This window comes from Jatrophihabitans cynanchi, assembly GCF_027247405.1.
Lineage (GTDB): Bacteria > Actinomycetota > Actinomycetes > Mycobacteriales > Jatrophihabitantaceae > Jatrophihabitans_B > Jatrophihabitans_B cynanchi.
On sequence record NZ_CP097463.1, the window covers coordinates 3,061,006 to 3,176,348 of the forward strand.

Consider the following 115,343-nt stretch of genomic DNA (forward strand, 5'->3'; position numbering starts at 1 on the left):
CGGCGGATCCGAAGGTGTACGCGCACCGCTCCGGCCGCACGGCACGCGCCGGCGCGAGCGGCACCGTACTCACCCTGGTCGCCCCGCAGCAGCAGGACGACATGGCGCGCATCCACGCGGCAACCTCGATCCGGGCCCGCTTCACCGCGGTCCGCCCCGGCCACCCGGCGATCGCCGAACTCGCAGCACCCGCCTGAGCTGTCAGTCCGGCGGCCGGCCGCGCCAGGAGCCGAGCACGATCAGTGACTTCGTCCCGATGACCGCCCCGCCGCGGCGCAACCGGTCGACGACCTGCTGCAGGTGCTGCACGTCGTTGACCCGGATGCGCACCAGCGCGTCCGGGTCGCCCGCGATGGTGCACAGCTCGATGACCTCGGGCGCGGCGACCACGGCGGCACGGATCTCCTCGACGGCGGTGCTGCCGCTGAAGCGCAGCTCGACGAACGCCTCGAACCCCGTGCCGAGCCGGCTCGGGTCGATGATCGCGCTGTAACCGCTGATCACGCCGAGCCGTTCCAGCCGGTCGATCCGCCGCTTGACGGGGGCGGGTGAGAGGTTCACCCGGGCGGCGATGTCGGTGACGGTGCGCCGGCCGTCGGCGACGAGCAGGTCGAGGATCGCGCGGTCGATGGCGTCGACGTCGACGGGGGTGGCCATGCCGGCAGTGTAGGCGCAACATTCCGGCGACAGATGCTGGCCTGCCGTAGCAAAAGATGCGTAGGGCGCCGAGATCCTGCCAGTTCATTGCGTGCCGATCCCCGCGCCGTTGCACTGTCCGGATGACCGACATCGGGCCGGGCCGGCCTGCCGTCACGCTTGCGGACAAGTACGCGCTGGAGCACGGCCGGGTGCTCATCTCCGGGGTCCAGGCGCTGGTGCGGCTCACCCTCGAGCAACGCCGCCTCGACCGGGCGCGCGGCCTGGACACCGCGGTGTTCGTCAGCGGCTACCAGGGCTCGCCGCTTGGCGGGCTGGATCTGGAGCTGCAGCGCGCGTCGGCGTTGCTCGATCCGGCAGGCGTCGTCTTCCGTCCCGGCGTCAACGAGGAACTCGCCGCCACCGCGGTGGCCGGTACCCAGCTGCTCGCGCACACGCCGGGCCGCCGGCACGAGGGCGTCACCGGCTTCTGGTACGGCAAGAACCCCGGCCTCGATCGTGCGGCCGACGCCATCCGGCACGGCAACCTGGCCGGCACCGCCCCGCTCGGCGGCGCCGTCGCCTGGATCGGCGACGACCCGGACTGCAAGTCCTCGACCGTGCCCAGCCGCTGCGAGCTGATCTGCCAGAGCCTGGCGATGCCGCTGTTCGCGCCGTCCACGGTGGGCGAGATCGTCGAGCTCGGCCTGCACGCGGTGGCGCTCTCGCGCGCGAGCGGCCTGTGGACCGGCCTGAAGATCGTCGCCGACATCGCCGACGCGAGCGCCACCGTCGAACTGGACGACGTGCGCAACGGCATCCCGGAGCCGGACCGCACGCCGCGTCAGCCGGTGGCCGCGCTGGTCGGCCCTGCCGCGCTGGACGCCGAGCACGACCAGCTCACCCGCCGGCTCGACCTGGCTCGCGCGTATGCGCGTACCCACCAGCTGAACACGATCACCTTCAATACGCGCACCGCCACGCTCGGCGTGCTCGCGTCCGGGCTCACCTACGCGGTGGTGCTGCGCGCGCTCGCCGACCTCGGCCTGGACGAGGCGGACCTGCAGTCGCTGGGCATCCGGCTGATCAAGCTCGCGATGCCGTTCCCGCTCGACGCGGACGCGCTCGCCGAGCTCACCGACGGGCTGGCCGAGGTGCTGGTCGTAGAGGACAAGACGCCGTTCCTGCAGGACACGCTCAAGCAGGCGCTGTACGAGCGCGAGGACCGGCCGCGCGTCGTCGGCCGCTTCGACGAGAACGGCCGGCCGCTGCTCACCGCTCGGGGCGCCCTCGACGCGCAGGCGGTCGCCCTCGCGCTGGCCGCACGGATCGGCGCGGACCGGCTGCCTGCCGCCGCGGTCGCGCGACTGCAGGCGATGCGGGCGCCCCGTCCGCGTCCGCGCACCGCCCTGAACACCCTCGCGGCGCGCGTCCCGTACTTCTGCTCCGGCTGCCCGCACAACACCTCGACGCGGGCCGACCAGGACACGCTGGTCGGGGTCGGGATCGGCTGTCACGCGATGATCGCGCTGGACGGGCACGGCCGCGGCCATCAGGTCGGGCTGACCCAGATGGGCGGTGAGGGCGCGCAGTGGATCGGCCTCGCCCCCTTCACCGGCGACCGCCACTTCGTTCAGAACCTCGGCGACGGCACGTTCCACCACTCCGGCTCGCTCGCCGTCCGCGCCGCGGTCGCCGCCGGCGTCACGATGACCTACAAGCTGCTGTACAACGACGCGGTGGCGATGACCGGCGGTCAGCGGGCCGAGGGCAGGTTGGACGTACCGGCGATCACGCGGCTGCTCGCGATCGAGGGCGTGCGGCGCATCGTGATCACCACGCCGGAACCGAGCAGCTACCGTCGCGTAGCGCTCGACCCGATCGCGTCCGTCCGGCATCGCGACGAGTTCGCCGAGGTCGAACGTGAGCTGGCGGGCGTCGACGGCGTCACCGTGCTGATCCACGACGACCAGTGCGCAGCCGAGCAACGCCGGATGCGCAAGCGCGGCACGCTGACGACAGCCGCCGAGCGCATCGTGATCAACCGGCGCGTCTGCGAGGGCTGCGGCGACTGCGGCGACAAGTCCAGCTGCCTGTCGGTGCAGCCGGTCGCGACCGAGTTCGGCCGCAAGACGCAGATCCACCAGGCGTCCTGCAACTTCGACGTGAGCTGCACGAAGGGCGACTGCCCGGCGTTCCTGCTGGTGCGCCCGGGTGGCAAGGCGCGCCGGGCGGTCCCGGAGCCGCCCGCGAACCTGCCCGCGCCGCAGCGTGCCTTCGGGCCGGCCGGCGTGCTGGTGCGCATGCCGGGCATCGGCGGCACCGGCGTGGTGACCGTGTCCCAGATCCTGCAGATGGCCGCGCACCTGGACGGGCTGCATGCCGCGGGGCTGGAACAGACCGGGCTGGCGCAAAAGGGCGGCCCGGTGGTCAGCGACGTGCGGATCGGCAAGGAGCCGATCAGCGGCGCGCTGCGTGCGTCACGCTCCAGCGCCGACGTGCTGATCGGCTTCGATCTGCTGGGTGCCGCCGCGGACTCCAACCTGGCTGTCGCCGATCCGGCGCGCACCGTGGCCATCGTCAACACCGCGCTCGTGCCGACCGCGCAGATGGTGACCAACCGGGTGGTGCTGCCGGGCTCGCCCGCCGAGGCCCTCGAGCGCATCGCGGCCGCCACCTGCGAGATCGTGTCCCTCGACGCGCAGCGGCTCGCCGAGGAGCTTTTCGACGACCACATGCCGGCGAACATGCTGCTGGTCGGTGCCGCGTACCAGCGCGGCTGCCTGCCGATCAGCGCCGAGTCGATCGAGCAGGCCATCCGGCTCAACGGCGCCGCGGTCGACGTCACGCTCGCCGCGTTCGCCTGGGGCCGAGCCGCGGTGGCCGACCCGGCCGCGCTCGAGGCGGCGCGGGCGACGCCGGAGCTGCCCGTGGTGGCGGTGGACGCGGCGGCGCGCGCGATGGCCGCGACGACCGGGCTGTCCGGCGCGCTCGGCGACGCGGTGGCACTTCGGGTCGCCGACCTGATCGGTTACCAGCACGAGGCGTACGCGCGGCGCTACGCCGACGACGTGCGCGAGTTCGCGCGTGCCGCGGCGTCACGGGTCGCGGCGGCCTCCGACGGGCTCGTCCGCGCGTACGCCGAGAACCTGCACAAGCTGATGGCGTACAAGGACGAATACGAGGTGGCCCGGCTGCACCTGGACGGGGTGGAGCGGGCGCGGCTCAGCGCCGAGTTCGGCCCGGACGCGACCGCGACGGTGCTGCTGCACCCGCCGGTGCTGCGTGCGCTCGGCATGAACCGCAAGCTGCGGCTGGGCCGGACGGCCACCCCGCTGTTCGCCCTGCTGCGGGCTGCGCGGCGGCTGCGCGGCACCCGCTTGGACCTCTTCGCCTACAGCGCGATGCGCCGCACCGAGCGCGAGCTGGTGGCCGAGTACCGCGAGCTGGCGGCGCAGGGGCTCGCGCACGTGGACGCCGGCAACCTCGCCGAGGTGATCGCGCTGTTGCGGCTGCCCGAGGCGATCCGCGGTTACGAGCAGCTCAAGCTGGCCCGGGTTGCCGAGTTCCGCGCCGCGTCCGCAGCGGCGCTGCGCCGAATCGCCGCGGGCTGACCGCTCAAGCGGCTGACCGCTGCCGGCTGACCGCTCAGGCGGCGCTGTCCGACCAGGCCCGCTCGAGGGCGGTCGCCAGGAGCTCGACCGGCTGCGCGCCGGAAACGCCGTAGCGGCCGTCGAGCACGAAGAACGGGACGCCGGTGATGCCGAGCGCGCGGGCCTCGGCGAGGTCGTGGTCGACCTCCGTGGCGAAGGCGTCCGAATCCAGCACGGTGGCGGCCGCCTGCGGGTCCAGGCCCGCCTCCGCAGCCAGGGCGAGCAGCGACTCGCGGTCGAACACCGAGCGGTGCTCGGTGAAGTAGGCGGCGAACAGCCGCTCCGCGAGCTCATCCTGGCGGCCCTGCTCTCGGGCGAACTGCAGCAGCCGGTGCGCGTCACGCGTGTTGCCGCTGCGCTGCCCGGCCAGGTCGTAATGCAGCCCGTCGCCCGCGGCGCGCTGCTCCATCTGCCGCTGCGCCTGCTCGGCCTGCTCGATGCTCATCCCGTACTTGCTCGACAGCATCTGCACGGTGGGGCCGGCGTCGGCGGGAGCGGACGGGTCCAGCTGGAAGGAGCGGTGCACGACGGTGACCTCGTCGCGGTGCTCGAACTGCGCCAGCGCCTGCTCGAAGCGGCGCTTGCCGAGGTAGCACCACGGGCACACGACATCGGAGAAGATCTCGACCTGCATGTCGACTACAACCGCGGCGCCCGGCGAACGCTTCCCGTCAGGTTGCCGAGCCCGGTGTCTGTAGTCGGCACTTCGTCCCGAGGTCGACCGCGAGACTGCTGAGACGTCATGCAGCTCCAGCCGGGCGAGCAGACGCCGCACTGTACGGCCACGTACATGGCTGTACAGATCTGCTCGCGTGACTCACGAGGCGATGCCGAGCACGAAGGGGAACACCCCACTCGCGCCTGCCTCGCGCAGCAGCCGGGCGATGACGGTCAGCGTCCAGCCGGTATCGGTGTAGTCGTCCACGAGCAGCACGTCGCGCCCATCGACCGCGGCCGCCAGCACGTCGCCGAGGACGTAGCTGCCCCAGACCTCGCGCAACCGCAGTGCGCTGTTCGAGCGCGCGCGGGCGGACCGGCCGACGTGCGTGACCGCCCCCAGGTGCGGCAGCCGGCCGACCTCGCCGAGCCGGGCCGCCAGGTCGCCGACCAGCGCGGGCCGCCGGAGCGAGCCGACGTGTACCACGGCCTCGGGACGCCGCGTCCAGTCCCACTCGGCCAGCACGCGGACGCAGGCGCGCAGCACCTCGGTCGGGACCGGGCCGTCCGGCGCGTCCCCGGTGAGCAGCGTGCGCAGCTGTGCGCCGAAGCCCAGGTCGGTGTAGCGCGCCAGCGCCCGGCCGCGCTCGGCCAGCTCGCCGGGCCCGAGCTTGCCGCGCACGTCCACGCCGAGGTTGGGCATCGCCGAGGGCCACATCCGGCGTGGGTCGAACGGCACGCCCGGCCGGTGCAGCGTCGCCGTCGCCGCACTCACCGCGGTGTCTGACGCGCTGGTGGACAGGTGCAGGCCGCCGCAGTTGTCGCAGCGGCCGCAGTCCTCGTCCTCCGCGTCGTCGAGCTGTTCGCGCAGGAACCGCAGCCGGCAACGGGCGGTGCCCAGGTAGTCGCGCATCGCCTGCTGTTCGTCGCGGCGCACCTGGGCGACTCTGGCGTACCGGTCGGTGTCGTAGTGCCACGGCTCGCCCGTCGCGACCCAGCCTCCCTTGACCCGAGTGACTGCGCCGTCGACGTCCAGCACCTTGAGCATCGCCTCGAGCCGCGAGCGGGACAGTTCGACCCGGGTCTCCAGCGCGGCCAGGCTCAGCGGCCCCCCGGAGCCGGCCAGGACCCCCAGGGCCGTGCGCACTTGCTGCTCGGCGGGGAAACCGACCGAGGTGAAGTACGACCAGATCGCCTCGTCCTCACTGCCGGGTAAGAGCACCACCTCGGCGCGCTCGACGCCGCGGCCGGCGCGGCCGACCTGCTGGTAGTACGCGATCGGTGAGGACGGCGCGCCGAAGTGCACCACGAAGGCCAGGTCCGGCTTGTCGAAACCCATGCCCAACGCCGACGTCGCGACAAGCGCCTTGACCCGGTTGTGGATCAGGTCGTCCTCGGCGGCGAGCCGCTCGGTCTGCTCGGTCTGCCCCGAGTACGCCGCGACGGGCAGGCCGCGTTCGCGCAGGTAGCCGGCGACCTCCTGCGAGGCGGCGACCGTCAGCGTGTAGACGATGCCCGAGCCCGGCAGCGCGGCCAGGTGCTCGGCCAGCCAGGCCAGCCGGTGCGCGGTGTCCGGCAGGTGCACGACGCCGAGATGAAGCGATTCGCGATCCAGGCTGCCGCGCAGCACCAGCACGTCGTCGTCGGACGCGCCCAGCCCGAGAACGTCCGCGACATCCTGCACGACGCGGCTGTTCGCCGTAGCCGTGGTGGCCAGCACCGGGATCCCGGACGGCAGCTGCGGTAGCAGCGTGCGCAGCCGGCGGAAGTCGGGCCGGAAGTCGTGCCCCCAGTCACTGATGCAGTGCGCCTCGTCGACGACCAGCAGGCCGCAGGACGCCGCCAGTCGCGGCATCACGTTGTCGCGGAACTCCGGGTTGTTCAGCCGTTCCGGCGAGAGCAGCAGGACGTCGACGTCTCCGCGCGCGACCGCGTCGTAGGTGTGCTGCCAATCCTCGACGTTGGTCGAGTTGATCGTGACGGCGTGAATGCCGGCCCGCTCGGCAGCCGCGATCTGGTTGCGCATCAAGGCGAGCAGTGGCGAGACGATCACGGTCGGCCCGGCTCCGCCGGCCCGGAGCAGTGCGGTGGCCACGAAGTAGACGGCCGACTTGCCCCAGCCGGTGCGCTGCACCACCAAGGCCCGGCGCCGATCGGCGACCAGCGCCTCGATCGCCGTCCACTGATCTGTTCGCAGCGCCGCGTCCGGACCGGCGAGCGCGCGCAGGTGCTCCTCGGCCCGGTCGCGCAATGCCGTGTGCTCCAGTGCGGCGCCGTTCAGTTGCCGGGTAGGGGTGGCCATCCGTCCTGTCTAACAGTCCGTGCTGACGGATCGCCCGTTGTCCACAGCGAGGCAGCGAAGCGCGCCGCGTCTTTGCGACTCCTCGCCTGCTCGGGTGTCGCCTGCTGGGGGCGATACTGCGCTTCGGTTCTGCGTCGAAGGGCGCACCGGCCTGGAGCTGGGTGCTCGGCCGGGTGTGTTGCCAGGTCGCCGTTCGCTCGGGCGGCACTGCGTCGACGGGCGCTGCGACGGGGGACCCGCTGTTGGTCGAGCCTGCGCTGCTGGGTCGCTGCTGGTCTCGGTTGCGGTCCGTCGAAGTGCGCACCGACGAGGAGCTGGGTGCTTGGTCGGTTCGCCGCTGCCGAGTCGCCTCTCGCTTGCGTTGCTCTGCGTCGAACGGGACCGGCTCTCAGAACCGGCTCTCGTCGGTTGCCGCTGTCGAGTTGCCGACCGCTCGTGGTTGCTCTCCGTCGAAGTGCGCACCGACGAGGAGCTGGGTGCCGGCTTGGCTTGCGTTGCTGGGCCGCCTCTCGCTGGTGGTTTGCATCCGCTACGGACGTGCTCCTTCTGTCGGAATCTGCTTGCAAAATATGGCGAAAGTCGGTCCCAAAGCATTGACATGTCGGGGCGATGGCGTAGAATCAGACGCATGGGCGAATCCGATCAGATCATCGTCGACGGGATCACCGTCGACCTGGTCGACCCCGCCCAGTGCACCCCACTACCTACCGCGTCGGACGTGCTGCACCGACCGGACCAGGTCGCCTGCGCGGCGACCGTGCTGACGCCCTCGGGTGCGGTGTTGACCGCGGTGGAGTCGCTGCTGCCGGGCCGGCTCTCGGACACCGGCCTGATCGACGCCCTGCAGGCCTGTGACCGGCTGCGGGCCCTGGTCGATGCCAAACAGAGTGAGCTGCTGACCGAGCTCGCCCGCCGTGACCCGGACGGCGAGGCGTTCCTGCGCGACGAGGCCGCGCTGGCGTTGCACCTGGCGCCGGCCACCACCCAGGACCGCCTCGACACCGCCAGCGAACTCACCGGGCGGTTGTGGGACACGTTCGACCTGCTCCGCTCGGGGTACCTGTCCGCGGTGCACGAGCCTGTCAAGTCTTCTGTGTAAGTGGTCAAGATCGTTGGGTTAGAGGCCGGCGGGGAGCCGGCCGGGGTAGGCCAGGTCGAGGGCGTTGATGGCGGCGCGCCAGCCGGTGGTGGTGGCGCCTTCGATCAGGCGGGGCGGGGCGGTGCGCTTGTTCGCCGGCTTGCCTTTGTCCTTCTCTCGCAGAGCGGCGCGCTTGTCTTCGATGTCGAGGATGGCCAGCCAGATGAGCTTGATGATGGCGTCGTCATTGGGGAACTGGCCACGGTTCTTGATGATCTTGCGGAGCTGGTAGTTCAACGACTCGATCGAGTTGGTGGTGTAGATGACCTTGCGAACCTCCAGTGGGAAGGCCAGGAACGGCACGAACCGGTCCCAGGCTCGTTCCCACGCTGCGACGGTGGCGCCGTACTTCTTGCCGAGTTCGGAGTCGGCGAACGTGGTGAGCTCGTCGAAGGCGGCGTCGGCGTTGACCGCGGTGTAGATCGGCTTGAGCGCCGCAGCGACGGCCTTGCGGTCGTTGTAGGACACGTAACGCAGCGAGGCGCGAATCAGGTGGACCACGCAGGTCTGCACCACTGTCTGCGGCCAGGTCGACTCGACCGCCTCTGGCAGCCCGACCAGGCCGTCGCAGCAGGCGATCAGCACGTCGCGCACTCCGCGGTTGCGCAGCTCGCCGAGCACCTGGTTCCAGAACCGAGCGCCTTCTTGCTGCTGAACCCACAAGCCCAGCACGTGCTTCACGCCGTCGGTATCGACGCCGATCACCACGTGACAGGCCTTGTTGCGCACTACGTTCTGGTCGCGGACCTTCACCACCAGGGCGTCGATGAAGATCACCGGATAGACCGCGTCCAGGGGACGGGTCTGCCAGGCCTTGACCTCTTCGAGGACCTCGTCGGTGATCTTGGAGATCGTGTCATGGGACAGCTCGGTGCCATAGACCCGCTGCAGGTGGTGGCCGATGTCGCGCACCGTCATCCCACCGGCATAGAGGCTGATGATCATGTCCGACAGGCCGCCGAGGCGGCGGGTCCCCTTCGGTACCAGCCGGGGCGTGAAGCTGCCGACCCGATCCCGCGGCGTGTCCAGATCGACCGGCCCGACCTCGGTCAACAACGTCTTCGGCGTCGACCCGTTACGGGAGTTGCCAGACCCGGCCCCGGCCGGGTCACCACGCTCGTAGCCCAAGTGATCGGTGAGCTCGGCCTCGAGTCCACGCTCGAGCACCGCCTTGATCATCTCCGGCAGGAACCCGCCGTCGCCGGTCAACGCGACACCGTCGTCACCGACCTTCGACATCAGATCGTCCAGCCAGCCCTGCCCGGCCATCTCGGCCACCAGCTTGCGCGCCGCCACCCGCGCCGGTGGCACCGGCTCGTCCTTGCGGCTGCGCTTGGCCATGTCCTCCAGTGTCGCCGACACCAGCTGATCGGCCACCGCCGACGGCACCTCGTTCACCGCAGCGGCCCGGCCGCCCGGCATCATCGTGATCGTCATGATCGTGTTCTCCGATCTGTGCGACAGCTCCCGCAGGAGCCTCCCGCACGGGGTTAGCTCAACCCCTCACACAGACCATCTGACACGCCCCGGTGCACGCCCGCATCCTGGCCACCGCCACCATCGAGCTGCCCGATGCGGTGGTCGCGAAAGTCCAGGCACAAGTCCTGAAGCGGGCGCCCGGTCAGACACCCGGTGAGTTCCGCGCCGCCGTCCGCCGCGCCATCGCCAGGCACGACGCCAAGACCCAGAACGAGAAACACCGCCAGGCGGCTGGCCAACGCCACGTGCGTAAGGAACACGTGGAAGACGGCATGGGCTGGTTGACCCTGTTCGCCCCCGCCGACGGCATCGAAACCGTCTGGACCGCCGTCACCACGTGGGGCACGAGAACCAGCCGCGAAGACCAGCGCACCGCCGACCAACGCCGCGCCGACGCACTCGTGGAGATCTGCACGGCCGCCCTGGCCATGCCCGGACTACCCGCCCAGCACGGACTCAGGCCGACGGTGAACGTCACCCTCGCCGCCAGCACCCTCACCGGTGCCGACGACCAACCCGGCTACCTGAACGGCGAACCCGTCCCCGCCGACATCGCCCGGCGCGTCGCCACCCAACCCGGCGCCAAGCGGTTCTACTGGCCCGTCGATCAGACCGGGCGGCTCCTCGACACGGCCTGCCCGCACGCGTCCGCAGCATCCACAGTGCCGGCCGGGCCGGTGATCGACAGCAGCCTGACCACCGACCAGTACCAGCCCACCGTCACGATCGCCCGACACGTCATCACCCGCGACCAACACTGCATCATGCCCGGCTGCCGACGCCGCGCCCACACCTGCGAACTCGATCACCGGCTCCCATGGCCCGACGGTGCGACCAGCGCCGCGAACCTCGAACCGTTATGCAAACGGCACCATGACCTGAAGCATCACGCCGGCTGGACCCTCACCCGAACCCCCGACGGCACCTACCACTGGACCAGCGCCACCAGACACCACTACCAGTACCGGCCACCCGAACTCCCCGTCCCTGTCCCCGAACCACCGAAACAGACCGGACCCGACCCCAACGACGAACCACCGCCCTACTGAGCCGCGCGCCGCCCGGCAGGTCCGCGCGCTCAGTTGACCTGGCGGTCGTGTCCGGCCCAGTAAGGCTCGCGCAGCTTGAACTTTTGCAGCTTCCCCGTCGCAGTCCGCGGCAACGTCTGCACGAACTCGATCCGCTTCGGGCACTTGTAGCCGGCCAGGCGCTCACGGCAGTGCGCGATCAGTTCCTCCGCCGTCACGGGCTCGGAGCTGACCACGAGCCCGGTCACCAGTTCGCCCCACTTGTCGTCCGGGATTCCGATCACCGCGACCTCGCGCACCGCCGGGTGGGAGGTGAGCGCGTCCTCGACCTCGATCGAGGACACGTTCTCGCCACCGGTGATGATCACGTCCTTCTTCCGGTCCGAGATCACCAGGTAGCCCTCGTCGTCCAGGTAGCCACCGTCGCCGGTGTGGAACCAGTCGCCCGCCTGCGCCTTCGCGGTCTCCTCCGGCTGTTGCCAGTACCCGTCCAGGTTGTGGTTCGAGGCAGTGATCACCTCGGAATCGACGTCGATCTCGACGCGAACGCCGAGAGCCGGCGCGCCGGCGCGCATCAGCTTGCGGGCCTGCTCGCTCGTCGGCAGCGACTCCCACTCGGCGCGCATCCGGTTGACCGTGACGATCGGCGACGTCTCGGTCAGGCCGTAGATCTGGCAGAACTCCCAGCCCAACTCGGTCATCACCCGCTCGATCGTGCGGGACGGGGGAGGCGCTCCGGCACACACGATGCGCACCCGATCGCGGCCGGGGATCTCGCCGTCCCACGACGCCGCCGCGTCCAGCGCGGCGTTCACGACCGCCGGGGCCGCGCACATCAGCGTGACGCCGTACCGCTGCACGCGGCGCAGGATCTCGGTGCCGTCGACCTGCCGCAGCACGACGTGTTTGCCGCCCACGCCGGTGATCCCGTACGGCATGCCCCACCCGTTCGCGTGGAACATCGGCAGCGTGTGCAGGTAGACGTCGCGGTCGCTGATGGTGGTGTGCAGGCCGAACACGGTCGCGTTCAACCACAGGTTGCGATGCGTGAGCTGCACACCCTTGGGACGTGCCGTGGTGCCCGATGTGTAGTTGATCGTTGCGGTCGCGCCCTCGTCCGGCTCAGCCCACGGGCGTGGCTCGGTCTCACGCAGGTACAGCGCGTCGTCCTCGCCCAGCACGAACCGGTGCGGCGCGTCGATCTTGTCGAGAACGTCCTTCAGCGACGGATCGGCGAACACCACCTCGGCGCCGCTGTGGCCGACGATGTAGTCGATCTCCGGCTGCGCCAGCCGGAAGTTGATCGGCACCAGCACGCGTCCCCATCCGGAGACGCCGAAGAACGAGGTGAGCAGGCGGGCCGAGTTCTGCGAGATCACCGCCACTCGCGCCCCCGTGGCGATCCCGAGTTGGTCCAGCCGGGCAGCCTGCGCCCGTGCGTTGGCCGCCAGTTCGCGGTAGGTCAGCTCGCCCAGGCTCGGGGCCGGCTGATCGGGCTCGTCGACCACCGCGATCCGGTCCGGGTACACATGCTCGGCCCGATCGAGGAAGTCGCGGACGGTCAACGGGTAGTACACGGGGCACCTCCGGCGGCGGGATCGTCACCTGATTACACCGCGCGGGACACCAGCTTGTCAGGCGCCGACCCTCTCCTTGATCGTCCGGACCGAATCGGACGCGGTGTGCGCAGCCGATTCGGCCGCCTCACGGGTGGACTCGGCGGCACTGCGAGCCACGTCGCGGGTGGACTCTGCTGCACTGCGCGCCGCTTCGCGGCCCGACTCTGCTGCACTGCGAGCAACGTCGCGGCCCGACTCTGCTGCACTGCGAGCAACGTCGCGGCCCGACTCTGCTGCACTGCGAGCAACGTCGCGGCCCGACTCTGCTGCACTGCGCGCCGCTTCGGCGGCCGACTTGCGCAACGAACGCGTCGTCTTGCCGGCGGCCTTGGACGCGCCCAGCGCCACACCGCCCAGGAAGTGGCCGGCCTCGCTGGTGGAGTCGCTGAGGGTGCGTGCGGCCTCCTTCGCGCCGGCGCGCGCCGCGGCGGCCTGCTCCACGGCGATGCCACGCGTCGCCTTGGCCTGCTTCTTCGCCACTGCCCGAGCCGCCTTGATCTGCGCCTTCGTCTGTGCCTTGGCCTCGGCCTTGAGCTGCTTGCGCTTTTCCTTGCCGGCGAACTTGGCCTCCAGCTTGGCGGCTCGACGGTCGGCCTTGGCGGCTTCGCGGTTCGCGCGCCGCACGGCCCGGGACTCGCCGGCATCACTCACCACCGAGTCGATCATCAGGCTGGTGCCGATGCCGAGCAGCCACGAGTCCTTCGCGATCGCGGTGCCCTGCTGGGTGGGGCGGATCCCGTCGTGCATGCCCGGCGTGCGCCACCACATCGTCAGCAGGCCGCCGGAGAATCCGCTCAGCGCCGCGCCGGCCAGCCGGCTCGGGACGAACGGCAGCAGCAGCGCGCTGCCCAGGGTGGTCTCGCCGATCGCGAGCGCGCGCAGGAACGTCTTCGGCGGCACGCTCTGGAGCATCGGGTAGGCCCCGGACGCCGTGCCGTGCAGTGCCTTGGCGGTGTCCTCGTCGGCCTTCAACTTCGTCAGCCCGGTGTTCAGGACGAAAGCACCGGCGACGATCCGTAGCGGGGCGCGGCGGAGCGTGGTGGCAAGAGTCATACCCGATGACTTCCCCTCAGACCCAGGACGGTAACCACATGTGTGCGTGCCACTGGTCGTAGGTGAGCAGCCCGCCGGTGAAGATCGGCCACATCCAGGCGAAGTCCGCGACCACCAGGCCGAGGTACACCGACACCCCGATGACCCCCCAGCGCCTGCGGCGCAGCGCCGCCGCCAGGCGGGACTCGTCACCGGTCTGCCGCACGGCCGGGCCGAGCATGACGCCGAGCGCGAGGCTCAGCCCGATGATGAGGAACGGGACGAGCGGGGCCATGTAGAACAGGAACATCGTCCGCTTCAGGTCCTGGAACCAGACGGCCCAGCCGGCCAGGAACGCGACCCACACCGCGCCCGCCCGCCAGTCCCGCGTCGTCACCCAGTGCCAGGCGAGCCAGAGCAGCATCGGCAGGAACGCCCACCACAACAACGGCGTGCCGATCAGCAGGATCTCCCGCGAACAACTGCTCGCCCCGCAGGCCTTGGAGCCGCCGTCGTAGTAGAAGTCCACCGGGCGCCCGATCACCAGCCAGCTCCACGGGCTGGACTGGTAGGTGTGCCCGCTGGTCAGCCCCTCGTGGAACCGGTAGGCGTCCAGCGTGTAGGCGCCGAGCGAGCGGATCGGGTCGGGCACCCAGGCCCAGCTGAACGGGACGCGGATCCCGAGCAGGTGCAGGTGCGTGGACGGTCCGTGCGTGTCGGCCCAGTGCCGTCCCCAGCCGTTCTCGCCGGTGAACCAGCCCAGGTAGGTGAGCAGGTACACACCGATCGGGGTGGCGATCAGCGAGCCCAGCCCGGGCACCGCCGAGCGCCACAGCATGCCGAGGGTCGGACGCCTGACGCCGGCCGCGCGCAGCGCCGCGCGGTCCCAGACCAGGCTGAGCAGGACGAACGCCACGAAGAACGACAGCGCACTCCACTTGATCGCGCAGGCCGCGCCGAGCATCACCCCGGCGAGCAGCCGCCAAGGACGCGGGCCGAGTGACGGGCAGCCGCCGGACAGGTCGGCGCCCGCCGCGTACAGCCGGCCCAGCCGGGCGCGCATCCGGTCCCGGTCGATCACCAGGGCGCCGAAGCCGGCGAGGACGAACGTCTGCAAGAAGATGTCCAGGATCGCCGTGCGCGAGAGCACCAGCGACAGACCCTCCATCGTCAGCAACAGCCCGGCGATGACTCCGAACAGGGTGGACCGCAGCATCCGCTGCACGATGCGGATGATCAGCACCACCGCGACCACCCCGGCGATCGCCGGAGCCACCCGCCAGCCCAGCGAGTCGTTGCCCCAGATGTGCGAGGTCAGGCCGATCAGCCACTTGCCGAGCGGCGGATGGACGATGAACATGTAGCCGCGGTCGTCCTCGTAGCCGTACCGCAGCAGCTCCTGCGCCTCGGTCGCGTAGTAGACCTCGTCGAAGATCTTGCCCGACGGGAAGCCGAGCGCCCAGAACCGGGTGAAGCCGGCCAGCACCGCAACCAGCAGCGTGCACAGCCATCCCCACCACGGATGCGGGTCGCGCCACGGGACCAGTGCTGCGGGGATCGGCCGCGGCACCTCGGGCCGGTTGGCACTGTCCCGGTCGGCGTCGGGCGGCGGTGCGTCCAGCACGGCCGAGGGCGTCGACGTCACGCCGCCGATCCTATGCGGACGACTCGAGCCCCGGCTTGCTCCCGTTGCGACCGCTAGCGTGTGCGAGGTGGGGCGGGACGCGGATGCGCGAGGACGGGTGATCCTGGCCGGCGCGCCCCTCGGCAACGCGGCCGACGCCTCGCAACGGCTGCGGGACGCGCTCGCCGCGGCGCCGGTGATCGCGGCCGAGGACACCCGCCGGCTGCACCGGCTGTGCCGCGACCTGGCGCTCACGCCCGCCGGCCGGACGGTGTCCTTCTTCGAGGGCAACGAAACGGCTCGGGTACCGCTGCTGCTGGACGCGCTGCGCGGCGGCGAGGACGTGCTGGTGGTGACCGACGCAGGGATGCCCTCGGTATCCGATCCCGGCTACCGACTGGTCGCGGCCGCCGTCGCCGAGGGCATCGTGGTCACCACGCTGCCCGGCCCGTCCGCGGTGACGAGCGCGCTCGCGGTGTCCGGCCTGCCGGTCGACCGGTTCTGCTTCGAGGGGTTCCTGCCGCGCAAGCCGGGCGAGCGGCGCCACCTGCTCGCCGACCTGGCCGGCGAGCGCCGCACCCTGGTCTTCTTCGAGGCGCCGCACCGGCTGGCCGGGTCGCTAGCCGACCTGGCCGACGCCTTCGGTGCCGACCGGCCCGCGGCCGTGTGCCGGGAGCTGACCAAGACGTACGAAGAGGTGATCCGCGGCCCGCTGGGTGAGCTGGCCGGCTGGGCGGCCGGCGGCGTCCGGGGCGAGCTCACCCTCGTCGTAGCCGGAGCCGCGCCGCCGAGCGGGGACGCGACACCGCAGGCGCTCGCCGCCGAGGTCGCCGCGCGCGTGGAAGCCGGCCAGGCACGCAAGGACGCCATCGCCGAGGTCGCGCGCACCAACGGCGTCCCCAAGCGGGCCGTGTTCGACGCAGTGGTCGCCGCCAAAGACTGACGCGGCGGGCCCGATTCGCGCAGCCCACTAACCTTGCTACGTGAGTGAGCGCATCCTGACCGCTGTAGCCTGGCCGTACGCCAACGGCCCGCGGCACATTGGCCACGTCGCCGGCTTCGGCGTCCCGTCGGACGTCTTCGCCCGGTACCAGCGGATGGCGGGCAACCAGGTGCTCATGGTCAGCGGCACCGACGAGCACGGCACCCCGATCCAGGTGCAGGCCGACAAGGAGGGTGTCAGCGCGCGCGAGCTCGCCGACCGCAACGCGCTGGTGATCGCGAAGGATCTGCAGAACCTGGGCCTCTCGTACGACCTGTTCACCCGGACGACGACCAAGAACCACTATGCGATCGCCCAGGAGATCTTCCTCGGCCTGCTGAAGAACGGGTACGTGTTCGCGCAGAAGCAGCTCGGCGCGATCAGCCCGTCGACCGGCCGCACCCTGCCGGACCGCTATATAGAAGGTACGTGCCCGATCTGCGGGTACCCGTCCGCGCGTGGCGACCAGTGCGACAACTGCGGCAACCAGCTGGACCCGATCGACCTGATCAACCCGCGCAGCCGGATCAACGGCGAGACGCCCAAGTTCGTCGAGACCGAGCAGATGATGCTCGACCTGCCGGCCTTCGCCGACGTCCTCGCCGCGTGGCTGAAGAAGCAGAACCACTGGCGGCCGAACGTGCAGAAGTTCGCGCTCAACCTGCTCGACGACCTCAAGCCGCGCTCCTACACACGCGACCTGGAGTGGGGCATCCCGGTGCCGCTCGACGGCTGGCGCGACCGCCCGGACAAGTCGATCTACGTCTGGTTCGACGCCGTGGTCGGGTACCTCTCCGCGTCCATCGAATGGGCGGCGCGCGCCGGCGACCCGGACGCCTGGCGCGCGTGGTGGCAGGACGAGAACGCCCGGCACTACTACTTCATGGGCAAGGACAACATCGTCTTCCACGCCGAGATCTGGCCGGCGATGCTGATGGGCTACTCGGGCATCGGCAGCAAGGGCGGCACCCCCGGCTCGCTCGGCGCGCTGCAACTGCCGTACGAGGTCGTCTCGAGCGAGTTCCTGACCATGGAGGGGCGCAAGTTCTCCTCCTCGCGCAACGTCGTCATCTACGTCGGCGACCTGCTGAGCCGCTACGACGCCGACGCGCTGCGCTACTACCTCGCGGTCGCCGGGCCGGAGAACCAGGACACCGACTTCACCTGGTCGGAGTTCGTGCGCCGCAACAACGAGGAGCTGGTGGCGACCTGGGGCAACCTGGTCAACCGCACCGTGTCCATGACGGCCAAGAACCTGGGCGCCATTCCGGCCGCAGGAGCGCTGACCGACGCCGACCACGCGCTGCTGGCCGCATCCCGCGAGGCGTTCGGGACGGTCGGCGACCTGCTGGCCCGGTCGCGGCAGAAGGCGGCGATCGGCGCCGCGATGGACGTGGTGGGCGCCGCGAACAAGTATCTGTCCGACATGGAGCCGTGGAAGCTGAAGAACAGCGACCCGGACCGGATGGCGTCGGTGCTGCACGTGGCGTTGCAGGTGGTGTCCGACGCGAAGACGCTGCTCACCCCGTTCCTGCCCGCGTCGTCGGCGAAGGTGCACACGCTGCTCGGCGGCGAGGGGGACTGGGCCCGGATGCCCGACCTGGTCGAGGTCGACGAGCAGACCGCGGCCGGCTCGCCGGGCTACTCGGTGCTCACCGGCGACTACGACACCGGGGCGCGCTGGGAGTCGACGCCGGTCCCGGTGGGACATCCGATGGCGCCGCCGACCCCGATCTTCACCAAGCTCGACCCGTCGGTCGTGGACGAGGAACTCGCCCGCCTTGCTGACGGCTGAACCGCTGACCGCGCCCGTCTTCGACGCGCACACGCACCTGGACGCGATCGCGCGGCGCGCGGGCGTGGAGCCGAGCGACGCCTTAGTGGCCGAGGTCATGGGCGAGGCGCGCACGGCCGGAGTGGTCCGGGCGATCACGGTCGGTGACACGGTGGCCTCGTCCCGCTGGTGCGTCGAGGCAGCGCGCGCCCACCCGGACGTGTACGCGGCGGTGGCGGTCCACCCGACCGAGGTCAGCGGCCTCACCGACGAGCACTACGCGGAGCTGGAACGGCTGGCCGAGGATCCGCGCGTGGTCGCCGTGGGCGAGACCGGCCTGGACTACTACTGGGACCGCACCACGCCGGCCGAGCAGCAGGAGCATTTCCGCCGCCACATCGCGCTGGCCAAGCGGGTCGGCAAGGCGCTGATGATCCACGACCGGGACGCGCACGCCGACGTGCTGCGCATCCTGCGCGAGGAAGGCGCCCCCGATCAGGTGGTGTTCCACGCCTTCTCCGGCGACGCCGCGATGGCGCGCGAGTGCGTCGCGGCGGGTTACGTGCTGTCGTTCCCGGGCGTGATCACGTTCAAGAACGCCCCGGCACTGCGTGCGGCCGCGGCCGTCGTCCCGCTCGAGCAGGTGCTGGTCGAGACGGACGCGCCGTTCCTCACGCCGCATCCGCACCGGGGCCGGCCGAACGCACCGCGGCTGCTGCCGTTGACGGTTCGCGCCCTGGCGGCGGCCGGCGGGCACGAGGAGCAGGTGCTCTGCGCGGCGCTCACCGCGACCGGCGCACGCGTCTTCGGCCTGCCGCCCGAGTAGCCGAGATGTCCGGTTCCTGCCGTATTCATGCGATCCGGCCATGCGTGCGTGGCGGCACTCACACAACCTGCCGCGGGGTCCTGCCCCACGGGGTCCGGCAGGCCGCTTCGCGACCGCCGGCGGCGGCCTGCGGCGAGGCCGCCCCAGCCCCCTGATCGCGGGGGCGCAGCGAGTTGGGCCGCATCGTGGTGGCCGGCCCGGCCGGCCGGGCCCGGCTCGGACCGCCGCGGTGGCGGCTGCCCCGACTGGCAGCAATTTTCGGGCAACTTGCTGCCAGACGTTTTGGCGAGCTGCCGAAGTGCCCGTTACGGTTCCGTGACCAATGAGTTACGCAGTGCGTGCGAGCAACAGTTGGGAGTTTCCTATATGCGTCGCAGCGTCAAGTACGGCCTCTACGGTGCCGTACTCGCCGGACTGGTGGGCGGCACCGCCGCCTACGCCTCCGGCCCTGACGGACGGGACGTCGCCCTTGTGGTCGACGGCCAGACAAAGAACATCCACACCACGGCCAGCGACGTCAGCAGTGTGCTGAAGGACGCGGGCTACCAGGTCGGCGTCCACGACATCGTCGCGCCGGCCGTCGATAGCAAGATCCACAACGGCAGCACGATCGTCTACAAGCGCGGCCGGCTGCTGCGCCTGAACGTCGACGGGCAGCGCAAGGACGTCTGGACGACCGCGCCCACCGTGGCGCAGGCGCTGTCCGAACTGGGGTACCCGAGCTCGGACTTCGTCTCGGTCTCGCGTTCGAGCCGGCTGCCGCTGCAGCCCACGGACCTGGAACTGCGGGCGCCCAAGCAGGTGACCCTGGTGCATGATCGGCACACCTCGACGGTGATCTCCACCGGCCTGACCGTCGCCCAGGTGCTGCAGGCCGCCGGCGTGCACGTCGACGCGAACGACCGGGTGCGCCCGGCCGCCGCCACCGCGCTGCGCAACGGCATGAAGATCATCGTGCAGCGGGTCACCGTCAAGCGGATCGTCAAGCACGAATCGCTCGACTACCCGGTGACGCGCATCAAGGACTCCGCGATGTACCAGGGCAAGACGAACGTCACGACGGCGGGCGTGGAGGGCTCGGCGAACGTGACCTACGAGGTGACCTACGTCGACGGCAAGCGGATCAGCTCCAAGCGGCTGGGCAGCACCACGGTGACCAGCCCGAAGAAGCAGGTCGAGCGGGTCGGCACCAAGGCGCGTCCGGAGCCCCCGGCGTCCTCGGGCGGCGGGCTGAACTGGGACGGCGTCGCCAACTGCGAGTCCGGCGGCAACTGGCACATCAACACCGGCAACGGGTTCTACGGCGGCCTGCAGTTCGACTACGGCACCTGGCTGTCCAACGGCGGCGGCCAGTACGCCAGCCGGGCCGACCTGGCCAGCAAGTCCGAGCAGATCGCGATCGCGACCAAGGTGTACAACGCCCGGGGCTCGAGCCCCTGGCCGGTCTGCGGTCAGTACCTGTAGTACGCACCCGCGAAGCCCGGCTGCGGCTCCGGCCGTCAGCCGGGCTTCGTGCTGTCACTGCGCGGACATTTCAGACCCGGGGTGTTCGCGCCGATGGTTCATCCGTTACAGTTCCGTGACCCACCAGGTCGCACCGGGACGCCACCTGCAAGGAGTTAGCCCTTTTGCTGCGCAGCGTGAAGTACGGCCTCTACGGCGCCGTACTGGCCGGACTGGTCGGCGGCACCGTCGCCTGGACCAACGTCGACAAGACCGTCCAGCTCGTCGTCGACGGACAGCGCACCAGCGTGCACACCACCGCCAGCAGCGTGCGGGACGTCCTGAGCGCGGCCGGCTACCGCCCGGGGCCGCACGACATCCTGGCCCCCTCGGCCGACGCGACGGTGCACGACGGCAGCACCGTAGTGTTCAAGCGCGGGCGGCTGCTGCGCCTGAACGTCGACGGCAGCGTGCGCGACGTCTGGACGACCGCACCCACCGTCGCCGATGCGCTCAACCAGCTGGGCTACTCGACCCAGGACTTCACCTCGGTGTCCCGCTCGCGCCGGCTGCCGCTCGGCCCCACGGACATCGCGGTGCGCACCCCGAAGCTGATCACGGTCGTCCACGACGGGCGCACCGAGCAGGTGAGCACGACCGACGCCACCGTCGGGGAGCTGCTCGGCCAGCTGAGCGTGCCGGTCGGCGCCGACGACCTCGTCGTACCGGCGACCTCCGCCGCGCTCACCGAGAACGCCCGGATCGTCGTCAAACGCGTCGTCAGGCGCACCGTCACCCAGAGCCAGCCCCTGCCCTTCGCGACCGAGTCGACCAAGGACCCGAACCGGACCGCCGGCGACACGACGGTGGTAGTGCCGGGCAGGGACGGCCTCGCGCGGATCACCTACGCGGTGGTCTTCGTCGACGGCAAGCTGGCCGGGCGCACCAAGATCAAGGCCGTCGTCGTCCGGCCGCCCACGACCAAGGTCGTCAAGGTCGGCACCAAGGCGCCGCCGCGCGCACCGCACGTCGCCGCCGTCTCGCCCGGGTCGGCCCAGGCGATCGCCCAGAAGCTGGTCAAGGCCCGCGGCTGGAGCAGCACCCAGTTCGACTGCCTCGTCACGCTGTGGAACCACGAGAGCGGCTGGCGGGTGCACGCCGGCAACCCCTCCAGCGGCGCGTACGGCATCCCGCAGGCACTGCCCGGCTCGAAGATGGGGCCCGGCTGGCAGGACGACGCCACCGTCCAGATCACCTGGGGGCTGGGCTACATCGCGAACCGCTACGGCACCCCGTGCGGCGCCTGGTCGGTGTGGCAGGGCCAGGGCTGGTACTGACCCCTGCTGACAGACTGACGGCGTGAACTCGGCGCTGCTCGGTCCCGCGGACATCCGCGAGCTCGCCGCCGCGCTCGGGGTGCGGCCCACCAAGACGCTGGGGCAGAACTTCCTGCACGACGCGAACACGATCCGCCGCATCGTCCGCACCGCGGCCCTCGAACCGGCCGAGCCGGTGCTGGAGGTCGGCCCGGGGCTCGGGTCGCTGACGCTCGGCCTGCTCGAGGCGGGTCATCCGGTGACGGCGGTCGAGATCGACCCGGTGCTGGCCACCGCGCTGCCGGCGACAGTGGCGGCCCGGCTACCCGATGCGCCGCTGGCGGTGCTGACGGCCGATGCACTGCGGCTGCGCGACCTGCCCGGGCCGGCGCCCACCGCGCTGGTGGCGAACCTGCCGTACAACGTGGCGGTGCCGGTCGTGTTGCACCTGCTGGAGCGCGTACCGACGCTGCGGGCGGCGCTGGTGCTGGTGCAGGCCGAGGTCGCCGACCGGCTGGCCGCGCCACCCGGCTCGAAGGTCTACGGCGTGCCGAGCGTCAAGGCCGCCTGGTACGCCGCCGCGACCCGGGCCGGGGCGGTGTCGCGGACCGTCTTCTGGCCGGTGCCGAACGTGGACTCGGGGCTGGTGCGGCTGGTGCGGCGCCGCCCGCCGCAGACCACGGCGTCGCGGGCGCAGGTGTTCGCCGTGATCGACGCCGCGTTCGCGCAGCGCCGCAAGATGCTGCGCTCGGCGCTGGCGCCCTGGGCCGGCACGGCAGCCGCCGCCGAGACGATCCTGCGTGCGGCCGGCGTCGACCCCACGGCGCGCGGCGAGACCCTCGACGTCGCGGCCTTCGCCCGCGTCGCCGAGTTCGGCTAGCTTCGCCCGGCGAACAGGCTGGTGACGCTGCCGTCCTCGAAGACGGCCTTGATGGCCTGCGCGAGCAGCGGGGCGATGGACAGCACGGTCAGCTTGTCGAAGGTCTGCTCGGGGCGGATCGGCAGCGTATTCGTGACGATCACCTCGCTCACCGTGCTGTTCTTGAGCTCATCGGTCGCGGGCGGCGAGAACACGCCGTGCGTGGCCGCGATGACCACGTCGGTGGCGCCCTCGGCGAACAGCAGGTCGCCGGCCTTCTTGATCGAGCCGCCGGTGTCGATCATGTCGTCGATCAGCAGGCAGCAGCGGCCGGCGACCTCGCCCACGACCCGGTTCGCGACCACCTCGTTGGCCTTGTCGAAGCTGCGGCTCTTGTGCACGAAGGCGATGTCGCGCCCGCCCAGCGCGTCGGCCCACTGCTCGGCCATCCGGACCCGTCCGGTGTCCGGCGAGACGACCACGAGATCCTGCTCGCCGTACTTGCGCCGCACGTGCCCGGCCAGCAGCGGCAGCGCGAACAGGTGGTCGACCGGTCCGTCGAAGAAGCCCTGGATCTGCGCCGTGTGCAGGTCCACCGACATCAGCCGGTCGGCACCGGCGGTCTTGAACAGATCGGCGACCAGGCGCGCGGAGATCGGCTCGCGGCCGCGGTGCTTCTTGTCCTGCCGCGCGTACGGGTAGAACGGGGCGACCACGGTGATCCGCTTGGCCGACGCGCGCTTGAGCGAGTCGATCAGGATCAGCGTCTCCATCATCCACTGGTTGATGGGCGTGGTGAACGACTGGATCACGAACGAGTCCGAGCCGCGCACCGACTCGTCGGACTTGATGAACGTCTCGCCGTTCGCGAAGTCGCGTGCGGTCGTGGCGGTCACCGTGACGCCGATGTGCTCGGCGATCTCGTCGGCCAGCTGCGGGTACGCGCGGCCGGAGAAGAGCATCAGGCTCTTGCTGCCGGCAACCTGAAGCGTGCTCATTCGGTGGTCTCCTCAGGCTGGTCGTCGGCGTGCAGGGCCCGTTCGGCGGCCGCGGCGGACGGCGAGCCGGGACGCTTGCGCAGCACCCAGCCTGCCACGTTGCGTTGAGTGCCCCGCGCCACACCCATCGCCCCGGGCGGGACGTCCTGCGTGATGACCGAACCGGCCGCGGTGTACGCGCCGTCGCCGATCTCCCGAGGGGCGATGATCATCGTGTCCGAGCCGATCCGCACGTGGTCGCCGACGATGCTGCGGTGCTTGGCCACCCCGTCGTAGTTCACGAACACGGTCGCCGCGCCGACGTTGCTGTGCTCGCCGATCGTGGCGTCGCCGACGTAGGACAGGTGCGGCACCTTGCTACCGGTACCGATCTGGCTTCCCTTGACCTCGACGTAGGTGCCGATGTGCACGCCGTCGGCGAGCACCGTGCCCGGCCGCAGGTACGCGAAGGGTCCGGCGGTCACGTCCGCGCCGATCTGCGCGCCGATCGCGACGGTTCGGTCCAACCGGGTACCGGTGCCGACCCGCGTGTCGGTCAGGCTGGTCTGCGGGCCGATCACCGCGCCGGCGCCGACGTGGGTGCTGCCGTGCAGGTCCACCGAGGGCAACAGCGTCGCGTCGGCGTCCAGGGTCACGGTGGCGTCGACCCAGGTGGTGGCCGGGTCGACCACGCTCACGCCGGCGCGCATGTGCTGCTCGAGCAGCCGGTCGTTGTAGGTGCGATGCGCCGCGGCGAGCTGGACCCGGTCGTTCACCCCCGCGGTCTCGGCCGCGTCGGCGGTGACGGCGGCGACCCGGCGTCCGTCCGCCACGGCGATGCCGATGACGTCGGGCAGGTACTCCTCGCCCTGGGCGTTGTCGCTCGACAGCCGGCCCACCGCGTCGCGCAACAGCGTGTGATCGAACGCGTAGACGCCGGAGGCGATCTCGCCGACCGCGCGCTCGGCCTCGCTCGCGTCCTTGTGCTCGACGACCCGCTCGACCTCGCCTCCCGCGCCGCGCAGCACGCGCCCGTACCCGGACGGGTCGGCGAGCACGCTGGTCAGCATCGTGGCCGCGGCGCCGGCGCGGGCGTGCTCGGTCACCAGCCGGGTCAGCGTGCCGGAAGTGAGCAGCGGGGTGTCGCCGGGCAGCACGACCACGGTGCCCGCGGCCCCGGCCGGCACGGCCGCGAGCGCCAGGCGCACCGCGTGGCCGGTGCCGTTCTGGGCTTGCTGCACGACCACGACGGCGGCCGGCGCGATCTCGCCCAGGTGGGCGGTGACCTCCTCGCGCCGGTGACCGACGACGACCACGGTGTGCGCCGGGTCGAGCGGCCGCGCGGCCGCGATCACGTGCCCGAGCAGCGATCGCCCGGCGAACCCGTGCAGCACCTTGGGCCGTTCGGCGGACCTCATCCTGGTGCCCTCGCCGGCGGCGAGGACGATCACGGCGAGAACCTGTTCTGCGGCGTTCGTGGCGGGCGATTCGCTCACGCGGGCGGGCACCTTCCTGCGGCTGGGAATGCGGGACGTCAGGCTGGCTGGGGGACTCGGACTCGAACCGAGACTGCAAGGCTCCAAAGGCCTGCGGGCTGCCGATTACCCCATCCCCCAAGGAAGTGGAGTGCCCGGCCAGCCTACCGGCGTCAGCGCGCGCGTCACGTCGCGGCTTGGCGGTTACCTCACCGTAAGTTACGCTCGCGTAACCCGCGCTGAGGAGGCTGACGCCCGCCATGACCCTGCTCGACGACCGTCCCCCCGCCGCACCGAAACCGGTGTTCGAGGGGACCAAGAAGCGCGGCGAGCAGACCGCGCTGTACCTGTTCGTCATCGTGCCGTTCCTGGCCTTCCTCGCCGCGATCCCGGTCGCGTGGGGCTGGGGTCTGGGCTGGACGGACGTCGCGCTCTTCGTCGCCTTCTACGTCGTCAGCGGGCTGGGCATCACCGTCGGGTACCACCGGCTCTTCACGCACGGGTCGTTCAAGGCGAACCGGTCGCTGCGCATCGCGCTGGCGATCGCGGGCTCGCTGGCGATCGAGGGCCCGGTGATCCGCTGGGTCGCCGACCACCGCCGGCACCACGCCTACAGCGACCGCGAAGGCGACCCGCACTCGCCCTGGCGCTACGGCGAGACGCTACCTGCCCTGCTGAAGGGCCTCGGCTACGCGCACATCGGCTGGATGTTCGACGAGCTGCACACCAACCGCGAGAAGTACACGCCCGACCTGCTGGCCGACCGCGACATCGCCCGGGTGGACCGGCTGTTCCCGCTGTGGTTGGCGGGCTCGCTGCTCGGGCCGGTGCTGCTGGGCGGGCTGATCAGCTGGTCGTGGACCGGTGCGCTCTCGGCGTTCTTCTGGGCGTCACTGGTGCGGATCTTCCTGCTGCACCACGTCACGTGGTCGATCAACTCGATCTGCCACGCGATCGGGCAGCGGCCGTTCAACGCCCGCGACAAGAGCACCAACTTCTGGCCGCTCGCGATCCTGAGCTTCGGTGAGAGCTGGCACAACATGCACCACGCCGACCCGACTGCCGCCCGGCACGGGGTGCTGCGCGGGCAGCTGGACGAGTCGGCGCGGGTGATCTGGCTGTTCGAGAAGCTCGGCTGGGCGACGGACGTGCGCTGGCCCAAGCCCGAACGCCTGGCCAAGCTGAAGGCCTGACCGGCTCGTGACCTGGTCGATCGTCGCGCTGGACGCGGACACCGGCGCGTTCGGCGCGGTCGTGGCGACCCGGTTCCTGGCCGCTGCCGGCCTGTGCCTCGCTGTCGAGTCCGGCGTGGGTGCCGTGGCCACGCAGGCCACGATCAACCCGACGTACGGCCCGCGCGGGCTGCGGCTGCTGCGCGAGGGCCGCGCGCCGGACGAGGCGCTCGCCGAGCTCATCGCGCCCGACGGCGGTCGGGACCACCGGCAGGTCCAGCTGGTCGGGGTCGGGGGCCGGACCGCGGCCCACACCGGCCCGGCGTGCCACGACTGGTCGGGCCACCGTGCGGGCCAGGGTGTCGGCGTCGCGGGGAACCTGCTGGCCGGCCCGGAGGTCGTGCGCGCCACGCTCGCTGCGTACGAGAGCGCGGCGACGCAGCCGTTCGCGGACCGGCTGCTGGCGGCGATGCGTGCCGGGCAGCAGGCGGGCGGCGACGCGCGTGGGCAGCAGTCGGCGGGGATCGTGATCTACGGGACCGAGGACTATCCGGACCTGTCGCTGCGCGTCGACGACCATCCGGCGCCGCTCGAGGAACTGCGCCGCCTCTACGACCTGTGGCTGGTCGAGTTCGCCGCCGCGCGCAAGTACATGGCCACGCGCAGCGACCCGACCGGCGGGTACGACGACGCCGTCATCGAAGCCGAGGTGCAGCGCCGCATCGCCGATCCCCGCGCGCGAGTGTTCCCGGTCTGACGACCTGGGCCGGCTACCGGTCGAGCACGGCTGTGGCCGCCTCGACCGTGCGCTGCCAGATGCGGCTGCCAGGGTCGATGACGGTGAAGTGATCGCCGTCGTCCTCGATCAGTTCCACCTCGTCGCCGCCGGCCGCCGCGGCGCGCACGTAGCGCCGGCTCATCTCGCGCAGGTCGGGGCTGTCCGAGCGGCCGATCACGACCAGTTGCGGCACGCCGATGGGCACCCGCTCGATCGGTGACGCGGCGGCGTAGCGCTGCGGCAGCTGCTCCGGCGTGCCGCCGAGTGCCGCAGGCACGGCGCCGTTGCCCAGGTCACGGCGGTGCGTCTCGAGCAGGTCGACGAGGCCGGCCAGCTGCACCACCAGCGTCGGCCGCACGGCTCCGCCGTCCGCGGCGACCTGCACGGCCAGCTGGCCGCCGGCCGAGTGGCCGACGAGAGCGACCCGGTCGGCGTCGACCCCGAACCGTGCCGACAGCTCGCGCACGTGATCGAGCGCGGCCCGCACGTCGGTCAAGGTGGCGTCCCAACCGTGCCGGTCCGGCGGCCGGTACTCGACGTTCCAGCCGGCCATGCCTCGTTCGGCGACGTCGGCGGCCAGGGCGTCCATCAGGTCAAGCTGCCAGCGTGAGCGCCAGAACCCGCCGTGCAGCAGGACGACGATGCCGGCGGCGGACGGGCGGTCGGGCAGCCACAGGTCACCGAACTGATCCGGGCCGGGGCCGTAGCGCACCCGCTCGATCGGCCGGCGCGCGCGGTGGCAGATCGTCCGGAGCGCCCAGCGCACCCCGTCGATGCCGCGACCCTGGATGTGGGCCAGCAGGCCGGGCGAGGCGTCCGGCTCGCACAGCGTCAGATCCACGCGCAGCGTCCAGGGCACGACCTCGCGGGGCAGTGCGGCCAGGTGCGCAGTGTCCGGCGCGGTGACCACGATGAGCGGCACGCCGTCCTCGCGTGCGGCCCGCGCCGCATCGAGCACGCCGTCCGGGACGGAACCCCACCGCACCTCGACGGTCGTGCCCAACGCGCGTGCCTCGTCGGCGGCGAACTCCTCGAACAGTGCCTCATCGACCGGCTGCCGCTGGGCCAGGATCCGCACGTGCCTCACCGGCGATCCGGCCGGGGACGGCGCGGTCAAGCGCGCAGGCCGGTGCGGTCGTCGCGGACGACCTCGCCGCCCTTCATCACCCAGCGCAGTGACCGGAGCGCCGACACGTCCTGCGTCGGATCGGTGTCCATCGCGATCAGGTCGGCGTACTTGCCCGGTTCGACGGTGCCGAGCTGCTCGTCGGCGCCGAGCCAGCGGGCCGGCACGATCGTCGCCGCGCGCAACGCCTCGACCGGAGCCAGCCCGAACGCTGCCATGTGCTCGAGTTCGCGCACCGTGGCCGTGGTGCCTTCGGTCGGCTGGAACGGCGGCATGTCGCTGCCCAGCATCAGCTCGACGCCGGCGGCAAGCGCCAGTCGGTAGCTCTCGACGTGCCGCTCGCCCGCGCCGAGCGAGCGCTGCTGCATCCACTCCGGGACGCCGAGCGAGTCGAAGAAGTCCTTGCAGCGCGTGACGATCAGGGTCGGGACGAGGCTGGTGCCGTTCTCGGCCATCAGCTTCACGACCGGCTCGGTCAGCTGGTAGCCGTGCTCGACGCAGTCCAGGCCGAGCCGCACCGCCTGCTCGATGATCGGTGCCGGCCCGGCGTGCGCGGTGACCTTGCGGCCCCAGGCGTGCGCGGTCTCGATGACCGCGGCGATCTCGTCACCGGTGAGCTGCGGGGTGTCGATCGCCTCGTGCTCGCCGGCGATACCGCCGGAGATCATCACCTTGATCAGGTCGGCGCCCGCGCTGATCTGGGCACGCGTGCCGCGGCGGAACGCGTCGGCGCCGTCGCACTCGAGCGTGTCGCTGCCCTCGTGCCCGTGGCCGCCGGTGCAGACCAGCGCGCGGCCGGCGGTGAAGATGCGCGGCCCGCTCGTCCAGCCGGCGTCGATGGCCGCCCGGAGGGCGAACTCGGCGTGGGCCTTCTCGGCGACGCAGCGCACCGTGGTGACGCCCGAATGCAGCGTGCGGCGCGCCCCGGAGGCCATGTACAGCGCGAGCGAGTGGGGCGACATCCGGCTGACCGCATCGCCGCCGGGCCCGGGCAGCGACAACGACAGGTGCGTGTGCATGTTCAGCAGCCCGGCCATCACGTAGCCGCCGCCGAGGTCGACCTCGCGCGCGCTGTCCGGCGCCGCCGCCCGCACGCCGGCCTCCGGCCCGACGGCGAGGATCCGCCCGTCGCGCACCGCGACGGCGCCCGCGTACGGCCGGTCCTGCACGCCGTCGAAGACGTGGCAGTTGCGCACGATGGTGGTTGCCGATCCGGTCACGCTCGCTCCTGGCGGTCGATGGTCGGGGGTGTTCAGCGCTGTTCAATATAGACGAACGCTGTTCACCATAGCTATATTGACGGCGGATGGACCGTGCCGCCCAGTGTGCCGCGGTCGCGAGGCACGGACGAGGAGTACCGACGCGTGAGCGCAGCAGCCGACATGCTCGAGGTGGACGCGTTCTTGCAGACCCTGGACCAGACGCCGCCGAACGCGGTCACCGCCTGCCGGGGCTGGACGACGCACGAGTTGATCGCCCACCTTGCCTCCGGAGCCGACGCCTTCGCCGCCCAGGTCGAGGCGCATCTCGAGGGCCGCACCGTGCCGGAGTTCGGCGCGTGGGACGTCCGCGAACCGCCGTACCGCGCGATGGACGACGCGGTGCTGCGCCGCCGGCTGCAGGCCGGCGAGCGGCGGATGACGGCGGCGTTCGAGGCGATGCTCGCCGCCGACCCGCAGGTGGCCGTGCCCGAGGTGGGCTGGGGGCTGCCGGTGGCCGAACTGGTCACCCACATGCGGCAGGAGTTCGCGATCCACCGCTGGGACCTGGTCGGCGACGACGAGCTGGGGCTGGAACTGCTCGGCCGCCAGTACCTGACGGAGCACTCGGTGCGGCTGCTCGGCGATTCGCTGCTGGGCGGGCTGCGGCAGGACCCGGCGCCGAACGAGCCGTTGCGGGTGCGGATCCGGTGCGCGAGCCTGGCCGACCTCGTCGTCCGGGTCGGCGAGGGGACCGGTGCGTTGACGATGGAACCGCAGGACGAGTCGGCACACGTGGTGGAGACCGATCCGGCCGCGCGCCTGCTGCTGCTCTGGGGCCGCCGCCCGACCGATGCCGGCCGCGTCCGCAGCTCCCTCGCGCCCGAACAGCTGGCTCGGCTGCAGACCGTGCTGACCGGATACTGAGCGCGGTGAGCGACGCGCTGCACCCGTACGTCGAGTTCGTCTTCGACGCCGACCCGATCCTCGCCTCCGGGCAGGGTGACACGCGCGGCCGCACCCGGCTCGGCGACATCGAGCCGGAAGCCTTCGCGGCGCAGGACGAGACCCGCGCGCGGCTGCTCGCCGAGGCCGAGGCGGCCGCGCCCGCCGAGGCGGGCACCGTCGAGCGGCTCGAGCAGCAGGTGCTGCTGACCGAGTTGCGCACGACGTGTCACCGCAGTGAGACCGAGGCCACCTGGCGGCGCGCACCCTACTGGTACGCCGAGCGGCTCGGTGCGGCGATCGGCGCGCTGATGAGCTCGGACGGCGACCCGGACGCTGCCGAGGCGCTGCTCGCCCGGCTGCGCGCGATCCCGGGCTACTGCGCGCAGGCGCAACGCAACCTGTCGACCGACACGCCGCAGCTGTGGGCCGAACTGGGGCTCAGCAGTGCGCGCGGGCTGGAGCAGTTCCTCGGCCGCGCCGTGGCGGGATACGCGCAAACGCGGCCCGGCACGCTCGGTGACGAGATCGCCGCTGCCGCCACTGCCGCGGCACAGGCCGCAGCGGACTTCGCCGTGTTCGTCGCGGAACTCGCCGGCCGGGCCGCCGGGTCGTGGGCGTGCGGCCGCGAGCAGTTCGACTTCCTGCTTCGCACCTACCACCACCTGGATCTGGACGCCGCCGGGCTGGCCGAACTCGGTCGCGAACTGGTCGAGCGCGAACGCGCCGCACTGCAGCGGCTGGCCGCCGAGATCGACCCGGGCACCAGCTGGCAGGCGCAGATCGACCGGATCAAGGACTGGCATCCGCAGCCGCCGCAGTTCCTGCGGACGTACGAGGACGCGATGCGCCGAGCGCGCGAGCACACCCGCGAGCACGACCTGATCACGCTGCCCGAGGGCGAGGTGTGCGAGCTCGACTGGGTGCCGGAGTTCCGGCGCGACGGTTTGCCACTGGGCGAGATGTCGCCGAGCCCGCCGTTCGCCCCCGGTCTGCGCAGCGGTTTCCTGATCACGCCCGGCGACGACGGCGAGGACGCCGCACGGCGGCGTGAACACATGCGGGACAACTGCTTCGTGTTCGCGACCTCGATCGCGGGACACGAGACCTACCCCGGTCATCACGTGCAGTACGTGCACCACAAGCTCGGGACGCCGCGCGGGTCGATCCGGCGGTACTTCAGCACCCCGCAGTTCGTCGAGGGCTGGGGCCTGTACGTCGAGGACGTGCTCGAGCAGACCGGCTTCATGGCCGACGACCGGGTGCGGCTGTTCAAGCAGCGCAATGCCCTGTGGCGGGCGCTGCGCGTGGTCGTCGACGTCGGCCTGCACACCGGCACGACCAGCCTGCCGGCGGCCACCGAACTGATGCAGCGCGAGGCGGGCATGGATCCGCACCTGGCCGCCGGCGAGGTGCGCCGGTATGCCCGGCACGACAACCCGACGTACCCGTCCTCGTACGCGCTCGGCCGCGACCTGATCCACCGGCTCCGGGCAGAGCACGAACGGGCGCGGGGCAGCGCGTTCACGTTGCGCACCTTCCACGACTGGCTGCTGTCCTTCGGCTCGCCGCCCGTCCCGCTGCTCGCGCAGCTGCATCTCGGTTGACGCGGCCCGCTCGCTGCGTTTAGTGTCACCGAACGTTGTTCGTCAACACTGAATCTGCGGCCAGCCCGCATTGGCCCGAAGGAGCACCATGACCGGTCGGTTGATCCGGCGCGTCACCGTCGCAGCTGTGGCAGCTCTCGGCGTCGCAGCGCTCGCCGCCTGCAGCAGTGAGGACTCCGGCGGCAACGGCGGCAGCTCGACGCTGACGGTCGACACGTCGTTCGTGGTCAAGAGCCTGGACCCGGGCGCGGTCTACGAGCCCACCGGCAACGTCATCGTCCACGCGCTCTACGACACCCTGGTCACCTTCGACGGCTCGGACATCTCCAAGCCGGTCCCTGACCTGGCCAAGTCGTACACAGCCGCACCGGACGGCAAGAGCTTCACCTTCGTGCTGCGTGACGACGCCGTCTTCAACGACGGCTCCAAGGTCACTGCCGCGGACGTGGTGTTCAGCCTCAACCGGCTCAAGAACCTCAAGGGCAGTGCCGCCGCGATCGTCAAGGACCTGAGCGCGAGTGCGACGGACGAGCACACCGTCGTCGTGACCAGCGCGGTGCTGAACCCGAACGTGCCCACGATCCTGGCCGAACCGTACGCCGGCATCCTCAGTGCCAAGCTGGCCAAGCAGCACGGCGGCGAGGACGGCCCCGACGCGAGCAAGACCGACAAGCTCGGCAGCTACCTGAACACCGCGACGGTCGGCAGCGGGCCGTACCGGATCGAGTCCTTCGACGCCGCCTCGCGGATCGTGCTGACGGCGAACGACAAGTACTGGGGCAACAAGCCGGCGTTCAAGCGCGTCGTGTTCCAGAACATGGACGTCCAGAACCAGAAGCTGACGATGTCCAAGCAGCCCAAGTCCGAGATCGCGCTCGACCTCGCAGGCGACTCGCTGTCCGGCCTGCCGGGCGCGCTGCAGCAGTCCGGCAGCGCGGACTCCTACTACCAGCTGCGGTTGCACGCCGACCCGGCCGTCAGCGAGGTGACGTCCAACCGCGACTGGGTGAACGCCCTGCAGGCCGCGCTGGACTACAAGGGACTGGCCGCGCTGTTCGGCTCCTCCGGCGTCCCGGCTGCCGGGATCGTGCCGACCGCCTACGCCGGCGCGCTGCCCGAGTCCGAGGCGCAGACGCAGGACCTGGCCAAGGCCAAGTCGCTCGCCGAGCAGTCCGGTGTCGCATCCAAGTCGGTGAAGCTGCTGTACCCGGCGATCACGTTCGGCGGGGTGGACCTCGGCACCATCGCGGCGAAGGTGCAGAGCGACGCGGCCAAGGCCGGGTTGAAGATCGAGCTCGACCCGGCGCCGATCGCGTCCTTCCTGGACCAGCGGCGCGGCGGCAAGGTGGCGTTCAGCTTCAGCCCGCAGCTGCTGGACTACCCGGTGGCAGCCTCCGTCGTCGCCGACCTGATGCCCGGCGGTGGGACGGCCCAAGCTGCCGGGTGGACCGCGGACCGCGCCGATCCCGCCACGGTCGCCGCCGCGAACAAGGTGCTGACCGCGCTCGACGCCAAGGAGCAGGTCGCCGCGCTGCAGGACTGGCAGCGGCTGATGATCAACCACTCGCCGTACATCACCCTCGTCTACAACTCCGGCACCGTCGTCGCGAGCGCCGATCTCAAGGGCGCGGTGTACACCGCCGCCGGCTGGGTCGTCGACATCGCGGACATCAGCAGCCGTTGACCGAGCCGCACCTGCCGGACGGCGGCGCCGCAATCGCCACCGCCGACCCCGACCAGCAGGTTCCGGGCCGCTCCGAACCCCCCGGCCCGTCCCGGAACCTGCTGCGGTTCGTCGGCAAGAAGGTGGCGATCACCGCCGGGCTGCTGCTCGGCGTCACGATCCTGACGTTCCTGCTGGTGCAGGCGGTGCCCGGCGATCCGACCACGACGAACCTGTCCGAGACCGCGCAGAAGGACCCGTCCGTGGTCGCGGCGTACCGCGCCAAATGGGGCCTGGACAAGTCGCTGCCGGTGCAGTACTTCACCTACCTGAACCACCTGCTGCACGGCGACCTGGGCACATCGCAGAGCACCGGCAACCCGGTGGCGTCCGATCTGGGCAAGTACGTGCCCGCGACGCTCGAACTCGCGATCCCGGCGATGATCCTCGCACTCGCGATCAGCGTCGGCCTCGGGCTGTGGGCCGCGGTGCGCAAGGACAAGCCCGCCGACCACGCGATCCGCGGAGTGGCCCTGGTCGGCCTGTCGACGCCGTCGTTCTGGCTGGCGATCGTCGTGCTGTACATCTTCTTCTACAAGCTGGGCTGGGCACCGAACGGGGGCCGGCTCAGCGCGCGGTACACCCCGCCCGAGCACGTCACCGGCATGTACACGGTGGACGCGCTGCTGCAGGGCCGGCCGATCGCGTTCCAGGACGCGCTCTGGCACCTGATGCTGCCGGTGCTCGTGCTCACCGCGCTGACCGTGTCGGTGCTGATCAGGTTCGTCCGCTCGGCGATGCTCGAAGTCCTGGACCAGGACTACATCAAGGCCGCGTACGCCAAGGGCCTGTCGCGGCGCACGGTGCTGCGCAGGCACGTGCTGCGCGCCGGGCTGGTGCAGGTGGTCACCGTCGCCGGACTGGCGTTCGCCTCGCTGCTGTCCGGAACGGTGCTGATCGAGCAGATCTACAGCTGGCCCGGCCTCGGCCAGTACGCGTACCGCTCCGCGCTCAACCTGGACCTGCCCGCCATCATGGGTGTCGGGCTGTTCGTCGCGCTGGTGTACACCCTGGTGAACCTGATCATCGACATCCTGTACGGCGTCATCGACCCGCGGATCAGGCTGTCATGACCGGCGTCCCGTCCACGCTCGCCGCCGATTCCGCTCCGCCGGCCCTGCCCGCCCGCCGCTGGTTCGGGTTGCGCCCGGGTGCCCCACGCGCCGAACGTGTCGCGCGTCGACGGCACAGTCGTGGCCTGACCGTCGCCGCGTGCGTGATCCTCGCCGCCTGGGCACTCGTCGCGGTGTTCGCTCCGCTGCTCGCCCCGCACGATCCGCTCGCCCAGTCCGGCCCGTACTACGCGTCGCCGTCGGCCGCGCACTGGTTCGGCACCGACCAGCTCGGCCGCGACATCCTCAGCCGCATCCTCTACGGGGCAAGGCTGTCCCTGCCGCTGGCGGTCGTCATCGTCGCACTAGCGCTGCTCATCGGCGGCGGCCTGGGCCTGATCGCCGGCTACATCGGACGCTGGGTCGACGAGTCGCTGATGCGCCTCACCGACCTGGTGTTCGCGTTCCCGCCGATCATCCTGGCGATGGTGGTGACGGCCGCGTTCGGGCCGAGCGCACGCAACGCGGTACTCGCGCTGGTGCTGGTGTCCTGGCCGACGTACGCGCGGGTCGTGCGCAGCGCGGTGCTCTCGATCCGCAGCTCGGACTTCCTGCACGCGTCGCGGCTGCTCGGCGTCGGGCCGTGGCAGGCGCTGCGCCGGGACGTGGTACCCAACAGCGTCGGCCCGTCCGTCGTGCTCGCCAGCCTGGAACTCGGCAACGCGGTGCTGATGCTCGCCTCGCTCTCGTTCCTCGGACTGGGCCCGCGCCCGCCGGCGCCGGAGTGGGGCGCGATGATCGCGGCCGGCTCGAACGACCTGTCCAAGTGGTGGGTGAGCATCATCCCCGGCATCGCTATCCTCACCGCGGTGCTCGCGTTCAACCTGCTCGGTGACGCGGTGCGCGACTGGCTCGACCCGCGCGCCCGGAACGCGCGATGAGCGCCGTGAACGGGCCGCTGCTGCAGGTCAGCGGGCTGTCGGTCACGCTGCGCGGTTCGGACGGGCCACTGCCGGTGATCAAGGATCTCGACCTGCAGGTGAACCCCGGCGAGATCGTCGGCATCGCCGGTGAGAGCGGATCGGGCAAGAGCCTGACGGCACTCACCCTGCTCAACCTGCTGCCACCGGGTGCCACCGTGACCGGGTCGATGCGCTTCGCCGGCACCGAGCTGACCGGCCTCGACCGGCGCGGGTGGCAGCGGACGCGTGGCTCGGGCATCGCGATGGTCTTCCAGGACGCCAGCGCGGCGCTGCACCCGATGCTCACCGTCGGCGTCCAGCTGACCGAGCACATGCGCTCCGGGCTGGGTCTGAGCCGGGCGGCGGCTCGCGCGCGGGCGATCGAACTGCTCGAGCAGGTGCGGATCCCGCAGCCGGAGCGGGCGCTGCGCTCGTACCCGCACCAGTTCTCCGGCGGCATGCGGCAGCGGGTTGCGATCGCCATCGCGCTGGCCTGCCGCCCGCAGCTGCTCATCGCGGACGAGCCCACGACGGCCCTGGACGTCACCGTGCAGGCCGGCATCCTCGCGCTGCTCGACGAACTGCGCCGCGACAACGACCTCGCCGTGCTGTTCATCACGCACGATCTCGGCGTGCTGTCCTCGCTCACCCGGCGGGCGTACGTCTTCTACGCCGGCCGGGTGATGGAGAGCGGCAGCACCGTGCAGGTGCTCACCGACCCGGCGCACCCCTACACGGCCGCGCTGCTCGCCGCACGCCCGCACGGGCTCAGTGCCACCCGCACGCTGCGCGCGATCCCGGGCGCACCGGTGCTGCCCGGCCAGGAGCCGCCCGGCTGCCCGTTCGAGCCGCGCTGCACGTTCGCGCTCGACGCGTGCCGTGCCGGGGTACCGCCGCACGAGCCGATCGCGCACGGCCGCACCCTGGCCTGTGTGATCTCGCCCGACCTGAGCGGGGCGGACCGGTGAGCGATCTTCTCACCGTCGAGGACCTGCGGGTCGAGTACCGGCCGCGCGGGCGTGGCGTCGTGCGCGCCGTCACCGGCGTCGACCTGGCCGTCGCTGCCGGCGAAGTGGTCGGGTTGGTCGGCGAGTCCGGCTGCGGGAAGTCCTCGCTGGCCCGCGTGGTCGCCGGGTTGGCCGCGCCGAGCGGCGGCCGGGTGCTGTTCGCCGGTGAGCCCGTGGTGCCGCTGGCCTGGCGTAAGCGGCCGGCCGCCCAGACCCGGCTGCAGATGATCTTCCAGGACCCGGGTGGGTCGCTGAACCCGCGGCGCACCGTCGGCGCGCAACTGCTCGACGGTGTTCCCGCCGGCGTCACCGGCTCGGACCGCCGGGCACGGGTTGCCGAACTGCTCGAGCGCGTAGGCATGTCCGCCGCAGCGGGCGAGCGCTTCCCGCACGAGTTCTCCGGCGGCCAGCGGCAGCGGTTGGCCATCGCCAGGGCCCTCGCCGCTGAGCCCGAGCTGATCATCGCCGACGAGCCGGTGACCGCCCTGGACGCCTCGGCGCAGGCGCAGGTGGTCTCGCTGCTGCTGTCCCTCGTGCGCGAGCTCGACATGGGGCTGCTGTTCATCTCGCACGACCTCGCGCTGGTGCACGAGATCGCCGACCGCACCGCGGTGATGTACCTCGGCACGATCGTCGAGACCGGCCCGACCCGCCGGCTGATGGCCGAGCCGCGCCACCCGTACACCCAGGCGCTCGTCGGCGCGATCCCGCAGGTCTCGGCCGAGCCCCGGCTGCCGTCCGTGCTGCGTGGCGAGGTTCCGGACCCGTCACACATCCCGTCCGGCTGCCGGTTCCGGCCGCGCTGCCCGTATGCCGTCGAGATCTGCCGCACCGAACCGGTGCTGCGTGCGGCGGCCGGCTCGCTCGTCGCGTGTCACCGCGCCGAAGAACTCGCCGCCGTACCGGCGGACGTCACCCAGAACGGAGAGTCCCGATGAGCGCCCGCACCCGCGAGAACGACGGGCCGGTGGCAGCGGCGGTGCGCGCGATGTACGCGGCCTACCCCGACCCGGCCGGCTTCGATGTTCACCTGCACCCGCAGATCACCATCTGGGAGAGCGATCAGCCTGGACCGCTCATCGGCCTGGACGAGCTGACCGCGCTGCGCGATCGCCGCTCCCCGGACGAGGCGGCACCGCGCCCGACGCTGTCGGTCGAGGACCTGCTCGTCGACCGCTGGGGCGAGACGGCCGCGGTCGCCCGGTACGTGCTGCGCGCGAGCGCACCCGACGGCGAGCTGACGTTCCGGGTGAGCGACGTCTGGGACGGCGCCGGCGACCGATGGCAGATCGTGCACCACCACGCCGAACAACTTGCAGGCGCCATCGGGACCCCGGTCCCGATGGCCGACACTGGTCAGTGATCGGCACGCTCGGAGGGGATGGCATCACATGTTGGGCGAACGACTTCGCGAACTGCGCCTGCGTCACGGACTGACGCTGCGCGAGCTGGCGATCGAGGCAGAGGTATCTCCGGCCCTGCTGAGCCAGTTGGAGAACGGGGTCACCGATCCGAGCCTGTCCACGCTGCGCAAGCTGGCCACGGTGTTCAAGGCCGAGGTGTCCACCCTCTTCAGCGAACCCAATGCGCCGATGGTGCACCTGTCCCGGCCGGGCGAGCGGATGCATCTGACCGCGCCCCTCGGCGAGATCAGTTACGAACGGCTGACTCCCGGCCGCGGCGACCTCGAGGTGCTCTCCGCGACGATGAAGCCGGGCGATGTCAGCTCCTCGGAACGGCGTGGTCACGAATCGACCGAGTGCCTCGTGGTCCTCGAAGGCGAGGTGGTCGTGGAGATCGAGACCGAACGGCACGTGGTGCAGGCCCGCGAAGCGCTCACCTTCGACTCACGGCTCGCGCACCGGTTCTGCAACGAGAGCCTGGAGCCGGCCGTGTTCCTGCTCGCCGTCACCCCGCCGGTCCCGTGACCGGCCAGGTGACGCTCGGTGTCCAGTCCGACAAGTCGGCAGCCGAGTACGCCCGGCTCGGCGTGCTGGCCGAATCGCTCGGTTTCGACGGCGTGTCGGTGTTCCACGACCTGGGCTTTCAGCCCTCGCTCTTCCCGCTCCTGGAGATGGCCCGCGTCACCGAGCGGATCAAGCTCGGCGCCGCGTGCTTGAACCCGTTCCTGCTGCACCCGGTCGAGATCGCCGGCCAGGCCGCCGCGCTCGATCTGGCGTCCGACGGCCGGGCGTACGTCGGGCTGACCCGCGGTGCCTGGCTGGACCGGCTCGGGGTGCGGACCGAGCGCCCGCTCCGCGCGATCAGCGAGACCGTCGAGGTCGTGCAGCGGCTGCTGCGGGGTGACGAGAGTGCTTACGCCGGCGCGGTGTTCCCGCTCGCGGCGGGGACGCGGTTGGGCTACCCGCGCTGCCGCGAACGCATCGAGGTGCTCATCGGCACCTGGGGCCCGCGCGGGCTGGCGATGGCCGGCCGGATCGCGGACGAGGTCAAGCTCGGCGGCTGCGCGAACCCGGACATGGTGCGGCACGCGCGCAGCTTGCTGGACGCGGCGAGCGGTGCCGCCGGTCGTGCGCCGCTCGGGCTGGTGGCCGGAGCGGTGACGGTCGTCGACGCGGACGGCCCGGCCGCGCGAGCGCGTGCTCGCACCGAGGTCGCGATGTACCTCGACGTGGTGGCCGCGCTCGACGTCACCGTGCAGGTGCCCGACGACGTGCTCGTCCCGCTGCGGGCGGCGCTCGCCTCGGGCGATGCCGAGGCGGCCGGCCGGCTCATCCCGGACGACGTGCTCGACCGGTTCGCGTTCGCGGGCACTCCCGAGCAGGTCGCCACCCACGCCGCGGCGCTCGTCGACGCGGGCGCCAGCCGCATCGAGTTCGGTACCCCGCACGGGCTCACCGACGCCGAAGGCGTCGAACTGCTCGGCAAGCGCGTCCTGCCCGCGCTGAGGGAGGTTCGATGAACGCGGCCGAGATCGCCGACCGGTTGCTGGCGGACCTGGCACCCATCGACACCGACGCCGCCGAGGCGCTCGGTACCGAACCGGTCTCGTTGATGCCGGCACTCGCGCCGGCCGACTTCGCCGCGCGGCACGAGGCGTACCTGCGTGCCGAACGCGCGCTCGCCCAACCGGATGACGACCCGACCGCGGGCGTGCTTGCCGCAGCGCTGCGCGAGCGGGTGGGCAGCGAACTCGCGCTCGACGAGGCCGGGTTCACCACTGCGCTGCTGGCCCCGCTGGCGACGCCGGTCCACGCGGTCCGCGAGGTCTTCGACAAGCTGCCGCGGGAAAGCGCCGGCGACTGGGAGCGCGTCGCCGCGCACCTCGCGCAGGTTCCGCCGGCGCTGCAGGCCTATGCGGCGACGCTGCGCGAGAGTGCGGGCCGCGGGCACGTCGTGGCCGCCCGCCAGGTGCTCGGCGCCGCCGCTCAGTGCGAGCGCTGGATCGGCCCGGACGACTTCTACGGCCGGCTCGCCAGGTCCGGCCCGGACGATCCGCGCCTGGCCGCCGGCGCCGCGGCGGCTACCCGGGCGACCGCGGAGTTCGCCCGGTTCCTGCGCGAGGAACTGCTGCCGCTGGCGCCGGAACGCGACGCCGCCGGGCGCGAGCTGTACACGGTGACGGCCCGCGCGTTCCTCGGCGACGGTGTCGATCTGGACGAGACGTACGCGTTCGGCTGGGACGAGCTGGCCCGGCTAACCGCGGAGATGAACGCCGTCGCGCGCGAACTCGGCGCGACGTCCGTCGAGGAGGCGGCGGCCGCGCTGGACGCCGACCCGGCGCGCAGGTTGCACACCCCGGACGAACTGCTGGGCTGGCTGCAGCAGCGGGTGGACGAAACGGTCGAGGCGATCGACGGGGTGCACTTCGACCTGCCCGCGGTCTCACGCGCGCCGCAGTGCCGGATCTCCGACGCGTCGGCCGGTGTCATGTACTACTCGCAACCGGACCCGGCGTTCACCCGCCCGGGCCGGATCGTGTGGGCGCCGGCCGAGACCTCGCACACCTGGCGCGAGGTCACCACGCTGCACCACGAGGGGGTTCCGGGCCACCACCTGCAGATCGTCACCGCCCTCGCCGAACCGGGACTGCACCCGTGGCAGCGCTCGATGGCGCACGTGCACGGCTACGTCGAGGGGTGGGCGCACTACGCCGAGCGGCTGTGCGGCGAACTCGGCCTGCTGCGCGATCCGGGCGAGCGGCTCGGCATGTTGTACGGCCAGCGCTGGCGGGCGGCCCGCATCGTGATCGACATGGGGCTGCACCTGGACCTGCCGATCCCGCCCGGGAACGGCTTCACCGAGCAGACCCACTGGACGCCAGAGCTCGGCGTCGCCGTGCTGCGGGCGGCGTCCGGCGCCGAGGAGCAGGCGGCCCGGTTCGAGGTCGACCGCTACTTCGGCTGGCCCGGGCAGGCGCTGTCGTTCCGGATCGGCGCGCGGCTGTGGCAACAGATCCGTGAGGCGGCCGCGCGGCGTCCCGGCTTCGACCTGCGCGCGTTCCACACGTCGGCGCTGCGGCTGGGACCGCTCGGCCTCGGCCCGCTGCGAAAGGTGATGCTCGATGCCTGACATGGAGCTGTTCGACCTGCGGGTCACCGTCGAGCGGATCGAAGGCCGGTCGGTGTGCGGGCTGCAGGTGGGGGACTGGTTCGAGCTGGTGAACAGCGCCGAACTGCGCATCCCCGACGGCAAGCACTTCTGCATCTTCGCGCTGCAGTCCGTGCTGCCGTTGTTGCCCGCCAAGCAGCGCCGGCTGCCCGCGAACGACTGGCTGGAACGTGACTCGCTGGTGTGCTGCCCCGACCCGGACGAGCGGGTGGTCATGCGGATCGAGCGGATCGGCACCCGGACGATGGATTCGGGCGACCTCACCTGAGCCGAGGGCACGAACCCGCGGTCGCGAGCGACGCCGGCGCGTGCAGTGCCGGACGGGAGAAGACCCCGTCCAGGATGCGCGACCTCGATGCGGCTGTGCTGTCCACGCATATCGGGCTCTGCTAGCACATACGCTCGCAGAGCCCGATCAAGGGCGATCAGGGTGATCAGGGCGATCAGGGGCGCTCAGGGGCGCTCACCCCGGTCGCGCGGGCCAGGAGAGCTGTCGCCCGCCCGACGGTGCGCCGCCGCACGACGGCCGCACAGCAAGACGGCCGCACAGCACGACAGCCTGACCTCACCGCGGCGAGATGAGGCCGGCGGCCACCGCGTCCAGATGCTCGAGCAGGGCGTGTGCCGACGGGCTGAGCGTGCGCTCGGCCGGCCCGGTGACGCCGACCGTGTGGCTCATCGGCTCCAGTGAGATCGGCAGCGGCCGCAGCCGGGCGTCGTCCTGTGCGATCAGCATGGGCAGCGCGGCGATCATGTCGGTCTCGACCAGCAGGTTGCGCAGCGTGAGGATCGAGGTGCACTCGATCCGGTTCGCCGGCAGCGGCAGGTCGTGGCGCAGGAACACCTGCTCCAGCTCGCGGCGCAGCGCGGTCTCGGTTCCCGGCAGCACCCACGGGTAGTCGATCAGGTCGGCGACGGTCGGATCGGCCAGCCGGTGGCTGGGATGTCCGCGCCGGGCGACCAGCCGCACCGGCTCGTCGTACAGCCGGCGCTGCACCGTCCCGTGCGCCGGGACGCCGGTCAGCCGGCCGACCACGAAGTCGACGCGGCCGGCCTGCAGGTCGGCGAGCAACGCCTCAGGGCTCGCCTCGTGGATCACCACCGTCAGGTGCGGACGGTCGGACTTCAGCGCCGCAATCGCCCGTGGCAGCAGCAGGTTCGAGCCGGCCAGGTGGGTACCCACGGTGACCGTGCCGAGCCCGGCGTCGGCGAGTTCGGCCAGGTGCCGGCCGGCCTGGGTGAGTTGGGCCAGCACGGTGCGGGCGTGCTCGGTGAACGCGCTGCCGTAGAGCGTCGGGGTGATCCCGCGGGGGCCGCGGTCGTACAGCGAGACGCCGAGGATCTCCTCCAGGTCGCGAAGCGCGCGGGTGAGCACCGGCTGGGTGACCCGCAGGTGCGCGGCGGCCCCGACCACGCTGCCGTGCTCGGACAGCGCGTCCACCAGCCGCAGGTGCCGCAGCTTGAGGCGGCCGTCCAGCAGGCGCGGCGCGTCCATCCCGCCAGGGTATACCTGTATGGGCATGGCGATGGGCACTATCGGTATTTGTTCGGCATGGCCTGATGCGTCAGGCTGGTCGGCATGACGCCGCGCATCCTTCGCAACTTCGTGGCCGGTGAGTTCGTCGAGTCCGGCCGTACCTGGGACAAGATCGGGCCGGTCGACGGCACCGTCATCGCCCGGGTGCACGAGGCGGACGCCGCGCTCGTCGACCGCGCCGTGTCCGCGGCCCGCGCCGCCCTCGACGGCGCGTGGGGCGCCACTACCGTCGCGCAGCGAACCGCCCTGCTGCGCCGGGTCGCCGACCGGATCGAGGAGCGGTTCGAGGAGTTCGTCCTCGCCGAGTCGGCCGACACCGGCAAGCCGCTGGCGCAGGCCCGCGCGCTGGACGTGGCCCGGGCGGTGGCGAACTTCCGCTCCTTCGCCGACACGGTGGCCGCGGCCGGGCAGCCCTCGTTCATGACCGACCTGGCGGGCGGCCGGCAGGCGCTGAACTACGCGGTGCGCAAGCCGCTCGGCGTGGTCGCGGTGATCGTGCCGTGGAACCTGCCGCTGTTGCTGCTCACCTGGAAGGTCGCGCCGGCGCTGGCCTGTGGCAATGCGGTGGTGGTCAAGCCGAGCGAGGAGACGCCGTCGACCGCCACGCTGCTGGCCGAGGTACTGGACGAGGCAGGTGTGCCCGCCGGGGTCTACAACGTGGTGCACGGCTTCGGGCCCGATTCGGCCGGCCAGTTCCTCACCGAGCACCCCGGCATCGACGGCGTGACGTTCACCGGTTCGTCGGCCACGGGTGCGGGCATCATGCGCGCGGTGGCGCCGCGGGTGCGTCCGGTGTCCTTCGAGTTGGGCGGCAAGAACGCCGCGCTGGTGTTCGCCGACGCCGACCTGGACGCGACGCTGGACGGCCTGACCCGGTCGGTGTTCGCGAACACCGGGCAGGTGTGCCTGTGCACCGAGCGGGTGTACGTGCAGCGGCCGGTGTTCGACGAGGTGGCGGCCGGGCTGGTCGAGCGGGCTCGGGGGCTGCGGCTCGGCCGTCCGGACGACGCGGCGACCACGACCGGCCCACTGATCTCGGCCGAGCACCGCGAGAAGGTGCTGTCGTACTACCGGCTCGCCGAGGAGGTGGGCGCGAAGACGCTGGTCGGCGGCGCGGTTCCGTCGCTCGGTGACGGCCTCGACGGCGGCTGGTGGATCGAGCCGACGTTGTGGACCGGGCTGGGCAACGCCGACCGCCCGATGCGCGAGGAGATCTTCGGCCCGTGCGCCGCGCTCGTCCCGTTCGACACCGAGGACGAGGCGATCGCGCTGGCCAACGACACCGACTACGGGCTGGCGTCCTCGGTCTGGACGAGCAACCTATCCCGCGGGCACCGCGTCGCGCAGGCGATGAACGTCGGCATGTCGTGGGTGAACACGTGGTTCCTGCGCGACCTGCGTTCGCCGTTCGGCGGCGTCGGGTTGTCCGGCATCGGCCGCGAGGGCGGCGTGCACTCGCTGGACTTCTACACCGAACCCACCAACGTCTGCGTCCAACTGTGAAGGCAACTCCGCGCGGACGGTTCCCGCACAGTCGGCGGGTCGGCGAGTTCGTGTACGTCAGCGGCACGTCGGCGCGCCGGCCGGACAACACGATCGCGGGCGCATCCGTCGACGAGTTGGGCACCACCAGCCTGGACATCCGCGCCCAGACCCGCGCCGTGCTGGACAACATCAAGACGATCCTGGCCGACCACGGCGCAGGCCTGACCGACCTCGTCCAGGTGACCAGCTACCTGGTCAGCATGAACGACTTCGGCGGCTACAACGAGGTGTGGGCCGAGCACTTCGACGAGTCCGGCCCGACCCGCACCACGGTCGCCGTCCACCAGTTGCCGCACCCGCACCTGCTCATCGAGATCCAGGCCGTCGCGTACCTAGGAGACACGTCGTGATCAACCTGCAGCCGATCAACTTCCCGAAGTGGATCGAGGACAACCGGCACCTGCTCAAGCCGCCGGTGGGCAACAAGACGATGACGGTGGGCAACGACTTCATCGTGATGATCGTCGGCGGCCCCAACTCGCGCACCGACTACCACGTCGACCCGTACGAGGAGTGGTTCTACCAGCTCGAGGGGAACATCCACGTCGACCTGATGGTCGACGGCAGGCCCGAGTCGGTGCACATCGGTCCCGGCGAGACGTGGCTGCTGCCGGGCAACACGCCGCACTCGCCGCAGCGGCCCGAGCCCGGTTCGGTCGGCCTGGTCATCGAGCGGGTGCGCGAGGAGGGCACGCTGGAGAAGTTCCAGTGGTACTGCCCGAACTGCGACGCCCTGGTGCACGAGGTCGAACTGCAGGTGCGCGACATCGTCGTCGACCTGCCGCCCGTGTTCACCGCGTTCTACGAGGACGAGGCCGCGCGCGTCTGCAAGAACTGCGGGCACGTGCACCCCGGCCGAGTCGCGAACGGCGGCTGATCGCGGCGCATGGACCGAGTCATCGACGTCCACACCCACTACGTGCCGAAGGGGTGGCCGGATCTCGCGCGACCCGACGGCACCGGGCCGGCCGTCCCGTCGCTGCGGCTGGAGTCCGAGACCGACGCGCTGATCATGCTCGGGACGCGTGAGTTCCGGCGGATCCGTTCCGACTGCTGGGACGCCGACGTGCGGCTGGCCGACATGGACGCCGACGGAGTGCGGGCGCAGGTCGTCTCGCCGACCCCGGTGTTCTTCTCCTACGCGCACGACGTTCGGCAGGCGGCGCGCATCGCGACCATCGTGAACGATCTGGCGCTGGAGATCTGCGCGCCCGCGGCCGGACGGCTGGTGCCGTTCTGCCAGGTGCCGCTGCAGGACACCGACGCCGCCTGCCGCGAACTGGAACGCTGCCTGGCGGCGGGCCATGTGGGTGTCGAGATCGGCAACCACGTCGGTGACCGCGACCTGGACGACGAGGGCATCGCGACGTTCCTGCAGCACGCGGCCTCGCTCGGCGCGCCGGTGTTCGTGCACCCGTGGGACATGCCGACCTCACCGCGGCTGGACCGGTGGATGGCGCGCTGGCTGACCGGCATGCCCGCCGAGACGCACCTGTCGATCCTCGCGATGATCCTCGGCGGGGTGTTCGACAAGGTCGGTGACGACCTGCGGATCTGCTTCGCGCACGGCGGCGGCTCGTTCGCGTTCTGGGTGGGCCGGATGGACAACGCGTGGCGTGCCCGAAACGACATCGTCGGCACGTCCGCGTACGAACCGTCGCACTACCTGGGCCGGTTCTACGTCGACAGCGTGGTGTTCGACGAGCGGGCGCTCCGGTTGCTCGTCGACACGGTCGGCGGCGACCGGGTGATGGTCGGCAGCGACTACCCGTACCCGCTGGGCGAGCGGCCGGCCGGCGGGCTGGTGCGCGGCAGTGCTTTCCTGGACGACTCGACGAGAGCGAAGATCCTGCACAGCAACGCAGAAAGGTTCCTCGGCACCCGATGACCACTCTTGGCCCCTCAGCAGGGCGACACGCCGCGACGGACCCTGCAACGGGGCCAACCCGGGCGGAGGCGCTGGACGCGGCCGACCCGGTGCCCTCGCATCGGTCCGAGTTCCACGTCCCGCCGGACCCGTCCGGCCGCTACGCCGAGGCGGCCTACTTCGCCGGCAACTCGCTCGGCCTGCAGCCGCGGGTGATCCGCGAGCGGCTGCACAGCGAACTCGACGACTGGGCGCGGCTCGGCGTGGAGGGCCACACCGAAGGCACGCGGCCCTGGGTGAGCTACCACGAACTGCTGCGCGAGCCGGCCGCCCGGCTGGTGGGGGCGCTGCCCCGCGAGGTCGTCGTGATGAACTCGCTGACGGTGAACCTGCACCTGATGATGATCAGCTTCTACCGGCCGACCGCCGAGCGGCACGCGATCGTGATCGAGGACAGCGCGTTCCCGTCGGACAGTTACGCGGTGCGTAGCCAGGCCGCCTTCCACGGCTACGACCCGGACGAGGCGGTGATCAGGCTGCGTCCGCGCGACGGGGAGGCGGCACTGCGCACCGAGGACATCGCCGAATTCCTTGGCACGCATGGCGATCGGGTCGCACTCGTGCTGCTCGGCGCGGTGAACTACTACAGCGGGGAGTTCCTCGACATCCCGGCCGTCACCGCGGCCGGGCGCGCGGCGGGCGCGGTGGTCGGCTGGGACCTCGCCCACGCGGCGGGCAACGTCCCGCTGCGACTGCACGACTGGGACGTCGACTGGGCCGCCTGGTGCTCGTACAAGTACCTCAACAGCGGACCCGGCTCGCTGGCCGGCGCGTTCGTGCACGAACGGCACCTCGCCGATCGGTCGCTGCCCAAACTGGCCGGCTGGTGGTCGACCGATCCGGCCACCCGGTTCCGTATGGACCCGGTCGTCACGCCGGTCGACAGCGCCGACTCGTGGCAGCTGTCCAACCCTCCGATCCTGTCGATGGCCGCTGTCCTGGCGTCCCTGGAGATGTTCGACGCGGTGGGCCTGGATGCCTTGCGGGACAGGTCGATCCGGCTCACCGGGTACCTCGAGACGCTGCTCGATCAGCTCTGTGCCGGGCGCGAGGTGGAGCTGCTCACCCCGCGCGACCCGCAACGCCGCGGCGCGCAGCTGTCGGTGCGCATCGGTGGCCTGCGCGCGAGCGAGGTCAGCCAGTGGCTGCGCGCCGAGCACGGCGTGTTCGCCGACGCACGCAACCCGGACGTCATCCGGCTCGCGCCTGCGCCGATGTACAACACTTTCCACGACTGCTGGCGCGCGGCCACCGCGCTCGCCTCGGTGATGGACGACCATGGCTGAGCAGCAGCGCGTCGCCGTCGTCGGGGCGGGCCTCGCCGGCTGCCTGCTCGCCACTCTGCTCGGCCGGCGTGGCATCGCGGTGAGCGTCTACGAGCGGCGCGAGGACCCGCGGGTGACCGGCGCCGAGCGGGGCCGTTCGATCAACCTGGCGATCTCCGCACGCGGCCTGGACGCGCTCGAGCACGTGGGGCTGCGCGAGCAGGCGCTCGGCCAGGCGCTGCCGATGCACGGGCGGATGATCCACGGCACCGACGGCACGCAGGGCTTTCAGTCCTACAGCGCGGACGGGACGCGGGCGATCAACTCGATCAGCCGCAGCGAGCTCAACCATGCGCTGCTGGACGCCGCCGAGAAGACGCCCGGCGTCACGCTGCACTTCGGCCGCCGGCTGCGCGACGTGGACCTCAACACCGGCACGCTGGCGTTCGACGACGGCACCAGCGCACCGGCCGACATCGTGCTGGCCAGCGACGGCTCGTACAGCGCCGCGCGCAGGGCGGTGACCTTCCGCGAGGGCTTCACGTTCAGCCAGGACTACCTCGAGCACGGCTACAAGGAGCTGACGATCCCGGCGCAGAACGGGGCTCCCGCCGCCAATGGGGGCGTAGCCGGCGGGGGAAGCAAGTTCGCGCTCGACCCGGACGCGCTGCACATCTGGCCGCGCGGCGAGTCGATGATGATCGCGCTGCCCAACCTGGACCGCTCGTTCACCTGCACGCTGTTCTGGCCCAAGGGCGAGCTGGCCGCGCTGCAGACCGACGAGCAGATCACCGGCTACTTCCGCACGCACTACCCGGACGCCGCCCCGCTGATGCCCACGCTGGTCGAGGACTACCGGCTCAACCCGGTCGGATCCCTGGTCACGGTCAAGGCGTGGCCCTGGGTGCATCACGGTGGATCCGCGACATTGGCGCTGGTCGGCGACGCCGCGCACGCGATCGTCCCGTTCTTCGGCCAGGGCGCGAACTGTGCATTGGAGGACTGCGTCGAGATCGATCGTTGCCTGGGCGAGTTCGGCGGCGACTGGCAGCGGGCGCTGGCCGAGTACGAGCGGCGGCGCAAGGCCAACTGCGACGCGATCGCCGAGATGGCGCTGGACAACTTCGTCGAAATGCGGGACCGGGTGAACTCGCCGGTGTACCGAGCGAAGATGGCCGGGCAGCACTTCCTGGAAAGGCGGCTACCCGGCCACTACGTCTCGCGCTACGAGCTGGTGTCGTTCACGACGATGCCCTACGCGCGCATCCCGGCACGGATGCGGCGGCAGGGCCGGCTGACAGCCGTCGCCGGTGCCGGGCTGCTGGCTGGCACGCTCGCGATAGTGCGTCGCGCGCTTCGGTGAATGAAGCGCCACACGGCGCTCACGACGATGCTGTCGCGGTGGGCGCGGGGTTGGGCTGACGCGCGTTGCCGCCGGAGTGGTTCGAGTGCGTCGGCTGCGGCGAATGCGTGTTCCGTGCCTGGCTGGGCATGGCCGGATGCGTCGGGTGGGCCGGATGGGTCGGGTGCGTGCTCGGCTTGCCCGGGTGCGCGGCCGACGAGCTGAGCAGTGTCGCGCAGTAGCCGCTGACGCCGTCCGCGCCGCCCGCGGCGTTGATCAGGACGGTGAACGCCGGGTTCTGCAACGCCTTGCCGTGCGAGTTCGCCACCCCGGCCAGGTAGGCGGTGCACAGCCCGTGCAGCGACGGCGACGGGACCGCGCCCGAGGGCTCCGCGCTGCCGCTGGTCTCGTCCGCGGACGAGGAAGTCGAGGTGCCGTCGGTCGGGGGAACCGACGGCACCGTCGGCGAGGCATCGGTGCTGGAGTCCGATTCCGCCGGGTCGGTCGGCTGCGCTGACGAGATCGCCGGCGCGGCCAGCCGGGAGTGAGGTGAGAAGTGGCCGTCGGCGGCAGCGAGAGCGACACCGCCGGTGGCTGCTGCGACAGCGGTGCCGGCGAGGATCTTGGCCGCTACTGCCTTGGTCAACAAGGACTTGATCATCGAGGTTCTCCGCGTGGGGGGCGCGAGCTGGGGAGCGTGAGCCCGGAACTGCGCCAGTGCCGCCATTTCGGCAGCGGACTCGCCCGGTGCCGGTGCCGCGGAAGCGGCAGCGAGCAGCCGGCTGAGCGCGTCGTCGCCAGCGTGGTGCTGGTCGAGGATCGCGCGCGCCCGGCTTCGGGAGAGTCGCGCATTCGGGTGTGTGCTCATGACAACTCTTCAGCGATGAGGGCGCGGAAAATGTCACTGTCGGCGTCGTGCGGCCGAGTTCCGGGCGCCTCGGCCGGCATCGCGCGGTCCAGGTCCGCGGCCAGGGTGCGCAAGCCGCGGAAGGCGGCGGTGCGTACCGCCCCGGCCCGCTTGCCGAGCACGTGGCCGGCGGTCTTGGCGTCCAGCCCCATCACGACGCGCAGCAGCACCGCCTCGGCCTGTTCCTGTGGCAGCGTCCGGATCAGCGCGAGCGCGTCCTGGGTGGAGATCGCGGTGAGCGCATCGGTGTCGGCCTGATCGGCGGATGGGCGCTCGGCCAGGACCGCCTCGCTCGTTCCCGACGTCTGCGGGCGGCGGCGGGCGGTCCGCAGGTGGTCCATTGCGCGGTGCCGGCCGATGGTGCTGACCCAGCCGCGGAAGCCGTCGCCGTCGCCGCGGAACTTTCTCAGGTCGCGGCAGACCTGCGCCCAGGTCTCGGAGGCGACGTCCTCGGCGTCACCGGGCCCGACGAGTGCGCTCAGGTAGCGCACCAGGGCGGGATTGAGTGACCGGTACATGCGGCGGAACGCGTCCTCGTCGCCCGTCAGCAGGTCAGCCAGCGTGGCGTCGAATTCCTCCGCGGTCGGGCCGCCCATGCGTGATCCGGTCCTCCTTCGGGTCCATTGTGACAGCGCCTCGGGGCGCGAAAACGTCACACGGCCGCCGGATCTGTATCGGCAGCCATCGCCGCGACCTTTAGGCTCGCCGGACCATGACCCGCTGCCCGAGGCCCGATTCGCCTGCCTTGATCGCGCCGTCGCGCCGCGTTGCTGCCGGGGTGGTCGTCGCGGTCGCGGTGGCCGTGCTGGTCGTCCTGGCGCTGCGGTACCACGACGGCCGGTCCGCCGGGCGGTTCGACCGCACGGTGGACGGGTGGTTCACCGCGCACGTGAACTACCGCACCGCGCTCTGGTTCGCCGACCTGGGAAACGGGCCGGTCGTGCTGCTACTCGTCGTGCTGGCGGCCGCCGGCTGCCTCTGGCTGCGGTGGGTGCGGGGTGCACTGCTGGTGGCGCTCGCGCCGGCGGCCGCGGCCGCGGTGACCGAGTGGGTCGTCAAGCCGCTCGTGCACCGGACCAAGGACGGCTGGTTGGCCTATCCGAGCGGGCACACCAGCGGCTTCGGCGCGCTCGCGCTGGCGGTCGTGCTGCTCGTCCTGGGGCGGCGAGCGTTGTCCCGGGCCGTGCGCGCGACGGTGGCGGTGCTCGCCTCGCTGCTGCTGCTGGCCTGCATGCTCGGGCTGATCGCGTCCGACTACCACTACGCGACGGACGTGATCGGCGGGTTCTGCGTCGCCCTGGTCTGCGTCGTGGTCACGGCGCTGGCACTGGACGCGGCGGGCCCGCAGGCGCCGGCGTGGTTCGATTGACCACGATGACCGAGTCAGATGGCAGGCCCCGAGTCCGGATGACCGGCCGCGAACGGCGCGAGCAGTTGCTCGACGTCGGGCGCACGCTGTTCGCGCAGAAGGGTTTCGAGGCGACCTCCATCGAGGAGATCGCTGCGCGGGCCGGGGTGAGCAAGCCCGTCGTGTACGAGCACTTCGGCGGTAAGGAGGGGCTCTACGCCGTCGTCGTCGACCGCGAGATGAGCGACCTGCTCGAGCGGCTGACGTCCGCGCTGCGGGTCGGCCACCCCCGCAAGCTCGTCGAGCAGGCCGCGCTCGCGCTGCTCACCTACATCGAGGAGCAGACGGACGGGTTCCGCATCCTGTCCCGCGACTCGCCCGTCGCGAGTTCGACCGGGGGCACGTTCTCCTCGCTGCTGAACGACATCGCCAGCCAGGTGGAGCACATCTTGTCGCGCGAGTTCGAGCAGCGGAAGATCTCGACCAAGCTCGCGCCGATGTACGCGCAGATGCTGGTGGGGATGGTCGCGCTGACCGGGCAGTGGTGGCTGGAGGAGCGCAAGCCCAAGCGCGAGGTGGTGGCCGCGCACCTGGTGAACCTGGGCTGGAACGGCCTGGCGCACCTGGAGCCGGACCCCAAGCTGGTGACCCGCCCGCGCAAGGACTGACCTGCCCCGGCGAGTTCTGCCTGCCCTGCCGAGTGGCGACCGCGCTCCCCGAGTGGCGAGCTGATCGGCGCCACTCGACGGGTTCAGTCGCCACTCGCCGACGCAGTGCAGGACTTGTGGCCGATCGCCTGTGGATAACGTCGCCGCGCCACCGCGGAATGCCGCACACTGCCGTCATGATCGGGGTGGCACCGGACGCGGTGGACGAGCTGGCGCACCGTTGTCGGGCGGCGCTCGCCCGCCTGCCGGACGGCACCGTGCTCGCCGGCCTGACCGCGGCGCGGTTGCACGGGGTGTGGTTGCCGTCGGCGCGCGCCGAGGAACCGATCGAGGTGATCCTGCGTGGAGTCGGCATCGTCCCGCGGGCCGTGTCCGGTTCGATGCGCCCGGACGTACGGGGCCGGCGGCGGCAGTTGCGGCGCGCTGAGGTGGTGGTGCAGGACGGCCTGCCGCTCACCTGCGCGCCCCGCACCTGGGTCGACCTCGCGGAGCGGTTGCCGATGCCGGACCTGGTCGCGGCCGGTGACAGCCTGTTGCGGCGGCATGCCAATGCGCGCGAAGTGGAGCTTCTCATCGCCGATGCGCGCGGCCGGCGGGGGATCGTGCGCGCCCGCAGCGCTGTGACCCTGCTGGATCCTCGTTCCGGGTCGCGTCCGGAGAGCCATCTGCGCCTCGGGCTCCTGGCGGCGGGGCTCCCCGCGCCGGCCGTGAACACCGCCATCTACGACGAGCACGGGCAATGGCTGGCCGAACCCGATCTGCACTACAAGCAGGCGCGGCTGTGCCTGGAGTACAACGGCGCCATGCACGCGGACGTCGGCCGAATGCGCAGGGACATCACCCGCGCGCTCGATGTGGCCCGCGCGGAGTGGCTGACGCTGACGTTCGGCCCCGTCCAGGTCTTCCAGCGGATGTCCGAGTCGGTACAGATCGTCCGTACCTACTTGGACATTCGCGATGCTGGCTGGCGCCGGCGCCTACGCAGCTCGGCCTGACCAGCCGTCCAGCACCGCCGAGTGGCGACCGCGCCCCCCGAGTGGCGAGCTGATCGTCGCCACTCGAAGGGTTCAGTCGCCACTCGGCTCGGCAGCGAGCAGTAGCCACGACTCCTCGGCCGCCTCGCGGTCGGCGATCACGGTCCGCAGGTCGGCGTCGAGCTCGGCCACCCGGGCGAAGTCGGTCGCGTGCTCGGCCAGCGCCGCGTGCAGGGCGCGTTCACGCCTTTCCAGCGTGGCGATCTGCCGCTCCAGCCGGGTCAGCTCCTTGCGGGCGGCGCGGGTGTCACCGCGCTTCTCCCGCCGCTCGCCCGTACCGAGCAGAGCAGCTTTGCTCGGTACGGGCGAGCCGGCGGCGGACGCGGCGCGCCGGCGGTCCAGGTAGTCCTCCACCCCGCCAGGGAGTGCCGCGATCGTGACACCGCCACCTGCGCTGTCGAGCAGCGCGACCGTCGAGTCGCAGACCCGTTCCAGCAGGTAGCGGTCGTGGCTGACGACCACCAGCGTGCCGGCCCACGAGTCGAGCAGATCCTCCAGCGCGGCGAGCGTGTCGGTGTCCAGATCGTTCGTCGGCTCGTCCAGCAGCAGGACGTTCGGCTGCGCCAGCAGCAACCGCAGCAGCTGCAGCCGGCGCCGCTCGCCGCCGGAGAGCTCGCCGACCCGGGTCCACTGCTTGTCGTTGGCGAAGCCGAAGCGTTCGGCCAGTTGGGTCGCGGAGAGCTCGACGCCGGCCAGCTCGGCGGTGGTGCGCACCTCGCGCACGGCCTCGATCACCCGCAGCTCGGCCGGCAGCTCGGCGACCTCCTGGGACAGGTAGGCCGCGTGCACGGTCTGCCCGATCCGCACCGTGCCCGACGCCGGTTGCAGCGTCCCGGCCAGCAGCCGCAGCAGGTGCGTCTTGCCCGACCCGTTGACACCGATGATCCCGATCCGGTCGCCGGGCCCCACGTGCCAGCTCACCCGGTCCAGCAGCACGCGATCGCCGACCCGCACCGTCACGTCCTTCAGCTCGAACACGCTGCGCCCGAGCCGCCGTTGCGCCAGCGCCCGCAGCTCCACCGCTGACCGTGGCGCCGGGACGTCGGCGATCAGCGCCTCCGCCGCCTCGATGCGGAACTTCGGCTTGGACGTGCGGGCCGGGGCGCCGCGCCGCAACCAGGCCAGCTCCTTGCGCAGCAGGTTCTGCCGACGCGCCTCGGACGCCTCGGCCTGCCGGGCCCGCTCCGCCCTGGCCAGGACGTACGCCGCGTACCCCCCGTCGAACTGGCGGACGGTGCCGTCGGCGACCTCCCAGGTACGCGAGCACACCGCGTCCAGGAACCACCGGTCGTGGGTGACCGTGATCAGGGCGCCGCGCCGCGCAGAGAGATAGGACGCCAGCCAGGCGATGCCCTCGACGTCCAGGTGGTTCGTCGGCTCGTCCAGCACCAGCAGGTCGGCCTGCTGCACCAGCGCGGCCGCCAGCGCCACCCGCCGCCGTTCCCCGCCGGACAGCCGAGCGACGTCCGCATCGAGCCCGACCGAGGCCAGACCGAGCCCGGTCAGCACCTCGCGCACCGCCGCGTCACCGGCCCACTCATGGACGGCCGCCGCGCCGACCACCAGCGAGCGCACGTCCGCGCCTGCGGGGAACTCGCCACGCTGTGACACCGACGCGACCGTCACACCCCCGGTGCGGGTCACCCGGCCGCTGTCGGGCGCCTCGTCGGCCAGGATCAGGCGCAGCAGGGTGGTCTTGCCGCCACCGTTGCGCCCGACGACGCCGATCCGCTCGCCGGCCGCGATCCCGAGCGACACCGACTCGAACACGCGCGTCGTGCCGTAAGCCTTGTCGACGGCTTCCAGGTTGATCAGGTTCGCCATCAGCCCAGCACCCTCATCGGCCCAGCACCCTCATCGGCCCAGCACCGTCGCGCCGGGGACCGGACCGCGCGCAACCGTGGCGCGCGGCAGGTCAGCAGCCACCCGGCGCGCCGCGGGTTCGTCCGCGCACAGGAACGCGCAGGTCGGGCCGGAGCCGGAGACGATGCCGGCCAGCGCGCCTGCCTTCCGCCCGGCGGCCAGCACGGCGTGCAGCGCCGGCGCGAGCGAGAGGCAGGCCGGCTCGAGGTCGTTGTGCAGCGCCGCCGCGACCTCGTCCGGCCGCCCCGAGACGAGTGCGGCGCGCAACCCGGTCACGTCGAGCGCCGGCGGCGGCACCGCGCCCTCGGCCCGCAGCCGGTCCAGCTCGCGGTAGGCGTCACCGGCCGCGATGCCGAACTCCGCGGGCACCAGCACCCAGTGCAGTTCGCCGGTGGTGGGCAGCGGTTCGAGCAGCTCGCCGCGCCCGGTGCCCAGGGCCGTCCCGCCGACCAGCCCGAACGCCACGTCGCTTCCCAGCTCGGCCGCCAGCTCCGGCAGCACGACCGGGTCGGCGCCCCACAGCCGGGCGCAGCCGAGCAGCGCCGCCGCCGCGTCGGCCGACCCGCCGGCCATGCCGCCGGCCACCGGGATCTGCTTGGCGATCTCGACGCGGACCGGCGAACCGGCCCGGCAGCGGCTCGCGAGCAGCTCGGCCGCGCGCCACACCAGGTTGTCCGACCCGGTCGGCACGCCGGCCGCCGCCGGCCCGCTGACCCGCACGCCCATCGCGTCGGCCACCTGCACCGTCACCACGTCGTGCAGCCCGACCGCGTGAAACACCGTGACCAGCTCGTGGAAGCCGTCCGGGCGCAGCCCGCCCACGCCGAGATGCAGGTTCACCTTCGCGGGGACGCGCACGCGGGTGGGGGACACCGCGCCGATGCTAATGGCGGGCGATCCGGTGCCTGCCGCCGCTCAAGATCCGGTACCGGGTATTTGTCCCGGATGAGCATTGACAGCGCTTACGGGCCGGCGCTTGGATGAGATCCGGCTCACATAAGTTCACCCAAAGAACATACCTCGGGGCCGGACGGCGAGGGAGCGGGCATGGCCAGGTTGCGTACGGCATTCAGCGGCGTCCTCACCGCCATCACGGTGTTGGCCCTGGCCCAAGTGGCCGGCGCGACCCCGGGCACGGCGTCGCCGGCCGGCGCCCCGGGCGCACCCGGCGCGCTGAGCCACTTCGACCTGGCTCGCAAGGACTGCCTGGGCACGGCCCGCAACACCACGTCCAAGATCTGGTACACCGTCGCGAACGGGGTGCTCTCGGACGTCTATGCCCCGACGATCGACACCACCGACGTCGAGACCATGCAGTTCGTGGTCACCGACGGTGCGACCTTCACCGACCTGCAGACCCGCGACACGACCTACACGGTGCACACCGATCGCACCGGCATGCTCTGCACGATCACCTCGACGGCGCGGTCCGGCGCCTACCGGCTGATCACGACCTACCTCACCGACCCGTCGCGGGCGAGCGTCGTCGTCAACACCCGCTACCAGCCGCTGACCCGCGCCGCCCGCAGCTACGAGCTGTACGTACGCCTGGACGCGACGGTCGCAGGCAACGGGGGAGGCGGAGCCGCGGATACGGCAAACGGCGGGGCGGACAGCGCCACCGTCGATGCGGCAACGGGCGCGCTCGTCAGCTTCGACACCAACACCCGGACGAACGCCGCGAACCGCGACTACGCCGTCCCCAGCTACCTCGCGCTGCGCGCCGACCGGCCGTTCACCGCGGCGAGCTCCGGCTTCGTCGGCACCGCCAGCGACGGCCTCACCGAACTGGACGCCGGCCACGCGCTCGCCCCGCGCTACCCCGACGCGACCGGCGGCAACGTCGAGCAGACCGCGCGGCTGCAGCTCGACCGGCGCGGCAGCGCCACCCTGGCGCTCGGCTTCGGCACCACCCAGGCCGCGGCCGTCGACACCGCCGGGCGCACCGTCGGCACGCCACTCGCCGAGCTCGCCGGCCGCTACCTCGCCGGCTGGTACGGCTACGACGCGCAGCTGCGCCGGCCGAGCCGACACCTGCCCGGCCTGACCCGCGGCCAGCAGCGCGCCGCCGAGCACGAGTACTGGACGTCGGCGAACGTGCTGAAGGCCAGTGAGGACAAGACCTTCCCCGGTGCGATCGTCGCCTCGCTCGCCTCGCCGTGGGGCCAGGCGGTCTCGGCGGGCGACCCGAACAACACCTACTGGGGCTCGTACCGCGAGGTGTTCGCGCGTGACCTGTACGAGGCGTTCACCGGACTGCTCACCGACGGCGACCTCGCGACCGCCCGCGCCGCCACCCGCTTCCTGTTCCTGCGGCAGCAACAGCCGGACGGCTCGATGCCGCGCAACTCGCTCGTCAACGGCAAGACGGCGCCCGACTCGTTCAACACGCAGCTGGACGAGGCCGCGTACCCGATCCTGATGGCGTGGCAGTCCGGACTGGCCGGCGACGCGCAGCTGTGGCCGCACATCAAGGCGGCCGCCGACTTCCTGATCAGCCACGGGCCGGCGTCGGGCGTCGAGCGGTGGGAGGAGCAGAGCGGCTACTCGCCCTCGACCATCGCAGCCGAGATCGCCGGCTTGACCGCGGCCGGCGCGATCGCGGCGCGGCACGGCGACCGCGCGTCCGCCCGCGTCTTCCTCGCCACCGCCGACCAGTACCAGCGCAGCATCAAGGGCTGGACCGTCACCACCGACGGCCCGCTGTCGGACCGGCCCTACTTCATCCGGCTGTCCAAGACCGGCGACCCGAACGCCGCGATCAGCTACAACCTCAACAACGGCGGCCCGACGCTCGACCAGCGCACCGTCATCGACGCCGGCTTCCAGGAACTCGTCCGCCTCGGCGAGCTGGCCGCCGACGACCCGGACGTGCAGAACTCGCTGCGCGTCGTCGACGCGACCATCGCCAGGCAGACACCGAGCGGCACCGGCTACCTGCGCTACAACGGCGACGGCTACGGCGACTGCCATGTCGGCGCCGGGACGTCGTGCTCCGCCGAAGGCGCGCCGTGGGCGCCGTCGGGGGTGGGCACCGGGCACGTCTGGCCGGTGCTCGCGGCCGAGCGTGGGCAGCAGGAACTGGCTGTCGGCGACCGCGCCGCGGCTGCACGGCAGCTGGCCGCGATCGACGCGATGTCGACGGCCGGCGCGCTGGTGCCCGAGCAGGCGTGGGACGCACCGGACGTCCCCGCGGCCCCGTGGGGGAGCGACCCGACGACCGCGTCGATCGGGTTCACCGACGGTGCGCCCGCCGGGTCGGCCGCGCCGCTGACCTGGGGCGCGGCCGCACAGGTGCGGCTGGTCGCCGACCTGTCCACCGGCCGCATCCTGGACAAGCCCGACCTCACCACGTCCCGGTACGTGACGCACCGCCAGCGCGGCACGTCACTGACCGTCACCTCGCCTCAGGACAAGACCGCCGTCACCGGCACGACGATCGCGGTCGCGGGCACGGCCGTAGCGGGCGCGACCGTGGACATCGCCGACGTCGCGACCGACCGCAACGACGTCACGACCACCACCACGGTCACTGCGGCCGCCGACGGCAGCTTCCACGCCGACGTCACGGCGGCGGCGGGCACCAACGTGGTCGTCGTGACCAGCACCGCGCCGGACGGCGGTACCGCACAAGCTGTGCGCACCGTCGTGAACGACGTCGTCGAGGGGACGCTGCTGTTCGACGCGAGCGACCCGACGGGCGACGACAACGGGCCGGGCAACTACGCCTACCCGACGGCCGGCGACTTCCACGCCGGTGCCTACGACCTGACCGACTTCCAGGTGTACGACACGGGCGACACGGTCACCTTCCGGGTGCAGACCCGCGACCTGGCGCCGACGTTCGGCAGTGCGCTCGGTGCCCAGCTCGTGGACGTGTACGTGCACGAGCCCGGGACGGCGCCGACCTCGACCGCCGCGTCGTTCCCGCAGCGCAACTACACGATCGCAGCTGCGGACGCGTGGAGCCGGCTGATCGAGGTGCAGGGCTTCGGCCAGCGGTTCGTCGACGCGTCCGGCGCCACGGTCGGAACCGTCGCGATCAGCGCGAACGAGATCTCCCGCTACATCACCTTCTCGGTCGCCAAGTCCGCGCTGGGCGGGACGCCCGCCGCGGGCTGGGCGTTCACGCTCGCGCTGACCGGGCAGGACGGCTACAGCCCGGACCAGGCGCGCGCGTTCACGCCCACGCCGGGCGGGTACTCGTTCGGCGTCTGCGCGAGCGCGAGCAGCGCGCCGGTGTGCACCGTCGACCCGGCCACCGTCCCGAAGGTGATGGACACGATCACCCCGGCGGGGACGGCCCAGTCCGACGAGCTGGACTACCTGGCGCACCACCCGGTCACGCTCGGCGGCCTGCCGCTCTGACTACCAGCTGCCGCACAGCCGGACCAGCAGGTACCGCACAGGAAGGGTCTGCGACAATCGGCGGCATGCAAGGCGACTCCGCGTTGCAGCACAGCGAGCTGCCGGCATCGCTGCCGACGGATCGCGCTGCCCGATCGACGATCGGGGTGGGTTCGGCGTCCGCGCCGCCCGGCTCGTACTGGGGCCGGGTCGCCGCTGCCCCGCGGCCGGAGCCGGAATCGGAGCCGGAATCGGCGCCGGAGCAGTACCAGCAGCCGGCCTCGCCGGCGGCCACGGTCGCGCCGCCACAGTCGCCGCTACAGTCACCGCCACCGACCGAGCCGCCGGTTCCGAGCCCGCCAGCTCCGATCCCGCCGGTTCCGGCCCCGCCGAGCGATGCCGAGCGGCGGCTGGCCGAGGCGCACGAGGAGGCGCAGGCGCTCATCGCCGACGCGGTGGAGCAGGCCGGGCTGCTGGCCCGCCGGGCCGAGGCCGACGCCGACGCGCTGCTCGTCGAAGCGCGTGCCGAGGCCGACCAGATGACGGCCGCCGCGCGTGAATCGGCCCGCGTCGTGCGCGAACAGGCCGATGCGATCATCGCGGCCGCGCGCACCGGCAGCCAGGAGCAGCGCGACAGCGCGGCGGCCGAGGTGGCCCGGCTGCGCAGCGATCACGACGCCCGGCTGGCCGCCGAGCAGGCCGCCCACGAGGAGCAGCTGCGCGGCCTGCGGGTCGAGGCCGAGGCCGCCGCGGAGCGGCACACCGCGGCTGCCCGCGCCGAGGCCGAGCGCATCGTGGCGGCGGCACTGCGCGATGTCGAGGACGCCCGGCTGGACGCCGAGACGGTCCGCGCCGACGCGCGGGTGCAGGGTGAGCGGCTGGTCGAGGCGGCCCGGGTGAACGCCGCCCGCGAGATCGCCGACGCCGTCGAGCACACCAAGTGGACCCAGCAGACCATCGCCGACCTGCTCGCCGCCGCGGAGGAGGACGGCGCGATCATCCGCCGGCGCGCGCACCACGACGCGGCGGCGGCCGTGCGCTCCACCCGCGCTCATCTCACCGGCATCCTGGCCGCGGCCCGCGGGCGGCTCACCGAGCAGTTCGAGCAGCTGCGCCGCGACGAGCGCGAGCAGGCCGACCGCGCCGCGGCCATCCTCGCCCGCGCCGAGGCAGAGGCCGAGAAGCTCCTGGCCGAGGCGCACGTGGAGGCCGAGCGCACCGTCAGCCGGGCCGAAGCCGACGCCGGAGCCCGGCTCGAGCGCGCCGAGCGGCGGCTGGCCGAGGCGGAGGCAGGTGCCCGCACCGTCCGCGAACGGGTCACCGACGACCTCAGCCGAGCGCACCGCGAGGCCCAGGACCTGCGCCGCACCGCGAAGGACGAGGCGATCGCCATCGTCGCCGCCGCGCGCACCGAGTCGGACGCGATCCGCAGCTCGGCGCGCGGCATGCTCGCCGAGGCGCGCGCGGAGGCCGCGGTGCTCAAGGCGCATCGCGACGCGATCGCCGACGAGCTCGGGAACCTGTCCGGCGTCATCGAGGCGCTGGCGGTGTCCGAACGGGCCCGCGCACCCGAGTCCGGGGCCGCACCCGTCCGGGACGACGCGCCCGGCCCGGAAGCCGAACCTGTCCGAGAAGCTGCGTCCGTTCACGCGCCCGACCAGACACCACCCACCGACGCCGATTGGCCAACCGGTCCGATCCGGCTTTGCGACGAGATGGATCCCACGGATGACTGACAACGCCCCCACCGCTTCCTTCCGCACCGTGATGCGCGGTTACGACCCGAACGAGGTCGACCGGTACGTCGGCGAGCTCGGCGCCGTCGCCGCGAACGCGAAGCTGCAGGCCGCCGAGCTGTCCCGCCAGGTCGAGCAGCTGAAAGCCGTCGTCGAGGAGGCCCGCCGCAGGGCAGACGAGCCGCCGCCGACCCCGACGTTCGCCGACTTCGGCGCGCGCGTCGGGCAAATCTTGGAGCTGGCCGAGCAGGAGGCGGCCGAGCTGCGAACCGGCGCCGCCGAGGAGGCGGACAAGCTGCTCGCCGAGGCCGAGGAGACGACCGGCAAGCAACGCGCCGACGCCGAGCGGTACGCGCGCGACACCCGCAGCGCGGCCGATCAGGAGGCGTCCAGGATCGTCGAGGAAGCCAAGCGCACGTCCGACCAGCTGCTCGACGACGCCGACCGGCAGGCGACCGCCCGCCGCGAGGAGGCCGAGGCGCTGTACGAGCAGCAGCGGGCCAAGGCCGCCAAGTCCGCGGCCGATTTCGAGCAGACGCTCGCGATCCGCCGCAGCGAGGCCGAGAAGGTGTTCCGCGAGCGGACCGCCCTTGCCGAGCAGCAGCTCGCCGAGGCGCAGGCCCACATCGCCGGGCTGCGGCAGGAGAACGAGCGCGCCAACGCCGAGGCGGCCCGGGCGGCCGCCGCGCTGACCGCGGAGTCGCAGCAGAAGGCCGAGCAGATCGTGGCCGACGCCGTCGCGCGCGCCGACCGGATCCGCGCCGAGTCCGAGCGTGAGCTGGCCGCCGCCACGCAGCGTCGCGACAGCATCAACGCGCAGCTGACCAACGTGCGGCAGATGCTCGCGACGCTGTCCGGGACGAATCCGGCCGCCTTCGGGCTGGGGGCCGACGACCTGGCGACCGAGCCGGCCGAGCAGTCCGAGGACCTCGACGGCGCCGCTCGGGCCGACGAGCCGGTCGCGCTCCAGAAGGGCAAGAAGGGGTAGCCGGGCACGTCGAATACTCCTGGTCCGTTGTCACAGTCGGCTCATAGGGTGGGCCGGCATCCGGCGGACGACGGGGGTACTGACGATGGTGGACGTGATCCGGGCTACCGGCCTGGTCAAGAAGTACGGCGCGGTGCACGCGCTGGACGGGCTCGACCTGGCCGTCCCGGAGGGCACCGTGCTCGGGCTGCTGGGCCCGAACGGGGCGGGCAAGACGACCGCCGTGCGGATCCTGACCACCCTGCTGCAGGCCGACGGCGGTCACGCCGAGGTCGCCGGCTTCGACGTTGCCGAGCGGCCCGGCGAGGTGCGGGCACGGATCGGGCTGTCCGGGCAGTATGCGGCGGTCGACGAGTACCTGACCGGCTACGAGAACCTGGACATGGTCGGGCGGCTGTACGGGCTCGGTGGGCGGACCTCGCGCGAGCGGGCCCGCGAACTGCTGCGGCGGTTCGATCTGGTCGACGCCGGCGATCGCCCCGTCAAGACGTACTCCGGCGGGATGCGGCGCCGGCTCGACCTGGCCGGGGCCCTCGTCGCCGAGCCGAGGGTGCTGTTCCTGGACGAGCCGACGACCGGCCTGGACCCGCGTAGCCGTGCCGACATGTGGGACGTGATCGTCGAACTGGTGAGCGGCGGGGTCACCCTGCTGCTGACCACCCAGTACCTGGAGGAGGCCGACCGGCTGGCCGACAAGATCATGGTGATCGACCACGGCCGGGCGATCGCCCAGGGCACCGCGGACGAGTTGAAGGCCCAGGTCGGCGGCGAGCGGGTCGAGGTCGTCGTCGGCCGGGCGGACGAACTGGCCCGGGCCGAATCGATCCTGGCCGAACTCGCGGGCGCAGCGGTCACCGTCGAGCCGCACACCCGGCAGATCACGGCGCCGGTGCAAGGCGGTGCGCGCGTGCTCACCGAGGCGCTGCGCCGACTGGACGCGGCCGGCGTGGTCGTCCTGGACGTCGCGCTGCGCCGTCCCACCCTCGACGACGTCTTCCTCACCCTCACCGGCCATGCTGCCGAGGATTCGGCCGGCGACGCGGGAGACAGCGAGCGGCTCGAGGATGCGGACCAGCCGAGCGCGGCGGCACGCTCATGAGCGGCAATGCATTGGCAGACGGGGCGATCATCGCCAAGCGCAACCTGATCAAGATCAAGCGGGTTCCCGACCTGCTGGTGTTCTCGACGCTCTCGCCGATCATGTTCATCCTGCTGTTCGCCTACGTGTTCGGCAGCGCGATCGACGTCCCGGGTCAGAGCTACCGCGAGTTCCTGATCCCCGGGATCTTCGCGCAGACCGTCATCTTCGGCGCCACGATCACCGGCGCGGGCCTGGCCGACGACATGCAGAAGGGCATCATCGACCGGTTCCGGTCGCTGCCCATCTCCCGGTCGGCCGTGCTGGTCGGGCGCACCGGCAGCGACGTCATGAACAACGTGCTGGTCATCTTCATCATGTCGGTCACCGGGCTGATCGTGGGCTGGCGGATCCGTTCGTCCGTGCCGGAGGCGATCGCCGGCTTCCTGCTGCTGCTGGCCTTCGCCTACGCGGTCAGCTGGATCATGGCCTGGGTCGGCCTGCTCGTGCCGAGCCCGGAGGTCGTCAACAACGCCTCCTTCATGATCATCTTTCCGTTGACGTTCATCGCCAACACGTTCGTCCCGACGAACAACTTCCCGGCCGTGCTCAAGGCGATCGCGAACTGGAACCCGGTGTCCTCGGTGACGCAGGCGGCCAGGAACCTGTTCGGTAACACCAGCGACAAGGCCAAGACGCCCGGCGCCTGGTCGCTCGAGCATCCCGAGCTGTACACCCTCGGCTGGGTGGTCGTGATCCTCGTGGTGTTCATCCCGCTCTCGGTGCGCCAGTATCAGCGGGCCGCCAGCCGCTGAGGGCGCCTGCGCGGGCGGGCGTAGCAGCCGGTAGGCTGGTGTGGTTGCCCCGGCGAGGGATCGGCTCGCACGTCGAGCGTCCGTGATCGACGCGGTGTCGTTCGTCGACGCGCGTCCCGCGTCCGAGGCACCGCGAGTGACCACCGTCGAAGTTTCCAGAGGAGTTCTGCCGTGTCCGAGGTCCGTCTGCCCGCCGAAGTGCGTTCTGAGTTCGGCAAGGGCGGTGCCCGCCGCACCCGCCGTGCCGGCAAGATCCCCGCAGTCATCTACGGGCACGGTGCCGACCCGCGGCACGTCTCGCTGCCCGCCCGCGAGTTCACCAACGCGATCCGCCACGGCGGCACCAACGTGCTGCTCACCCTCGAGCTCGACGGTGAGGAGCAGCTGGCGATCCCGAAGGCGATCCAGCGGCACGCCATCAAGGGCACGTTCGACCACGTCGACCTGCTCGCGGTACGCCGGGGCGAGAAGGTGCACATCGACGTCCCGCTGTCGGTGGTGGGCGACCTGGCGCCCGGCGGGATGCTCACTCAGGAGCACACCTCGGTGAGCGTCGAGGCCGAGGCGACCCACCTGCCGACCGAGATCGAGGTCAGCATCGCCGGCCTGGCGATCGGCACCCAGGTCACCGCGGCCGATCTGCGGCTGCCGGACGGCACCTCGCTGACCGGCGACCCGGAGCAGGTGCTGCTCATCATCCAGGAGGCGACCGAGGCCAAGCTCGAGGAGCCGACCGAGGGCGAGCAGGCCGTGGCCACCGGCGAGGCGGCCGCGCCCGCGGCCGGCGAGGGCACGAGCACCGAGCGCGAATCGGGCGAGTAAGCCGGCACGGTCAGACCGGCCCGGGGATCACGCGTGGGCGAGGAGCGCTTCCTGCTCGTCGGCTTGGGGAACCCCGGGCCGCGCTATGCGGCGACCCGGCACAACGCCGGGTTCTTCGTGCTCGACCTGCTGGCCGAACGGCTCGGCGCGGCGTTCAAGGCGCACAAGAGCCAGTGCGACGTCGTGGAGGGCCGGCTCGCGGGCGTGCCCGTCGTGCTGGCCAAGCCACGCTCGTACATGAACACCTCCGGCGGTCCGGTCGCCGGGGTCTCCCGGTTCTACAAGGTGCCGCCCGAACGCATCGCCGTCGTGCACGACGAACTCGACCTGCCGTTCGGCGCGCTGCGGCTCAAGCGCGGCGGCGGCGACGGCGGGCACAACGGGCTGCGCTCGGTGACCGCCTCGCTGGGCAGCAACGAGTATGCGCGGGTCCGCTTCGGCATCGGCCGCCCGCCCGGTCGGCAGGATCCCGCCGACTACGTGTTGCGCGAGTTCGCGGCGTCCGAACGCAAGGAGCTGGGCTTTCTCGTCGACCGCGCCGCCGACGCGGTCGAGCTACTCGTCGGCGAAGGGCTGTCCGCCGCGCAGAACGAGTACAACGACTGAGTTCGGTCGCGAACGGGTCACAGCGCGAACAGTCCGGAGTGAGCGGCCTCGAGGGACAGCAGGAACTGCTTGGCCGGCAGCCCGCCGCCGTACCCGGTGAGCGACCCGTCGGCGCCGATCACGCGGTGGCACGGGACGATGATCGAGATCGGGTTCTGCCCGTTCGCCAGCCCGACCGCTCGCGCGCCGTCGGGCACCCCGACCTCGCGCGCGATCTGGCCGTAGCTGGCCGTCTCGCCGTACGGGATGGCGACCAGCGCCGCCCACACCCGCTTCTGCCACAGCGAACCGGCCGCGGCCAGCGGCACGTCGAACTCGCGGCGCTCGCCCGCGAAGTACTCGGCCAACTGGGTGCGCACCTCGGCGAAGGCCGCGTCGTCGCGGATCCAGTCGCTGCGCATGCGCACCGGGTAGCGCGTCGTGTGCAGGTACAGCCCGCGCAGCCCCGCGTGATCGCCGATCAGCAGCAGGTCGCCGAGCGGTGAGTCCGCGTAGCCGTATCGCATCGGTGCCTCCATGGTCAGTGTGCCGCCCACAGGTGGTGCGTCACGTACGAGCGCCAGGGCGCCCAGTCGCCGCGGCCGCCGGCCAGCTCGATGCCGAGCGCCTGCGCGGACCGGCGCACCCCGAGGTCGCCGGCGAGCAGGACGTCCGGATCTCCCAGCGCGCGAAGTCGCAGGTAGTCCGCCGTCCACGGGCCCACCCCGGGCAGCGCGAGCAGCCGGGCGCGCTCGTCCCCCCGGTCGACGCCGGGGTCGAGGCCGAGGGTTCCCTCGGCACAGGCGCGCGCGATCGTCACGATGGTGCGCCCGCGGGCACGTGGCATCGGCAGCGTCGCCGGGTCCAGGGCCGCGAGCCGCTCGGCGGTGGGGAACTGCAGCCGGCCGCCGAACGCCCGCGCGCCGTGCTCGGCAGCGAGCCGGCCGAGCACGGTGCGAGCCCCGGCCACCGAGATCTGCTGGCCGACGATCGCGCGCACCGCCAGCTCGAAACCGTCGACGGCACCGGGCGAGCGCAGCCCGGGGCGTTTGCTGACGAGTGGCGCGAGGGCCGGATCCGCCCCGAGCGCGTCATCGACCGCGACCGGGTCGGCGTCCAGGTCGAGCAGCCGGCGGACGCGCGCGCTCACGGTGACGAGATCGCGGACCTCCGCCAGCGTCGCCCGGCAGGCCAGGTAGCCGTCGCCCGGTGACAGCGTGACGAGCGCGGGTCCGTGCGGTGCGGAAATCACCCGGGTGAACGTGCCGTCGGTGAACTGCTCGACGCCCGGGATCGCGCGCGCGCCGAGGAACTCGAGCGTGGCGCTCAGGTCCATCGGGGCGCGGTACGGCAGGCGCAGCGTGATGGTGCCGATGTCCGGGTCGCCTGCCGCATCGGGCCGTCCGGCTGCGCGCAGCCCGGTCGGGGTGCTCGCGAACACCGCGCGCACGGTGTCGTTGAACTGCCGCACGCTCGCGAAGCCGGCGGCGAAGGCGACGTCCGCGACGGGCAGCGTCGTGGTCTCCAGCAGTGTCCGGGCCGTCTGCGCGCGCTGCGCCCGCGCGAGCGCGATCGGGCCGGCACCGACGGCGTCCAGCAGCGCGCGGTTCACCTGGCGCTGCGAGTAGCCGAGTCGGCGGGCCAGCCCCGGGACGCCCTCGCGGTCGATCAGCCCGTCGCCGATCAGGCGCAGCGCGCGACCGGCGAGGTCACCGCGCAGGTCCCACTGCGCCGAGCCGGGCGTGGCATCCGGGCGGCACCGCTTGCAGGCGCGGTAGCCGGCCCGCTGCGCCGCGGCGGCGCTGGCGTGGAACGTGACATTGCGCCGCTGCGGGGTGATGGCCGGGCAGGACGGGCGGCAGTAGATGCCGGTCGTGCGTACCGCGGTGAAGAACCAGCCGTCGAAGCGCGGGTCGCGGCTCCGTACCGCGAGGTAGCAGGTGTCGAAGTCGGGCAGCAGCACCCTCTTAGTGTGGGCCGCGGAACCGACAACGTCCGGCGGTTTTCGGACATGAGCGTCGCGCGTCAGCCGGTGTTGCGCAGCCCGGCGGCGACACCGTTGATGGTGAGCAGCAGCGCCCGCAGCACCTCGGGTGACTCGTCGCCCGCGCGCACCCGCCGCAACAGTTCCACCTGCAGGTACGAGATGGGGTCGAGGTAGGCGTCGCGCACCTCGAAGGTGCGCTTGAGCCCGGGCTGGTCGTCGAGCAGCTCGCTGCCGCCCACCACCTGCAGCACCTCCTGCTCGGTGCGGGCGTGCTCGGCGCGGATGCCGTCGAACAGGCGCTGCAGCGGCGCCGGAACCAGCGTCGACACGTAGTGCGCGGCGATGTCCAGGTCGGTCTTGGCCAGCGTCATCTCGACGTTGGAGATGAACGTGCGGAAGAAGTGCCACTGCTCGTGCATCTCGGCGACAACCTCGCCGAGCCCGGCTGCCCGCGCCGCCGCGAGCCCCGCGCCCACGCCGTACCAGCCCGGGACGATCTGGCGCGACTGCGTCCAGCCGAACACCCAGGGGATGGCGCGCAGCCCCTCCAGCCCACCGCCGGACGAGGGCCGCCGCGACGGCCGCGAGCCGATGTTCAGCGAGCCCAGCTGCTCGACCGGCGTGGACGCCAGGAAGTAGGCCGGCAGGTCGGCGTCGTCGACGAGCCCGCGGTACGCGCCGAACGCGGCGTCACTGATCAGGCTCATGCACTCGTCCCAGCGGGCCAGCTGGTCCTGACTCTGCCGCGGCGCCCGGTGCAGGGTGGACGCCTGCAGCACGGCGGCCACGGTCAGCTCCAGGTTCTCGCGCGCCAGCTCCGGCAGCGCGTACTTGTCGCTGATCACCTCGCCCTGTTCGGTGAACTTGATCTCGCCGTCGAGCACGCCGAACGGCTGCGCCAGGATCGAGTCGTAGGTCGGGCCGCCGCCGCGCCCCACCGTCCCGCCACGGCCGTGGAACAACCGCAACCGCACGCCGTGCCGTGCCGCGACGTCCCGCAGCGTGCGCTGCGCGCGGTGGATCTCCCACTGCGACGTGGTGATCCCGGCTTCCTTGTTGGAGTCCGAGTAGCCGAGCATCACCTCCTGGACGTCGCCGCGCAGGGACACCAACCGCCGGTAGCTCGGCTCGCTCAACAGCTCGTCCAGCACCTCGCCGGCGCGCCGCAGCTCCTGCACCGTCTCCAGCAGCGGGACGAAGCCGATGCGGGCGCTCGCGCCGTCAGGTGCGGACTGTTCGCCCGAGCCGTACAGGTCGACCAGCCCCGCCTCGCGCGCGAGCACCACGGCAGCGAGCAGGTCGTCGGCGCCGCGCGTCATCGAGACGATGTAGCTCTCGATGACCTCCGTTCCGTACGTGTCCAGCGCCTGCCGGATCGCGGTGAACACGGCGAACGTCTTGGCGCCGGCCTCGTCCAGCGGGGGAGGGGACGGCGCGAGCGGGCGCCGCGAGGTCAGCTCGCGCGACAGCACCCGCATGCGCTCCTCCCGCGACAGCGCGAGGTAGCGGCCGGCCTGCTCGGCGAGGCGGTCGAACAGCTGGCCGAGCACGTGATGGTGCGCGTCGGCGTGCTCGCGCACGTCCATCGTGGCCAGGTGCAGGCCGATGATCGCGACCGTCCACTGCACGCGGGCGAGCAGTCCGTCGGCGATGAGCGCGCCCGCGTTGGCCCGCACCGAGGAGCTGATCAACTCCAGTTCGGCGAGCAGTTGCTGCGAGCCGAGGTAGTCGCGGCCCGGCACGTGCGGCGCGGCATCGTCGATCCGCCGGGTCGTGTTCGCGATCTTGGTGGCGATGCAGGTCAGCTTCAGCCGGTACGGCTCGGTGGCGTTGAGGGTGATGATCCTCGGGTCGATGTCCACGACGGCGAGGTCGGCCTCGATGGACGCCAGCAGTTCCGGTGAGGCGGCCACCACGGTTGTCGAGTTGGACAGCTCGGCGGTCAGCGTCGCGAGCGCGCGGGTCACGGCTCGAGCAGCGACGTGGTGCTGCAGCCGCAGGATGTCGCTGGTGACCGCCGCCGTGACGTTCGGGTTGCCGTCGCGGTCGCCGCCGATCCAGGTGCCGAAGGTGAGCGGGCGGCACTCGTGGCCGAACTGCGCACCGTGGCTCGCGAGCTCGTCGGCGAGATCGGCCAGCAGGTCCGGCAGCGTGTCGTCGACGAGTTCCTGCAGGTAGTAGATGACGTTGCGCGCCTCGTCGACGGGGGTCGGTCGGTGCTGGCGCAGCTCGTCGGTCTGCCAGATCAGGTCGATGATCTCGGCAAGTGCGCGGTCCTGACGGGCGCGCGCGGCGCTGCCGGGTTCGGTCGCGACGGTGAGGATGTCGGCCACCCGGCGCAGCTTGGTCAGCACCGAGCGCCGGCTGGCCTCGGTCGGGTGCGCCGTGAACACCGGGCGCACCGCGAGCTCGCGCACCGCCTCGGCCAGCCGCTGCGCGCCGAGCCCGTCCGAGACCGCGGCGACCGAACTGGCCAGCCAACCCTGTTCGGCGGGACGGGCGCGCAGCCCGCGCACCCGGTGCACCTGCTCGGCGACGTTCGCCAGGTGGAAGTAGTCGGCGAACGCGCGCACCAGGGTCGCGGCGACGTCGGCCGGCAACTCGGCGAGCAGCGCTCGGGCCTGCTCGCGGGAGCCGTCGCCGTCGGAGGTCTTGCCTTGTTTGGTCAGCGTGCGCACCTGCTCGACCAGCGCCAGGGCCGAATCGCCCTGTTGGCGCACGAGGGACTCACCGAGCAGCGCCGCGACGCGGCGCACGTCGGCACGTAACGCGGCGCCTTCGTCCTCGGTGTCTGCCGGGTAGGTCGGCACGGGCGGGGTGGACGGGTCGGGCCGGCTCGCTACGCGCACCGGTCCAGTCTTCCAGCAGCGGCAACCGCGCTCGGCGGCGCACGGCCCGGCGAACGGATCGCGATGCGCGACACGACAGGGGCGGATGCTGCGGATGCCAAGGCGCCCAGGCGGTCGATCGGGGGAACGACCGCCTGGGCGCAAAGACCACTCTACCTGCTGAAGCCGCAAGATCGTGCATCGGCGCGAGGCGTTGTGGCCGGTCCCACGCGTGCGGCCCGGGGGAGCGCCACCGACGCGGCGTCCGGCCGCCGTCGAGAACGATCACGAACAGAGACTTGACAACGAGTTTGTTTCTGCGGAAGATATTTCCATTCTCAGTGATCGCCTGGATGTCGGTTAGGGTCGGGGGGCCGAATCGGCATCGCGGTGACACTGGGGCGGCCGGCCCGGGCGTTCGTGCGGGCCGGCCGATCTGCCTCACCGGCCGTGCGAGGTGGCAGGTTCTGCACCGCTCGACGCTGTCGCCGGGCACCACGTGTACAGCTCGTCCCGGCAAGACGGACCTTTCGGTACGGCACCAGGACACATCCGGACACGGCGTGCGGTAACGGCTTCCCAACATGGGGCGCCAAGCGATATAACTCAAGGGTCGCTTCGTTGATCACGAACGTGGTGAGCGACGGGCGACAGTGTCGGGGGACGCTGCTCGCCCCGCTCCGCGGAGCGGGCAGCGACAAGTTGGGGGAACGCGGTACGCCGCAAGGCGCGCTGCACATCGGGGGAACATGTTCATCGGGGGCCTTGAGGCCGCCGAGGGGGGGACAACCACGCTAGCCGCCCACGGGCGAGCTGGTCACACGTTGTCCGCCTCTGCGGCGACGGACGTACGTCAGAGTTCACTTTCGGCATCGCGCGCGGCTACCGCGCGTACGCGCGATGCCACCAGGGCGCGGATGCCGCGCCGCCATGCGCCGTTGCTCATCGTGGGCGATCTGGTGTGTGCCACGCTGGGCGTGCTGCTGGCCTGCGTGCTGCGGCCGCACCACTTCGATCTGGGCTCGGTCTCGCTCGCGCTCGCCGTCGCTGCGCCGATCGGCTGGGTGGTGCTCGTCGCGCTGAACCGCGGCTACGAGGTGCGCTTCCTGGGTGCCGGCAGCAGCGAGTTCGCGCGGCTGTTCTACGCGTTCTTGCAGTGCGTGGCGCTGATGACCTTCGGCTCGTACGCGGTCGACCCGCACGCCACGCGCGATCTGACCGTGCTCGCGCTGCCGGCCACGCTGCTGTGCAGCCTGGCCTACCGGGCTGTCGGACGCACCTGGCTGCACCGCCGCCGCGCTCGCGGGCAGTCGGTGATCGGAGTGGTCGCCGTGGGCAGCCCCGAGGCGGTGGCCCAGTTCGCCGACACGATGCGCGAGAACAGTGCAGCCGGCATGCGCGTCGTCGGCGCGTGCGTGTCGGGCGCCGAGCGCCGGGCGACACGCGCCCTGCGTGAACGGGACATCCCGGTGATCGGCGATCTCGACTCGGTGCTGCAGGCGGTGGCCGACTCGGGCGCGCAGCGCGTGGCGGTCCTGTCCGGTGACACCGCCGCCCTGTCGGTGCGCCGCATCGCCTGGCAGCTCGAGGGCGCCGACGCCGAACTCGTCGTCGTGCCCGGCATCGAGGACGTGTCCGGCCGGCGGCTGCACATCCAGCCGGTGGCGGGCGTGCCTCTGCTGCACGTCGACGAACCCCAGTTCGGCGGTGTCGGCCGCGCGATCAAGTCGATCTTCGACCGGACGGCTGCACTGCTCGGCCTGCTGATCCTGTCTCCGGTCCTGTTGCTGCTCGCGCTGCTCGTCAAGCTCACCAGCGAGGGGCCGGCGCTGTTCGTGCAGACCCGGGTCGGCCGGGACGGCCGGACCTTCCGGATGATCAAGTTCCGCTCGATGTACTCCGGCGCGGAGCGTCAGGTCAGCGAGCTGAAGAACCGCAACGAGGCAGCCGACGGCCTGCTGTTCAAGATCCGCAACGACCCTCGCGTGACGCCGGTTGGGCGGTTCCTGCGCAAGTCGTCCCTGGACGAGTTGCCCCAGCTGTTCAACGTGCTCACCGGCTCGATGTCCCTCGTCGGCCCGCGCCCGGCGCTGCCGAGCGAGGTCGCGCAGTACGGCCAGACGGTGTACCGCCGGCTGCTCGTCAAACCGGGACTGACCGGGCTGTGGCAGGTCAGCGGTCGCAGTGACCTGTCCTGGGAGGAGTCGGTACGGCTCGACCTGCACTACGTGGAGAACTGGTCACTGGCGCTCGACGTGTCCGTGCTGGTGCGCACCGCACGGGTCGTGTTCAGCGCAGCGGGGGCCTATTGATGAGCTTGTCGATCCAGACCCGCAGTGGCGAAGGGGCGTCCGTCGGGGGGACGCTCCTTCACCGCTGTGCTCACCCACCTGACCCGCGCGCAGCGAGCTCGCCATGAGCCGCGCCCGGATCGCCCGGCGCCGCATCCGTTGCCGCGCCGACCAGGTGATCACATACTGCGCCGCTTGCGGCGCACGCATCCGGCGGCGCGAGGATGTCTAACGCCTTCCCCCTGCGTTGGCTCCTCGCGTCGCCCCTGCGTCCGGCCGGTGACGGACGCGGGGCCCGTACGGCTACTACCCGGCCCTTGCCGAGATCGAGGCGGCCAGTGCGGCGCGCCAGGGGCGGGGTGCGGTGAGGCCGAGATCGGTCCACGATCGGGTGGCGAGCACCGACCACGCCGGCCGCGGCGCCGGCCTGGTGAACTGCGCGCTGGACACCGGCCGGACCCGGTCCGGGTCGGCGCCGGCGAGCGCGAACGTCGCGCGCGCCAGGTCGAACCACGAGGCCGTGCCGGCGTTCACGTAGTGCAGCGTCGCGGCGGGCACATCGCTGTGACCCAGCTCGATCAGCGCACCGGCCAGGTCGCCGACCCACGTCGGTGAGCCGACTTGGTCGGACACCACGTCCACCGTGGGCCGCTCGTGCTCGAGCCGCAGCATGGTGTCGACGAAGTTCGGTCCCGGGCCGCCGTGTACCCACGCGGTGCGGACCACGAACGCGCGATCCGGCAGCGCGGCCCCAACCGCCAGCTCACCGGCCAGCTTGGTGCGGCCGTACGCCGTGCGCGGTGCGGGCGTCGCGTCGACCTCGTACGGCTCGTGCGCGGTGCCGTCGAACACGTAGTCGGTCGAGACGTGCAGCAGCCGGCCGCCGTGCCGGGCGAGCGCGGTGGCCAGGTTGCCGGGGCCGGTCGCGTTGACCGCGGTCGCGGTGGCCTCGTCCGTCTCCGCTGCGTCCACTGCCGTGTACGCCGCGGCGTTCACGACCACGTCCGGACGCAGCCGGCTGATCGCGGCGTCGACGTCCTCGCCGTTCGTGATGTCCAGTTCGGCGCGGGGCATGGCGGTGACGCGCGCGCCGGCCGCGGTCAGCCGCCGCACCAGGTGGTGCCCCAGCTGGCCGGCGGCGCCGGTGACCAGCCAGTGCCGGTCCGTGGTCACCGGTTCACTCACTGACCGGCTTCGGCGTAGCGGGCCTCGACCGCGTCCTTGGCCGCCTGCCACCACTGCCGGTGCTGCTCGTACCAGGCGATCGTCTGGGTCAACCCGGCGCGCAGATCGGTGTACGCCGGCTCCCAGCCGAGCTCGGAGCGCAGCAGGCTCGCGTCGATCGCGTAGCGCAGGTCGTGCCCGACCCGGTCGGTGACCTGGTCGTACCAGTCGGCCGGCCTGCCCATCAGCTCGAGCACGGTGCGAAGCACGTCGCGGTTGTTGCGCTCGCCGTCCGCGCCGATCAGGTACGTCTCGCCGATCCGTCCGCGCTCGATCACCGCCCACACCGCCGTGTTGTGGTCATCGACGTGGATCCAGTCGCGGACGTTCTCGCCCGCGCCGTACAGCTTGGGCCGGATCCCGCTGAGCACGTTGGTGATCTGGCGCGGGATGAACTTCTCGATGTGTTGGTAGGGCCCGTAGTTGTTCGAGCAGTTCGACAGCGTCGCGGCCACGCCGAACGAGCGCACCCAGGCGCGCACCAGCAGGTCCGAGCCGGCCTTCGTGGAGCTGTACGGGCTGGACGGGTTGTACGGCGTGCTCGGCGTGAACTTCGCCGGGTCGTCCAGGGCGAGGTCGCCGTAGACCTCGTCGGTGGAGATGTGGTGCAGCCGCACACCGTGCCGTCGCACCGCCTCCAGGATCGTGAACGTCCCGACCAGGTTCGTCCGGACGAACGGGCTCGGGTCGCGCAGCGAGTTGTCGTTGTGCGACTCGGCGGCGAAGTGCACGACCACGTCGCAGCGGCGCACCAGGTCGTCGACCAGCGTGGCGTCGGTGATGTCGCCGTGGACGAACTCGAGCCGCTCCTGCACATCGGCGAGGTTGTCCCGGCTGCCGGCGTAGGTCAGCGCGTCCAGCACGGTGACGGCGACGTCGGGCCGGGTCTGCAAGGTCAGCCGGACGAAGTTGGTGCCGATGAACCCGGCGCCGCCGGTGACGAGCACCCGCATGCGATCAGCCCTTCCGGTGCAGGTCGGCGAACAGGGGCGCGGTGCGGTCCTTCTCCGACAGTGCCGCCGGGTCGGACGGGTCGAACGGCAACGGCCAGGGGATGCCCAGCTGCGGGTCGAGCGGGGTCACGGCCACGCCGGCCATACCCGGCGCCCACTCCGCGTCGAAGCAGTACAGGTACTGGCAGCCGCCCTCGGACACCGCCTGGAATCCGTTGCAGACGCCGGGAGGCACCAGGAACTGCACGCCCACGGTGAGCGGCATGGTGACCAGCGTGCCGTAGCTGGACGAGGCCGGACGGGCGTCGAGGTACACGCCGAACGCCTCGCCGTGCGCCACGCCCACCAGCTTGGTCATCGACTCCCCGTGCAGCCCGCGGATGGCGCCGCGTGCCGTCCACGTCAGGTTCACCTGCTCCCACTGCGCGGGCAGTTCGGCGTCGAGGCAGGCGTAGGCGGACGCGCGGAAGAACTCGCGCACGGTGCCGCGCTCGTCGGTGGCCGCCCGCGTCTGCAGTCGCCACAGGCCCGCGATCTGCGTCCGTTCGGCCGCGAGCGGGGTGAGCCGGACGCTCACGCGGACCGTCCGTTGCCGGCCAGGTACTCCGCCGCAGCCTGCCGCACGTACTCGCCGTAGCCGGACTTGCCCATCGCTTCGCCCAACTCCAGCGCGCGCTCGGGCGTGATGAAGTCATGCAGCATCGCGATCTCCTCCAGGCAGGCGATGGTGATGCCCTGGCGACGCTGCAGCACCTGGACGAACTGGCCTGCGTCCAGCAGCGAGTCCTGCGTGCCGGTGTCCAGCCAGGCCGCGCCGCGGCCGAGGTCCACCAGGCGGGCCTGGCCGTTCTTCAGGTAGCACCGGTTGAGGTCGGTGATCTCCAGTTCGCCGCGCGGGGACGGTTGCAGCGACTCGGCGAAGCCGGTGACCTGGTCGTCGTAGAAGTACAGGCCGGTGATCGCGATGTTGGACGGTGGCTGCGCCGGCTTCTCCTCGATGTCGAGCAGGGTGCCGTCGTGCCCCAGGACGGCCACGCCGTAGCGCTCCGGATCGCTCACCCGGTAGCCGAACAGCGTGCAGCCGCCGTCGGTTTCGATGGCTGTGGTCGCCGCGGCCAGTTGCCCGCCCAGCCCGTGACTGAAGAAGATGTTGTCGCCCAGTACCAGCGCGGCGCTGTCGCCGGCGATGTGTTCGGCGCCGATCAGGAACGCCTGGGCCAGACCGTCCGGGGAGGGCTGCACCGCGTAGCTCAGCGAGATGCCCCACTGCGCACCGTCGCCGAGCAGCCCGACGAACTGGCCGCGATCCTGCGGCGTGGTGATGATCAGGATGTCGCGGACGCCGGCCAGCATCAGCACCGAGATCGGGTAGTAGATCATCGGCTTGTCGTAGACCGGCAGCAGTTGCTTGCTGACGACGCGAGTGATCGGGTGCAGCCGGGTGCCGGTGCCGCCGGCCAGAACGATCCCCTTCACGGCCAGCACTCTAGCGGGCGCGTCCGGCGCCCTGCTTCGACTTCCTCATCCGGACCAAACACGGTATAAATGAGCAGCCGCATGCTTTATCGGGCCGGGACGACCGGACTCGGGCAGGCGATGAATCGGGGGATTCGATGGCGCTGTATCACTTCGCGTGCGCGCGCCACCTGGTGGGTAGCGCCCGGCAACTGAGGTTGCGCGGGCGCTGACTCGCTGTTTTTTCGGGGGATTCGGGGGAATCACGTGAAGATCGCGCTCGTCGGCACGCGCGGTGTGCCGGCTCGCTACGGCGGGTTCGAGACCTGTGTCGAGCAGGTCGGGCTGCGCCTGGTCAAGGCCGGCCACGAGGTCGTCGTCTACTGCCGCACGGCCGAGAGCGAGCCGAGGCCCACCGAGCACGAGGGCATGCGACTGGTGCACCTGCCGGCTCTTCGCAAGAAGTCGCTGGAAACGCTGAGCCATTCGGCGCTGTCCACGCTGCACACTATGCGGCACAAGCCTGATGCCGCGATCGTGTTCAACTCGGCGAACGCGGTGTTCCTGCCGATGTTCCGCGCCCGCGGGATCCCGGTCGCCACGCACGTCGACGGCCTGGAGTGGAAGCGCACCAAGTGGCAGGGCGCCGGGCGCGCGTACTACCGGATGGCCGAGTCGCTCGCGGTGCGCTGGTCCGACGCGCTGATCGCCGACGCGCAGGGCATCGCCGACTACTACGACGCCGAGTTCGGCGCGGCCACCGAGCTGATCGCCTACGGCGCACCCATCCTCGCCGGGGAGCGTTCGGACCGGATCGCCGAGGTCGGCCTCGCCCGGCACGGCTACCACCTGGTGGTGGCCCGGTTCGAACCGGAGAACCACGTGCACGTCATCGTCGACGGCTACCGGCGCAGCAGTGCCCGGCTGCCGCTGGTGGTCGTGGGCTCTGCCCCGTACTCGGACGGCTACACGGCGTCGCTGCACGCACTCGCCGACGAGCGGGTGCGGTTCCTCGGCGGTGTGTGGGACCAGGAGCTCCTTGACCAGCTCTACGCGAACTCGGCGACCTACCTGCACGGGCACTCCGTCGGCGGCACCAACCCGTCGCTGTTGCGCGCGCTCGGCGCCGGCGCTTCGACGATCGCCTACGACGTGAACTTCAACCGCGAGGTGCTGCTCGACACCGGTCGCTACTTCGCCGATGCCGTCGCAGTGACCGCCGAACTCGAGCTCGCCGAGGCCGATCCGGAGAGCACCCGGAAGCGCGGGCTCGCGGCGCGCGCCTCGGCCTATCGCTATGACTGGGACGACGTAGCGCAGCGCTACGAGGCGTTGTGCCAGCTACTGGCTTCGGGCAAGTCCGGTCGTACCGCGCGCCCGTCCGGCCGGCGGAACGCGCTTGGCCGTTCACGCGGCGATACAGCGGAGCCACGCGTCGTGCCTTCTTGTTCGGACGGCTAGCTCGACCGGCCGTGTGCAGCATGAAGCGCTTGTATGCTCGTCAATATTCGAGCGGCACCATCGGATCATCATGGATGCGAACCTAGGGGGGAACCATGTTGCAGTATCCCGTCGCACCCGGGCTGTTCGAGCGTCGCGCCGAGTTGGCCGATACGTTCAACTCGGCCGTGCCATGTCGGCATGTCGTCATCGACGACTTCCTCGACGCCGAGTACGCGCAGCGGTTATACGAAGATCTGCCGCAGCCTGACGAGATGCCAAAGTCGCGCGACTACATGTTCAGTGACAAGCGCGAACTATCCACGCTTGACAGGCACTCGGAGATCTCCCGTCAGCTGCATGACGTCTTCATGAGTAAGGAATTCGCAGAGTTCTTGGAGCCGCTTGCGCGTCACGAGGTCTTCATCGACCCAGAATACGTCGGTGGGGGCTTTCATGCCGGTGCGGAAGGCAGCTTCCTTGACCTGCACTGCGACTTCAACATTCACCCCGCGCACCAGGATTGGCTCCGGGAGTTCAACATATTGCTGTACCTCAACCCGGGCTGGCAGCCTGAGTGGGGAGGTCACTTGCTACTCACGGACGACCCGTCCGTGCCGACGATCGAGGTCGAACCGAGGTTCAACCGCCTTGTGATCATGGAGTCGACCGACCGGTCGTTCCACGGTTACAAGCGCATCAGTTTTCCGCCTGGTCGCTCACGGCGCTCGATCGCTGCCTACGCCTACTCGATCGTGCCGGTTGGCAGCATCTCGCGCCACACGACCAATTGGGTACCTCGGGACGGCAGCCCCTTCAAGCGGGTGCTAGCCAAGAACTGGAACTGGATCGTGCTTACCAAGAACAAGTTCTTTGGTAGTGGCACTCTCAAGAACCGCCGATAGCAGCTTGACCGTTCATCCGTTTCTCTTCGTTCATCCGTCCGACGAGCTTTACGGCGCCGATCGCATGCTCCTGGAGATGCTGGCAGCGTTGCCAAAAGAACAGCCTACAGAGGTGTGGCTACCTACCGATCTCGTCCATCCGGTTGCTCCACTGTGCGCCGAAATCGCTGCTCTCGGAATCACTGTTCGGCACGTGGACTTGCCGGTTCTGCGCCGTGCCTACCGTGCGCCGGGTGCGTTGTTCGCGCTTCAACGACGCTGCCGCGCGTTCGCTAGGGAACTGCGTCTGGTCAAGGCGGCGACCGTGTACTGCACAACCAGCGCAACATTCCTGGCGGCGGCGGTCGCCCGCCACGTCGGCGTTCCGTGCGTCGTCGGACACGTTCAGGAGATCTGGACGCGCGGCGACAGGCGTATTCTCGCTCCGCTGGCGCGACATTGTGAGCGCCTGGTTGCGATCTCCTCGCCGGTCGCGGAGTCGCTCACACCGCGCCTGCGTGCACGTACGTCCATCGTCCCGAACGCAACCCCCGAACCGGCTACGCGCACCCCGCTCGATGACCATGCCGGACCGCTTCGCTTTGTGATTGCGAGCCGGTGGAACGGTTGGAAGGGTCACCGAACGCTACTTGCGGCGTGGGACCGGCTTACCACGTCTGCACAGCTGGTCATCTTGGGTGGGCCGCCACCGAGCGGTGAGAGCGTCGACGTGCACGCCATGGTCGCAGGCCTGCGTCGTCCTGAGACGGTGAGCGTTGTCGGGGAGGTCGTCGACCCTTCGGCCTTCATCGATGCGGCCGACGTCGTACTCGTGCCGTCCGACCAGGCTGAGCCATTCGGGTTGGTCGCCATTGAAGCGTTCGCGATGGGACGCCCGGTCATCGGGAGCGCCGCAGGAGGATTGCGCGACATCATCACGCCGCAGCAGGATGGGTGGCTTTTTCCGCCGGGTGACGTCGATGCCCTCGTCGGACTGCTGTCCGGTTTGACTCGATCCGAGGTCACCGCTGCGGGGAGTGAGGCGCGGCGAACGTACCAAGACCGATACAAGAGTGAGAGCTATGCCGTGCGGTGGCGCAAAGCTGTGTTCGATCAATGACCGGTATGGAGTGCTGGCGCGGCTAGTGTGAGCACCACGTCGGCGATGCCGCGCTCAGCGCCGAAAACGCGCTTCGCGAATCGCAGATCCGTGGGTGAGGGCTTCGCCGAGGGTGCGCGCCGCCAAGCCGCGCTCGCGGTACGCATCGAGGATGCCGAGTGCGACCTGACCGCGGTCCACCGTGGGAGCCGGTCCGTTGGCGACGCTATCCCTTGCATCGGCGAAGCCGTCATGGCACAGCACGATCGATCCGGCGTGCACCGTCTCGTGAACGCGCGCGACCCGTGCCTCGTCTGCCATCGGCTTCCAGTCCCAGCTACTGCAGCCCCACAGGACGGGCGTCAGGCCGGCGCGCCGCATCGCCATCCACGTCGCGGGTGTCTGCGCGCCGTATGGGGGGCGGATCCAGCGCACCGGCCGTCCCGTGCGGTCTTCCAATTCAGCGCGGCCGGCAGCAGATCGCTGGCGGACCTCGGCTGCTGAGAATGAGGTCAACCGACGGTGATCAAGGCCGTGCAGTGCGATCTCGTGACCCGCGGCGACGACCTCACCGAGCAGGCTGGGATACAAGCGGGCGCGGCTCACGAGAACGAAGAAGGTTGCTCGCGCGTCGTGCGTGGCGAGTGCGGCCAAGACACGTTCGGTCCCGCCCGGCTCTGGTCCGTCGTCGTAGGTGAGCACAGCCGTGGGGACCGTCGTTCGTACAGCGACCACCGAGCCAACGGGCGCGGCCAGGCGCCGGACCCGCCTCTTGAGCCTTGCAGGATCCGAGGATGAAGCCGACGCGGTCATTCGATCAGGCCTCCCGAGCCGCGCTGCGCGCGTATTCGTCGAACCGCGCACCCCGCGCTCCTGCCAGCATGCCTTGGCCGCGACGGAGGGTGCGCATACCTCGTGCCTCATGCCGCTCTATGCCGAATAGCCGACCAATTCCGAACCTGACTCCGCCGCCGGCGATTCGCAGCGAGCCGTGTGCCGCGTACCGAAGTCGTGACAGGTAGCGTCGCGCCGCAGTGTCGGCGAGATATTGATCGGCAATCGCAGTGCAGTTACCCACCCGCCATGCGCGCTGCAGCACCCAGTTGCGAGTTGCTCGCTCTGGCGATACGAAGTCGTCGGCGACCGATTCATCGCACCACAAGATCCGACCGCCGCGCCGTACGATCAGCCGGCTGAACAGTGTGTCCTCACCGCCGCTCAGTCCCAGTCGCGGGTCGAAGCGCACGTCAAGCGCGCGAACTTGTCGAAGGTCAAGAAGCAGGTTCCCAGCCGCCGCGACGGCCATTCCCGTGCCTGTCCGTCGTCGGGCGCGGTTGAAGAAGCCGCCGGCCACCACCCAGCTGTCAGCGTCGTCGGGAACATTGAAGAACACTCGTCCCATGACTGCCGCCGGGCGCGTCGGCAGCCACGTGTCGATCAGCGCGCTGAGCCAGCCAGGCCGTGGCACCTCGTCATCGTCGATGAACGACAGCAAGTCCGCATCTCCGGCCTCGTCCAACGCACGGTTGCGACCGGCACTAATACCGGGGGCCGGTTCGTGCACGTAACGCACGCGATCGTCCCCGAGACCCTCGACCGCTGATCGCGCGCTGGCGGCGGGATCATTGTCGACGACAAGTACCGTCCCCGTGACACGCCCATCGGCGTCCATCTCTCGCACCTGGGCGAGGATCGCGTCAAGGCTGACTAGCAATCGATCGGGTCGCTGATAGGTCAGGACGCCGACGACGAGCGTGTGCAACGGCATCCCTCCATGGGCTGACGCGCGCAGCTGCGCGACAGCAAGCGCTCTCCGATGACCGGAGCGATCGTATGTGGCCGGCTGATCTTCATCCACTCGTCCGACGGACTCTACGGTGCCGACGAACGGCCGGACCGGTTGACAAGCCGAAGCGGCGGGCGCGTCGCGAATGTCCGGACGTCCGTTCGTCGCGTGAGGTCCGTGTAGAGGGCATCAGTCGGACATCCCACGACGCATCTGGCGCTAACGCGGATTTCAACCTATGATCTGGAAGGTCGGCCCGCGCCTAGGCGCTGCCGCCACGCATTCGGGGGAATGATTCGGGGGAATCGGCAAATGCAGGCTCTGTCTGCTGTGCTACGCCGCACAGTTTTTCTACCTGTTCAGGTCACGGGAGTTGCGGTGCTCTGCGCCGCCGTCCTCGTCGGCTGCACGGCCGGCGCGAACACGCATCGGGCCGCGGCACCAAGTGCGGCGACGACTGCCTCGGGACCCTCGGCGGCGGCAGAAAAGTCTACCCCCCGTCCGCATGCTGCTACTACTCCCGTAGCGCCGCCTCAGCCCGGCAACATCCATCAGAACGTGCGCGCTGAGAAGGTGATCACCAGACCACCGGTGGCGTTGCACGCTGTTGCTGATTTCGGAACTGGAGTTTCCGCGCGGATAACATCGATCAAGGCCGTCAAGGTTCAGGCCGTCGGGCCGGGCTCTGTTTCCGGCCCCGGCCTGAACGTCGTCATCCAGGTCACGAACCACACGGCGAAGGCGCTCAATCTCAACAACGCGGTTGCGAGCGTTGCCAGCGCTGATGGCACGCCCGGCGTGCTGATGGTATTCACGCCGAACGAGGGCGGCGACGAGGACATCCCGCTACCGGGGCCGGACAGCTTCTCGCATCCGATGAACGGCTCGCTACTTCCGCGGGCGACAGCTAGCGGTACCTACGTCTTCACGATTCCGGTCGTCAATCGCAATCCGATCACCGTCAGTTTCAGCTACGCCGGTGGCGGTCCGGTAGTGCTCTTCAAGGGGGACGCTTCATGAGCAGGCGCGCAGCATCACTGGTCGCCGCAGCGGCCACGGTTCTCGGCGGGCTGGTCGCGCCACTCGCGCTCGGTGTCGGCCCTGCCGCCGCCGACACGGTGTCGGGACCGCCCCCCGTCATTCAGCGCACGCCGAGCGCGGTCACCGCTGACGGGCTGCCGACCGTGCAGATCGACGGCGTGGTCTGGTCCTTGGCTGTCGTCGGGAACACCGCCTACGCCGGCGGCAGCTTCGCGAACGCGCGACCCGCCGGCGCAGCGCCGGGTACCAACCTCACGCCGCGGAACAACCTGCTGTCGTTCAACCTGAGCACGGGCGTCCTGAACAACTCCTTCGCGCCGTCCCTCAACGCACAGGCTCTGGTGGTCACGGCATCGCCGGACGGATCGCGCATCTATGTCGGTGGTAGCTTCACGACCGCAAACGGCGTGCTGCGCGACCGCATCGCCGCGTACAGTACGGCCACCGGCCAGCTGATCTCGAGCTTCGCGCCGAACCTCGACGCGACGGTCAACGCGATCACCGCCACAAACACGACCGTGTACGTCGGCGGAAACTTCTCGCGCGCCAACGGTGTGCCGCGCAGCCGACTGGCCGCCTTCAGCGCCGCAGACGGCTCTGTGCTCGGCTGGGCGCCGACAGCGGACGACAGCGTCAAGACGATGGTTCTGACTCCGGACAACAGCCGGGTCATCGTCGGCGGGATGTTCCTCAACCTTAACGGCTCGACGGCGTACGGCTTGGGCGCCCTCGACGCGAACAACGGCACACTGTTGCCGTGGGCTGCCACCAGTCTGATCCAAGAGGGCGGCTCCGGATCGTCCATCGCCGACCTCAGCACCGACGGAACCTCCATCTACGGCGTGGGCTGGGCCTTCGGCTCGAACATATCCACCCTGGAAGGCGGATTCTCGGCCGACCCGAACTCGGGAACCCTTAACTGGATCGAGAACTGCTGGGGCGACGTCTATAACATCTTCGGCGTCAACGGGACCGTCTACAACGTCGGCCACAACCACGGCTGCACGGCGGTGAACGGGTTCCCCGACACGAACCCGCGCAACTTCCACCGTTCCATGGCGTTCACCGCGCAGGCGACCGGAACGCTCGGACACGACATCGGCAACCCCGACTCGCACAGCACGGACTTCTACGGTCAGCCTGCGCCGTCCATCATGGACTGGTGGCCCGACCTCGACATCGGCTCCTACACCGGTATGGACCAGGGTCCGTGGGCAGTTCGTGGCAACTCGCAGTACCTCGTTCAAGGCGGCGAGTTCCAGCACGTGAACGGCGTCGCCCAGCAGGGTCTGGTGCGGTTCGCGGTGTCGTCCATAGCACCGAACAAGCAGGGCCCACGGCTGTTGTCCGCTCAGCTGGCACCCAACCTCGTCGCACGATCAAGTTCGTCGGTCCGGGTCGCGTGGAGCACGGACTGGGACCGCGACGACAAGACCCTCACCTACACGCTGCAACGTGACGGCGTGGATGTGTACACGACGACGGCCGACGGACAGTTCTGGGATCTGCCCACAATGGGCATCATCGATACCGGGCTGAGCCCGGGCACTACGTACACCTATCGGGTGCGGGTCAACGATCCCGATGGCAACACGACGTGGGGGGCGACGTCTTCGATCACAACGCCGACCGGCTCCAGCGCGCCCGACGGTGCGTATGTCAAGGACGTATTGGGCGCTGGGGCGACCCACTACTGGCGGCTTGATCAAGCGGCAGGAAGCGTGAATTACGACTACGCAGGGTTCGACGACCTGACGCTCAACTCTGGCGTGACCCCCGGCGTGACCGGCGCTCTTCTGAACGACGCTGATACCGCATCGAGCTTCGACGGTTCGACTGGACTGGGTGCGACCAGCAACGCCGTTCCGGGGCCGAACACATTCACGGTGTCGGCCTGGTTCTCCACGACACGTTCCGGTGGTGGAAAGATCGTCGGCTTCGGAGACAAGAACTCCGGAAACAGCAGCAATTACGACCGGCACATCTACATGGACAGCGCGGGCCGTATCAACTTCGGCGTGTACAACGGCGCTTCGTTCGTCATCACTTCGCCAAGTACCTACCGCGACGGCAGCTACCATTTCGCGGTGGGGACGCTATCAAGCGCTGGCATGGCTTTGTACATCGACGGCAAGCTGATCGGCACCAATGCCGGCACGACAGTGGGGCAGAGCTACAACGGCTACTGGCGGGTCGGGGGCGACTCGACGTGGAGTGGAAACCGTTACTTCAACGGCAGCATCGACGACGTCGCGATCTACCCCACCGCGCTCAGTGCGGCACAGATTCGCCAGCAATACGTCGACAGCGGACGCACGATCGTCGGCAGCACGGCGCCCTCGGACGGCTACGGCAGCACAGTCTGGAACGACTCGCCTGCCCTGTACTACCGGCTCGACGAGACCTCCGGAACCACGGCCACGGACCGGTCTGGCAACACCAACAACGGTAGCTTTGCCGGCGGATACACCCTCGGCGTCGCAAGTCCGGTGAGCGGAGCCGGACACACGGCGGTCACTTTCGACGGCACGACGGGCACCCTCGCGTCGGGCGCCCAGACCGCCGGGCCGAACGTCTACTCCGAGGAACTGTGGTTCAACACGACATCTACGTCGGGCGGCAAGCTAATCGGCTTCGGCAACGCACGCACGGGCAGCAGTTCAAACTATGACCGCCACGTGTACATGCTCGCTTCTGGTCAGCTCGTGTTCGGTACATACACCGGACAGATCAACGTGGCGACCTCGAGTGGCACTTACAACGACGGGAAATGGCACTACGTTGTCGCGACACAGGGCGCGGATGGAATGTCCCTGTATGTGGACGGGCAGCTAGTAGCCACCAACCCGCAAACGCAGGCGCAGAGCTTCAACGGTTACTGGCGGATTGGGGGTGACAATCTCAATGGCTGGGGTGCGAACAACGCCTACTTCGCCGGCACGATCGATGAGGCGGCGGTCTATCCGACCGAGCTCACGCCTGCCCAGGTGTCTGCGCACTACTTCTCCTCTCCCGCGGCTGTGAACGCACCGCCGGTCGCTTCCTTCACCTCTTCCACCAACGGGGCGAGCGCGGCGTTCGACGCGACGGCGTCCTCGGACCCGGATGGGACGATCGCAAGCTACGCGTGGGACTTCGGCGACACGGCGAGCGGTGTTGGTGTAACGCCATCGCATACGTACGCGGCCAGCGGCACCTATCACGTCACGCTCACAGTCACTGACAACCTGGGGGCGACAAACTCCGTCACGCACGACGTCTCGGTGACTGTGCCAGCGAACCAACCTCCGGCTGCGGCCTTTACTTCATCGTGCAGCAACCTGGGTTGCTCGTTCGATGCTGGGGGCTCCTCCGACCCTGACGGATCGGTGGCGTCGTACGCATGGGATTACGGCGACAGTTCGGCTGCCGGCTCCGGTGCGACGCCGCAGCACACCTACGCGTCGGGTGGCACCTATCACGTGACTCTGACTGTCACCGACAACCAGGGCGCAACCGGGACGGTGACGCACGACGTGACCGTCGCACCGCCGCCGAACCAGCCGCCCACGGCTGCGTTCACCTCGTCGATTGACCTGCTCACTGCGAGTTTGGACGGCTCCGGTTCATCCGACCCGGACGGCTCGATAGCGTCGTACTCCTGGGACTTCGGGGACGGTTCCGGAGCCGGGTCGGGCGCGACCACGCAGCACCTCTACTCGGCGCCGGGCTCGTATCAGGTCACGCTGACCGTGACGGACAATGACGGTGCCTCCGCCTTCATCACGAAGACGGTCACGGTCACGACGGTGGTTGCTGCTGACGCATTCGGTCGAACGGTGTCCACTGGTTGGGGCACGGCAGACAGCGGAGGACCATGGACGCTCACCGGTACCGCGAGCAGGTTCTCGGTCGGCAGCGGTGTCGGAAAGGTCAACATCGAGGCGGGAGGCGTCGGTCCGACCGCATACCTGAACGCGGTTTCGCAGGACAACCTCAACGCTGTTGTCGACGCCTCGGTGAGCCAATCCTCCGGCAACGGTGATTACGTTCAGCTGATCGGTAGGCACAGCGGCACGAGTGACTACCGGCTCAAGGTGATCTATCGCGCGGACGGAACCGTTCAGGCGTTGATGTCCAAGGTCGTCAGCGGTACGGACACCACCCTGCGGTCGCTTGTCATACCCGGTCTCACCTACGTCGCGGGCGCGCCGCTGCGCATACGGTTCGTCGTGTCGGGGAATGGCACCGCCACCAGCTTGTCGGGAACGGTATGGCGCGTCGGGGCCACTGAGCCGGCTTCACCGCAGATCTCGGTGACTGACTCCACCGCGGCGCTCCAGTCGGCGGGAAGTTTCGGCATCCAGTCCTACATATCTGGCAACTCGACGGCTGTGCCGGTGGTGTACACCTATGACAACCTGACGGTCACGACCTCGTGACCCCGGTGTAGCGGGGCGGCCGTCGGTCATCGATCATGGTCCTGTTACGGAGGTAAAAGCGAAGGGCCGACGGTGACGCACACGATGATGCCGGCGGCGTCGCGCGTGGACGCCGTCGGCCCGAGTGACCTGATCCGTTCGCGCCTCGAGACGGCACTGATCCTGCTGGTCGGCGTGTGGTTCTTCGTGCCGCGGTTCATCCAGACTCTTTCGATCAGCAAGGAGCACATCGGTGTCGGCGGTCAGGCCCCTCCGTACACTGCGTTGGCGAGCGCGGCGCAGCGTGGTCTGTTCTATCTGACGATTGGGCTGTGTCTCTGGATCATCGTGCTGTTCTGGAGGTATTCGCCGAGCCGTCGCGGTCTCGCGCTGATTGTGTTCCTGCTGCCCTGGGCGTACCTCGTGATCCGCGACCGATATGCCGAACAGACGCCGGAGAACATCTACCGGCTGATGCCCGTGCTGGCTATCGCCCTCTGGATGCTTCGACCCAGGCTCGCGCGGCTCCAGGTCCTGGGGTACGTGGTCGGTGCCACGGTGGTGGCCAGCCTGCTGGTCGGTGTGGCACTACCCGACCACGGCGTCCTACGCAACGCAAGCGGGCAGTTCGTTTCTGTGGACAAGCAGATTCTTCCGTGGGGTTCGCTGGTTGGCGTCTTCACCAACGGCAATAACCTCGGGCAGTTCATTGCGATGGGGCTGCCCGCGGTTATGCTCATCCGTGCACGGATGGCGCGTATCGTCTTCGCTCTGTGCTGCCTCTTCGCTCTCGTGTGGAGCGCTTCGCGTGGGTCGATGCTGGCGGTCGGGCTTGCGATCCTCGCGTATCTCCTCGTATCCCGCGTTCGCGCTGGTTGGCGCGCAGCCTTTGCAGTGATCTTCCTCGGTGCCGTCTTCGCGACGACCTGCATCGTGCCACTCGTAACCACCGATCCCGCAGCGTTCACCAATCGTGGCTACATCTGGCAAGCAAGCCATGCGGCCTGGGCGCAACACCCACTAGTCGGCAACGGGAGCGACTGGTTCTCGATAGTCGGATCGTCGTCCGCGTCGCTTGGTCCGACGGTCTTCCATGCCCACAACCAGTTCCTGCAGTTGCTCGTTACCGGCGGCATCGTCCTCGCCCTGCTGGTCGGCCTTCTGATCGCTACTGCCGTGGGCGCAGCGGCCCGTCTTGCGGCGCGCGGGCGTCTTGTCGGGGTCAGCTATCTCGCCGCGTTCGGGGGCACCTGCCTGCTCGAAGTCTCACTGGTCATCGTCGACAACAGTCTGGTCTTTCCGGTGGCCGTGCTGCCGCTGTTGTTTGTCTTGTTCACGTCTGACCTCCACGAGCCGGCCGTCACGAATGCGACTGCCTGATGGTCGGATTGGGCAAGATCGCGGCGCGCGGTGCAGGCATCACCCTGATGTCCCAGGTGATTCGCTTTGCCCTGCAGTTAGGTTCGCTCACGGTGCTGGCCCGACTGCTCAGCCCACATGACTTCGGCGTCGTCGCCATGGTCACCGCGATCACGAACGTGATGGAAATTGTCCGCGACTTCGGGCTGTCCTCGGCGGCCGTCCAGGCCAAGAGACTCAACGACGCCGAGCGGACAAACCTGTTCTGGGTCAACACCGGTATTGGGACTGCCTGCGCGGTCGCAGCCGCGCTCGGCGCACCGCTCGTCGTCCGAATCTACGGAACCTCGGTCGTTGGCCCTATCGTCCTTGCCTTGGCGTGGCTGTTCATCGTCAGCGGGATCAATACCCAGTTCCGCGCCGAACTGAGTCGAAGCCTGCGGTTCAAGGCCCTTGCGGTGACCGATATAGCAGCGCAAGCGGGCAGCATTGCGGCGGCGATCTCGCTTGCCGCAGTCGGTGCCGGCTACTGGGCGATAGTCGGGCAGCAGATCACGCTTGTCCTGTTGACCTGCATATCGAACATCGTGCTGTGCAATTGGCGCCCCGGCCGTCCTCGTCGCTCGGTTTCTATCCGCCGATTCTTCCGCTTCGGTGGCGGCGTTCTCGGGACCCAGTTGATCGGTTACGCGACCAACAATCTCGACAACGTTGCCATTGGCGTCCATTCCGGTTCCGGTCCGCTCGGCCTCTACAGCCGGGCCTACCAGTTGCTGATGGTTCCGCTGACTCAGGTCAACGACCCGATGACGCGCGTAGTGCTGCCGGTGCTGTCCCGAGTCCAAGATGACGGCGAGACTTATGCCCGTTACCTGCGCAAAGCACAACTGCTCGGTTGCTATGTGCTCGCCAGCGTTTTTGCGGTCGCCGCCGGCGTCAGTGTGCCGCTGGTGACCCTACTGTTCGGGCCACAATGGAGCGGCGTCGCACCGATATTTGCTGCGCTGGCTATTGGAGGCATCTTCCGCGGCATCGGTCAGATCTCCTACTGGATGTACCTGTCCCGCGGGCGGGCGGGCGCGCAGCTCAAGCTATATCTGATCGCTCGCCCGGTCATGATCGTCATCATGATCGCCGGACTGCCGTGGGGCCCAGTGGGCGTTGCCGTCGGACACTCCATCGGCTTCTTCCTGTACTGGATCGTGTCGCTATGGGCGGCAGGACGTGCAGTTGGAACCAGCACCCGACCGCTCTTCGTCCAAGCGATCCGTACCCTTCTGGTGATCAGTGTGCCGGCCGGCGCGATCGCGTATCTCGGCGCGATGCTTGTCAGTCCAGTGCCCGCGAGCCTGGTGCTGGGCGTGGCGCTCAGCGTCGGCTACCTCGCGCTGGTCTCGCGCTTGTCGCCCCCCGAGCGAGCCAATCTACATTTCATGATCGAAGTGTTCCTGCGCCGTCGACGCATGCCCGAGGCGACAGCTCAGCACGCGCCCGCAGCGCCGGAACCGGCAGTCGTCGTCGAGCGAGACTGAGCCGCCGCGCGGCGGTACTCGCTTGCGACGTAACCGTACGCGCCGAGCGTCACCCCCGCGGCCTCCACGACCTCGACAGCCCCCCGGGCGCGGCGGTTCATGTCCCGTAGGAACGTGCCGAGCAACCAGTGCCGCGCCCCCCGGGAGACGCGAACGATCCCGCGGGCCGTCAGGTCGGCGCGCTCGCGCAGCCGTGACCAGCGGCCGGGAGCGAGGTCGAGCGCGACGCGGCTCCAGTCGTTACTGGTCCGGAACGACCGCTTGAGCACCCAGGAGCGGGTTGCCCGGCCTACTGGGATGTGGTCCACGACTTCTGCCTCGTCCACCCAGCGGATGACGCCGCCCCGTGCAACCAGTTCGTGCGTAAGTCTTGTGTCGCTCCCTCCGGTGAGCCCGTAACTGTCGTCGAACCTGAGCCCAAGTCCGCTCAGTTGCGCAATGTCGAGCAGCAGGTTGTTGGATGCCGCACCACGCAGCGACTCGCCTGTCACGTGGCGGCGTCGGTCGAAAACCCCGCTCGCAACGACCCAGGGGTCGGGTGGGCCACCGTCGAACGTGGCGACGACGGGTCCGGTGACGGCCGCACAGCGCCAGTCGGTCCAGCGCTCTACGAGCGTCGTAAGCCACTGCGGACCTGGTTCCTCGTCGTCGTCGATGAAAACCACGGCATCTGCCGATCGGCTCTCGTCGAGCGCGCGATTCCGCGCGGCGGAAATGCCAGGGTGAGGCTCGTGGACATAACGGACCACCGGAGATGCGAAGCGTCGGACGTACTGCGCGGCACCGCCATCCGGGTCGTTGTCCACCACGAGAACAGACGCAGTCGCACCCGCTGATGCAACCTGCTCGACGAGTTGTGGCAGCACGCGGGCCAGGCAATCCGGACGTCGGAATGTGGCAACCGCTACGATCACCGAAATCTGCCGCTGCTGCGTCACATCGTCCCCGTTGATCTCGTCGTCTCGCCGATCGGCATCTGTCCGTATGCTGTGGGTGCGCCGAGCGCACCGCGGGTACGAGGGTACTGGCCGGTACGATGGAGGTGCTATTGAACCGCAGCCTCGCCTGACGGGCGGAGCTGCCGACTTGGGTACCGCGCCGGAGAGCGAGAACTGTGGACTTTCGCGGCTTTTTCCTCGCGATTCGCAAGCGCTGGTGGGCGGTTGTACTCCTAACAGCAATCGGCGCCGCAGCGGCGGTAGGAATCACGAGCCGGCAGGCAGAGCAATACCGCAGCTCGGTGACGTTCTTCCTCTCGACGCCCACGGCAGAGCCGGGGCAGGCGTACCAAGCGAGCCTCTATGCCCAGCAGCTCGTCAACTCGTACGTGAAGTTGCTCGGCAGTGATGAGCTTGCCCGCCGGGTGATCGCGGATGCCGGCCTCCAGGCGAGTCCCCAGTCCGTAGCCGCAAAGATCAGCGGAACGGCCGATCTGAACACCGTGCTGATTACGGCCCGCGCAACCGATTCGACTCCGGCGGCCGCACGCCGGCTGTCGACAGCGGTGGCTGCCGTGTTCGGCCCCATGGTCAGCTCGCTGAACAACAACGCTGCGAGCGCCGGCACGCCGTCCATCGTGTTGTCAGTGGTATCGGGGCCGACCAACCCGGTCAAGATAGCGCCGCGCCGCACCCTGAATTACCTTCTCGGCATCCTCGGGGGCCTGATTGTGGGCCTTGCGGTTGCAGCGTTGCGTGAACTGCTCGACACGTCCATTCGATCCGATGAACAAGTGGCGGCGACCGGTGTCGGCGTTCTAGCCTCGATCACCCAACTCCAGGGCAAGGACGTGCTGCCGCTCATGGTCGGCAACCTCGACCACTCATTCCTCGCCGAGGAGATGCGGCAACTCCGGACGAATCTCCAGTACGCACAGGTCGATCGCCCGGTGCGAGTCATCGCCGTGGTGTCGTCTGAGGCGGGCGAAGGCAAGTCGACCGTCGCGACTAACCTCGCGCTGGTCTTTGCCGAGGCTAACCGGCGAACGCTGCTCATCGACGCGGATCTGCGGAAGCCCCGTATCGCCGATTACCTGGGACTAGAGGGCGCCGTTGGGCTCTCGGACGTCCTCGCGCAGCAGGTCGACCTGGATGCGGTGATACAGCCGTGGGGCGAACAGAACCTGCGTGTGCTCACGAGCGGGTCACCGCCGCCGCATCCTGCTGATTTGCTCGGCAGCCGACAGATGGCTGACCTGATTGCTCGCCTGCGCGACGATTTCGACATCATCGTCATCGACACACCCCCGCTGTTGCCGGTCACCGACGGCGTGGTAACCACCCTGCTCGCCGACGGCGCCATCGTCGTGGTCCGCAACGGCCGGACGAAGCGAGCCCAACTAGGTGAGACGCTGCAAGCTCTGCGCGGCGTCGACGCGTCGATTCTCGGTGCCGTACGCAACATGGTTCGACAACGGCGCGCGGGGAAAAGCGTCTACGGAGACTACGTGGCAGCGGAGAGGTCGCATAGCTCACGTGAGGTGGAGGCAACCGAAACCGCTGACGCGAAGGAAGGCCAAGCGACCCCATTACGCGCAGTGCAGGCGAAAGACGTGGCCAAGGCTAGTGAACGGCCGGAAACCGATGGGCGGATCAAGGGCCCGCCCCGGCGACCGATGGTCGGTGGGTCCGAAAAACGTCCGGCCAAGTCCGACCACGGCTAATCAGAGGCCAGTTGCCGGTGGCCGGACGCCAGCGGTCGCAACGACGTGGCGATGGCAGCGTGGATCGTTGCGGCGCAGGCGTCGAACGCAGCTCGTCGACCGCCGATCGGATCGACGATGTCAGCGGAGTAGTGCCTGACCGGCGCGATCCGACTGCGGGCAGCGTTTGCCGCAGTACACAGATCCGGTAGGGATCGGACGTTGTCGTTCGACGCTGCCCGTACGAGCTCGGCGAACTGCAGGAGTAGAAACGTCCGGGCCACCGCGGACGGCTCGAGTTGCGCTACGCGGCTGCGGTGGCTCGCTTCCGCGACGAGAATCAAGTCCGCCGTCTGGATAGCGCTGCGATCGAGCAGACGCGACGACCAAGTCGGCGCAACTGCGATACCGCGCCGCGTGAGGGTCTCCGCCGCCAGCGGATGGATGGGCTCGCCCGCGATCGCGTCCGTGCCTGCCGAATCCGCTTGCAGGGCCAGCCCCAACTCGGCCGATGTGCTGCGGGCGAGGTGCTCGGCCAGCGGCGATCGACAAAGGTTCGCGGTGCAGACGAACAACACCGAGAACTCAGCTGAGTGCCGTGGATTAGCCACTTCCCCCGACCCGCTCGTGACATGCACTAGCTTACCGGGCGCATGGAGGAGCCTCCAGTGCTGCTAAGCTCGCTGCCGCAAGTCGGCTACGTCCGCATTGACGCACGGAGCCGATCCATGTAAAGTCGGCGTGAATTTCCGGGGGATAGCCGAAGGGGGCGGACGAGCGCACCTTAGGAGTCTCCCGTGCAACATCGTGCAAGCACCCCGACGCACCGTCGCGCCGGTGGCCGGCACCGCGCTGCACCGCGATCGGCTGCGTCGTCGACGGGGCATCGGTCGGTCCGCCGGGCCTCCACGCCGCGCAGACCATCCCGTGTGCTGTTCGCGATGTGCGTCTCGATCCTCACGGTCGGTGGCGTCGCAGCACTCGGCGGCTCAGCAGCTGGCGAGAGTGCGGCGCCCCGCCAGGCGAGGCTGATCGCGTCGGATACCTTCCACCGGACAATCCCTTCGGGTCTTGGCCGCGCCGATATGGGCGGTGCTTACCGCGTCGTACGGCCCGGCAACGTCTCGGTCCGGGTGGTGCCCGCGCACGCCTCGATAGCCGGCTTCGCGCCAGGGCAGTCCTTCGCTGCGGAGTTGCCCTCGGTCTCGGCGGCTGACGTGATGCTCGGGGCTTCGTTCGTGGTGCCGACGCTTCCTTCGGCCTACCCGGGCCTGTACTTCGGTTTGGAAATGCGCGCGCAGGCAGACGGGCGCGCCTACCGTGCCAAGCTCAAGATCGGCGCAAGCGGCCAGATCTCGATCGGACTGTCGCGGCTCGGCGCACACCGTGCCGAAACAGATCTCGCGACCCGTACGCTGCCGCTTCGAATCCGGCCCGGACAGGTTTTGAACCTGGAAGGTATGGTGACCGGCTCGACGCCGGCGAAACTCGCGGTGAAGGCCTGGCGAGCCGGCACCAGTGTGCCGGACTGGCAGCTGCGCAAGGACGACTCGAGCGGCCGCGTACCTTCATCGGGCCACGTCGCGGAGTGGGCGTTCTTGTCCCAGTCCGGGCACACGGTCGCGATCCAGCAAACGCAGCTGCGCGTGTGGTCAATAGAGGCTAAGCCGGGTGCTGTCCACGCGCCGGCTCCGATAACCAACTCGAAGAGCGCGGTCCCTTCGTTGTCGCCGCCGGCGACGACGTCCACGCCCCCGCCGGTAGTGACTTCCTCTCGCGCACCCACCTCGGGACCGGAGTCGTCGTCTCCGTCCGCCACCTCGCCGTCCCCGACGGCGAGTTCACCCCAGACATCGCCGGCCGCGTCGTCGACTTCGGCGGCATCGGTACCGCCGAGTACAGCGCTCAGCCCGCCCCACGATCCGACGCCGGCCGGTGAGGTGCTGTTCGCTCAGGACTACGACGGTTTGCCGATCTCCGACCCGGTCTCCGTTGCTACCGAGCGGCTTGCACTGGGCGATCCGACGCTGAGTCTCGGCGGCTCGAACGTTGCGCGAACCGCAATCGTGGCGGCGAGCGGCCGGGGCAACGTCATGCGCGTGACCATGCCGGCGAAGGCGATCAGTGAGGCGAGTGGCGTGATCATCGACGCCAAGCTTGCGAAGTCGGTCGACGCGGCGAGCATCCAGTACGACATTCGTTTCGATTCAGGCTTCGACTGGAGCAGGGGCGGCAAGCTGCCGGGGCTCGGTGGTGCTATGCCCAACGTCTCGCCGTCGGTCGCCGGCGGGTGTAACGCTGGAAGCTCCTCTGCCTGGTCGGGCAGGGGCATGTGGATCACGCCGTCGTCGTACCCATCCGTCACAGCTGCCAACGAGTGGATCGGCTACATGTACGACTACAAGAAGGCGGCAGCGTGCGGTGACAATCTGCGCACCGGCAAGGCTCTCACAGCCGGGACCTGGCACACCGTGAAGCAGTACTACAAGCTGAACAGCATCAGCGCGAGCGGGACGCCGAACGCCGACGGTGTATCCAAGATGTGGCTGGACGGCGTCCTCGTCCGCAACGCCAGCGACGTGCTGTATCGCAGCAGCGCGGGCCTGCACATCAACTATCTCTACTGGGAGGTTTTCCGCGGCGGCGGTGACTCGACATGGGCCAGTCCCACCGAGGGCACGGTCGACTTCGACAATCTGGTGATCAATTCGTCGTGAACGGTAGGTCAGCCGCCGAGAAGTGCTAGCAGCCGTTGCCGCAGACGCTGTTCAACTGGTGATGTCTCCCGGTCGGCGATGATCGCCGCCCAGTATGTGCTGGCTTCTCGTTCCTCGGGCCGCAATCGCATCCGGCGCGGCGGACCCGGCCTCAGCGCGCTTGCAATCGCACGTAGGTAGACGGCGTCGGCATGCGGGGGTGCCAAATCGGCGTCCTCCCAGTCGATGAGCCATGTGGTGCCACGACCTCGTCGCAGGTTCCACGGCGTGAGATCGCGATGAGCGCCGCGCCAATGATCCGGCACTTCGGCGGCTCGGCGGATCGCTACCTCTACCAGCGCGGAGATCTCCTGGTATCCGTCGCCGTCCAATCGAAAGCGCGGGGCATGCGGCCGCGAGCTCATCGCCTCGTAGCCCACCCAGTGCCATTCATCGATCTGACCCGACTCGATCAGGCGGGGCACCCGGAAGCAGCGTGTCCCGCGCTCGTGGGCGATCGTGCTGATCGCGCGTTCGAGTTCCAGCGACGCGGGGTCGCGACGGATCCGCACCAACATTGAGCGTGCGCCCGCGCACACCATGAGCGTGAGATTCTGTCGTCCGGACTGTAGTCGCTCATAGATCGCGATCCCGTCCGGCTCTCGGCCAACAGCCCGCGCCCACGCCGCCCACATACTTGCGGTCACGCTCCGCGGGAATGGTAAGGACCAGGTCTCGCGCGGTCCGGGTAGCGCGCGCCCACCGATGGCCTTGGCCGCAAGCCAGAGGCCATACTGCGCGGCGAGTGGAATCGGCTTCGACGCGGTGTAAAGGCTCATGGCTGTTGTCGTTGCTGCTGCCGGTCCGATCGGCACGAGGACGTTGTGCCAGCGCGGCGGAAACCGTACGTAAATCTCGCCGAACGGAGCACCACCGGCCCGCGCAGACGGCGCGCTGGAGGACTCGGCCATGCCATACAGTATTGCCGGTGACCGCACGCGACGCGAAACCGCGAGCCGGGCGCTCGACGAGCCCCGTCGTGTCCCTCGGACGCGAAGTCATCCACGCCTATGGCTGCGCCACGGCACGGTGGCGGCCCGATCCGGATTTTCTGATCATCGGGGCGAAGCGCGGCGGGAGCACGTCGTTCTACTACGACCTACTCCGCCACTCGCAGATCGCGCCGCTCTTCCCGCGTCCGGACCATCTACCGAAGGCGGCCGCCACTAAAGGAGTGCACTACTTCGACCAGAACTACCATCGCGGCGAACGCTGGTACCGAAGCCATCTGCCCTCCGGGTTCGTACGCGGACGTCAGGCTCGCCGGCTCGGTTTGCCCGTGATCACAGGTGAGGCGTCGCCGTACTACCTGTTTCATCCCGCTGCCGCCGAACGGGCCGCGGCCATGTTGCCCGGGGCAAAGATCATTGCGGTGCTGCGCGATCCGGTACAACGCACGTACAGCCATTGGAAGGAACGGCGACGCGAGGGCGCAGAGGAACTGGACTTCAGCGCGGCGCTCGAGGCGGAGGATATCCGGATCGGCGCGATCGAGGATGAACTCCGGCGCGATCCGGCCGCCTACAGCTATGCCCACGAGCAGCAGTCCTATGCCCGGCAGAGTGAGTACGTAACGGGATTGGCGCGCTGGTACAAGCACTTTCCCAGGGAGCAGTTCCTCATCCTGTCCAGCGAGGAGTATTACGCCGACCCGCAAGCCGCCCTCCGGGAAGCGCAGGTGTTTCTCGGCCTAGACCGAGAAGAGCTCGCTTCCGGAGAAGTGCGCAACGCTGCGGCGGGCGATGCCATCGACCCTGTCGTGGAAGCGGAGCTGCGGAATCGGTTCGGGCCGTACAACGACCAGTTGTGCCAGCTCACCGGTCGGACCTTTCCGTGGCCCTAGTGGGCTAAGAACGAGGCCTAAGACGCCGACCTTGCCGAGCCTCGGTCCGCCGAACACGCGATCGGCACGCTCAGCTGTCCAACAACTCGGGGTGGTGCGCCTCGCGATGGCATGCGGCGGCGACAAGCGGCTATTGCGCTCGCTCAAACAGGAGGAACAGGTGCGGATTGAGCGGACTTTTCGCTAGCCAGGGCACGCTCGGCAGCTTCAGCAGCATTCTGCTCGCAGCTTGACCAGGCCGACCCAAGACCCGGCGAACTCGCTCCAATGCGTAATACCCCTCAGCGTTGCCGAACGACCGCAGCGTGAACCCGTTCGGCGCGAAAAGCTGTTGAAGATCGGACGCGGATAGCGTGAAGCCTTCGAAGGGCGAGTGCAACCGGAAGCCGTGCCGGCCGCGTCGGTCCTCCGCATGCTCGTCAGCGGGGAAGAGTCGGTTCGGGGTGGCGATGAAGACATACCGCGCGCTCACCCGACACAACTCCGCAACGAATGCGGCGCGCTGCTCACTCACATCCTCAGCCAACTCACGTGCCCGGAACCGGGCCCCGACATGCTCGATCACCTCGAGGGAATAGACCAGGTCGAAGAACCGGTCCTCATGCGGAAGGTGCTGGCCGTCGGTGGAGGCCAGGTAGGCGTACTGATCCGTGATCACAGGCTGCAGTGAGGGATCGACACCAAACGCCTCATACCCGAGGTCACGCAACCAGATCGGGAAGGCGGCGCTACCGCAACCGACTTCGAGGACGCGACGTGCGTCAAGGCGCTCAAGCAGCGGCAGTAGGAAGTTATCGAGCTTGCGCTTGGACTTACTGAGTTCATGCTCGCTGGCGTAGAAGCTCCAGTGCGAGTCGTCCTGGCTCAGCCGGGGAACAGTGGCCCGGTGGCTGCTGCCATCGCCGTCCTCATGGTGAGCTTCTGATCGGGACATACGCGCATACTAGTGGCCGGCCCTCCGCGCAGCCATACAGGCTTCCGTGCCTCTTGAATCCGCCCAGTCGCCCTAGTGAGCTACGTCCGACGCGTCGGGACGACCCACGCGCTCGTCGGGCTGGGGAAGGCCCGTCAGTGACTACAGCCGCACCATAAGCCTCGCTGTCGTACTCAGGTGCAGGCCTGCTCGTGCGTGGAAACTGTCACTGGGTTGACTAGCGGCTGACGCAAGATGGTGACAGGTGCCGTCGAGGCCGGATCGTCGGTCACGACGGTGACGGTGCGCGTTGCTCCCGCCGGTAGTTCGAGATCCGCGGTGACCGTAACGAGACCGTTCTCCTGGATCGATGCCAGCGTGACCGCTTTGCCGTCGATCGCAACCGACCGTACGGTGGCGCCAGCTGATCCGTAATACGTGACCAGTAGCCGGTTGTCGCCCGGCTCGGCGCCCTTGGGTGGTGTATCAGCGCGGATGGTCACGTACCGGGGTAGTCCGGTGCTCGGTGCGCTGTTGGTGACGGTGAAGGTCGCGACCGATGTGCTGTTCGCTCCGCAGCCGCTGCGGGTGTAGGTCATCGTGCGGTCGAGGTAGTAGTCCAGCTTGCTGCCCGCAGCGTTGTTGACCACGAAGCCGCTGAACGGCCCACCGCCGGCGTCCAGTACCCCGGCCCAGCCACCCTCGACGATGAGCTTCTCTACCGTTGGGTCGGCGCTCCACACCACGAGCCGCCGCTCTCGTGCGGCGTGCGAGAGCGCGCGCACCATCGCCGTGCCGTTCCCTCCGTGGGCGATCTTGTCAGCGGCAGCCTTTGCCAGCGTGGCCAGGTATGCCTTGCGGGCCTCTTTGTCCGCTGCGCTTTCCGAGCTGAACATCTTGTACTGCTTCTGCTGGGTGAGGGCGACGACGTCGGCTGCGTCGAGCCTCGTCCCGTCCGGGAGCGTGGCGGGGCCGGTCACCTTCAGCAGGTAGCTGAGGGCGGTCGGATCCACCGCAAGCGCGCCGTTGATCTGCTGGCCGGTCTTGGCCTGCCACATGCCGGCCCAGATTCGTGCTGCGTAGCTGAAGTCGGGGCTCAGGTTCGAGTTCTGGATGACGCCGGTCGGGTCGTCCTGCTTGTATCGCGCGTCGAACTCCGAGCCGAGGTCGACCTTGGCGCGAACCCCGTGCAACTCGTCGTCGGAGCCGAAGTGCGTGAAGGTGATCTTGCCGTGGTCGGCAGTGACGATCGCGAACGCGCCGGGGATGCCGCCCAGGCCGCGGGACTCCGCCTCGTTCATGAAGCCGATGAAGTAGCGCTGCTGCCCGGACTGGCCGAGCATCGGCAGCAGTACTTGGACCGTCCGGTCGGCGCCGGAAAGCTCGGCGTCCAGTCTCGTCAGCGCGTCGGACACCGAGTTCCGGGCGGAGGAAACAGCGCCGAGCCAGGACCCTGCAGTCGCGGATACGGTCTGCGCGGCTTCATGTGCCGCGGCTGCGGCGCTGTGCAGACCGGGTGCTGCGGCTGCTAGCCGGCCAAGATCGATCGTCGAGTTGCGCAGGTGCGGCATGTCCGCGACGTCCTGCGCCAGCTTGATCACCCCGGGCAGGACGTTCGTGCCGACACCGTCGGCCTGCTCAGCAATGACGCGCGCGGTGTGTAGCGGCGTCCCGAGGACCGGCAGGTTCGCGCTCACCCACCACGCGGGCCCGGTCGACAGCTCGTGCGCTCGCGCGGCATGGGTGGTGATGTTCGCTGCCAGGCTGCGCGCCGCGCCCATATCGCCTGCGGTGAGCGCGGCTCGCAGCTTCGGCAACTCGCTGCGCACCGTGTTGAGTTGGCTGCGGGCCAGCAGTGCGGTGACCATCACCCAGATCACGCCCACGAGGGCGACGGCCAGGGCGGACCAGCCGAGCAGCAGCAGGATTAACCGACCCCGCGGACGCGCCTCGGCACGTCCGCGGTTGAGCGCGAGTCTCACGTCGGATCTGGGCTTCCGTCGGCGCGCACGCCCGGAAGCCTAGGCGATCAGGACTGGCGACGCCGACGACCCAGCAGCAGCAGCATTCCGCCACCCACGAGCAGCACGCCGGCGATCAGCGAGGCGGTGAGCGTGTGGAAGCCGGTGCTGGCCAGGCCGCCGCCCGAGCTGCGGTGGGTCGAGACACCGGCAACACCGGCTCCGCCGAACGGGTCGAACTGGCAGGTGGTGCTGCCCGCGTCGGCGACGATCAGGTGGCCCGTCCCGGTGATCGACGTCGGGATCGTGACCTGATCGCGGAACGCGCCGGTGCCGTCGGTCTGCACCGAGCCCAGGCTGACCGGGGTCGACGAGTGCACCGACAGGTTCACCGTGGTGTTGGCCGGGAAGCCGCTGCCGAGGATGGTGAGGCTGTCGCCACCGCTGACGGTGGTGTCGCTCGAGGAGATGGTGCAGCTCGACGACGGCGGGTACGGATCGGCCGCGGCGCGGCTGTGCCACGAGGTCAAGGTGACGAGAGCCAGCGCGGTGATCAGCGCGGCGAACAGGAGCGCCGTACGGCGCGCGCGCAGGATGGACATGCTCATAACACTGATTCCCCCGATGTGCTATCCCCCGATAAGACAGTCAACGTGAGGCTAGCGCACTTTTACACCGATCGCACGTAAGACCTTCCGGCTGTGGATCACGGCTCAGTCCCGGCGCCGGTACGTGCCCAGCAGAACCAGGGCGAACCCGCCGATAACGAGCACGAGAACCCAACCGAGGGTCAGGACGAGGGCGTCCAAACCTTGCGACGGCCGGCTCGGCTCCGCCTCCGGGGGTGTGCCGACGGGGACCGAACTCGGCGGTGGAGTCGGCGCAGCGCTCTGCGCGCTCGGGCGGGTGCTCCTGCTTCGCGTGGCCGTGCTGCCTGGCAGCGCCGGCACACCCGTCAGCCACGAGCCGCTGCCCGCGGATCGGGTCGCGCCGGTCGGCGTGCTTCCGGATGATCCGGTGTTCCCTGTGCCGGGTGAACCGGTGGACCGCGACGGGCTCGGTGACGGCGTAGGGGTGGTCACCACGCCCGTCGGCGCGGTCGGCGGATACGGCGCCGGCGTTCCGGCACGCGCTGCACCGGTCGCGACGAGCGCGAACGTCAGCGCAGCCGCGATGAGCAGCGCGACGCGGGCATGCGTCGACGCCAGGACGGCAGATCCAGCCACGTACTTTCCCCCGATTCCACGTCCGTCCCACCGTTAGATCCGTGTGAGTTGGCCGTGATGGGCGACAGTCTAACCACAGTCGGCCCGCTTGGCCACGGTTGGCTGTCAGAAGGCACGCGTAGGCTGGCAAAGCAGCCCCTGTCTTTCGCGGACAGGGGCGATTACTGCTGTGCTGAAAGGGAAATCGTGGCTCTGTCCGGCCTGCTCACCACTGCTGCCGCCGACCCGGCGCTCACCGTCGCCGCCGACGATGCCGGCGCCCCGTCGCTCACGATCAGCGGCCCGCCCGCAGTTCAGCCGCTCGTCATCGCCACGCTCGCTTCCCGCGCGGGACGGCCGGTGCTCGCGGTCACCAGCACCGAGCGCGAGGCCGAGGAGCTGCTCGCCACCCTGCGCTGCCTGCTGCCGCCGGATCAGGTCGCGCTCTACCCGGGCTGGGAGACGCTGCCGCACGAGCGCCTCTCGCCGCGCGCGGACACCGTCGGCCAGCGGCTGGCCGTGCTGCGGCGGCTGCGCCACCCGTCCCTGCACGACCCGGCCGCCGGACCGCTTGCTGTGGTGGTGGCCCCGGTTCGTTCCGTACTGCAACCGCAGGTGCCCGGTCTCGGCGAGCTGACCCCGGTCGAGCTGCGTCCCGGCGACAGCCGCGAGCTCACCGCGCTGGTCACCGACCTCGTCGGCGCGGGCTACACCCGCGCCGAGCTGGTCGAGAAGCGCGGCGACTTCGCCGTCCGCGGCGGCATCCTCGACGTCTTCCCGCCCACCGAGGAGCACCCGCTGCGAGTGGAGTTCTGGGGCGACGACGTCGAGGAGATCCGCTACTTCAGGGTCGTCGACCAGCGCTCGCTGGAAGTCGCGCCGCACGGGCTGTGGGCGCCGCCGTGCCGCGAACTGCTGCTGACCGAGCAGGTGCAGCAGCGGGCCGCCGACCTGCTCGCCGAGCACCCGCAGCTGGGCGAACTGCTCGACCCGATCAGCCGCGGCGAGGCTGTCGAGGGCATGGAGGCGCTGGCGCCGGTGCTCGTCGAGGGCGGACGGCTGGAGCTGGTGCTGCACGAGCTGCCGGCCGGTTCGCACGTGCTCGTCTGCGACCCCGAACGGGTGCGCGCCCGGGCGGCCGATCTCGTCCGCACGTCCCAGGAGTTCCTCGGCGCGTCCTGGGCGGTGGCTGCAGAAGGCGGCAAGACGCCGATCGAACTCGGCGCCGCTTCGTTGCGCGAGCTCGAGGACGTCGTCGCCGAAGCAGCCCGGATCGGCCTGCCGTGGTGGGCGGTCACCGCGCTCACCGCCGACGCGAGCATCGGGGCGGACGTCGTCGCCAGCGGCTTCGAGCAGGCGCCGACGTTCCGCGGCGACACCGAGGCCGCGATGACCCAGCTGCGCACCTGGACGCGCGAGGGCTGGCAGGTCACGCTCGTGTTCGACGGGCACGGCTCGGCCCAGCGCGCCGTCGAGCGGCTGTCAGCGGCGGAGGTCCCGGCGCGGCTGACCGACACCGTCACCGGAACGTCCGGGGTGGTCGAGGTGACGACCGGCCGCTTCGACGCCGGACTCGTCTCACCGCAGCTGCGCCTGGCGATCCTCACCGAGGCCGATCTCACCGGCCAGCGCGGCTCGCTCACCAAGGACAGCAGCCGGATGCCGTCGCGACGGCGCAACGCGATCGACCCCATCTCGCTCAAGTCCGGCGACTACGTGGTGCACGAGCAGCACGGCGTCGGCAGGTACGTCGAGATGGTCCGCCGCACCATCAACGGCGGCGAGCGCGAGTACCTGATCATCGAGTACGCGCCGGCGCGCAAGGGCCAGCCCGCGGACCGGCTGTTCGTGCCCACCGACTCGCTGGACCAGGTCACCAAGTACGTCGGCGGCGAAGCACCCTCGCTGCACCGGCTCGGCGGCTCGGACTGGGCCAAGACCAAGGGGCGCGCGCGCAAGGCGGTCAAGGAGATCGCGGCCGAGCTGATCCGCCTGTACAGCGCGCGAATGGCGACCAAGGGCCACGCGTTCGCCCCGGACACGCCCTGGCAGCGCGAGCTCGAGGATGCGTTCGCCTACGTCGAGACGCCCGACCAGCTCGGTGCTATCGACGAGGTCAAGGCCGACATGGAGAAGGAACTGCCGATGGACCGCATCATCTGCGGCGACGTCGGCTACGGCAAGACCGAGGTGGCGGTGCGCGCCGCGTTCAAGGCGGTGCAGGACGGCAAGCAGGTCGCCGTCCTCGTCCCGACCACGCTGCTCGCGCACCAGCACCTGCAGACCTTCTCCGAGCGGATGGCGCAGTTCCCGGTCAAGGTCCGCGAGCTGTCCCGGTTCACCTCGCCGTCCGACACCGACGCCACCATGGCCGGCATAGTCGACGGCTCCGTCGACATCGTGATCGGCACGCACCGCCTGCTGCAGCAGACCGTCCGGTTCAAGGACCTCGGGCTGGTGATCATCGACGAGGAGCAGCGCTTCGGCGTCGAGCACAAGGAGTACCTGAAGTCGCTGCGCACCGCGGTGGACGTGCTCACCATGTCCGCCACACCGATCCCGCGCACGCTGGAGATGTCGCTGACCGGCATCCGCGAGATGACCACGATCCTGACCCCGCCGGAGGAGCGGCACCCGATCCTGACGTTCGTCGGCGCATACGACCCGCGGCAGATCTCCGCCGCCGTGCGCCGCGAGCTGATGCGCGACGGCCAGGTGTTCTACATCCACAACCGGGTCGAGTCGATCAACCGCGCAGCGTCCAAGCTGGCCGAACTGGTGCCCGAGGCGCGGATCGCCGTGGCGCACGGGCAGATGGGCGAATCGGCGCTGGAACAGATCATGGTGGGGTTTTGGGAGAAGAGCTACGACGTGCTGGTCGCCACCACGATCGTCGAGTCCGGGCTGGACATCCCCAACGCGAACACGCTCATCGTCGATCGCGCCGACACGTTCGGGCTGGCCCAGCTGCACCAGCTGCGCGGGCGGGTCGGACGGGGGCGCGAGCGCGGCTACGCCTACTTCACCTACCCGCCCGAGCGTCCGCTCACCGAGACCGCCTACGACCGGCTCGCCACCATCGCCCAGCACACCGAGATGGGCGCCGGCATGGCGGTGGCGATGAAGGACCTGGAGATCCGCGGCTCCGGGAACCTGCTCGGCGGCGAGCAGTCCGGGCACATCGCCGGCGTCGGCTTCGACCTGTACGTGCGGCTGGTCGGCGAGGCGGTGGCCGATTTCCGCGGCGAGGCGCAGGAGGAGTTCACCGACGTCAAGGTGGACCTGCCCGTCGATGCCAACCTGCCCGTCGACTACCTGCCGGGGGAGCGGCTGCGGCTAGAGGCCTACCGCGCCCTGGCCTCGGCCACCACCGATGCGGCGGTCGACGCGGTGCGCGCCGAGCTGATCGACCGCTACGGGCCGGTGCCGCCGCCGGTCGAGAACCTGCTCGCGGTCGCCCGGTTCAAGAACGTGTGCCGCGGCTACGGCGTCACCGAGGTCTCCCTGCAGGGGACGTCGGTGCGCTTCACCCCGCTCGAGTTGCCCGAGTCCGCGCAGATCCGCCTCGACCGGCTCTACGACAAGGCGCATTACAAGCAGGCCGTCTCGACGGTCACCGTCCCGCGGCCGAAGGGCGTCGTGAAGCCGGACGGCGCCTTCGCCGAGACCAAGTTCGGCGGCGAGGCGTTGCGTGATATCGCGCTGCTGACCTGGTGCGCGCAGGTGCTCGCGTCCGTCACCGGCCGGCCGGTCGCCGCGTCCGCCTGACTGCGCTTCCCCCACCGGGTGACCGTTTCTCGGCGCGCTTCCCGCACCTTGTGCCCGTTTCTCGGCGCGCTTCCCCCACCGGGTGACCAGTTCTCGCCTGCTTGCCCCACCGGGTGACCGTTTCTCGCGCGCTTGCCCCACTGGATGACGAGATTGCGGGCCGAGATTTGGTGGGTCGGTGGGGGAAGCGGCGGCGGCATGGGAACCCGGTGGGGGAAGGCGGCGCGGCAGGGGCTTGCTCGCCCGGCCGCCGCGTCCGCCTGACTGCGCTTCCCCCACCGGGTGACCGTTTCTCGCGTGCTTCCCACACCGGGTGCCCGTTTCTCGCGCGCTTCCCCCACCGGGTGACCGTTTCTCGCGCGCTTCCCCCACCGGGTGACGAGATTGCGGGCCGAGATTTGGTGGGTCGGTGGGGGAAGCGTCGGCGGCATGGGAACCGGGTGGGGGAAGGCGGCGCGGCAGGGGCTCGCTCGCCCGGGTCGCCGCGTCCGCGTGACTGCGCTTCCCCCACCGGGTGACCGTTTCTCGCGTGCTTCCCACACCGGGTGCCCGTTTCTCGCGTGCTTCCCACACCGGGTGCCCGTTTCTCGCGCGCTTGCCCCACCGGGTGACGAGATTGCGGGTCGAGATTTGGTGGGTCGGTGGGGGAAGCGGCCGCGGCATGGGAACCCGGTGGGGGAAGGCGGCGCGGCAGGGGCTCGCTCGCCCGGCCGCCGCGTCCGCGTGTGCGCGCTCGGCCCACCGGGTGACCGTTTCTCGGCGTGCTTCCCGCACCTTGTGCCCGTTTCTCGGCGCGCTTCCCCCACCGGGTGCCCAGTTCTCGCGCGCTTCCCCCACCAGGTGACGAGATTGCGGGCCGAGATTTGGTAGGTCGGTGGGGGAAGCGGCGGCAGCATGGGAACCGGGTGGGGGAAGGCGGCGCGGCAGGGGCTCGGTCGGCATGAGATTCTGGGACGTCGCACCCGTCCCACCCGCACCCGTCCCACCGCAGGAGACCGCGTCGTGAGATTCCGCAAGCTGTCCGCCACAGCTGCCGCAGCCGTGCTCGCCGTCGCCGGGCTCACCGCCTGCCAGAGCAAGGGCGGTGTCGCCGCGATCATCGACGGACACCGGATCACCGACTCCGACGTCGCCGGCTACATGACCCGCAAGGCGCAGCCGTTCCCCGCGCAGGACGCGAACGGCGGCACCATCTCGATCGCGCCGCGCGTGTTCGTCCTGGAGACGCTGCTCGACGAGCGGGTGTACACCAAGATCTTGCAGAAGACGCCGAACGGCCTGCCTGACGAGGCCCAGCTCAACGCGGCCAAGGAGCAGCTGTACGGCACGACCGCCGACGCCGACATCGCCAAGCAGTACGTGCAGCACGGCTACACCAGCGCGTTGTCCAAGCACGCGCTACGGGTGCAGGTGCTGCTCGAGGTGATCAAGTCCGAGGCGCAGCAGGGGCTCGACATCCAGTCCGTGCTGGCCAAGGCCACGCCGGACGTCACGGTCAGCGGCCGCTACGGCAAGTGGGACGCGAAGAACCTGCAGCTCTCCACCGACCCGAGCGCCGGGCTGCCGGACTTCGTCAGCTTCAAGTCCCGGCCGGTCACCGCGACGGACACCACCGCGCCGACGAGCTGAGCCCGGCGTGACCTCGCAGCTCGAGCGCGCGGTGCAGGTCATGGACCGGCTGCGCTCACCGGGCGGTTGCCCGTGGGACGCCGCGCAGACGCACGAGTCGCTCACCCGGTACCTGCTCGAGGAGACCTACGAGGTCATCGAGGCGATCGAGACCGGCGACCTGGCGCTGCTGCGCGAGGAACTCGGCGACCTGCTGCTGCAAGTGCTCTTCCACGCGCGCCTGGCCGAGGAGTTGCCCGACGACGAGCGGTTCGACATCGAGGACGTCGCGGGCGCGCTCGCCGGCAAGTTGATCAGTCGGCACCCGCACGTTTTCGGCGACATGCAGGTGGCCTCCGTCGAGGAGCAGACCGAGCTCTGGGAGGAACTCAAGGTCGCCGAGAAGGGCCGGACGTCCGCGGTGGACGGCGTCCCGCTCGCGCAGCCGGCGCTGGCCCTGACGGCGAAGCTGATCAGCCGCGCGCAGCGCGCCGGCCTGGGCGATTTGGCCGACCTGGCCAGCCTCGCCGACCCGCGAAGCCTCGCCGACCTGGCCAGCCTCGCCGACCTGGGCAGCCTGACCGATCCGGGTGGCCCGGCCGATGCCCTCGCGAGTGGCGAGTCGAGGCCCCGAGTGGCGACGAATTCCTCGCCACTCGGCAGGTCAGGTCGCCACTCGGCGCAGGATGTTGCGGAGGACGGCCAGGCGGAGGACGTCGAGCGGGAGATCGGGGCGCGGCTGCTCGCGGTGGTACGCGACGCGGTCGCCGCGGGCGTCGACCCGGAGGCCGCGCTGCGCCGCACCGCCCGCGCGTACCGCGCCGCGATCACCTCCGCCGAGCGGAGCTGAATCCTGCATTGACCACACGCGGGTGTGGCGGATGCGGGAATCATCAGCCGGAGCAATAGGGTGAACCCGACTGTGCATGCCTGACGAAGGGAACTACCGGTGGCCAGCATCGAGGCCGTAGGCGCACGCGAGATCCTCGACTCGCGCGGGAACCCGACCGTCGAGGTCGAGGTCGCGCTCGACGACGACACGATCAGCCGCGCCGCGGTGCCCAGCGGCGCGTCGACCGGCCGGTTCGAGGCGGTCGAGCTGCGCGACGGGGGCGAGCGGTACCTCGGCAAGGGCGTGCTCAAGGCGGTCACTGCCGTGCTCGATGACATCGGGCCCGAACTGGTCGGCTACGACGCCAGCGACCAGCGGCTCGTCGACCAGAAACTGTGCGACCTGGACGGCACGCCGAACAAGAGCAAGCTGGGCGCGAACGCGATCCTCGGCGTCTCGCTCGCCGTCGCGAAGGCCGCCGCGAGCAGCGCCGGGCTGCCCCTGTTCCGCTACCTGGGCGGCCCGAACGCGTACCTGCTGCCGGTGCCGATGATGAACATCGTCAACGGCGGGGCGCACGCCGACTCCAACGTCGACGTCCAGGAGTTCATGATCGCGCCGATCGGCGCGCCGACGTTCGCCGAGGCGCTGCGCTACGGCGCCGAGGTGTACCACGCGCTCAAATCGGTGCTCAAGAGCAAGGGGTTGGCCACCGGCCTCGGCGACGAAGGCGGCTTCGCCCCCAACCTGGAGTCCAACCGCGCCGCGCTGGACCTGATCGTCGAGGCGGTCGGGCAGGCCGGGTTCACCCCCGGCGTCGACATCGCGCTCGCGCTGGACGTCGCCGCGAGCGAGTTCCACAGCGACGGCAGCTACCGCTTCGAGGGCAAGGCGACCTCGTCCGAGGAACTCATCGACTACTACGTCAACCTGGTCGACAGCTACCCGATCGTGTCGGTCGAGGACCCGCTGGACGAGCAGGACTGGGACGGCTGGGTGGCGCTCACCACCAAGCTGGACGACAAGGTGCAGCTGGTGGGCGACGACCTGTTCGTCACCAACCCCGAGCGGCTCGGCCGCGGCATCACCGAGGGCGCGGCCAACGCGCTGCTGGTCAAGGTGAACCAGATCGGCACCCTCACCGAGACGTTCGACGCCGTCCAGCTGGCACACCGGCACGGCTACCGCTGCATGATGAGCCACCGCTCCGGCGAGACCGAGGACACCACGATCGCCGACCTGGCCGTCGCGGTGAACTGCGGGCAGCTCAAGACCGGTGCGCCGGCACGCAGCGAGCGGGTCGCGAAGTACAACCAGCTGCTGCGCATCGAGGAGGAGCTCGACGACGCGGCCCGCTACGCCGGCGCCGACGCGTTCCCGCGGTACACCCAGGCCGCCTTCACGGGCAGCGCATGAGCCGAACCGCAGCCAGCCGAACCGCAGCGAGCGGCGCCCCAGCAGGCCGAGCCGCAGCGAGCCGGGCCAGCCGGCCGCGGCGTGCCGTGACCGGCCGTGCGCTGGTGCTCGGCACCCTGGTCGTGCTGCTGATCGTACTGCTGGCCTCGCCGCTGAACCGCTACTTCGGCAGCCGCGGCGACCTCGATGCCGCGAGCAACCAGCTGCAGCGCGACAAGCAACAGCTCACCGAGCTGCAGAAGCAGTACCAGCAGTGGTCCGATCCCGGGTTCATCCAGCAACAGGCCCGCAAGCGGCTGCAGTACGCGACGCCCGGCGACACGGTGTACGTGGTCGTCGACCGCGGCGCGAAGTCCGACATCGAGAAGACGCTCGCGCACGGCGAGGACCCCGCCGGCGGCGATTCCTGGACGTCCCGGCTGTGGACGAGCGTGGAGCAGGCCGGCAAGTGAGCGCCGGGTGAGCGCCGAACCGCTCGTCTCGAACGCCGATCGCGCGGCAGTGGCCGCCCAACTGGGCCGCCCGCCGCGCGCGATCCGGACGGTCGCGCACCGTTGCCCGTGCACCAATCCGGACGTCATCGAGACCTCGCCGCGGCTGGCGGACGGAACGCCGTTCCCCACGCTGTACTACCTGACCTGCCCGCGCGCGGCATCGGCGATCGGCACGCTGGAGTCCTCCGGCCTGATGCGCGAGATGACCGAACGGCTCGGCACCGATGCGGGGTTGGCCGACCGGTACCGCGCCGCGCACGAGGCGTACCTGGCACGCCGCGAGCAGATCGGCCACGTGGCCGAGATCGCCGGTGTGAGCGCGGGCGGCATGCCCAACCGGGTCAAGTGCCTGCACGTGCTGGTGGGTCACGCGCTGGCGGCCGGCCCGGGCGTGAACCCGCTGGGCGACGAGGCGCTCGCGCTGCTGCCGCGCTGGTGGGACGCCGGCCCGTGCGTCCCGCTGGAGCAGCCATGACGCGCGTCGCGGGGATCGACTGCGGGACGAACTCGATCCGGCTGCTGATCGCCGATGCCGACGACGGCCGTCTGCTGGACATCGTCCGCGAGATGCGGATCGTGCGGCTCGGTCAGGGGGTCGACCGCACCGGGCGGTTGGCACCGGACGCGCTCGAACGTACCCGTGTCGCGCTGGCCGACTACGCCGCGTCGATCGCGGAGCACGGCGCCGAACGGGTCCGGATGACCGCGACCAGCGCCACGCGCGATGCCGCGAACCGGGCCGACTTCGTGGCGATGGTGCGCGCCGAGCTCGGTGTGGACCCCGAGGTGATCAGCGGGGCCGAGGAGGCCGAACTGTCCTTTCGCGGTGCCGTCGCGGGCCTGCCCGGCGTGACCCCGCCGCTGCTCGTCGCCGACATCGGCGGCGGCTCCACCGAGCTGGTCCTGGGGGGCGCGGGCGAACCGCTCCGCAGCCACAGCATGGACGTCGGGTGCGTCCGCATGACCGAGCGCCATCTGCACGACGACCCGCCCACGGCCGAGCAGATCGCGGCCACCGTGCGCGACCTGAACGCCGCCATCGACCGCGCCGCGCAGCACGTGCCGCTGACGTCCGGCGCCACCTTCGTCGGCCTCGCGGGCACGGTCACCACGATCGCCGCCCTTGCACTCGGGTTGGACCACTACGACCCCGAAGCCATCCACGCTTCGGTGATCTCCACCGACGACGTGCGTACCGTGACCGCGCGGCTGCTGGCCATGACGCACGCCGAGCGCGCCGCGCTGCCGGTCATGCACCCCGGCCGGGTCGACGTCATCGGCGGCGGCGCGCTCGTGCTGCGCACCCTGCTCGAGCGCACCGGGGCGGACGCGGTCGTGACCAGCGAGCACGACATCCTCGACGGGATCGCGCTGAGCCTGCTTCCGTAACGAGCGGAATAGTGGTTCAGACAACTCTTGGCCAATGGTATAGACCAGTGCGCCGGTTCGGGGTAGGTTCTCGAGCGAACGCCCACCGACACAATCTGGTACATGTCATGAAATGGGGTCCTCGTCCATGAAGCGACGTCTGCTCGGTGCCGTGAGCCTGGCGCTCACCGCGGCGCTGACCATCACCGGCTGCGGGAGTTCCGGTGGCGGCGGCGGCACGAACGGGACCACGACCTTGAAGCTGGTCGCCGCCGACTACGGCACCGGCCCGGAGAACACCAGCCAGAAGTACTGGCAGGACATCGCCGACGCCTTCCACAAGCAGAACCCGAAGATCACCGTCAAGGTGCAGACCATCAACTGGAACGACTTCGACGACCAGGTCAAGACGATGGTCCAGAACCACAACTACCCGGACATCACCGAGGGCGACTATTTCCCGGACTTCGCGCAGGCCAAGCTGCTCTACCCGGCCAAGGACGTGATGTCCGACAGCACGTTCAAGAACCTGATCCCGGTGTTCGCGAACCTGGGCACCTACAACGGCACCCAGTACGGGATGCCGTTCACCACCAGCTCGCGCACCATGTTCTACAACAAGAAGTTGTTCACCCAGGCCGGCATCGCCAACCCGCCGCAGACGTGGGACGACGTCAAGACCGACGCGCTGAAGATCAAGGCGCTCGGCAAGGTCGGCTTCGGGCTGCCGCTGGGCAAGGAAGAGGCCCAGGCCGAGACGCTGCTGTGGATGCTCGGCAACGGCGGCGGCTACCAGGACAACGGCAAGTGGACGATCGACAGCTCGCAGAACGTCGAGACGATGCAGTTCCTGGCCGACCTCGTCAAGTCCGGCGCGACCGAGCCCAACCCGGGCACCAAGAACCGCACCGACCTGTGGAAGCAGTTCGCCTCCGGTGACATCGGCATGATCAACGGGCAGGGTGCGCTCATCCCGATCATCAAGAGCGGCGGCAAGCTCAGCGACGCCGACTGGGCCTCGGTGCCGATCCCGGGCAAGACCGGCCCGCTGGACAAGACCCTCGGCGTCTGCGACAACGTCTCGGCGTTCAACGGCAACGGGCACCAGGCGCAGATCAAGGCGTTCCTCGACTTCGCCTATCAGGACACCTACCAGGTCGCATTCGACAAGGAGTACGACCTGCTGCCGGCGACCAACTCCGGGGTGCAGGCGCTCAGCTCGGACCCGGTCTTCGCCCCGTTCCTGAAGGCGCTGCCGAACTCCGTCCAGTACCCGAACGACCCGGTGTGGTCGACGGTCAAGTCGCAGATCCAGACCAGTATCGGGACGATCGTCAGCAAGGACCCGAAGTCGGTGCTGAGCGCACTGCAGCAGACCGCGACCAAGGGCAGCTGAGGCTTGCCCGCACGCAAGGGAACGGCCGCGCGGGTCACCCGCACGGCCGCACCCCTGTTATGGCTCGGCCCGGCCATCGCGCTGGTCGGCGTGGTCGTGATCTGGCCGGTCGTGGTGCTGTTCCGCACCTCGCTGCAGCACTTCACCCCGAACGGCTTCCTGATCGGCAGCGCCGGCATGGACAACTTCCGCGCGCTGTTCGACGAGCCGGACCTGCGCGGCATCCTGCTGCGCACCGTGGCCTGGGTGGTCGTCGTAGTGGCCGTGACGATGCTGCTCTCACTGGCGCTGGCGCAGCTGTTCAACCAGCGCTTCCCGGGCCGTCGCGTCGCACGATGGGCGCTGATCGCACCCTGGGCGGCGTCGGTCGTGATGACCTCACTGGTGTTCCGCTGGGCGCTGGACTCCAACAGCGGCGTCGTCAACGTGTTCCTGCACGACCTCGGCCTGGTGAAGTTCGGTAGCAACGAGGCGGACTGGCTGGGCCGGCCGTTCTCGGCGTTCGTCTGGATGATGATCGTCGCCGTCTTCGTCTCGCTGCCGTTCTCCACCTACGCACTGCTCGCCGGGCTGCAGACGATCCCGCCCGAGCTGCACGAGGCGGCCCGGGTGGACGGCGCGTCGCCGTGGCGCAGCTACCGCTCGATCACGCTCCCGTTGCTGCGCCCGGCGTTCCTGGTCGCGGCGCTGATCAACGTCATCAACGTGTTCAACTCGTTCCCGATCATCTGGGAGATGACCGGCGGCGGACCCGGGCACGAGACCAGCACGACGACCGTGTTCATGTACCAGCTCAAGCAGGCCTACATCGGCGAGTCCGCCGCGATGTCCGTGATCAACTTCCTGCTCGTGATCATCGTGGTGCTCGTCTTCCTCAAGGCGACCCGCTGGAAGGATCAGGTGAACTGACGTGTCGGCCACCGTCGCCGCGCCCGTGCCGCGATCCGAGGCCACCGGCACCGAGCGCCGCCCCCGCGCGCCGCGCCGCCGCAGCGGCCGCACGGTGATCCTCGCCCTGTTCGGCTACCTGATCGCGATCGTCTTCCTGCTGCCGTACGCAGAGATGGTGATCACTGCGCTGCGTCCGGCCAAGGAGCTGAGCGACCGCGGCTACGTCCCGAAGCACTGGGACTTCAGCAACTTCACCAGCATCTGGAAGACCGGGTTCGGCGACAACCTGAAGGTGAGCCTGCAGGTCGCCGGCGGGGCGACGCTGGTGGTGCTGCTGGTCGCGCTGCCCGCCGCGTACTACACGGCGCGGCACCGCTTCCGCGGCCGCGGCCTGTTCCTGCTGCTCGTGCTGGTGACCCAGATGTTCCAGCCGGCCGCGATGCTGGTCGGCATCCAGCGCGAGTTCCTCAGCTTCGACCTGCCCAGCCCCACCCTGTCGCTGATCCTGGTCAACGCCGGCTTCAACCTGGCGTTCGCGGTCTGGATCCTGAACGCCTACTTCTCCTCCATCCCGGTCGAACTGGAGGAGGCGGCGATGGTGGACGGGACGGGACGGCTCGGCGCGATGGGGCGCATCACGCTGCCGCTCGCTCTGCCCGGCATCGTCACCGCGGTGATCTTCACGTTCATCGCCGCGTGGAACGAGTTCATCGTCGCGCTGACCCTCACCAGCGAGCCGAGCCAGCGTCCGCTCACGGTCGCGATCCACAACTACATCGGGCAGTACTCGGTCGACTGGGGGCACCTGTTCGCGGGCTCGGTGATCGCGACCATCCCGGTGATCGTGCTGTTCGCGGTGATCGAGGGCAAGATCGTCGGCGGGCTCACCGCCGGGTCGATCAAGTAGCCGCGTTCTCGGTCGCCTGCTGGAGCCGCTTCTGCTCGCGGGTGGGTCCGGCGGCCGGCGGTTCGACGCCGAGCAGCTTGCGGTACGTGGTCTCGGCGCCCTTGCGGGTGAGCAGCTTCGCGGCGACGCCGCCCGCGCCGGCCAGCGCCGCATAGCCCATCACGTCCGCCCAGCGGGCCTCGCGGTCCTTGACGGTGTGGGCGGGCTGTTCCGGGCGGAACGCCACCCACAGCCGGGCGACCGCCTTGCGGGTCGCGATGCCGACCGGGACTCCGACCGCGATGGTCAGTACCTTCATGCCGATCTTGCCGACGACCTGGGCCATGTGCACTCCGTCCGGCGCTGCTAAGACGTCCTCGCTGCAGACCCTACCCAGCGCGGGCCGATCGCTCCCGCCGTGCGAGGCTGGCGGGCATGTACGCGGTGCCGGGCTCGGGCTGGCCGGGCGATCTGGCCACGCCGCGCACCCCGGTGGCGGCCGACGCGGCGGACGTCGGTCGGCTGGCGGCCTCGGCCCGGGACCTGCGGCAACTGGATGCAAGGGTGACCGTCTGCCGCGCCTGCCCGCGGCTGGTGGCCTGGCGCGAGCAGGTCGCCGACGTCAAGCGGCGCGCCTTCGCCGACGAGCCGTACTGGGGGCGTCCGGTGAGCGGGTTCGGGCCGCCCGACCCGCGGATCCTGATCCTGGGCCTCGCGCCCGCGGCACACGGGGCGAACCGCACCGGGCGGATGTTCACCGGCGACCGCAGCGGCGACTGGCTGTACGCCGCGCTGTACCGGGTCGGGCTGGCGAACCGCCCGACCGCCGTCTCGGCCGGCGACGGGCTGGAGCTGAACGGGGTGCGGATCACCGCGCCGGTGCACTGCGCGCCGCCGGCGAACAAGCCGACCACGGTTGAGCGCGACACCTGCCGCGGCTGGCTGACCCGCGAGCTCGAACTGCTGTGGCCCGGCGTGCGCGCGGTCGTGGTGCTCGGCGCGTTCGGCTGGAACTCGCTGTGGCCGACGCTGCGTGCCTGCGGCATCGTCACCCCGGCGCGGGTGCCGCGCTTCGCGCACGGCGTCGAGGCGCAGGTCGACGGCCGGCTCGCGATAGGCAGCTACCACGTCAGCCAGCAGAACACCTTCACCGGCCGGCTGACCGAGCCGATGCTCGACGCGGTGCTGGCCCGGGCAGCCGATGCGGCGGGGCTGCCGGTTCGCTAGCGTCGACGGTATGACAGGGCAACCCGTACGGATCCTGATCGTCGGCGGCGGCTACGTCGGCATGTACACCGCGCTCGGCCTGCAGAAGAAGCTCTCCCGCGGGGCGGCCGAGATCACCCTCGTCGAGCCGCAGTCCAACATGACCTACCAGCCGTTCCTGCCCGAGGCCGCGGCGGGCAGCGTCGAACCGCGGCACGTCGTCGTCCCGTTGCGCAAGGTGTTGCGGCACTGCACGGTGCTCAGCGGCGCGGTGACGAGGGTCGAGCACGCCGCCAAGCGGGTGACCGTCCAGCCGGTGCAGGGCGAGGCGTACCGACGCGACTACGACCTGCTCGTCATGTGCCCGGGCTCGATCTCGCGGCTGCTGCCCATCCCGGGGCTGGCCGAGAACGGCATCGGCTTCAAGACCATCGGCGAGGCGATCTACCTGCGCAACCACGTCCTGTCCCAGCTCGACCTCGCCGCCTCCACCGACGACCCCGAGCAGCGGCGCCGCGCGCTCACCTTCGTGTTCGTCGGCGGTGGTTACGCCGGCGTGGAGGCGATGGCCGAACTGGAGGACATGGCGCGGTACGCCACCCGCTACATCGACAACGTCGAGCCGTCCGACATGCGCTGGGTGCTGGTCGAGGCGGCCAGCCGGATCATGCCCGAGGTGTCCGTGCGGCTGTCGGCGTACACGGTCGACCGGCTCACCGAGCGCGCCATCGACGTCCGGCTCAACACCCGGCTGGAGTCGGCCGAAGGCGGCCGGATCGTGCTGTCCGACGGCGAGCAGTTCGACGCGGATACCCTGGTGTGGACGGCCGGGGTCAAGGCGAACCCGATATTGCAGCAGACCGATCTGCCGCTGGACGACAAGGGCCGGCTGCCCTGCGCGGCGAACCTGACCGTCAAGGGCGTCACCGGGGTGTTCGCCGCGGGCGACTGCGCCGCCGTCCCGGACCTGACCAAGGACGACCCCAACGCGCTGTGCGGGCCGAGCGCGCAACACGCGGTGCGGCAGGCGAAGACGCTCGCCGGCAACGTTGCGGCGGCCGTGCACGGCGGGACGTTGCGCGACTACCGGCACGCCTACGCCGGCTCGGT

96 protein-coding genes and 1 tRNA gene (2 of these 97 only partly in view) are annotated in these 115,343 nt (G+C 70.4%); 64 read left to right on the forward strand and 33 right to left on the reverse strand.

From position 1 onward, the window contains the following. Positions 1 to 197: the 3' end of a DEAD/DEAH box helicase gene (locus tag M6B22_RS14965; RefSeq protein ID WP_269442363.1), read on the forward strand. Its footprint begins 982 nt before the window's first position; the window shows 197 of its 1,179 coding nt (coding positions 983–1,179); its start codon lies off the left edge, out of view; the stop codon is at positions 195 to 197. A 4-nt stretch (positions 198 to 201) separates the two neighbouring features. Here the strand turns inward: M6B22_RS14965 and M6B22_RS14970 are convergent, their stop codons facing one another. Further along, positions 202 to 657: an Lrp/AsnC family transcriptional regulator gene (locus M6B22_RS14970; protein WP_269442364.1), complete on the reverse strand. Its 456-nt coding sequence runs from the start codon at positions 655 to 657 to the stop codon at positions 202 to 204. Positions 658 to 779: 122 nt separating this feature from the next. On the opposite strand from M6B22_RS14970, the gene M6B22_RS14975 reads away from it, so the two are divergent. Beyond that, positions 780 to 4,250 carry an indolepyruvate ferredoxin oxidoreductase family protein gene (locus M6B22_RS14975; protein ID WP_269442365.1) on the forward strand — a complete coding sequence of 1,157 codons (3,471 nt, stop codon included), beginning with the start codon at positions 780 to 782 and terminating at the stop codon, positions 4,248 to 4,250. Positions 4,251 to 4,284: 34 nt separating this feature from the next. Here the strand turns inward: M6B22_RS14975 and M6B22_RS14980 are convergent, their stop codons facing one another. Further along, positions 4,285 to 4,923: a DsbA family oxidoreductase gene (locus M6B22_RS14980; protein WP_269442366.1), complete on the reverse strand. Its 639-nt coding sequence runs from the start codon at positions 4,921 to 4,923 to the stop codon at positions 4,285 to 4,287. Positions 4,924 to 5,106: 183 nt separating this feature from the next. Next, the gene (locus tag M6B22_RS14985; RefSeq protein ID WP_269442367.1) at positions 5,107 to 7,248 is read right to left on the reverse strand and encodes a RecQ family ATP-dependent DNA helicase; all 2,142 of its coding nucleotides are present in this window, start codon (positions 7,246 to 7,248) and stop codon (positions 5,107 to 5,109) included. 628 nt (positions 7,249 to 7,876) lie between these two features. On the opposite strand from M6B22_RS14985, the gene M6B22_RS14990 reads away from it, so the two are divergent. Next, the gene (locus M6B22_RS14990) at positions 7,877 to 8,347 is read left to right on the forward strand and encodes a hypothetical protein (RefSeq protein ID WP_269442368.1); all 471 of its coding nucleotides are present in this window, start codon (positions 7,877 to 7,879) and stop codon (positions 8,345 to 8,347) included. Positions 8,348 to 8,365: 18 nt separating this feature from the next. On the opposite strand, the gene M6B22_RS14995 is transcribed toward M6B22_RS14990, so the two are convergent. Next, positions 8,366 to 9,727 carry an IS256 family transposase gene (locus M6B22_RS14995; protein ID WP_407935646.1) on the reverse strand — a complete coding sequence of 454 codons (1,362 nt, stop codon included), beginning with the start codon at positions 9,725 to 9,727 and terminating at the stop codon, positions 8,366 to 8,368. Positions 9,728 to 9,915: 188 nt separating this feature from the next. Here M6B22_RS14995 and M6B22_RS15000 point away from each other — a divergent pair, with 188 nt between their 5' ends. Beyond that, entirely contained in the window at positions 9,916 to 10,914 is a 999-nt protein-coding gene (locus tag M6B22_RS15000) for an HNH endonuclease signature motif containing protein (RefSeq protein WP_269442369.1), read from the forward strand. A gap of 29 nt (positions 10,915 to 10,943) precedes the next feature. Here M6B22_RS15000 and M6B22_RS15005 read toward each other — a convergent pair whose 3' ends face one another. From M6B22_RS15005 to M6B22_RS15015, 3 genes are read right to left on the reverse strand one after another with little or no spacing between them, the layout of a single operon-like run. Beyond that, positions 10,944 to 12,470: an AMP-binding protein gene (locus tag M6B22_RS15005; protein ID WP_269442370.1), complete on the reverse strand. Its 1,527-nt coding sequence runs from the start codon at positions 12,468 to 12,470 to the stop codon at positions 10,944 to 10,946. Between the two features lie 57 nt (positions 12,471 to 12,527). Beyond that, positions 12,528 to 13,565, reverse strand: a complete 1,038-nt coding sequence (locus M6B22_RS15010; RefSeq protein WP_269442371.1) for a hypothetical protein — start codon at positions 13,563 to 13,565, stop codon at positions 12,528 to 12,530. Between the two features lie 16 nt (positions 13,566 to 13,581). Then, positions 13,582 to 15,189 (reverse strand): dolichyl-phosphate-mannose--protein mannosyltransferase, encoded by a 1,608-nt coding sequence (locus tag M6B22_RS15015; protein WP_269442372.1) that lies wholly within the window; start codon positions 15,187 to 15,189, stop codon positions 13,582 to 13,584. A 67-nt stretch (positions 15,190 to 15,256) separates the two neighbouring features. Here M6B22_RS15015 and rsmI point away from each other — a divergent pair, with 67 nt between their 5' ends. The 6 genes from rsmI to rsmA all read left to right on the forward strand — a co-directional run bounded on the left by rsmI (position 15,257) and on the right by rsmA (position 22,389). Beyond that, positions 15,257 to 16,111, forward strand: coding sequence for a 16S rRNA (cytidine(1402)-2'-O)-methyltransferase (rsmI, locus tag M6B22_RS15020; RefSeq protein WP_269442373.1), 855 nt, complete (start codon positions 15,257 to 15,259; stop codon positions 16,109 to 16,111). Positions 16,112 to 16,151: 40 nt separating this feature from the next. Beyond that, complete coding sequence (metG, locus tag M6B22_RS15025; protein WP_269442374.1) at positions 16,152 to 17,945, forward strand: methionine--tRNA ligase; 1,794 nt, start codon at positions 16,152 to 16,154, stop codon at positions 17,943 to 17,945. Continuing rightward, positions 17,932 to 18,750, forward strand: coding sequence for a TatD family hydrolase (locus M6B22_RS15030; RefSeq protein ID WP_269442375.1), 819 nt, complete (start codon positions 17,932 to 17,934; stop codon positions 18,748 to 18,750). The genes metG and M6B22_RS15030 overlap by 14 nt, the downstream gene beginning before the upstream one ends. A gap of 366 nt (positions 18,751 to 19,116) precedes the next feature. Continuing rightward, positions 19,117 to 20,214 carry a resuscitation-promoting factor gene (locus M6B22_RS15035; RefSeq protein ID WP_269442376.1) on the forward strand — a complete coding sequence of 366 codons (1,098 nt, stop codon included), beginning with the start codon at positions 19,117 to 19,119 and terminating at the stop codon, positions 20,212 to 20,214. 176 nt (positions 20,215 to 20,390) lie between these two features. Further along, positions 20,391 to 21,530 carry an aggregation-promoting factor C-terminal-like domain-containing protein gene (locus M6B22_RS15040; RefSeq protein WP_269442377.1) on the forward strand — a complete coding sequence of 380 codons (1,140 nt, stop codon included), beginning with the start codon at positions 20,391 to 20,393 and terminating at the stop codon, positions 21,528 to 21,530. 22 nt (positions 21,531 to 21,552) lie between these two features. After that, on the forward strand, positions 21,553 to 22,389 hold the full coding sequence (rsmA, locus tag M6B22_RS15045) for a 16S rRNA (adenine(1518)-N(6)/adenine(1519)-N(6))-dimethyltransferase RsmA (RefSeq protein WP_269442378.1): 837 nt from the start codon (positions 21,553 to 21,555) through the stop codon (positions 22,387 to 22,389). Here the strand turns inward: rsmA and M6B22_RS15050 are convergent. The 3 genes from M6B22_RS15050 to M6B22_RS15060 all read right to left on the reverse strand — a co-directional run bounded on the left by M6B22_RS15050 (position 22,386) and on the right by M6B22_RS15060 (position 24,961). Then, positions 22,386 to 23,366: a ribose-phosphate diphosphokinase gene (locus M6B22_RS15050; protein ID WP_269442379.1), complete on the reverse strand. Its 981-nt coding sequence runs from the start codon at positions 23,364 to 23,366 to the stop codon at positions 22,386 to 22,388. The genes rsmA and M6B22_RS15050 overlap by 4 nt on opposite strands. After that, complete coding sequence (gene glmU, locus M6B22_RS15055; protein WP_407935714.1) at positions 23,363 to 24,763, reverse strand: bifunctional UDP-N-acetylglucosamine diphosphorylase/glucosamine-1-phosphate N-acetyltransferase GlmU; 1,401 nt, start codon at positions 24,761 to 24,763, stop codon at positions 23,363 to 23,365. The genes M6B22_RS15050 and glmU overlap by 4 nt, the downstream gene beginning before the upstream one ends. Before the next feature lie 122 nt (positions 24,764 to 24,885). Next, positions 24,886 to 24,961, reverse strand: a tRNA-Gln gene (locus M6B22_RS15060). A 119-nt stretch (positions 24,962 to 25,080) separates the two neighbouring features. Here M6B22_RS15060 and M6B22_RS15065 point away from each other — a divergent pair. Together M6B22_RS15065 and M6B22_RS15070 are read left to right on the forward strand one after the other, a co-directional pair. Beyond that, positions 25,081 to 26,013 (forward strand): acyl-CoA desaturase, encoded by a 933-nt coding sequence (locus M6B22_RS15065; protein WP_269442381.1) that lies wholly within the window; start codon positions 25,081 to 25,083, stop codon positions 26,011 to 26,013. Positions 26,014 to 26,020: 7 nt separating this feature from the next. Further along, positions 26,021 to 26,749, forward strand: coding sequence for a DUF1028 domain-containing protein (locus tag M6B22_RS15070; RefSeq protein WP_269442382.1), 729 nt, complete (start codon positions 26,021 to 26,023; stop codon positions 26,747 to 26,749). 13 nt (positions 26,750 to 26,762) lie between these two features. On the opposite strand, the gene M6B22_RS15075 is transcribed toward M6B22_RS15070, so the two are convergent. Together M6B22_RS15075 and M6B22_RS15080 are read right to left on the reverse strand one after the other, a co-directional pair. Further along, positions 26,763 to 27,857 carry an alpha/beta hydrolase gene (locus M6B22_RS15075; protein ID WP_269442383.1) on the reverse strand — a complete coding sequence of 365 codons (1,095 nt, stop codon included), beginning with the start codon at positions 27,855 to 27,857 and terminating at the stop codon, positions 26,763 to 26,765. 26 nt (positions 27,858 to 27,883) lie between these two features. Further along, a complete protein-coding gene (locus M6B22_RS15080) occupies positions 27,884 to 29,116 on the reverse strand; it encodes an amidohydrolase family protein (protein ID WP_269442384.1) in 1,233 nt (410 codons plus the stop codon). A 144-nt stretch (positions 29,117 to 29,260) separates the two neighbouring features. Here M6B22_RS15080 and M6B22_RS15085 point away from each other — a divergent pair, with 144 nt between their 5' ends. From M6B22_RS15085 to M6B22_RS15140, 12 genes are all read left to right on the forward strand, one after another. Next, entirely contained in the window at positions 29,261 to 30,022 is a 762-nt protein-coding gene (locus M6B22_RS15085; protein ID WP_269442385.1) for a maleylpyruvate isomerase N-terminal domain-containing protein, read from the forward strand. A 5-nt stretch (positions 30,023 to 30,027) separates the two neighbouring features. Beyond that, on the forward strand, positions 30,028 to 31,647 hold the full coding sequence (locus M6B22_RS15090) for a DUF885 domain-containing protein (RefSeq protein ID WP_269442386.1): 1,620 nt from the start codon (positions 30,028 to 30,030) through the stop codon (positions 31,645 to 31,647). Between the two features lie 88 nt (positions 31,648 to 31,735). Then, positions 31,736 to 33,331: an ABC transporter substrate-binding protein gene (locus M6B22_RS15095; protein WP_269442387.1), complete on the forward strand. Its 1,596-nt coding sequence runs from the start codon at positions 31,736 to 31,738 to the stop codon at positions 33,329 to 33,331. Next, complete coding sequence (locus M6B22_RS15100) at positions 33,328 to 34,443, forward strand: ABC transporter permease (RefSeq protein WP_269442388.1); 1,116 nt, start codon at positions 33,328 to 33,330, stop codon at positions 34,441 to 34,443. The genes M6B22_RS15095 and M6B22_RS15100 overlap by 4 nt, the downstream gene beginning before the upstream one ends. Then, positions 34,440 to 35,363, forward strand: a complete 924-nt coding sequence (locus tag M6B22_RS15105; protein WP_269442389.1) for an ABC transporter permease — start codon at positions 34,440 to 34,442, stop codon at positions 35,361 to 35,363. Before M6B22_RS15100 ends, M6B22_RS15105 begins: the two co-directional genes overlap by 4 nt. Then, entirely contained in the window at positions 35,360 to 36,352 is a 993-nt protein-coding gene (locus M6B22_RS15110) for an ABC transporter ATP-binding protein (RefSeq protein WP_269442390.1), read from the forward strand. Before M6B22_RS15105 ends, M6B22_RS15110 begins: the two co-directional genes overlap by 4 nt. After that, positions 36,349 to 37,329 carry an ABC transporter ATP-binding protein gene (locus M6B22_RS15115; RefSeq protein ID WP_269442391.1) on the forward strand — a complete coding sequence of 327 codons (981 nt, stop codon included), beginning with the start codon at positions 36,349 to 36,351 and terminating at the stop codon, positions 37,327 to 37,329. Before M6B22_RS15110 ends, M6B22_RS15115 begins: the two co-directional genes overlap by 4 nt. Then, positions 37,326 to 37,754 (forward strand): nuclear transport factor 2 family protein, encoded by a 429-nt coding sequence (locus M6B22_RS15120; protein ID WP_269442392.1) that lies wholly within the window; start codon positions 37,326 to 37,328, stop codon positions 37,752 to 37,754. The genes M6B22_RS15115 and M6B22_RS15120 overlap by 4 nt, the downstream gene beginning before the upstream one ends. 28 nt (positions 37,755 to 37,782) lie before the next feature. Beyond that, positions 37,783 to 38,319: a helix-turn-helix domain-containing protein gene (locus tag M6B22_RS15125; RefSeq protein ID WP_269442393.1), complete on the forward strand. Its 537-nt coding sequence runs from the start codon at positions 37,783 to 37,785 to the stop codon at positions 38,317 to 38,319. Further along, positions 38,316 to 39,314 carry an LLM class flavin-dependent oxidoreductase gene (locus tag M6B22_RS15130; protein ID WP_269442394.1) on the forward strand — a complete coding sequence of 333 codons (999 nt, stop codon included), beginning with the start codon at positions 38,316 to 38,318 and terminating at the stop codon, positions 39,312 to 39,314. The genes M6B22_RS15125 and M6B22_RS15130 overlap by 4 nt, the downstream gene beginning before the upstream one ends. Continuing rightward, the gene (locus tag M6B22_RS15135) at positions 39,311 to 40,924 is read left to right on the forward strand and encodes a DUF885 domain-containing protein (protein WP_269442395.1); all 1,614 of its coding nucleotides are present in this window, start codon (positions 39,311 to 39,313) and stop codon (positions 40,922 to 40,924) included. The genes M6B22_RS15130 and M6B22_RS15135 overlap by 4 nt, the downstream gene beginning before the upstream one ends. Beyond that, positions 40,917 to 41,231: a TIGR04076 family protein gene (locus tag M6B22_RS15140; protein WP_269442396.1), complete on the forward strand. Its 315-nt coding sequence runs from the start codon at positions 40,917 to 40,919 to the stop codon at positions 41,229 to 41,231. The genes M6B22_RS15135 and M6B22_RS15140 overlap by 8 nt, the downstream gene beginning before the upstream one ends. Before the next feature lie 297 nt (positions 41,232 to 41,528). Here M6B22_RS15140 and M6B22_RS15145 read toward each other — a convergent pair whose 3' ends face one another. Beyond that, positions 41,529 to 42,458: a LysR substrate-binding domain-containing protein gene (locus tag M6B22_RS15145; RefSeq protein WP_269442397.1), complete on the reverse strand. Its 930-nt coding sequence runs from the start codon at positions 42,456 to 42,458 to the stop codon at positions 41,529 to 41,531. A gap of 84 nt (positions 42,459 to 42,542) precedes the next feature. Between M6B22_RS15145 and M6B22_RS15150 the strand changes: the two genes are divergently transcribed. The 6 genes from M6B22_RS15150 to M6B22_RS15175 are packed head-to-tail and all read left to right on the forward strand — an operon-like array spanning position 42,543 to position 48,600. Next, positions 42,543 to 44,003 carry a 2-hydroxymuconic semialdehyde dehydrogenase gene (locus M6B22_RS15150; RefSeq protein ID WP_269442398.1) on the forward strand — a complete coding sequence of 487 codons (1,461 nt, stop codon included), beginning with the start codon at positions 42,543 to 42,545 and terminating at the stop codon, positions 44,001 to 44,003. Next, on the forward strand, positions 44,000 to 44,395 hold the full coding sequence (locus M6B22_RS15155) for a RidA family protein (protein WP_269442399.1): 396 nt from the start codon (positions 44,000 to 44,002) through the stop codon (positions 44,393 to 44,395). The genes M6B22_RS15150 and M6B22_RS15155 overlap by 4 nt, the downstream gene beginning before the upstream one ends. After that, entirely contained in the window at positions 44,392 to 44,922 is a 531-nt protein-coding gene (locus M6B22_RS15160) for a 3-hydroxyanthranilate 3,4-dioxygenase (RefSeq protein WP_269442400.1), read from the forward strand. Before M6B22_RS15155 ends, M6B22_RS15160 begins: the two co-directional genes overlap by 4 nt. A 9-nt stretch (positions 44,923 to 44,931) precedes the next feature. Beyond that, entirely contained in the window at positions 44,932 to 45,933 is a 1,002-nt protein-coding gene (locus M6B22_RS15165) for an amidohydrolase family protein (protein WP_269442401.1), read from the forward strand. Continuing rightward, positions 45,930 to 47,258 carry a kynureninase gene (gene kynU / locus M6B22_RS15170; RefSeq protein WP_269442402.1) on the forward strand — a complete coding sequence of 443 codons (1,329 nt, stop codon included), beginning with the start codon at positions 45,930 to 45,932 and terminating at the stop codon, positions 47,256 to 47,258. The genes M6B22_RS15165 and kynU overlap by 4 nt, the downstream gene beginning before the upstream one ends. Beyond that, on the forward strand, positions 47,251 to 48,600 hold the full coding sequence (locus M6B22_RS15175) for an FAD-dependent oxidoreductase (protein ID WP_269442403.1): 1,350 nt from the start codon (positions 47,251 to 47,253) through the stop codon (positions 48,598 to 48,600). Before kynU ends, M6B22_RS15175 begins: the two co-directional genes overlap by 8 nt. A gap of 19 nt (positions 48,601 to 48,619) precedes the next feature. Here the strand turns inward: M6B22_RS15175 and M6B22_RS15180 are convergent, their stop codons facing one another. Together M6B22_RS15180 and M6B22_RS15185 are read right to left on the reverse strand one after the other, a co-directional pair. Then, positions 48,620 to 49,447 carry a hypothetical protein gene (locus M6B22_RS15180; RefSeq protein ID WP_269442404.1) on the reverse strand — a complete coding sequence of 276 codons (828 nt, stop codon included), beginning with the start codon at positions 49,445 to 49,447 and terminating at the stop codon, positions 48,620 to 48,622. Beyond that, positions 49,444 to 50,082, reverse strand: coding sequence for an RNA polymerase sigma factor (locus M6B22_RS15185; RefSeq protein WP_269442405.1), 639 nt, complete (start codon positions 50,080 to 50,082; stop codon positions 49,444 to 49,446). The genes M6B22_RS15180 and M6B22_RS15185 overlap by 4 nt, the downstream gene beginning before the upstream one ends. Before the next feature lie 116 nt (positions 50,083 to 50,198). Between M6B22_RS15185 and M6B22_RS15190 the strand changes: the two genes are divergently transcribed. The 3 genes from M6B22_RS15190 to M6B22_RS15200 all read left to right on the forward strand — a co-directional run bounded on the left by M6B22_RS15190 (position 50,199) and on the right by M6B22_RS15200 (position 52,497). Then, positions 50,199 to 50,855, forward strand: a complete 657-nt coding sequence (locus M6B22_RS15190) for a phosphatase PAP2 family protein (RefSeq protein ID WP_269442406.1) — start codon at positions 50,199 to 50,201, stop codon at positions 50,853 to 50,855. 5 nt (positions 50,856 to 50,860) lie between these two features. Further along, a complete protein-coding gene (locus M6B22_RS15195) occupies positions 50,861 to 51,502 on the forward strand; it encodes a TetR/AcrR family transcriptional regulator (RefSeq protein WP_269442407.1) in 642 nt (213 codons plus the stop codon). A gap of 176 nt (positions 51,503 to 51,678) precedes the next feature. Continuing rightward, positions 51,679 to 52,497, forward strand: coding sequence for a hypothetical protein (locus M6B22_RS15200; RefSeq protein ID WP_269442408.1), 819 nt, complete (start codon positions 51,679 to 51,681; stop codon positions 52,495 to 52,497). A gap of 72 nt (positions 52,498 to 52,569) precedes the next feature. Here the strand turns inward: M6B22_RS15200 and M6B22_RS15205 are convergent, their stop codons facing one another. Together M6B22_RS15205 and M6B22_RS15210 are read right to left on the reverse strand one after the other, a co-directional pair. Beyond that, on the reverse strand, positions 52,570 to 54,360 hold the full coding sequence (locus tag M6B22_RS15205) for an ABC-F family ATP-binding cassette domain-containing protein (protein ID WP_269442409.1): 1,791 nt from the start codon (positions 54,358 to 54,360) through the stop codon (positions 52,570 to 52,572). Positions 54,361 to 54,390: 30 nt separating this feature from the next. After that, positions 54,391 to 55,281, reverse strand: coding sequence for a 4-(cytidine 5'-diphospho)-2-C-methyl-D-erythritol kinase (locus tag M6B22_RS15210; RefSeq protein WP_407935715.1), 891 nt, complete (start codon positions 55,279 to 55,281; stop codon positions 54,391 to 54,393). Between the two features lie 165 nt (positions 55,282 to 55,446). Here M6B22_RS15210 and M6B22_RS15215 point away from each other — a divergent pair, with 165 nt between their 5' ends. The 7 genes from M6B22_RS15215 to pth all read left to right on the forward strand — a co-directional run bounded on the left by M6B22_RS15215 (position 55,447) and on the right by pth (position 64,791). Next, on the forward strand, positions 55,447 to 58,767 hold the full coding sequence (locus tag M6B22_RS15215) for a glucodextranase DOMON-like domain-containing protein (RefSeq protein ID WP_269442411.1): 3,321 nt from the start codon (positions 55,447 to 55,449) through the stop codon (positions 58,765 to 58,767). 65 nt (positions 58,768 to 58,832) lie between these two features. Continuing rightward, positions 58,833 to 60,482, forward strand: coding sequence for a coiled-coil domain-containing protein (locus M6B22_RS15220; RefSeq protein ID WP_269442412.1), 1,650 nt, complete (start codon positions 58,833 to 58,835; stop codon positions 60,480 to 60,482). After that, the gene (locus M6B22_RS15225; protein ID WP_269442413.1) at positions 60,475 to 61,470 is read left to right on the forward strand and encodes a DivIVA domain-containing protein; all 996 of its coding nucleotides are present in this window, start codon (positions 60,475 to 60,477) and stop codon (positions 61,468 to 61,470) included. The genes M6B22_RS15220 and M6B22_RS15225 overlap by 8 nt, the downstream gene beginning before the upstream one ends. A gap of 85 nt (positions 61,471 to 61,555) precedes the next feature. Further along, positions 61,556 to 62,569 carry an ATP-binding cassette domain-containing protein gene (locus M6B22_RS15230; protein WP_407935531.1) on the forward strand — a complete coding sequence of 338 codons (1,014 nt, stop codon included), beginning with the start codon at positions 61,556 to 61,558 and terminating at the stop codon, positions 62,567 to 62,569. After that, positions 62,566 to 63,363, forward strand: coding sequence for an ABC transporter permease (locus M6B22_RS15235; RefSeq protein ID WP_269442415.1), 798 nt, complete (start codon positions 62,566 to 62,568; stop codon positions 63,361 to 63,363). Before M6B22_RS15230 ends, M6B22_RS15235 begins: the two co-directional genes overlap by 4 nt. 171 nt (positions 63,364 to 63,534) lie before the next feature. Beyond that, positions 63,535 to 64,185: a 50S ribosomal protein L25/general stress protein Ctc gene (locus M6B22_RS15240; RefSeq protein ID WP_269442416.1), complete on the forward strand. Its 651-nt coding sequence runs from the start codon at positions 63,535 to 63,537 to the stop codon at positions 64,183 to 64,185. A gap of 33 nt (positions 64,186 to 64,218) precedes the next feature. Continuing rightward, positions 64,219 to 64,791, forward strand: a complete 573-nt coding sequence (gene pth / locus M6B22_RS15245; RefSeq protein WP_269442417.1) for an aminoacyl-tRNA hydrolase — start codon at positions 64,219 to 64,221, stop codon at positions 64,789 to 64,791. Between the two features lie 17 nt (positions 64,792 to 64,808). Here pth and M6B22_RS15250 read toward each other — a convergent pair whose 3' ends face one another. From M6B22_RS15250 to ppc, 3 genes are all read right to left on the reverse strand, one after another. Next, a complete protein-coding gene (locus tag M6B22_RS15250; RefSeq protein ID WP_269442418.1) occupies positions 64,809 to 65,297 on the reverse strand; it encodes a methylated-DNA--[protein]-cysteine S-methyltransferase in 489 nt (162 codons plus the stop codon). A gap of 14 nt (positions 65,298 to 65,311) precedes the next feature. Next, the gene (locus M6B22_RS15255; protein WP_407935716.1) at positions 65,312 to 66,730 is read right to left on the reverse strand and encodes an AlkA N-terminal domain-containing protein; all 1,419 of its coding nucleotides are present in this window, start codon (positions 66,728 to 66,730) and stop codon (positions 65,312 to 65,314) included. Positions 66,731 to 66,795: 65 nt separating this feature from the next. After that, the gene (ppc, locus tag M6B22_RS15260; protein ID WP_269442420.1) at positions 66,796 to 69,606 is read right to left on the reverse strand and encodes a phosphoenolpyruvate carboxylase; all 2,811 of its coding nucleotides are present in this window, start codon (positions 69,604 to 69,606) and stop codon (positions 66,796 to 66,798) included. 896 nt (positions 69,607 to 70,502) lie between these two features. Between ppc and M6B22_RS15265 the strand changes: the two genes are divergently transcribed. Further along, positions 70,503 to 71,897, forward strand: a complete 1,395-nt coding sequence (locus M6B22_RS15265; protein WP_269442421.1) for a sugar transferase — start codon at positions 70,503 to 70,505, stop codon at positions 71,895 to 71,897. 285 nt (positions 71,898 to 72,182) lie between these two features. On the opposite strand, the gene rfbD is transcribed toward M6B22_RS15265, so the two are convergent. Genes rfbD through rfbA form a run of 4 tightly spaced genes read right to left on the reverse strand, consistent with a single transcriptional unit; the run spans position 72,183 to position 75,529 of the window. Next, the gene (rfbD, locus tag M6B22_RS15270) at positions 72,183 to 73,061 is read right to left on the reverse strand and encodes a dTDP-4-dehydrorhamnose reductase (RefSeq protein WP_269442422.1); all 879 of its coding nucleotides are present in this window, start codon (positions 73,059 to 73,061) and stop codon (positions 72,183 to 72,185) included. After that, positions 73,058 to 74,053 carry a dTDP-glucose 4,6-dehydratase gene (gene rfbB / locus M6B22_RS15275; RefSeq protein WP_269442423.1) on the reverse strand — a complete coding sequence of 332 codons (996 nt, stop codon included), beginning with the start codon at positions 74,051 to 74,053 and terminating at the stop codon, positions 73,058 to 73,060. The genes rfbD and rfbB overlap by 4 nt, the downstream gene beginning before the upstream one ends. Before the next feature lie 4 nt (positions 74,054 to 74,057). Continuing rightward, a complete protein-coding gene (locus tag M6B22_RS15280) occupies positions 74,058 to 74,630 on the reverse strand; it encodes a dTDP-4-dehydrorhamnose 3,5-epimerase family protein (RefSeq protein ID WP_269442424.1) in 573 nt (190 codons plus the stop codon). Next, positions 74,627 to 75,529, reverse strand: a complete 903-nt coding sequence (rfbA, locus tag M6B22_RS15285) for a glucose-1-phosphate thymidylyltransferase RfbA (RefSeq protein ID WP_269442425.1) — start codon at positions 75,527 to 75,529, stop codon at positions 74,627 to 74,629. Before rfbA ends, M6B22_RS15280 begins: the two co-directional genes overlap by 4 nt. 246 nt (positions 75,530 to 75,775) lie before the next feature. On the opposite strand from rfbA, the gene M6B22_RS15290 reads away from it, so the two are divergent. From M6B22_RS15290 to M6B22_RS15300, 3 genes are all read left to right on the forward strand, one after another. Continuing rightward, positions 75,776 to 76,969 (forward strand): DUF1972 domain-containing protein, encoded by a 1,194-nt coding sequence (locus M6B22_RS15290; protein ID WP_269442426.1) that lies wholly within the window; start codon positions 75,776 to 75,778, stop codon positions 76,967 to 76,969. A gap of 95 nt (positions 76,970 to 77,064) precedes the next feature. Next, positions 77,065 to 77,853: a 2OG-Fe(II) oxygenase gene (locus M6B22_RS15295; RefSeq protein ID WP_269442427.1), complete on the forward strand. Its 789-nt coding sequence runs from the start codon at positions 77,065 to 77,067 to the stop codon at positions 77,851 to 77,853. 4 nt (positions 77,854 to 77,857) lie between these two features. Beyond that, positions 77,858 to 78,952, forward strand: coding sequence for a glycosyltransferase (locus tag M6B22_RS15300; protein WP_269442428.1), 1,095 nt, complete (start codon positions 77,858 to 77,860; stop codon positions 78,950 to 78,952). Between the two features lie 54 nt (positions 78,953 to 79,006). Here the strand turns inward: M6B22_RS15300 and M6B22_RS15305 are convergent, their stop codons facing one another. Together M6B22_RS15305 and M6B22_RS15310 are read right to left on the reverse strand one after the other, a co-directional pair. Next, positions 79,007 to 79,633 carry a polysaccharide deacetylase family protein gene (locus tag M6B22_RS15305; protein ID WP_269442429.1) on the reverse strand — a complete coding sequence of 209 codons (627 nt, stop codon included), beginning with the start codon at positions 79,631 to 79,633 and terminating at the stop codon, positions 79,007 to 79,009. 115 nt (positions 79,634 to 79,748) lie between these two features. After that, complete coding sequence (locus M6B22_RS15310; RefSeq protein ID WP_269442430.1) at positions 79,749 to 80,693, reverse strand: glycosyltransferase family 2 protein; 945 nt, start codon at positions 80,691 to 80,693, stop codon at positions 79,749 to 79,751. A 582-nt stretch (positions 80,694 to 81,275) separates the two neighbouring features. On the opposite strand from M6B22_RS15310, the gene M6B22_RS15315 reads away from it, so the two are divergent. From M6B22_RS15315 to M6B22_RS15330, 4 genes are all read left to right on the forward strand, one after another. Next, positions 81,276 to 81,737, forward strand: a complete 462-nt coding sequence (locus M6B22_RS15315; protein ID WP_269442431.1) for a hypothetical protein — start codon at positions 81,276 to 81,278, stop codon at positions 81,735 to 81,737. Further along, a complete protein-coding gene (locus tag M6B22_RS15320; protein ID WP_269442432.1) occupies positions 81,734 to 86,179 on the forward strand; it encodes a PKD domain-containing protein in 4,446 nt (1,481 codons plus the stop codon). The genes M6B22_RS15315 and M6B22_RS15320 overlap by 4 nt, the downstream gene beginning before the upstream one ends. A 72-nt stretch (positions 86,180 to 86,251) precedes the next feature. Next, the gene (locus M6B22_RS15325; RefSeq protein ID WP_269442433.1) at positions 86,252 to 87,538 is read left to right on the forward strand and encodes an O-antigen ligase family protein; all 1,287 of its coding nucleotides are present in this window, start codon (positions 86,252 to 86,254) and stop codon (positions 87,536 to 87,538) included. Next, positions 87,538 to 89,049 (forward strand): lipopolysaccharide biosynthesis protein, encoded by a 1,512-nt coding sequence (locus M6B22_RS15330; protein WP_269442434.1) that lies wholly within the window; start codon positions 87,538 to 87,540, stop codon positions 89,047 to 89,049. Before M6B22_RS15325 ends, M6B22_RS15330 begins: the two co-directional genes overlap by 1 nt. Here the strand turns inward: M6B22_RS15330 and M6B22_RS15335 are convergent. After that, complete coding sequence (locus M6B22_RS15335) at positions 88,998 to 89,987, reverse strand: glycosyltransferase family 2 protein (protein ID WP_269442435.1); 990 nt, start codon at positions 89,985 to 89,987, stop codon at positions 88,998 to 89,000. The genes M6B22_RS15330 and M6B22_RS15335 overlap by 52 nt on opposite strands. Before the next feature lie 176 nt (positions 89,988 to 90,163). On the opposite strand from M6B22_RS15335, the gene M6B22_RS15340 reads away from it, so the two are divergent. Then, entirely contained in the window at positions 90,164 to 91,711 is a 1,548-nt protein-coding gene (locus M6B22_RS15340; protein ID WP_269442436.1) for a polysaccharide biosynthesis tyrosine autokinase, read from the forward strand. Here M6B22_RS15340 and M6B22_RS15345 read toward each other — a convergent pair. Then, positions 91,708 to 92,268 carry an arsenate reductase/protein-tyrosine-phosphatase family protein gene (locus tag M6B22_RS15345; RefSeq protein ID WP_269442437.1) on the reverse strand — a complete coding sequence of 187 codons (561 nt, stop codon included), beginning with the start codon at positions 92,266 to 92,268 and terminating at the stop codon, positions 91,708 to 91,710. The two genes, M6B22_RS15340 and M6B22_RS15345, sit on opposite strands and share 4 nt — an antisense overlap. Before the next feature lie 351 nt (positions 92,269 to 92,619). Here M6B22_RS15345 and M6B22_RS15350 point away from each other — a divergent pair, with 351 nt between their 5' ends. Next, positions 92,620 to 94,407: a polysaccharide lyase gene (locus M6B22_RS15350; protein ID WP_269442438.1), complete on the forward strand. Its 1,788-nt coding sequence runs from the start codon at positions 92,620 to 92,622 to the stop codon at positions 94,405 to 94,407. 8 nt (positions 94,408 to 94,415) lie between these two features. Here M6B22_RS15350 and M6B22_RS15355 read toward each other — a convergent pair whose 3' ends face one another. After that, the gene (locus M6B22_RS15355; protein ID WP_269442439.1) at positions 94,416 to 95,357 is read right to left on the reverse strand and encodes a phosphotransferase; all 942 of its coding nucleotides are present in this window, start codon (positions 95,355 to 95,357) and stop codon (positions 94,416 to 94,418) included. Between the two features lie 17 nt (positions 95,358 to 95,374). Between M6B22_RS15355 and M6B22_RS15360 the strand changes: the two genes are divergently transcribed. After that, on the forward strand, positions 95,375 to 96,289 hold the full coding sequence (locus M6B22_RS15360; protein WP_269442440.1) for a sulfotransferase domain-containing protein: 915 nt from the start codon (positions 95,375 to 95,377) through the stop codon (positions 96,287 to 96,289). Between the two features lie 130 nt (positions 96,290 to 96,419). Here the strand turns inward: M6B22_RS15360 and M6B22_RS15365 are convergent, their stop codons facing one another. The 3 genes from M6B22_RS15365 to M6B22_RS15375 all read right to left on the reverse strand — a co-directional run bounded on the left by M6B22_RS15365 (position 96,420) and on the right by M6B22_RS15375 (position 99,765). Continuing rightward, positions 96,420 to 97,223 (reverse strand): class I SAM-dependent methyltransferase, encoded by an 804-nt coding sequence (locus tag M6B22_RS15365; protein WP_269442441.1) that lies wholly within the window; start codon positions 97,221 to 97,223, stop codon positions 96,420 to 96,422. A gap of 173 nt (positions 97,224 to 97,396) precedes the next feature. Further along, on the reverse strand, positions 97,397 to 99,184 hold the full coding sequence (locus tag M6B22_RS15370; protein ID WP_269442442.1) for a DUF4012 domain-containing protein: 1,788 nt from the start codon (positions 99,182 to 99,184) through the stop codon (positions 97,397 to 97,399). A 47-nt stretch (positions 99,185 to 99,231) separates the two neighbouring features. Next, positions 99,232 to 99,765, reverse strand: coding sequence for a hypothetical protein (locus tag M6B22_RS15375; RefSeq protein ID WP_269442443.1), 534 nt, complete (start codon positions 99,763 to 99,765; stop codon positions 99,232 to 99,234). Positions 99,766 to 100,009: 244 nt separating this feature from the next. Here M6B22_RS15375 and M6B22_RS15380 point away from each other — a divergent pair, with 244 nt between their 5' ends. The 11 genes from M6B22_RS15380 (at position 100,010) to M6B22_RS15430 (ending at position 113,048) form a co-directional block, all read left to right on the forward strand. Further along, positions 100,010 to 100,426, forward strand: a complete 417-nt coding sequence (locus M6B22_RS15380; protein ID WP_269442444.1) for a hypothetical protein — start codon at positions 100,010 to 100,012, stop codon at positions 100,424 to 100,426. Between the two features lie 149 nt (positions 100,427 to 100,575). After that, entirely contained in the window at positions 100,576 to 104,136 is a 3,561-nt protein-coding gene (gene mfd, locus M6B22_RS15385) for a transcription-repair coupling factor (protein WP_269442445.1), read from the forward strand. A 1,002-nt stretch (positions 104,137 to 105,138) separates the two neighbouring features. Continuing rightward, on the forward strand, positions 105,139 to 105,765 hold the full coding sequence (locus tag M6B22_RS15390; RefSeq protein ID WP_269442446.1) for a hypothetical protein: 627 nt from the start codon (positions 105,139 to 105,141) through the stop codon (positions 105,763 to 105,765). A 7-nt stretch (positions 105,766 to 105,772) separates the two neighbouring features. After that, positions 105,773 to 106,594 carry a MazG family protein gene (locus tag M6B22_RS15395; RefSeq protein ID WP_269442447.1) on the forward strand — a complete coding sequence of 274 codons (822 nt, stop codon included), beginning with the start codon at positions 105,773 to 105,775 and terminating at the stop codon, positions 106,592 to 106,594. 99 nt (positions 106,595 to 106,693) lie between these two features. Beyond that, positions 106,694 to 107,992, forward strand: coding sequence for a phosphopyruvate hydratase (gene eno, locus M6B22_RS15400; RefSeq protein WP_269442448.1), 1,299 nt, complete (start codon positions 106,694 to 106,696; stop codon positions 107,990 to 107,992). Positions 107,993 to 108,078: 86 nt separating this feature from the next. Next, entirely contained in the window at positions 108,079 to 108,444 is a 366-nt protein-coding gene (locus tag M6B22_RS15405) for an FtsB family cell division protein (RefSeq protein ID WP_269442449.1), read from the forward strand. Between the two features lie 7 nt (positions 108,445 to 108,451). After that, the gene (locus tag M6B22_RS15410; RefSeq protein WP_269442450.1) at positions 108,452 to 108,961 is read left to right on the forward strand and encodes a DUF501 domain-containing protein; all 510 of its coding nucleotides are present in this window, start codon (positions 108,452 to 108,454) and stop codon (positions 108,959 to 108,961) included. After that, the gene (locus M6B22_RS15415; RefSeq protein ID WP_269442451.1) at positions 108,958 to 109,875 is read left to right on the forward strand and encodes a Ppx/GppA phosphatase family protein; all 918 of its coding nucleotides are present in this window, start codon (positions 108,958 to 108,960) and stop codon (positions 109,873 to 109,875) included. Before M6B22_RS15410 ends, M6B22_RS15415 begins: the two co-directional genes overlap by 4 nt. A 127-nt stretch (positions 109,876 to 110,002) precedes the next feature. Continuing rightward, positions 110,003 to 111,250, forward strand: a complete 1,248-nt coding sequence (locus tag M6B22_RS15420; RefSeq protein WP_269442452.1) for an extracellular solute-binding protein — start codon at positions 110,003 to 110,005, stop codon at positions 111,248 to 111,250. 3 nt (positions 111,251 to 111,253) lie between these two features. Continuing rightward, entirely contained in the window at positions 111,254 to 112,159 is a 906-nt protein-coding gene (locus M6B22_RS15425; RefSeq protein ID WP_269442453.1) for a carbohydrate ABC transporter permease, read from the forward strand. 1 nt (position 112,160) lies between these two features. Next, entirely contained in the window at positions 112,161 to 113,048 is an 888-nt protein-coding gene (locus tag M6B22_RS15430; RefSeq protein WP_269442454.1) for a carbohydrate ABC transporter permease, read from the forward strand. Here M6B22_RS15430 and M6B22_RS15435 read toward each other — a convergent pair. Beyond that, entirely contained in the window at positions 113,041 to 113,373 is a 333-nt protein-coding gene (locus M6B22_RS15435) for a DUF4235 domain-containing protein (RefSeq protein WP_269442455.1), read from the reverse strand. The genes M6B22_RS15430 and M6B22_RS15435 overlap by 8 nt on opposite strands. Before the next feature lie 89 nt (positions 113,374 to 113,462). Here M6B22_RS15435 and M6B22_RS15440 point away from each other — a divergent pair, with 89 nt between their 5' ends. Further along, the gene (locus M6B22_RS15440; protein ID WP_269442456.1) at positions 113,463 to 114,254 is read left to right on the forward strand and encodes a uracil-DNA glycosylase; all 792 of its coding nucleotides are present in this window, start codon (positions 113,463 to 113,465) and stop codon (positions 114,252 to 114,254) included. A 10-nt stretch (positions 114,255 to 114,264) separates the two neighbouring features. Beyond that, positions 114,265 to 115,343 carry the 5' portion of an NAD(P)/FAD-dependent oxidoreductase gene (locus tag M6B22_RS15445; RefSeq protein WP_269442457.1) on the forward strand. It continues 253 nt past the right edge of the window, so only the first 1,079 of its 1,332 coding nucleotides appear in the window; the start codon lies at positions 114,265 to 114,267; the stop codon falls past the right edge of the window.

Excerpts from the sequence above, each read along its gene's own strand:
- M6B22_RS14970 (WP_269442364.1), bottom strand. The coding sequence starts at position 657 with ATGGCCACCCCCGTCGACGTCGACGCCATCGACCGCGCGATCCTCGAC.
- M6B22_RS14975 (WP_269442365.1), top strand. The coding sequence starts at position 780 with ATGACCGACATCGGGCCGGGCCGGCCTGCCGTCACGCTTGCGGACAAG.
- M6B22_RS14980 (WP_269442366.1), bottom strand. The coding sequence starts at position 4,923 with ATGCAGGTCGAGATCTTCTCCGATGTCGTGTGCCCGTGGTGCTACCTC.
- M6B22_RS14985 (WP_269442367.1), bottom strand. The coding sequence starts at position 7,248 with ATGGCCACCCCTACCCGGCAACTGAACGGCGCCGCACTGGAGCACACG.
- M6B22_RS14990 (WP_269442368.1), top strand. The coding sequence starts at position 7,877 with ATGGGCGAATCCGATCAGATCATCGTCGACGGGATCACCGTCGACCTG.
- M6B22_RS14995 (WP_407935646.1), bottom strand. The coding sequence starts at position 9,727 with ATGGCCAAGCGCAGCCGCAAGGACGAGCCGGTGCCACCGGCGCGGGTG.
- M6B22_RS15010 (WP_269442371.1), bottom strand. The coding sequence starts at position 13,565 with ATGACTCTTGCCACCACGCTCCGCCGCGCCCCGCTACGGATCGTCGCC.
- M6B22_RS15035 (WP_269442376.1), top strand. The coding sequence starts at position 19,117 with ATGCGTCGCAGCGTCAAGTACGGCCTCTACGGTGCCGTACTCGCCGGA.
- M6B22_RS15050 (WP_269442379.1), bottom strand. The coding sequence starts at position 23,366 with ATGAGCACGCTTCAGGTTGCCGGCAGCAAGAGCCTGATGCTCTTCTCC.
- glmU (WP_407935714.1), bottom strand. The coding sequence starts at position 24,763 with ATGAGGTCCGCCGAACGGCCCAAGGTGCTGCACGGGTTCGCCGGGCGA.
- M6B22_RS15065 (WP_269442381.1), top strand. The coding sequence starts at position 25,081 with ATGACCCTGCTCGACGACCGTCCCCCCGCCGCACCGAAACCGGTGTTC.
- M6B22_RS15095 (WP_269442387.1), top strand. The coding sequence starts at position 31,736 with ATGACCGGTCGGTTGATCCGGCGCGTCACCGTCGCAGCTGTGGCAGCT.
- M6B22_RS15105 (WP_269442389.1), top strand. The coding sequence starts at position 34,440 with ATGACCGGCGTCCCGTCCACGCTCGCCGCCGATTCCGCTCCGCCGGCC.
- M6B22_RS15110 (WP_269442390.1), top strand. The coding sequence starts at position 35,360 with ATGAGCGCCGTGAACGGGCCGCTGCTGCAGGTCAGCGGGCTGTCGGTC.
- M6B22_RS15120 (WP_269442392.1), top strand. The coding sequence starts at position 37,326 with ATGAGCGCCCGCACCCGCGAGAACGACGGGCCGGTGGCAGCGGCGGTG.
- M6B22_RS15125 (WP_269442393.1), top strand. The coding sequence starts at position 37,783 with ATGTTGGGCGAACGACTTCGCGAACTGCGCCTGCGTCACGGACTGACG.
- M6B22_RS15135 (WP_269442395.1), top strand. The coding sequence starts at position 39,311 with ATGAACGCGGCCGAGATCGCCGACCGGTTGCTGGCGGACCTGGCACCC.
- M6B22_RS15140 (WP_269442396.1), top strand. The coding sequence starts at position 40,917 with ATGCCTGACATGGAGCTGTTCGACCTGCGGGTCACCGTCGAGCGGATC.
- M6B22_RS15145 (WP_269442397.1), bottom strand. The coding sequence starts at position 42,458 with ATGGACGCGCCGCGCCTGCTGGACGGCCGCCTCAAGCTGCGGCACCTG.
- M6B22_RS15150 (WP_269442398.1), top strand. The coding sequence starts at position 42,543 with ATGACGCCGCGCATCCTTCGCAACTTCGTGGCCGGTGAGTTCGTCGAG.
- M6B22_RS15165 (WP_269442401.1), top strand. The coding sequence starts at position 44,932 with ATGGACCGAGTCATCGACGTCCACACCCACTACGTGCCGAAGGGGTGG.
- kynU (WP_269442402.1), top strand. The coding sequence starts at position 45,930 with ATGACCACTCTTGGCCCCTCAGCAGGGCGACACGCCGCGACGGACCCT.
- M6B22_RS15175 (WP_269442403.1), top strand. The coding sequence starts at position 47,251 with ATGGCTGAGCAGCAGCGCGTCGCCGTCGTCGGGGCGGGCCTCGCCGGC.
- M6B22_RS15180 (WP_269442404.1), bottom strand. The coding sequence starts at position 49,447 with ATGAGCACACACCCGAATGCGCGACTCTCCCGAAGCCGGGCGCGCGCG.
- M6B22_RS15185 (WP_269442405.1), bottom strand. The coding sequence starts at position 50,082 with ATGGGCGGCCCGACCGCGGAGGAATTCGACGCCACGCTGGCTGACCTG.
- M6B22_RS15190 (WP_269442406.1), top strand. The coding sequence starts at position 50,199 with ATGACCCGCTGCCCGAGGCCCGATTCGCCTGCCTTGATCGCGCCGTCG.
- M6B22_RS15195 (WP_269442407.1), top strand. The coding sequence starts at position 50,861 with ATGACCGAGTCAGATGGCAGGCCCCGAGTCCGGATGACCGGCCGCGAA.
- M6B22_RS15200 (WP_269442408.1), top strand. The coding sequence starts at position 51,679 with ATGATCGGGGTGGCACCGGACGCGGTGGACGAGCTGGCGCACCGTTGT.
- M6B22_RS15205 (WP_269442409.1), bottom strand. The coding sequence starts at position 54,360 with ATGGCGAACCTGATCAACCTGGAAGCCGTCGACAAGGCTTACGGCACG.
- M6B22_RS15215 (WP_269442411.1), top strand. The coding sequence starts at position 55,447 with ATGGCCAGGTTGCGTACGGCATTCAGCGGCGTCCTCACCGCCATCACG.
- M6B22_RS15220 (WP_269442412.1), top strand. The coding sequence starts at position 58,833 with ATGCAAGGCGACTCCGCGTTGCAGCACAGCGAGCTGCCGGCATCGCTG.
- M6B22_RS15225 (WP_269442413.1), top strand. The coding sequence starts at position 60,475 with ATGACTGACAACGCCCCCACCGCTTCCTTCCGCACCGTGATGCGCGGT.
- M6B22_RS15230 (WP_407935531.1), top strand. The coding sequence starts at position 61,556 with ATGGTGGACGTGATCCGGGCTACCGGCCTGGTCAAGAAGTACGGCGCG.
- M6B22_RS15235 (WP_269442415.1), top strand. The coding sequence starts at position 62,566 with ATGAGCGGCAATGCATTGGCAGACGGGGCGATCATCGCCAAGCGCAAC.
- M6B22_RS15250 (WP_269442418.1), bottom strand. The coding sequence starts at position 65,297 with ATGCGATACGGCTACGCGGACTCACCGCTCGGCGACCTGCTGCTGATC.
- M6B22_RS15265 (WP_269442421.1), top strand. The coding sequence starts at position 70,503 with ATGCCGCGCCGCCATGCGCCGTTGCTCATCGTGGGCGATCTGGTGTGT.
- rfbB (WP_269442423.1), bottom strand. The coding sequence starts at position 74,053 with ATGCGGGTGCTCGTCACCGGCGGCGCCGGGTTCATCGGCACCAACTTC.
- M6B22_RS15295 (WP_269442427.1), top strand. The coding sequence starts at position 77,065 with ATGTTGCAGTATCCCGTCGCACCCGGGCTGTTCGAGCGTCGCGCCGAG.
- M6B22_RS15320 (WP_269442432.1), top strand. The coding sequence starts at position 81,734 with ATGAGCAGGCGCGCAGCATCACTGGTCGCCGCAGCGGCCACGGTTCTC.
- M6B22_RS15330 (WP_269442434.1), top strand. The coding sequence starts at position 87,538 with ATGGTCGGATTGGGCAAGATCGCGGCGCGCGGTGCAGGCATCACCCTG.
- M6B22_RS15355 (WP_269442439.1), bottom strand. The coding sequence starts at position 95,357 with ATGGCCGAGTCCTCCAGCGCGCCGTCTGCGCGGGCCGGTGGTGCTCCG.
- M6B22_RS15365 (WP_269442441.1), bottom strand. The coding sequence starts at position 97,223 with ATGTCCCGATCAGAAGCTCACCATGAGGACGGCGATGGCAGCAGCCAC.
- M6B22_RS15375 (WP_269442443.1), bottom strand. The coding sequence starts at position 99,765 with ATGTCCATCCTGCGCGCGCGCCGTACGGCGCTCCTGTTCGCCGCGCTG.
- M6B22_RS15415 (WP_269442451.1), top strand. The coding sequence starts at position 108,958 with ATGACGCGCGTCGCGGGGATCGACTGCGGGACGAACTCGATCCGGCTG.
- M6B22_RS15420 (WP_269442452.1), top strand. The coding sequence starts at position 110,003 with ATGAAGCGACGTCTGCTCGGTGCCGTGAGCCTGGCGCTCACCGCGGCG.
- M6B22_RS15435 (WP_269442455.1), bottom strand. The coding sequence starts at position 113,373 with ATGGCCCAGGTCGTCGGCAAGATCGGCATGAAGGTACTGACCATCGCG.
- M6B22_RS15440 (WP_269442456.1), top strand. The coding sequence starts at position 113,463 with ATGTACGCGGTGCCGGGCTCGGGCTGGCCGGGCGATCTGGCCACGCCG.